General features: G+C 71.2%; 103 protein-coding genes and 9 pseudogenes (1 of these 112 running past the window's edge). 50 read left to right on the top strand and 62 right to left on the bottom strand.

Features of this window, described 5'->3' with window-relative positions; translation table 11 throughout:
- From OG753_RS00770 to OG753_RS00790, 5 genes are all read left to right on the top strand, one after another.
- Window positions 1–970: the 3' portion of an FAD-binding protein gene (locus tag OG753_RS00770; RefSeq protein ID WP_327260155.1), read on the top strand. Its footprint begins 557 nt before the window's first position; the window shows 970 of its 1527 coding nt (coding positions 558–1527); its start codon lies beyond the left edge, outside the window; the stop codon is at window positions 968–970.
- A 103-nt stretch (window positions 971–1073) separates the two neighbouring features.
- Window positions 1074–1547: an SRPBCC family protein gene (locus tag OG753_RS00775; protein ID WP_327260156.1), complete on the top strand. Its 474-nt coding sequence runs from the start codon at window positions 1074–1076 to the stop codon at window positions 1545–1547.
- The gene (locus OG753_RS00780) at window positions 1544–2383 is read left to right on the top strand and encodes an alpha/beta fold hydrolase (protein WP_405786659.1); all 840 of its coding nucleotides are present in this window, start codon (window positions 1544–1546) and stop codon (window positions 2381–2383) included. The genes OG753_RS00775 and OG753_RS00780 overlap by 4 nt, the downstream gene beginning before the upstream one ends.
- A complete protein-coding gene (locus tag OG753_RS00785) occupies window positions 2380–3099 on the top strand; it encodes a 4'-phosphopantetheinyl transferase (RefSeq protein WP_405786660.1) in 720 nt (239 codons plus the stop codon). Before OG753_RS00780 ends, OG753_RS00785 begins: the two co-directional genes overlap by 4 nt.
- A 57-nt stretch (window positions 3100–3156) precedes the next feature.
- Window positions 3157–4239, top strand: a complete 1083-nt coding sequence (locus OG753_RS00790) for a protein kinase family protein (protein ID WP_405786662.1) — start codon at window positions 3157–3159, stop codon at window positions 4237–4239.
- A 69-nt stretch (window positions 4240–4308) separates the two neighbouring features.
- On the opposite strand, the gene OG753_RS00795 is transcribed toward OG753_RS00790, so the two are convergent.
- The 4 genes from OG753_RS00795 to OG753_RS00810 all read right to left on the bottom strand — a co-directional run bounded on the left by OG753_RS00795 (window position 4309) and on the right by OG753_RS00810 (window position 7502).
- Window positions 4309–5313, bottom strand: a complete 1005-nt coding sequence (locus tag OG753_RS00795; RefSeq protein WP_405786664.1) for an AraC family transcriptional regulator — start codon at window positions 5311–5313, stop codon at window positions 4309–4311.
- Window positions 5314–5432: 119 nt separating this feature from the next.
- A complete protein-coding gene (locus OG753_RS00800; RefSeq protein WP_327260161.1) occupies window positions 5433–5936 on the bottom strand; it encodes an anthrone oxygenase family protein in 504 nt (167 codons plus the stop codon).
- Window positions 5933–6568, bottom strand: coding sequence for a hemerythrin domain-containing protein (locus OG753_RS00805; protein ID WP_327260162.1), 636 nt, complete (start codon window positions 6566–6568; stop codon window positions 5933–5935). The genes OG753_RS00800 and OG753_RS00805 overlap by 4 nt, the downstream gene beginning before the upstream one ends.
- A gap of 106 nt (window positions 6569–6674) precedes the next feature.
- Entirely contained in the window at window positions 6675–7502 is an 828-nt protein-coding gene (locus OG753_RS00810) for an NAD(P)H-binding protein (protein WP_327260163.1), read from the bottom strand.
- A 311-nt stretch (window positions 7503–7813) separates the two neighbouring features.
- Between OG753_RS00810 and OG753_RS00815 the strand changes: the two genes are divergently transcribed.
- Entirely contained in the window at window positions 7814–8806 is a 993-nt protein-coding gene (locus OG753_RS00815; protein ID WP_327260164.1) for an AMP-binding protein, read from the top strand.
- Window positions 8807–8901: 95 nt separating this feature from the next.
- On the opposite strand, the gene OG753_RS00820 is transcribed toward OG753_RS00815, so the two are convergent.
- The 4 genes from OG753_RS00820 to OG753_RS00835 form a co-directional block, all read right to left on the bottom strand.
- Window positions 8902–9708 (bottom strand): SDR family NAD(P)-dependent oxidoreductase, encoded by an 807-nt coding sequence (locus tag OG753_RS00820; RefSeq protein WP_327260165.1) that lies wholly within the window; start codon window positions 9706–9708, stop codon window positions 8902–8904.
- A 105-nt stretch (window positions 9709–9813) separates the two neighbouring features.
- The gene (locus OG753_RS00825) at window positions 9814–10053 is read right to left on the bottom strand and encodes an acyl-CoA carboxylase epsilon subunit (protein WP_327260166.1); all 240 of its coding nucleotides are present in this window, start codon (window positions 10051–10053) and stop codon (window positions 9814–9816) included.
- Window positions 10050–11624, bottom strand: a complete 1575-nt coding sequence (locus OG753_RS00830) for an acyl-CoA carboxylase subunit beta (RefSeq protein WP_327260167.1) — start codon at window positions 11622–11624, stop codon at window positions 10050–10052. The genes OG753_RS00825 and OG753_RS00830 overlap by 4 nt, the downstream gene beginning before the upstream one ends.
- Before the next feature lie 31 nt (window positions 11625–11655).
- A complete protein-coding gene (locus tag OG753_RS00835) occupies window positions 11656–12921 on the bottom strand; it encodes an aminotransferase class V-fold PLP-dependent enzyme (protein WP_405786667.1) in 1266 nt (421 codons plus the stop codon).
- Window positions 12922–13263: 342 nt separating this feature from the next.
- Here OG753_RS00835 and OG753_RS00840 point away from each other — a divergent pair, with 342 nt between their 5' ends.
- Entirely contained in the window at window positions 13264–13434 is a 171-nt protein-coding gene (locus tag OG753_RS00840; protein WP_405786669.1) for a hypothetical protein, read from the top strand.
- Between the two features lie 139 nt (window positions 13435–13573).
- The gene (locus OG753_RS00845) at window positions 13574–14395 is read left to right on the top strand and encodes an AfsR/SARP family transcriptional regulator (RefSeq protein WP_327260170.1); all 822 of its coding nucleotides are present in this window, start codon (window positions 13574–13576) and stop codon (window positions 14393–14395) included.
- A gap of 31 nt (window positions 14396–14426) precedes the next feature.
- On the opposite strand, the gene OG753_RS00850 is transcribed toward OG753_RS00845, so the two are convergent.
- The 9 genes from OG753_RS00850 to OG753_RS00890 form a co-directional block, all read right to left on the bottom strand.
- Window positions 14427–15167 carry a 4'-phosphopantetheinyl transferase family protein gene (locus tag OG753_RS00850; protein ID WP_405786670.1) on the bottom strand — a complete coding sequence of 247 codons (741 nt, stop codon included), beginning with the start codon at window positions 15165–15167 and terminating at the stop codon, window positions 14427–14429.
- Between the two features lie 20 nt (window positions 15168–15187).
- Window positions 15188–16150: an SRPBCC family protein gene (locus OG753_RS00855; protein WP_405786671.1), complete on the bottom strand. Its 963-nt coding sequence runs from the start codon at window positions 16148–16150 to the stop codon at window positions 15188–15190.
- A gap of 67 nt (window positions 16151–16217) precedes the next feature.
- On the bottom strand, window positions 16218–17465 hold the full coding sequence (locus OG753_RS00860; RefSeq protein WP_327260173.1) for a helix-turn-helix transcriptional regulator: 1248 nt from the start codon (window positions 17463–17465) through the stop codon (window positions 16218–16220).
- Between the two features lie 551 nt (window positions 17466–18016).
- Window positions 18017–18838, bottom strand: coding sequence for an AfsR/SARP family transcriptional regulator (locus OG753_RS00865; RefSeq protein ID WP_327260174.1), 822 nt, complete (start codon window positions 18836–18838; stop codon window positions 18017–18019).
- Between the two features lie 157 nt (window positions 18839–18995).
- Window positions 18996–19670 (bottom strand): ScbR family autoregulator-binding transcription factor, encoded by a 675-nt coding sequence (locus OG753_RS00870; RefSeq protein WP_405786672.1) that lies wholly within the window; start codon window positions 19668–19670, stop codon window positions 18996–18998.
- A gap of 104 nt (window positions 19671–19774) precedes the next feature.
- Complete coding sequence (locus OG753_RS00875; protein ID WP_327260176.1) at window positions 19775–20656, bottom strand: AfsR/SARP family transcriptional regulator; 882 nt, start codon at window positions 20654–20656, stop codon at window positions 19775–19777.
- 240 nt (window positions 20657–20896) lie between these two features.
- A complete protein-coding gene (locus OG753_RS00880) occupies window positions 20897–21571 on the bottom strand; it encodes a ScbR family autoregulator-binding transcription factor (RefSeq protein ID WP_405786673.1) in 675 nt (224 codons plus the stop codon).
- A 221-nt stretch (window positions 21572–21792) separates the two neighbouring features.
- Complete coding sequence (locus tag OG753_RS00885; protein WP_327260178.1) at window positions 21793–22473, bottom strand: ScbR family autoregulator-binding transcription factor; 681 nt, start codon at window positions 22471–22473, stop codon at window positions 21793–21795.
- A gap of 121 nt (window positions 22474–22594) precedes the next feature.
- Window positions 22595–23926, bottom strand: coding sequence for a cytochrome P450 (locus tag OG753_RS00890; protein ID WP_405786674.1), 1332 nt, complete (start codon window positions 23924–23926; stop codon window positions 22595–22597).
- A 487-nt stretch (window positions 23927–24413) separates the two neighbouring features.
- Here OG753_RS00890 and OG753_RS00895 point away from each other — a divergent pair, with 487 nt between their 5' ends.
- Window positions 24414–25370, top strand: a complete 957-nt coding sequence (locus OG753_RS00895) for a ScbA/BarX family gamma-butyrolactone biosynthesis protein (protein WP_327260180.1) — start codon at window positions 24414–24416, stop codon at window positions 25368–25370.
- Between the two features lie 210 nt (window positions 25371–25580).
- On the opposite strand, the gene OG753_RS00900 is transcribed toward OG753_RS00895, so the two are convergent.
- On the bottom strand, window positions 25581–26531 hold the full coding sequence (locus OG753_RS00900) for an NAD-dependent epimerase/dehydratase family protein (protein ID WP_405792478.1): 951 nt from the start codon (window positions 26529–26531) through the stop codon (window positions 25581–25583).
- Window positions 26532–26565: 34 nt separating this feature from the next.
- Here OG753_RS00900 and OG753_RS00905 point away from each other — a divergent pair, with 34 nt between their 5' ends.
- Window positions 26566–27342 (top strand): glucose 1-dehydrogenase, encoded by a 777-nt coding sequence (locus OG753_RS00905; RefSeq protein WP_327260181.1) that lies wholly within the window; start codon window positions 26566–26568, stop codon window positions 27340–27342.
- A gap of 30 nt (window positions 27343–27372) precedes the next feature.
- Here OG753_RS00905 and OG753_RS00910 read toward each other — a convergent pair whose 3' ends face one another.
- A complete protein-coding gene (locus OG753_RS00910) occupies window positions 27373–28023 on the bottom strand; it encodes a hypothetical protein (protein ID WP_405786675.1) in 651 nt (216 codons plus the stop codon).
- A 172-nt stretch (window positions 28024–28195) separates the two neighbouring features.
- Between OG753_RS00910 and OG753_RS00915 the strand changes: the two genes are divergently transcribed.
- Window positions 28196–28678, top strand: coding sequence for a hypothetical protein (locus tag OG753_RS00915; protein WP_405786676.1), 483 nt, complete (start codon window positions 28196–28198; stop codon window positions 28676–28678).
- A gap of 1115 nt (window positions 28679–29793) precedes the next feature.
- Complete coding sequence (locus OG753_RS00920; protein ID WP_405786677.1) at window positions 29794–31275, top strand: alpha/beta hydrolase; 1482 nt, start codon at window positions 29794–29796, stop codon at window positions 31273–31275.
- Between the two features lie 15 nt (window positions 31276–31290).
- Here OG753_RS00920 and OG753_RS00925 read toward each other — a convergent pair whose 3' ends face one another.
- The gene (locus OG753_RS00925; protein WP_327260185.1) at window positions 31291–31833 is read right to left on the bottom strand and encodes an NUDIX domain-containing protein; all 543 of its coding nucleotides are present in this window, start codon (window positions 31831–31833) and stop codon (window positions 31291–31293) included.
- A 1861-nt stretch (window positions 31834–33694) separates the two neighbouring features.
- Between OG753_RS00925 and OG753_RS00930 the strand changes: the two genes are divergently transcribed.
- On the top strand, window positions 33695–34642 hold the full coding sequence (locus OG753_RS00930; RefSeq protein ID WP_405786678.1) for a hypothetical protein: 948 nt from the start codon (window positions 33695–33697) through the stop codon (window positions 34640–34642).
- A 235-nt stretch (window positions 34643–34877) separates the two neighbouring features.
- On the opposite strand, the gene OG753_RS00935 is transcribed toward OG753_RS00930, so the two are convergent.
- Window positions 34878–35546, bottom strand: a complete 669-nt coding sequence (locus OG753_RS00935) for a hypothetical protein (protein WP_405786679.1) — start codon at window positions 35544–35546, stop codon at window positions 34878–34880.
- Between the two features lie 225 nt (window positions 35547–35771).
- Here OG753_RS00935 and OG753_RS00940 point away from each other — a divergent pair, with 225 nt between their 5' ends.
- Both OG753_RS00940 and OG753_RS00945 read left to right on the top strand, forming a co-directional pair.
- Window positions 35772–36041, top strand: coding sequence for a hypothetical protein (locus tag OG753_RS00940; RefSeq protein ID WP_405786680.1), 270 nt, complete (start codon window positions 35772–35774; stop codon window positions 36039–36041).
- A 484-nt stretch (window positions 36042–36525) separates the two neighbouring features.
- Window positions 36526–36720: pseudogene (locus tag OG753_RS00945) on the top strand (helicase associated domain-containing protein); the annotation flags it as partial.
- A 95-nt stretch (window positions 36721–36815) separates the two neighbouring features.
- Here the strand turns inward: OG753_RS00945 and OG753_RS00950 are convergent.
- The 3 genes from OG753_RS00950 to OG753_RS00960 form a co-directional block, all read right to left on the bottom strand.
- Entirely contained in the window at window positions 36816–37901 is a 1086-nt protein-coding gene (locus OG753_RS00950) for a lytic polysaccharide monooxygenase auxiliary activity family 9 protein (RefSeq protein WP_327266616.1), read from the bottom strand.
- 219 nt (window positions 37902–38120) lie between these two features.
- Entirely contained in the window at window positions 38121–38627 is a 507-nt protein-coding gene (locus OG753_RS00955) for a hypothetical protein (RefSeq protein WP_405786681.1), read from the bottom strand.
- A gap of 378 nt (window positions 38628–39005) precedes the next feature.
- Entirely contained in the window at window positions 39006–39638 is a 633-nt protein-coding gene (locus OG753_RS00960) for a TetR/AcrR family transcriptional regulator (RefSeq protein WP_405786682.1), read from the bottom strand.
- A gap of 136 nt (window positions 39639–39774) precedes the next feature.
- Here OG753_RS00960 and OG753_RS00965 point away from each other — a divergent pair, with 136 nt between their 5' ends.
- The 4 genes from OG753_RS00965 (at window position 39775) to OG753_RS00980 (ending at window position 44992) form a co-directional block, all read left to right on the top strand.
- Window positions 39775–41454, top strand: coding sequence for an ABC-F family ATP-binding cassette domain-containing protein (locus tag OG753_RS00965; protein ID WP_405786683.1), 1680 nt, complete (start codon window positions 39775–39777; stop codon window positions 41452–41454).
- 53 nt (window positions 41455–41507) lie between these two features.
- A complete protein-coding gene (locus OG753_RS00970; protein ID WP_405786684.1) occupies window positions 41508–42425 on the top strand; it encodes a virginiamycin B lyase in 918 nt (305 codons plus the stop codon).
- A gap of 588 nt (window positions 42426–43013) precedes the next feature.
- A complete protein-coding gene (locus OG753_RS00975) occupies window positions 43014–43718 on the top strand; it encodes a hypothetical protein (RefSeq protein WP_405786686.1) in 705 nt (234 codons plus the stop codon).
- 548 nt (window positions 43719–44266) lie between these two features.
- Window positions 44267–44992, top strand: coding sequence for a DUF4241 domain-containing protein (locus tag OG753_RS00980; RefSeq protein WP_161288018.1), 726 nt, complete (start codon window positions 44267–44269; stop codon window positions 44990–44992).
- A gap of 42 nt (window positions 44993–45034) precedes the next feature.
- Here the strand turns inward: OG753_RS00980 and OG753_RS00985 are convergent, their stop codons facing one another.
- The 5 genes and pseudogenes from OG753_RS00985 to OG753_RS01005 form a co-directional block, all read right to left on the bottom strand.
- Window positions 45035–45889: a transposase gene (locus tag OG753_RS00985; RefSeq protein ID WP_405786687.1), complete on the bottom strand. Its 855-nt coding sequence runs from the start codon at window positions 45887–45889 to the stop codon at window positions 45035–45037.
- A gap of 76 nt (window positions 45890–45965) precedes the next feature.
- A pseudogene (locus tag OG753_RS00990) lies at window positions 45966–46208 on the bottom strand (transposase); the annotation flags it as partial.
- Window positions 46205–46639: a transposase family protein gene (locus OG753_RS00995; RefSeq protein WP_405792480.1), complete on the bottom strand. Its 435-nt coding sequence runs from the start codon at window positions 46637–46639 to the stop codon at window positions 46205–46207. The pseudogene OG753_RS00990 and the gene OG753_RS00995, both read right to left, overlap by 4 nt.
- A 178-nt stretch (window positions 46640–46817) precedes the next feature.
- On the bottom strand, window positions 46818–47069 hold the full coding sequence (locus tag OG753_RS01000) for a hypothetical protein (RefSeq protein WP_405786688.1): 252 nt from the start codon (window positions 47067–47069) through the stop codon (window positions 46818–46820).
- A 295-nt stretch (window positions 47070–47364) separates the two neighbouring features.
- Entirely contained in the window at window positions 47365–47994 is a 630-nt protein-coding gene (locus tag OG753_RS01005; protein WP_405786689.1) for a helix-turn-helix domain-containing protein, read from the bottom strand.
- A 145-nt stretch (window positions 47995–48139) separates the two neighbouring features.
- Here OG753_RS01005 and OG753_RS01010 point away from each other — a divergent pair, with 145 nt between their 5' ends.
- Entirely contained in the window at window positions 48140–49126 is a 987-nt protein-coding gene (locus tag OG753_RS01010) for an alpha/beta fold hydrolase (RefSeq protein WP_405786690.1), read from the top strand.
- Between the two features lie 465 nt (window positions 49127–49591).
- A complete protein-coding gene (locus OG753_RS01015; protein WP_405786691.1) occupies window positions 49592–50095 on the top strand; it encodes an RICIN domain-containing protein in 504 nt (167 codons plus the stop codon).
- Window positions 50096–50833: 738 nt separating this feature from the next.
- On the opposite strand, the gene OG753_RS01020 is transcribed toward OG753_RS01015, so the two are convergent.
- Together OG753_RS01020 and OG753_RS01025 are read right to left on the bottom strand one after the other, a co-directional pair.
- On the bottom strand, window positions 50834–51469 hold the full coding sequence (locus OG753_RS01020) for a TetR family transcriptional regulator (RefSeq protein ID WP_405786693.1): 636 nt from the start codon (window positions 51467–51469) through the stop codon (window positions 50834–50836).
- A gap of 142 nt (window positions 51470–51611) precedes the next feature.
- On the bottom strand, window positions 51612–53228 hold the full coding sequence (locus OG753_RS01025) for a right-handed parallel beta-helix repeat-containing protein (RefSeq protein ID WP_405786695.1): 1617 nt from the start codon (window positions 53226–53228) through the stop codon (window positions 51612–51614).
- Window positions 53229–53452: 224 nt separating this feature from the next.
- Here OG753_RS01025 and OG753_RS01030 point away from each other — a divergent pair.
- Together OG753_RS01030 and OG753_RS01035 are read left to right on the top strand one after the other, a co-directional pair.
- A pseudogene (locus OG753_RS01030) lies at window positions 53453–53683 on the top strand (DUF3618 domain-containing protein); the annotation flags it as partial.
- Window positions 53684–53698: 15 nt separating this feature from the next.
- Window positions 53699–54103: a hypothetical protein gene (locus OG753_RS01035; RefSeq protein ID WP_405792977.1), complete on the top strand. Its 405-nt coding sequence runs from the start codon at window positions 53699–53701 to the stop codon at window positions 54101–54103.
- Between the two features lie 474 nt (window positions 54104–54577).
- Here OG753_RS01035 and OG753_RS01040 read toward each other — a convergent pair whose 3' ends face one another.
- Window positions 54578–54973 (bottom strand): hypothetical protein, encoded by a 396-nt coding sequence (locus OG753_RS01040; RefSeq protein ID WP_405786696.1) that lies wholly within the window; start codon window positions 54971–54973, stop codon window positions 54578–54580.
- 71 nt (window positions 54974–55044) lie between these two features.
- On the opposite strand from OG753_RS01040, the gene OG753_RS01045 reads away from it, so the two are divergent.
- The 4 genes from OG753_RS01045 (at window position 55045) to OG753_RS01060 (ending at window position 57777) form a co-directional block, all read left to right on the top strand.
- Window positions 55045–55209, top strand: a complete 165-nt coding sequence (locus OG753_RS01045) for a hypothetical protein (protein ID WP_405786697.1) — start codon at window positions 55045–55047, stop codon at window positions 55207–55209.
- 98 nt (window positions 55210–55307) lie between these two features.
- Entirely contained in the window at window positions 55308–55952 is a 645-nt protein-coding gene (locus OG753_RS01050; protein WP_405786699.1) for an L-threonylcarbamoyladenylate synthase, read from the top strand.
- Window positions 55953–56374: 422 nt separating this feature from the next.
- Window positions 56375–56890, top strand: coding sequence for a hypothetical protein (locus OG753_RS01055; RefSeq protein ID WP_405786700.1), 516 nt, complete (start codon window positions 56375–56377; stop codon window positions 56888–56890).
- Window positions 56891–57639: 749 nt separating this feature from the next.
- Entirely contained in the window at window positions 57640–57777 is a 138-nt protein-coding gene (locus OG753_RS01060; protein ID WP_405786702.1) for a hypothetical protein, read from the top strand.
- Between the two features lie 128 nt (window positions 57778–57905).
- Here OG753_RS01060 and OG753_RS01065 read toward each other — a convergent pair whose 3' ends face one another.
- On the bottom strand, window positions 57906–59144 hold the full coding sequence (locus OG753_RS01065) for a GNAT family N-acetyltransferase (protein WP_405792482.1): 1239 nt from the start codon (window positions 59142–59144) through the stop codon (window positions 57906–57908).
- A gap of 726 nt (window positions 59145–59870) precedes the next feature.
- On the opposite strand from OG753_RS01065, the pseudogene istA reads away from it, so the two are divergent.
- Together istA and OG753_RS01075 are read left to right on the top strand one after the other, a co-directional pair.
- Window positions 59871–61295, top strand: a pseudogene (istA, locus tag OG753_RS01070) (IS21 family transposase).
- Window positions 61292–61507: pseudogene (locus tag OG753_RS01075) on the top strand (ATP-binding protein); the annotation flags it as partial. The pseudogenes istA and OG753_RS01075, both read left to right, overlap by 4 nt.
- A gap of 93 nt (window positions 61508–61600) precedes the next feature.
- Here the strand turns inward: OG753_RS01075 and OG753_RS01080 are convergent.
- Both OG753_RS01080 and OG753_RS01085 read right to left on the bottom strand, forming a co-directional pair.
- Window positions 61601–62032: a hypothetical protein gene (locus tag OG753_RS01080; RefSeq protein WP_252310273.1), complete on the bottom strand. Its 432-nt coding sequence runs from the start codon at window positions 62030–62032 to the stop codon at window positions 61601–61603.
- Between the two features lie 66 nt (window positions 62033–62098).
- Window positions 62099–62942: pseudogene (locus tag OG753_RS01085) on the bottom strand (IS5 family transposase).
- A 102-nt stretch (window positions 62943–63044) separates the two neighbouring features.
- Between OG753_RS01085 and istB the strand changes: the two are divergent.
- Window positions 63045–63584: pseudogene (istB, locus tag OG753_RS01090) on the top strand (IS21-like element helper ATPase IstB); the annotation flags it as partial.
- Window positions 63585–63618: 34 nt separating this feature from the next.
- Here istB and OG753_RS01095 read toward each other — a convergent pair.
- Together OG753_RS01095 and OG753_RS01100 are read right to left on the bottom strand one after the other, a co-directional pair.
- Entirely contained in the window at window positions 63619–63993 is a 375-nt protein-coding gene (locus OG753_RS01095) for a hypothetical protein (protein WP_327266605.1), read from the bottom strand.
- A 156-nt stretch (window positions 63994–64149) separates the two neighbouring features.
- Window positions 64150–64695 (bottom strand): hypothetical protein, encoded by a 546-nt coding sequence (locus tag OG753_RS01100; RefSeq protein ID WP_405786704.1) that lies wholly within the window; start codon window positions 64693–64695, stop codon window positions 64150–64152.
- Window positions 64696–64997: 302 nt separating this feature from the next.
- On the opposite strand from OG753_RS01100, the gene OG753_RS01105 reads away from it, so the two are divergent.
- The 3 genes from OG753_RS01105 (at window position 64998) to OG753_RS01115 (ending at window position 68258) form a co-directional block, all read left to right on the top strand.
- Entirely contained in the window at window positions 64998–65774 is a 777-nt protein-coding gene (locus tag OG753_RS01105; RefSeq protein WP_405786705.1) for a transposase family protein, read from the top strand.
- 292 nt (window positions 65775–66066) lie between these two features.
- Window positions 66067–66243 carry a hypothetical protein gene (locus tag OG753_RS01110; RefSeq protein ID WP_405786706.1) on the top strand — a complete coding sequence of 59 codons (177 nt, stop codon included), beginning with the start codon at window positions 66067–66069 and terminating at the stop codon, window positions 66241–66243.
- Entirely contained in the window at window positions 66240–68258 is a 2019-nt protein-coding gene (locus OG753_RS01115) for an SGNH/GDSL hydrolase family protein (RefSeq protein ID WP_405786707.1), read from the top strand. The genes OG753_RS01110 and OG753_RS01115 overlap by 4 nt, the downstream gene beginning before the upstream one ends.
- Before the next feature lie 743 nt (window positions 68259–69001).
- Here OG753_RS01115 and OG753_RS01120 read toward each other — a convergent pair.
- The 3 genes from OG753_RS01120 to OG753_RS01130 all read right to left on the bottom strand — a co-directional run bounded on the left by OG753_RS01120 (window position 69002) and on the right by OG753_RS01130 (window position 71311).
- On the bottom strand, window positions 69002–69340 hold the full coding sequence (locus OG753_RS01120) for an STAS domain-containing protein (RefSeq protein ID WP_405786709.1): 339 nt from the start codon (window positions 69338–69340) through the stop codon (window positions 69002–69004).
- Between the two features lie 480 nt (window positions 69341–69820).
- On the bottom strand, window positions 69821–70270 hold the full coding sequence (locus tag OG753_RS01125) for a PRC-barrel domain-containing protein (protein ID WP_383198549.1): 450 nt from the start codon (window positions 70268–70270) through the stop codon (window positions 69821–69823).
- Between the two features lie 768 nt (window positions 70271–71038).
- The gene (locus tag OG753_RS01130; RefSeq protein WP_405786711.1) at window positions 71039–71311 is read right to left on the bottom strand and encodes a DUF3253 domain-containing protein; all 273 of its coding nucleotides are present in this window, start codon (window positions 71309–71311) and stop codon (window positions 71039–71041) included.
- Window positions 71312–71369: 58 nt separating this feature from the next.
- Between OG753_RS01130 and OG753_RS01135 the strand changes: the two are divergent.
- Window positions 71370–71699: pseudogene (locus OG753_RS01135) on the top strand (transposase); the annotation flags it as partial.
- A 431-nt stretch (window positions 71700–72130) separates the two neighbouring features.
- Here OG753_RS01135 and OG753_RS01140 read toward each other — a convergent pair.
- Window positions 72131–73384, bottom strand: a complete 1254-nt coding sequence (locus OG753_RS01140) for a protein-glutamine gamma-glutamyltransferase (RefSeq protein WP_405792484.1) — start codon at window positions 73382–73384, stop codon at window positions 72131–72133.
- Window positions 73385–75586: 2202 nt separating this feature from the next.
- Here OG753_RS01140 and OG753_RS01145 point away from each other — a divergent pair.
- On the top strand, window positions 75587–76036 hold the full coding sequence (locus tag OG753_RS01145; protein ID WP_405786712.1) for a spore-associated protein: 450 nt from the start codon (window positions 75587–75589) through the stop codon (window positions 76034–76036).
- Window positions 76037–76827: 791 nt separating this feature from the next.
- Window positions 76828–77262: a hypothetical protein gene (locus OG753_RS01150; RefSeq protein ID WP_405786713.1), complete on the top strand. Its 435-nt coding sequence runs from the start codon at window positions 76828–76830 to the stop codon at window positions 77260–77262.
- Between the two features lie 243 nt (window positions 77263–77505).
- On the opposite strand, the gene OG753_RS01155 is transcribed toward OG753_RS01150, so the two are convergent.
- A complete protein-coding gene (locus OG753_RS01155; RefSeq protein WP_405786715.1) occupies window positions 77506–77985 on the bottom strand; it encodes a hypothetical protein in 480 nt (159 codons plus the stop codon).
- Window positions 77986–78195: 210 nt separating this feature from the next.
- On the opposite strand from OG753_RS01155, the gene OG753_RS01160 reads away from it, so the two are divergent.
- From OG753_RS01160 to OG753_RS01170, 3 genes are all read left to right on the top strand, one after another.
- A complete protein-coding gene (locus OG753_RS01160; RefSeq protein WP_405792486.1) occupies window positions 78196–78456 on the top strand; it encodes a DUF6431 domain-containing protein in 261 nt (86 codons plus the stop codon).
- Between the two features lie 597 nt (window positions 78457–79053).
- Window positions 79054–80271: a 4'-phosphopantetheinyl transferase family protein gene (locus OG753_RS01165; protein ID WP_405786716.1), complete on the top strand. Its 1218-nt coding sequence runs from the start codon at window positions 79054–79056 to the stop codon at window positions 80269–80271.
- 412 nt (window positions 80272–80683) lie between these two features.
- A complete protein-coding gene (locus tag OG753_RS01170) occupies window positions 80684–81223 on the top strand; it encodes an SMI1/KNR4 family protein (protein WP_405792488.1) in 540 nt (179 codons plus the stop codon).
- A 31-nt stretch (window positions 81224–81254) separates the two neighbouring features.
- Here OG753_RS01170 and OG753_RS01175 read toward each other — a convergent pair.
- From OG753_RS01175 to OG753_RS01200, 6 genes and pseudogenes are all read right to left on the bottom strand, one after another.
- Window positions 81255–81869 (bottom strand): annotated as a pseudogene (locus OG753_RS01175) (transposase family protein); the annotation flags it as partial.
- Between the two features lie 158 nt (window positions 81870–82027).
- Window positions 82028–82804 (bottom strand): class I SAM-dependent methyltransferase, encoded by a 777-nt coding sequence (locus OG753_RS01180; RefSeq protein WP_405786718.1) that lies wholly within the window; start codon window positions 82802–82804, stop codon window positions 82028–82030.
- A gap of 37 nt (window positions 82805–82841) precedes the next feature.
- Window positions 82842–83087, bottom strand: a complete 246-nt coding sequence (locus tag OG753_RS01185) for an antitoxin MazE7 (protein ID WP_405786719.1) — start codon at window positions 83085–83087, stop codon at window positions 82842–82844.
- Between the two features lie 136 nt (window positions 83088–83223).
- Entirely contained in the window at window positions 83224–84756 is a 1533-nt protein-coding gene (locus OG753_RS01190) for a hypothetical protein (RefSeq protein ID WP_405786720.1), read from the bottom strand.
- A gap of 97 nt (window positions 84757–84853) precedes the next feature.
- The gene (locus tag OG753_RS01195; RefSeq protein ID WP_405786721.1) at window positions 84854–85720 is read right to left on the bottom strand and encodes a helix-turn-helix domain-containing protein; all 867 of its coding nucleotides are present in this window, start codon (window positions 85718–85720) and stop codon (window positions 84854–84856) included.
- A gap of 222 nt (window positions 85721–85942) precedes the next feature.
- Complete coding sequence (locus OG753_RS01200; protein ID WP_405786722.1) at window positions 85943–89386, bottom strand: AfsR/SARP family transcriptional regulator; 3444 nt, start codon at window positions 89384–89386, stop codon at window positions 85943–85945.
- Between the two features lie 235 nt (window positions 89387–89621).
- On the opposite strand from OG753_RS01200, the gene OG753_RS01205 reads away from it, so the two are divergent.
- The 3 genes from OG753_RS01205 to OG753_RS01215 all read left to right on the top strand — a co-directional run bounded on the left by OG753_RS01205 (window position 89622) and on the right by OG753_RS01215 (window position 91360).
- A complete protein-coding gene (locus OG753_RS01205; RefSeq protein WP_405786723.1) occupies window positions 89622–90518 on the top strand; it encodes an NAD(P)-dependent oxidoreductase in 897 nt (298 codons plus the stop codon).
- Window positions 90519–90572: 54 nt separating this feature from the next.
- Complete coding sequence (locus tag OG753_RS01210) at window positions 90573–91022, top strand: DUF2231 domain-containing protein (RefSeq protein ID WP_405786724.1); 450 nt, start codon at window positions 90573–90575, stop codon at window positions 91020–91022.
- A gap of 113 nt (window positions 91023–91135) precedes the next feature.
- Complete coding sequence (locus OG753_RS01215) at window positions 91136–91360, top strand: hypothetical protein (protein WP_327260202.1); 225 nt, start codon at window positions 91136–91138, stop codon at window positions 91358–91360.
- Window positions 91361–91425: 65 nt separating this feature from the next.
- Here OG753_RS01215 and OG753_RS01220 read toward each other — a convergent pair whose 3' ends face one another.
- The 7 genes from OG753_RS01220 to OG753_RS01250 form a co-directional block, all read right to left on the bottom strand.
- Entirely contained in the window at window positions 91426–92097 is a 672-nt protein-coding gene (locus OG753_RS01220; RefSeq protein ID WP_405786725.1) for an alpha/beta hydrolase, read from the bottom strand.
- 281 nt (window positions 92098–92378) lie between these two features.
- Window positions 92379–93893: a glutamate synthase subunit beta gene (locus tag OG753_RS01225; RefSeq protein WP_327260204.1), complete on the bottom strand. Its 1515-nt coding sequence runs from the start codon at window positions 93891–93893 to the stop codon at window positions 92379–92381.
- A gap of 518 nt (window positions 93894–94411) precedes the next feature.
- On the bottom strand, window positions 94412–95599 hold the full coding sequence (locus OG753_RS01230) for a glycoside hydrolase family 64 protein (protein ID WP_405786726.1): 1188 nt from the start codon (window positions 95597–95599) through the stop codon (window positions 94412–94414).
- Between the two features lie 302 nt (window positions 95600–95901).
- The gene (locus tag OG753_RS01235) at window positions 95902–96168 is read right to left on the bottom strand and encodes a DUF4235 domain-containing protein (protein ID WP_327260206.1); all 267 of its coding nucleotides are present in this window, start codon (window positions 96166–96168) and stop codon (window positions 95902–95904) included.
- Window positions 96165–96590 carry a DUF3618 domain-containing protein gene (locus tag OG753_RS01240; protein ID WP_405786728.1) on the bottom strand — a complete coding sequence of 142 codons (426 nt, stop codon included), beginning with the start codon at window positions 96588–96590 and terminating at the stop codon, window positions 96165–96167. Before OG753_RS01240 ends, OG753_RS01235 begins: the two co-directional genes overlap by 4 nt.
- Window positions 96587–97000: a phage holin family protein gene (locus OG753_RS01245; protein WP_405786729.1), complete on the bottom strand. Its 414-nt coding sequence runs from the start codon at window positions 96998–97000 to the stop codon at window positions 96587–96589. The genes OG753_RS01240 and OG753_RS01245 overlap by 4 nt, the downstream gene beginning before the upstream one ends.
- On the bottom strand, window positions 96963–98150 hold the full coding sequence (locus OG753_RS01250) for a YihY/virulence factor BrkB family protein (protein ID WP_405786730.1): 1188 nt from the start codon (window positions 98148–98150) through the stop codon (window positions 96963–96965). Before OG753_RS01250 ends, OG753_RS01245 begins: the two co-directional genes overlap by 38 nt.
- A gap of 256 nt (window positions 98151–98406) precedes the next feature.
- Between OG753_RS01250 and OG753_RS01255 the strand changes: the two genes are divergently transcribed.
- The 3 genes from OG753_RS01255 (at window position 98407) to OG753_RS01265 (ending at window position 99636) form a co-directional block, all read left to right on the top strand.
- Entirely contained in the window at window positions 98407–98646 is a 240-nt protein-coding gene (locus OG753_RS01255; protein ID WP_327260209.1) for a DUF6479 family protein, read from the top strand.
- A 161-nt stretch (window positions 98647–98807) separates the two neighbouring features.
- Window positions 98808–99242: an SsgA family sporulation/cell division regulator gene (locus tag OG753_RS01260; protein WP_327260210.1), complete on the top strand. Its 435-nt coding sequence runs from the start codon at window positions 98808–98810 to the stop codon at window positions 99240–99242.
- A gap of 133 nt (window positions 99243–99375) precedes the next feature.
- Window positions 99376–99636: a hypothetical protein gene (locus OG753_RS01265; RefSeq protein ID WP_405786731.1), complete on the top strand. Its 261-nt coding sequence runs from the start codon at window positions 99376–99378 to the stop codon at window positions 99634–99636.
- Between the two features lie 185 nt (window positions 99637–99821).
- Here the strand turns inward: OG753_RS01265 and OG753_RS01270 are convergent, their stop codons facing one another.
- Window positions 99822–101207 (bottom strand): HAMP domain-containing sensor histidine kinase, encoded by a 1386-nt coding sequence (locus OG753_RS01270; RefSeq protein WP_327260212.1) that lies wholly within the window; start codon window positions 101205–101207, stop codon window positions 99822–99824.
- A complete protein-coding gene (locus tag OG753_RS01275; RefSeq protein WP_327266623.1) occupies window positions 101204–101935 on the bottom strand; it encodes a response regulator transcription factor in 732 nt (243 codons plus the stop codon). The genes OG753_RS01270 and OG753_RS01275 overlap by 4 nt, the downstream gene beginning before the upstream one ends.
- A gap of 136 nt (window positions 101936–102071) precedes the next feature.
- Here OG753_RS01275 and OG753_RS01280 point away from each other — a divergent pair, with 136 nt between their 5' ends.
- The gene (locus OG753_RS01280; protein WP_405786732.1) at window positions 102072–103262 is read left to right on the top strand and encodes a UDP-N-acetylglucosamine--N-acetylmuramyl-(pentapeptide) pyrophosphoryl-undecaprenol N-acetylglucosamine transferase; all 1191 of its coding nucleotides are present in this window, start codon (window positions 102072–102074) and stop codon (window positions 103260–103262) included.
- Window positions 103259–104254 carry an SDR family NAD(P)-dependent oxidoreductase gene (locus OG753_RS01285; protein ID WP_405786734.1) on the top strand — a complete coding sequence of 332 codons (996 nt, stop codon included), beginning with the start codon at window positions 103259–103261 and terminating at the stop codon, window positions 104252–104254. The genes OG753_RS01280 and OG753_RS01285 overlap by 4 nt, the downstream gene beginning before the upstream one ends.
- A gap of 224 nt (window positions 104255–104478) precedes the next feature.
- On the opposite strand, the gene OG753_RS01290 is transcribed toward OG753_RS01285, so the two are convergent.
- Window positions 104479–104850: a hypothetical protein gene (locus tag OG753_RS01290; RefSeq protein ID WP_327260215.1), complete on the bottom strand. Its 372-nt coding sequence runs from the start codon at window positions 104848–104850 to the stop codon at window positions 104479–104481.
- A 165-nt stretch (window positions 104851–105015) separates the two neighbouring features.
- The gene (puuE, locus tag OG753_RS01295) at window positions 105016–105924 is read right to left on the bottom strand and encodes an allantoinase PuuE (protein ID WP_405786735.1); all 909 of its coding nucleotides are present in this window, start codon (window positions 105922–105924) and stop codon (window positions 105016–105018) included.
- 197 nt (window positions 105925–106121) lie between these two features.
- Here puuE and OG753_RS01300 point away from each other — a divergent pair, with 197 nt between their 5' ends.
- The gene (locus OG753_RS01300; RefSeq protein ID WP_327260217.1) at window positions 106122–106319 is read left to right on the top strand and encodes an antitoxin; all 198 of its coding nucleotides are present in this window, start codon (window positions 106122–106124) and stop codon (window positions 106317–106319) included.
- A 242-nt stretch (window positions 106320–106561) separates the two neighbouring features.
- Window positions 106562–107953, top strand: a complete 1392-nt coding sequence (locus OG753_RS01305) for an NUDIX domain-containing protein (protein ID WP_405786737.1) — start codon at window positions 106562–106564, stop codon at window positions 107951–107953.
- Window positions 107954–108061: 108 nt separating this feature from the next.
- Here OG753_RS01305 and OG753_RS01310 read toward each other — a convergent pair whose 3' ends face one another.
- Genes OG753_RS01310 through OG753_RS01320 form a run of 3 tightly spaced genes read right to left on the bottom strand, consistent with a single transcriptional unit; the run spans window position 108062 to window position 111716 of the window.
- Window positions 108062–110401, bottom strand: coding sequence for an FtsX-like permease family protein (locus tag OG753_RS01310; RefSeq protein WP_405786738.1), 2340 nt, complete (start codon window positions 110399–110401; stop codon window positions 108062–108064).
- Between the two features lie 2 nt (window positions 110402–110403).
- The gene (locus tag OG753_RS01315; RefSeq protein ID WP_405786739.1) at window positions 110404–111213 is read right to left on the bottom strand and encodes an ABC transporter ATP-binding protein; all 810 of its coding nucleotides are present in this window, start codon (window positions 111211–111213) and stop codon (window positions 110404–110406) included.
- On the bottom strand, window positions 111210–111716 hold the full coding sequence (locus tag OG753_RS01320) for a PadR family transcriptional regulator (protein ID WP_327260221.1): 507 nt from the start codon (window positions 111714–111716) through the stop codon (window positions 111210–111212). Before OG753_RS01320 ends, OG753_RS01315 begins: the two co-directional genes overlap by 4 nt.
- Window positions 111717–111884: 168 nt before the next feature.
- On the opposite strand from OG753_RS01320, the gene OG753_RS01325 reads away from it, so the two are divergent.
- Window positions 111885–113165 carry an ABC transporter substrate-binding protein gene (locus OG753_RS01325; protein WP_405786740.1) on the top strand — a complete coding sequence of 427 codons (1281 nt, stop codon included), beginning with the start codon at window positions 111885–111887 and terminating at the stop codon, window positions 113163–113165.
- Window positions 113166–113206: the final 41 nt, after the last annotated feature.

A 113206-nucleotide genomic window follows, 5' to 3' on the forward strand; every position in this document is an offset into this window, starting at 1 on the left:
CTACCTGTACATCTCGGTCGGCGGGACGATCAGCATCGGCGGTATCGGCGGCACGGTGCAGCGGTACGGCCTGCTGTGCGACACCGTGCAGTCCATCGACATCGTCACGGGTGACGGCAAGCTGGTCACCGCGACGGCGACGCAGCGCACGGAGCTGTTCAACGCGGCGCTGTCGGGCGGCGGCCAGGTCGGCATCATCGTGCGGGTCAAGGTCAAGCTGATCCCGGCGCCGAAGCGGGCCGTCATCTTCAGCCTGTACTACAACACGGTGGAGCAGTACCTGACCGACTCCGAGCGGGTGCTGGCCGACGGCCGGTTCGAGGTCCACGCGGGCGAGATGCAGCGGACCCCGGACAACTCGGGCTGGCGTTACAAGCTGGAGGTCGGGGCGACGTACAACACGACGCCGCCGAACCGGGCCCGGCTGCTGTGCGACCTGCAGGACGTGCGGGCGGAGGCGGTCATCGAGGACGTGACGTTCCGGGACTACATGTTCCGGCTCGACGCGTACGAGGCGTACCTGAAGGAGGGCGGCCACTGGTACACGCCCAAGCCGTGGCTGAGCATGTTCCTGCCGGCGTCGAAGACGAAGCAGTTCATGAAGCTCGTGGAGCAGGAGCTGGATGCGAACTCGCTGGGCGGCGGGTTCCTGCTCTTCTACCCGTTCTTCTCCTCGAAGATCAAGCGTCCGCTGGCGATGATGCCGAACGAGTCGGTGGTCTACCTCTTCGACCTGCTGCGGTTCCCCAACCCGGGTGAGCCCAACATCCAGGGAATGATCGACCAGAACCGCCGTCTGTACGACATCGCGGTGGGCCTGGGCGCGAAGCGCTATCTGGTGGGGTCGATCCCGATGTCGGGTGCCGACTGGAAGAAGCACTTCGGCAACCGGTGGACCGGTTTCGTGAACGCGAAGAACAAGTTCGACCCGAACAACATCTTCACTCCCGGGCAGGGCTTCTTCGCCTGACAGCGGGGGCCTGACCGGTCGTGGAGTCCCGGCGGCGGGGGCGGGGAGAGGGACCCCGCCCCCCCCGCCTCTTTTCTTTCCCGTATCCACTGGAGGGTTCGGTATGACGACGTACGACCTGATCGACGAGGCGGTGATCGACGCCCCGGCGGATGCCGTGTGGGAGGCGCTCGTCGCGGAGTTCCGCGGGGCCCGCAAGTGGTGGGTGCCGGCCAATACGTTCACGGCGGTGTCCGGTGCCCCCGACGAGGTCGGCGGCATGGTGGGCGTGACGGTGCACACCAAGGGCGCCGACAAGGGCGGGCTGAAGCTGCGCTTCACCTCGCGGACGGTGGCGGTGGAGCCGGGCCGGCGCCTGGACATCGAGTACGTGGACGGGGTGTTCCGGGGTCCCAGCACGTTCCGTGTGGAGCCGCTGGCGGACGGCCGTACCCGTATCTCCATGCATTTCACCGGCAGCCCGCACGGCTGGCTGAAGGTGCTGGCCAAGGTCGCGGACCTGGGTGCGGAGCATTCCAGGGGCACGCTGGCGGCGTTCGAGTCCCTGGACCGGCAGCTGTCGGCGGTGCCGCGGTGAGCACGGCGGCAGCGGGGCTCACCCGTGAGCTGACGGTCCGCACCGACGACGGGGCCGCGCTGGAGGTGACGGTGCTGGCGCCGCTGGCGGGCACGCCGGCGGCCGCGGACGTGGTCCTGGTGCACGGCTGGGCGCACACCCGGCGGGTGTGGGGCACGGTCGCGGACCGGCTGATCCGGGCCGGGCACCGGGTGGTGCTGTACGACCAGCGCGGTCACGGCGCCTCGACGCTGGGCCGTACCCCGGTCTCGGTGGAGCGGCTGAGTGCGGACCTGGCGGCGGTCCTCGGTGAGACGGACGCGCGGGAGGCGGTGGTCGTCGGTCATTCGGGCGGCGGGTTCGCCGCCCTCGGCTACGCGGCGACCTCGCCGTCGGCGGGCCGGCTGCGCGGGCTGGTGCTGCTGGGCACGGCGGCGCACGGCCAGGACACCCCGGACAGCGAGGTGAAGATGATGGGCAGTGCCGTGTTCTCCAGGGCGCTCGGCCGTCCGTGGCTGGGCCGCAAGCTGCTGGGTTCCACCATGGGCAAGGAGGTGGACCCGGTGGTGCGGGACGTGAACCGGCAGCTGTTCGCGGCAGCCGCGCCCCGGGTGCGGGCGGAGTTCTTCCGGTGCACGCGCGGCTGGGACGTCCGCGAGGCGCTGCGGTCGGTCACGGTGCCGGCGGTGGTCCTGCACGGCGAGGGCGACAAGGTGATCGACATCGCGCTGGCCGAGGTCCTCGCGGAGGTGATCCCCGGTGCCCGCTTCGAACGGGTCCCGGACGCGGGCCACATGCTGCCGCTGGAGCGGCCGTTGCTGGCGGTGGCCGCGGCGATGGAGCTCGCCTCGCGATGATCGAGGAACTCCTGCCTCCGGGCGTCACGTCATCGGAAGCCTTCGACGACGCGGCGCCCGCTGTGCTGTTCCCTGCCGAGGCGGCTTTGATGGCGGGGCGCCGGGAGCGGCGGCGCCGGCAGTTCGCGACGGCGCGGGCCTGTGCGCGGCACTGCCTGAGCGAGCTGGGGCGGCGGCCGGTGGCCCTGCTCCCGGGCCCGGGCGGGGCCCCGCAGTGGCCGTCCGGTGTGGTCGGCAGCATCACCCACTGCGAGGGGTACCGTGCGGCGGTGGCCGCCCCGGCCTCGTCGGTGGCGGCCCTGGGTATCGACGCGGAGCCGGCGGGGCCGCTGCCGCCGGGGGTCCTCGGGCTGATCGCCTGCGGTGCGGAGCGCGCCCATCTGGCGGGCCTTGCCGCAGCGGATGCCTCGCTGCCGTGGGAGCGGATCTTCTTCTCGGCGAAGGAGGCCGTGTACAAGGCCTGGTATCCGGCGACGGGGATCTGGCTGGGTTTCCGTGACGCCTCGGTGGCCCTCTCCCCCGCGGGCACGTTCACGGCCACCCTGCGCCCGCCGGTGCCGTCGCCGGTGGACCCGGTGTACGAGGGCCGCTGGCTGGCCGGGCGGGGCCTGGTCCTGACGGCGGTGACCCGTGTGGAACACGCGGGCGCCGTGCGGCCGGCCCCGGCCGGTCCTTGCGGTCCTGCTCGCGGGCCCGCGCCGGCCGGTACGGCGTAGGGTCGGCGGCGTACGCGGGATTGCCGAAGCCCTGGTCCGGGCACCGAGGAGACGTCGATGCGGGACCATGACCGGCGCCGCGCCGCGCGCCTGGCGGGTTACGGGGCCGTCAGCACCGGGCTCTCCCTGCTGAGCGACCACCGGCTCGGTGAGGCTGTGGCAGGTGCCACTGCGCTCGGGTCGGGCATCGGCGGCAGGTCGGCCGAGCTGGACGTCGACGGAACGCGTGTCTTCGTCAAGCGGATCCCTTTGACGGACATCGAACTGCGGCCGGAGAACGTGCGGTCGACGGCGAACGTCTTCCGGCTGCCGTTGTTCTACCAGTACGGGGTGGGCTCGGCGGGGTTCGGTGCCTGGCGGGAGCTCGCCGTGCACACGATGACCACGAACTGGGTACTCGGCGACGCGTACGCGGGATTTCCTCTGATGTACCACTGGCGGGTTCTGCCCGACTCCCCTCCCGAAGGATTCACCGACGCCTTCGGGGGCCTGGAGGGGGCTGTCGCGCACTGGGAGGGGTCGCCGGCCGTTCGTGGCCGGCTGGAGGCCATCGGCCGGTCCTCGTGCAGCCTGGTGGTCTTCCTGGAGCACGTGCCGTACACGCTCGCCGGATGGCTGGCCGAGCGGGAGAGCGCCGTGCGGGAGGGCGGGGAGGGCTCGCCCCTGCGCTGGGTGGAGGAAGCTCTGACGGGCGGGGCCGCCTTCATGAGTTCTCGCGGACTTGTCCACTTCGATGCTCACTTCGCCAACATCCTGACCGATGGCCGCCGGCTCTACTTCGCCGACTTCGGGCTTGCCCTGAGCGACTGTTTCGACCTTTCCGCGGAGGAGTCCGGGTTCCTCTCGGACCACCTGGCGTTCGACCGCTGCTACACCGCGAGCCACCTGCTGCGACACCACGTGCTCGACGGCGTGCGCGGTGAGACGGGTCGCGAGGTGTTCCTGCGCGACTGGACAGCGGGCCGGCGGCCCGGCGGCATCCCGCTTGAGGTCACGGATGTCATCGACCGGCACGCACGCTCCACCCTTGTCGTGGACTCCTTCTTCCGCCGTCTGCTCACCGAGAGCAGGCGGACGCCGTTCCCGGCCGCGGAGATCGAGCGGCAGGCGGGCGGCGTGCGGGACGCGGCAGGCGGCTGAGGTGGTCTCTCCCCCCACTGTGTGACCGTTCGGGCCCTCCCCCGCGGCGGACTTGGCCGCCGCGCGGGGTCAGCCCCGGTCGGTGGGCAGGACGACGGTGCGGGCGGGTTGGGCGGTGCGGGGTGCGGTGGACGGGGTCGCGCCGTTGCGGAATTCCTGGGGGCTGATGCCCCGTACCCGTTTGAAGGCTGCCGACAGGGCGAAGGCCGAGCTGTAGCCGACGCGGCGGGCGACGGTGGTGACGGTGGCGTCCGGTTCGCGCAGCAGGTCGGCGGCGAGTGCCAGGCGCCAGCCGGTCAGGTAGGCGACCGGGGGTTCGCCGACGACGTCGGTGAAGCGGCGGGCCAGGGCGGCCCGGGAGACGCCGACCTTCAGGGCGAGTTCCCCGACGGTCCAGCCGTGGACCGGGTTTTCGTGGAGCAGGCGCAGGGCGGGGCCGACGACGGGGTCGCTCTGGGCGCGGTACCAGGCGGGGGCGCCGCTGCCGGGTGCTGCCAGCCAGGTGCGCAGGACTCCGATGAGCAGCAGGTCCAGGAGCCGGTCCAGGACGATCTCCTGGCCGGGTTCGTCCTTGGAGATCTCCGAGGTGAGCAGGGTGACCAGGGTGTTGTCGGCGGCTTCGGCGGGGCGGACCAGGAGGGTGGGCAGGGCGCTGAGCAGCCGGCGGCCGATTTCGCTGGGTGCCTGGTAGGTGCCGCTGAGCATGACCGAGGAGCCGGCGTCCTGGAAGGTGTCGCCCCAGGTGCGCACGCCCAGGGCCATGGTGTCGGTGACGTCCTCGCCCTCCTGGGTGCTGCAGCGCTGTTCGGGGCCGACGGTGATCTGGACGGGGGTGCCGGGGGTGTCGGCGACGGTGTAGGGGTCGGGGCCCCGTACGACGGCCACGTCTCCGGGGCGGATCAGGACGGGGTCGGCGTGGTCGGGGACGAGCCAGGCTGTGCCGTGCACCATGGTGACGACGGAGAGGGGGGCCCGGTCCTCGACGCGCAGTGACCAGGGCGGGTTGAAGACGGACTTGAGGAGGAAGGCCCCGCGGGCTTTGGGGCCTTCGAGGAGGCCGGTCAGCGTGTCCATGTCTTCATCCTCTCTCGGAGGGTGCAGCGAAGCGCCCGCTCTCCCGCGGGGGACGGAAAGAGAGCGGGCGCCGTTCGCGGGGTGGGGGGTGGCCCTTGGCCGGGCCGGGGAGGGCGGTTTTACGGGGTCGGTGCGGCCGAGGCGCGGCCGTGCAGGGTCAGTGCGCGGCCCAGGGCGGCCAGGGCGGCGGTGCAGGCGACGGTGCGGACGATGTTCCCGGAGGTCCAGCGGCCGCCGAAGCGGGAGCGGGCGGCGGCGGCGTCGGTGCCGGCCCGGGCGAGCTGGTTGTTGAGGGGGATGTTCACGATCGCGGTGACGGCGAGGGAGAGGCCGTACAGGGCGAAGGCGGCCCAGCCCCAGCGGGCGGCGTCGGGGCGGCCGCCGCGCTGCTGCTGGGTGGCGGCGACGCCGGTCGCCAGGAACGCGCCGAGGAAGAGGAGGCCGAAGAGGCCGTTGTCGATGGCGTCGTTGATGTTGCGCATGGCGGTGACGTAGGTCTGGTCGTCGCCGCGGCCGAGGCCGGGCATCACCGAGATGTCGAAGGCGAAGTAGAGGCCGGCCATCAGGCCGGTGCCCACCGTGGCGGCCACCAGGGTCACGGATTGTGTGGTCGTGCCGGTCACTTCAGGATTCCCTTCAGGGTGCGGGTGTAGCGGCGCTGCAGGAGCGTGGCACCGATCAGGCGGACCGGTGGCGGGATGGTGGCGGAGACGTGGGCGACCGACCGGCGGGGGGCTCCGTCGAACATCCACGGCTGGAGGCGGGTCATCACGCGCAGGGGGGCGCTGGCGACGACTTTGCGTTCCTCGGCGAGGTAGGCGCGTTCGCCGAGCCGTTCGAAGACGGGGAAGACGATGCGTTCCTCGTCGCGGAGGTGGTCGCGCAGGATGCCTTCGAAGGTCTGTGCCGCGCGGGGGAGGTTGTCGCCGCGGTGGGCGATGGCGGTGGACACGGCGGCCATGGCGGCGTCCAGTTCCTCGTGGTCGTCGTGGAGTTCACGGGCCTGGGCGTCGAAGTCGCTGTCGCGGCGGCGCAGTCCGGGCCACAGGACGTCGTCCTCGCTGGTGTGGTGCCATTCGATGGTTTCGCGCAGGTGCTGCCACCAGTCGGCTCCGGCGCCGTTCCATCGGGGGGCGGCGGTGCGCAGGCGGGCTGCGTCGCGTCGCATCGCGATGTGCATCAGGGCGAATCCGTGGAAGTACGGGGGGAGCGCTTCGAGTCCGTTTTCGCTGGAGTACGTCCGGGGCGTGGGCATGGGAACCTCCTGTGCCCCGAGTACCGGGCGGCGGCCGTACCAGAGTCGCCGCCCGGTCAAGGAGCGAAAGGGATGGTGCGGTTGGTGGAAGCGGGCCGGGCGCGGGTCAGACGTTCCAGACTCCGGTGGCCGCGGCCTCGCGGGCGAAGTCGGCGAAGTCCTTGGGCTTGCGGCCCAGGGCTTCTTCGACGCCGTGCACCAGGTGGGCGTTGCGGCCGTCGAGGATCATGGTGAAGAGGTCGGCGAACTCCTCGGGGAGGTTGTTCTCGCGCAGGACGGCGCGGTACTCCTCGTTGGTGACGGAGATGTACTTGATGTCGCGGCCGGTGGCCTTGGTCAGTTCGGCGGCGACGTCGCTGTAGCTGAGGAGGCGGGGGCCGGACAGTTCGTAGGTCTTGCCGATGTGCTTGTCGTCGGTCAGTGCGGCGACGACGACGTCGGCGATGTCGTCGGCGTCGACGAAGGCCTCGACGGCGTCGCCGGTGGGCAGGGCGATCTCGCCGGCCAGGACGGGCTCCAGGAAGAAGCTCTCGTTGAAGTTCTGGTTGAACCAGCTGGAGCGGACGATCGTCCAGTCGGCGCCGGAGGCCTTGAGGTTGTTCTCGCTGACCTCGGCCGCCTCCTCGCCGCGGCCGGACAGGAGCACCAGGCGGCGTGCGCCGGCGGCGACGGCGGCCTTGGAGAATTCGGCGACCTGTTCGGCGGCGCCGGGGAAGGCGAGGTCGGGGTAGTAGGTCACGTATACCCGGTCGACGCCTTCCAGGGCGGGTGCCCAGGTGGCGGGCTCGTGCCAGTCGAAGGCGGGCTGCCCGGAGCGGGAGCCGATGCGGACCTGGCGGCCCTGGGCGGAAAGCTTCTCGGCGACACGTCGGCCGGTCTTGCCGTGACCGCCGATGACGAGGGTGATCTGCGTGTTCTGCGCGTTCTGAGTCATGAGTACAGTCAAGTCCAGTCTCGCGAGACGGGCCATAGCCACAAAGCTCAGTTCCATATGCGTGCGTCTACGAGTGGTGGCTCGGAGCGCGGCGGTGAGCTGGTGGCTTCGGCATGAGCTGGAGAATCGTAGGCATGCTCCCGGGGGGTGGGCCAGGGTGTCCCGAGTGGTCCTCGACCCTTCATGGACCCTTCTTCGAGGGGGTCTTGAGCGGCCCCCGAGGGGTGGTCCGCGGCGGGGGCTTGAGCGGTTCTCATGTGCGCCCCGGCAGCATCGTCGGTGGAGTTACGACCCCGCCGCTGGGAGGCCGCATGAATGCCATTCCGGATCATCCGGAGCTCGACCGGTTGTCCGCCGAACTGGCGGGTCTGTTCGGACGGATCGGGCTCGACCCGTCCGGCGGGCGGCCCTGGCGCCGGGACCGTATCGACGTCCGTTTCGCTTCCCTGGCCGCCCGTCATCCCGGCCGGGTCGCGGCCCGGGACGCGGAGGCGGAGGTGACCTATCTGGAACTGGAGTGGCTGGCCGACGACATCGCGCGGCGCCTGTCGGGGCGGGCGGGCCCGGGCTCGGCCGTGGCCGTCCGTGCGGAGCGTTCGTGCAGGACGGCGGGCGCGGTGGTCGGCGTGCTGCGGACGGGGGCGTCGGTGCTGCCGCTGGAGCCCGGGCACGGTGCGGGTCTGCAGGAGTTCCTGATGCGTGACGCGGGGGCCGAGGTGGTCGTCTCGGACGCGGGTCTGCTGCACGGGGAGATCCCGGTGGTCAAGGTGGGCCGGTTCGTCGTCGCGGTCCGGCCGCAGGTGGCGGGACGCCGTGAGGTGCCGGCGGGGACGGCGTTCTGGGCGCTGCCCGCGGGCGGTGACCCGGGGCGGGCGGTGGCGGTGCGTCCGGTGTCCCACAGGGAGGTGCTGTCGTGGGTGGACGGCTGTGTCCCGGTGCTGGGTGCGGGTCTGGACGACGTGTGGACGTTCTTCCACTCCCTGAGCCTGGATGTGGGCATGCGGGAGCTGTGGGGTCCGCTGCTGTCGGGGGGCCGTGCGGTGGTCGTGGACCGGGACACGGCGTGCGATGCGCGTGCTTTCGCCCGGCTGCTGGCGAAGGAGCGGGTGACGGTGGTGACGCAGCTGCCGTCGGCGTTCGCGCGGCTGGGCGCGGTGGTGCGCGGGGGCGGTCTGCCGTCGCTGCGGCACGTGCTGCTGTCGGACGAGCCGGTGGACGGTGCGGTGGTGGCGCGCTGGCGTTCCGCGGGGATCGCCCCGCAGGCGCTGACGTGGGACGTTTCGGGGTCGCCGTCGATGCTGTGAGCAGGCGGTACGGGCAGGCGTGAGGGCCCCGGACGGGTGATGTCCGGGGCCCTCGCGCTGTGTGTGTCCCCGCCCCGGGGGGCGGCGGGGCGGGGTCAGTAGTTGCCCAGTCCGCCGCACACGTTGAGAGCCTGGGCGGTGATGGAGGCGGCGAGGTCGGTGGTGAGGTAGCCGACGAGGCCGGCCACTTCCTGGGGGGTGGAGTAGCGGCCGAGGGGGATCTTGGATTCGAGCTGCTCCTGGACGTAGTCCTCGGTGGTGTCCCACACCTGTGCGTAGCCGCTGCGCACGCGGGCGGCCATGGGTGTCTCCACGTAGCCGGGGCAGACCGCGTTGACGGTGGTGCCGGTGGGGGCGAGTTCCTTGCCGAGGGCCTTGGTAAAGCCGACGACGGCGTGTTTGGAGGCCGAGTAGGGGGCGCCGAGGAGTACTCCCTGCTTGCCCGCGGTGGAGGCGATGTTGATGATGCGGCCCCAGGGTTCGGCGCCGAGTCCGCCGCGGTTGAGGACCTCGCGGGTGAGCAGGAAGACGCTGTTGAGGTTGGTGGCGATGACGTCGTGCCACAGTTCGTCGGTGATGCCGGCGGTGGCGCCGCCGCCGCTGCGGCCCGCGTTGTTGACCAGGATGCTGACGGGCGCGCCGTACGCGGCCACGGCCGCGGCGACGAGGTTCTCGACGGCGGTGCGGTCGGTCACGTCGGCGGCCGCGCCCTGGACGGTGAGTCCTTCGGCCTGGAGGTCGGTGACGGTCTCCTTGACCTTGGTCTCGGTGCGGGCGCAGAGGAACACCCGGTGTCCGCGGGCGCCCAGGTCGCGGGCGACGGCCAGTCCGATGCCGCCGGTGGCCCCGGTGACCAGGGCCACGGGCCGCTCGGGGGCCTTGTCCATCGCCTTCACCGTCATGCTCGTCCCTCCGTCGCCCGTCTCTGCTGGGTGCAGGATGGCGCAGGGAACTCGTGGCGCGGCGGAAGGGGGATGGAGGCCGGCTCAGGGGTGGCGGGCGGGCCGTCAGTGCCGCCAGCTGCCGGTGCGGTGGTGGCGGCCGGGGGGCGGGCGGTCCCAGCCGGCGGCGGTGGTGCGCGGCGGTGGCGGGGCGGGTGCGGCGCGGTGCAGGAGGAGGGCGGTCAGGACGGTGAGGACGGCGGCGGTCTCGTCCTGGTCGGGGTTCCCGCGGCGGATGCGCCAGGTGTGCGGCGCGTCCGGGGTGCCCGCCGCGGCGGGTGCGGCGGGGGTTTCCGGGGCGGTCATACGGGCGGGTTGCCGTGCTTGCGCGACGGCAGGTCGGCGTACTTGGGGCGGAGCATGGCGAGGGCGCCGGTGAGTACGGTGCGGGTCTCGCCGGGGTCGATGACGTCGTCGACGAGTCCGCGTTCGGCGGCGTAGTAGGGGTGCATGAGTTCGGTGGTGTATTCCTTGATCTTCTGTGCGCGCATCGCGTCGGGGTCGGCCGCGGCGGCGATCTCGCGGCGGAAGATGACGTTGGCCGCGCCTTCGGCGCCCATGACGGCGATCTCGTTGGTGGGCCAGGCCAGTGCGAGGTCGGCTCCGATGGAGCGGGAGTCCATGACGATGTACGCGCCGCCGTAGGCCTTGCGCAGGACGAGGGAGATCCGCGGGACGGTGGCGTTGCAGTAGGCGTAGAGGAGTTTGGCGCCGTGGCGGATGATGCCGCCGTGTTCCTGGTCCACGCCGGGCAGGAAGCCGGGGACGTCGACGAGGGTGACCAGGGGGATGTTGAAGGCGTCGCAGAACTGGACGAAGCGGGCCGCTTTTTCGCTGGCGTGGATGTCGAGGACGCCGGCGAGGCTGGCGGGCTGGTTGGCGACGAAGCCGGTGACGTGGCCGTCCATGCGGGCGAGGGCGCACACGACGTTGGTGGCCCAGGCGGGCTGGATCTCGAAGTGTTCGCCGTCGTCGACGACTTCCTCGATGACCTTGCGGATGTCGTAGGCCTGCTGGGGGTTGGCGGGGACGATGGCCGACAGGGCGTCGGTGCGGCGGCCGGCCGGGTCGCCGGTGTCCTCGCGGGGCGGGGTCTCGCGGTTGTTGGCGGGCAGCAGGGACAGGAGGTGGCGTACGTCCTCCAGGCAGGTGGGTTCGTCCTCGTAGGCGAAGGCGGCGACTCCGGAGACGGCGGCGTGGACGTCGGCGCCGCCGAGGCCGTTCTGGGTGATCTCCTCGCCGGTGACGGCGCGGACCACGTCGGGGCCGGTGATGAACATCTGTGAGGTGTTGCGGACCATGAACACGAAGTCGGTCAGGGCGGGTGAGTAGGCGGCGCCGCCGGCGCAGGGGCCGAGCATCACGCTGATCTGCGGGATGACGCCCGAGGCGCGGGTGTTGCGCTGGAAGATGCCGCCGTAGCCGGCCAGGGCCGAGACGCCTTCCTGGATGCGGGCGCCGGCGCCGTCGTTGAGGGAGACCAGGGGTGCGCCGGCGGCGAGGGCCAGGTCCATCACCTTGTGGATCTTTTCGGCGTGGGCCTCGCCGAGGGCGCCGCCGAAGATGCGGAAGTCGTGGGCGAAGACGAAGACGGTGCGGCCGTCCACGGTTCCCCAGCCGGTGACCACGCCGTCGGTGTAGGGCTTCTTGGTCTCCAGGCCGAAGCCGGTGGCGCGGTGCCGTCTGAGGGCCTCGATCTCGTGGAAGGAGCCCTCGTCGAGCAGCAGGCCGATCCGTTCGCGGGCGGTCAGTTTGCCTTTGGCGTGCTGGCGTTCGGTGGCCCGTTCGTCGGGGCCGGCCGCGGCGCCGGCCTTGATGGCGGCCAGTTCCGCGGCGCGGTCGGGGGCCTGCAGGGGTGGCGCTTGGCTGATGCTCATGTGGCTCCTCCAGGTCTGAAGATGGCGGGTCTCAGGTCGCCCGGTGCAGCGTGAGGTGGCCGCGGCGGCGGACCGGTCGTGCGCGGTACGGGGACGGCGCGCCGGAGCCTCCCGGCCCGGCCCGGCCGGCCGGGCCGAGGGGGGTGGTGGCGGCTCCCGCGGCGGCGAGTGCGCCGCGGGCGGGGCGGGCGGGGTGGGCGGCGGCGCCCCGCTCCTCCAGCAGGACCTCTGCGAGGGCCTGCCGGAAGCGGTCGATGTCCTGTGCGGTGTTGTCGTGGTGGAGGGATGCGCGCAGTGCGGGGGCCGTGACGCGGCCGGCCGGGTGCAGGGGGGTTTCGTGTGCGACGGTCTTGGCCAGGACGACTCCACGGCGGGCCAGGCCCCGGCGGATGGCCGCGGCGGGGATCTGGGCGTGCCGGAAGGCGAGGATGGCGGCCTGCTCCTGTCCGCCGGCGAGGAGTTCCATGCCGGGGGTGTGCCGGACGGCGGCGCGCAGGAGGGGCAGGAGGTCCTCGTGCGGGGGGCGGGCGGTGGCGGTGTGGTGGGCGAGGGCGGCGTCCAGGGCGGCGACGGCGGCCGGCTCGGGGGCGGCCGCCCGGTACGGGGCAGCGTCCGGGGCCAGGTGCGGGGTGGGGGCGATGTAGGCGAATCCGGTGGTGTGGGGGCCGCGCAGGAACCGCCAGCCGTCGGCGGTGAGCAGGTGGCAGCCGATGCGGGCGGCGTCGACGGGGAGCCGGCCGGCGGAGTGGGAGGCGTCGACGGTGTAGCGGGCGCGGTGGGGGGCGAGGAGGCGGCCGATGTCGTGGACGGGGTTGACGGTTCCGCAGGCCGGGGAGAGGTGGACGGCGGAGACGAGGGCGACGTCCTCGTCGAGGTGGGTGCGCATCCAGTCCAGGTCGAGGTCCCCGTCGGGGCGCAGCGGGACGACCTCCAGGCGGCAGCGGGTGCGGTCGCGCAGGGCGTGCAGGGCGGTCAGGTTGGCCACGCCCTCGTGGGGGGTGGTCCAGATCCGGTCGCCCGGGCCGGGGGTGATGCCGTGGAGGTAGGCCTCGAAGGCCTGCGCCGCGCCGGTCGCCAGGATGGTGTCGGCGGCGGGTACGGACAGCAGGGCGCCGAGGCGTTCGTGGATGCGGGTGTGCAGGACGTCGCCGAGGCTCTCCTGCAGTGCGGCGGTCCCGAGGCGGTCGTCGAGGGCCGTGCAGCGGGCGAGGACGGTGCGTACGGCGTCCGGCATCCGGCCGGTGCCCGCGGTGTCCAGGTGGGCCGTTCGTTCCCCGTGGTGCGTCGGCGCGTTCATTTCAGGGGCCTCCCCCCGCTGTCGGGGCCGCGGGATGTGCACGGCCCTCATGTACCAGGCATTGCCAATGGACTTGGCAATACATTGCCCAGCGGCCGGCAGTTTTGGCAACGCCGGATTGCGGCGGCTCCGGCGAAACTCGAGTTCCAGATCCCTTGGCAACGCGTGGCAATGTCTTGCCAGGCTCTTTCCGCGTCAATTCCTTTGCAGGTCATGGGGGTTCTGATGGGGTTCTCCAGTTCGTCTCGAGTGATTGACGAGCGAATCCCGAGCGGGTGCGGCCAAGCTTCTTGGCAGAAGAGTTGCCAGGAAAGAACAAACAGTTGCCACGGAGGAGTCACCATGAAGAACCTCGCCCGCCTCGTCGCCACCGCCGCTCTCGCCACCGCCGCCGTGCTCACCGCGGGCGGCGCGGCCCAGGCCGACGGCGGGCCCATCGACTGGCCCGTCGCGCCGTCCTCGGCCACCGCCCCGGGATCCGCCCCGGCCCCGGCCCGCATCGACTGGCCGTAACCGAAGACGGCTCGAAGTTGGGTGGAGGAAAGAGATGGAGAACATCCACCGCGGCTAGCGTGCGCGGCACGGGGGCAGTTCCTCCGCCACCGGTGGCAGAAATGTGCCGGGGGAGCTTGAGGAGTACGGAGGGGAGACCGTGAGGATTCAGGTTCTGGGTCCGTTGAGTGCCGAGGTCAACGGGGGATCCATTGTTCCGACCGCGGGAAAGCCGAGACAGGTGCTTTCCCTTCTCGCGCTGTATCCCGGACGCGTGATACCCGTTCCCACGCTCATGGAAGAGATCTGGGGGACCCAGCCGCCGCAGAGCGCGCTGACCACCCTGCAGACGTACATACTCCAGCTGCGCCGCCGGCTGGGCACGGCGATGGGCCCCGGAGCCCCGGGCGGCGCCAAGGACGTACTGGCCACCCGGCACGGCGGGTACCTGCTCCAGGTGCCCGAGGAGAGCGTCGACGTGCACGACTACGAACGCCTCGCCCGCGAGGGCCAGAGCGCCTTCGAGTCGGGTGACGACCGGGTGTCCGCCGACCGCCTGCGGGCCGCGCTGGACCTGTGGCGGGGGCCGGCGCTGGTCGACGTACGGGTCGGGCCGATCCTCGACATCGAGGTGCTGCGCCTGGAGGAGAGCCGCCTGGTCACCGTGGAGCGGCGCATCGACGCCGACCTGCGGCTGGGCCGGCACGCCGAACTGATCGCCGAATTAACGGACCTGACGGCACGTCATCCCCAGCACGAGGGGCTGCACTCGCAGGTCATGGTCGCCCTGTACCGGTCGGGCCGCCAGGCCACGGCCCTGGACGTGTACCGCCGGCTGCGCGGCCGCCTGATCGAGGACCTGGGCGTGGAGCCGTCACCGCAGCTGCAGCGCCTGCACCAGGCCATGCTGGCCGTCGACCCGCAGCTCGATGTGCTCGCCGGACCGCGGCACACCTCGACGTTCGACCTGTTCGCCGCCTGAGGGCGGCTTCGCCGTCACCGGCCGGGGGCGGTCAGGGGCGCAGCAGGTGCGCCTCGCCGACCAGGTAGCGGTCCTGGACGAGGTGGGTGGCCGCACTCCACTCCCCCGCCGCCGGTGCCCCCTGCGCCGCCCCGGGGCCGAGCGCCCGGGCGCGGGCCTCCTGCAGGGTCCACAGCCGCAGCAGCCGCTCCCGGCGTCCGTCCTCGGGGAGCGCGTCGAGGACGGACCGTTCCTGCGGGGTCCACGGCCGGGCGGGCGGCGCCAGGGTGCGGACGTCGCGGTCGGCGGGCTCCGCGTGCACGCCGAGCGGCCCGGTGCGGCTGACGCCGACCACGATCAGCTCGCCGCAGTGCGCCAGCGCGATCTCCACCCCGGCACGGGGCGCCCGCACTGCGGGGCGGCCGTCCGCACCGTGGTCCAGTTCCACCGTGTGGACGGGCACCTCCAGGGCGGTGGCCGCGGCGTACGTCATGACGAAGCGCGAGACGGCGAGCCGCAGCCGCCCGGCCGCGGCCGGTGTCTGCCGGAACCGCGGCCAGTCGTCGCCGAGCAGCGGGCGCAGGGCCGGGTCGAGGAGCACGGCGGCCAGCCACTGGCCCCAGGTGGTGCAGACGAGCGCGTGGCCCGTGTCCTCGATCCGGTCCCCCGCCTCGTCCCAGGGGCCCTCCGGGCCCTGGAGGTACAGCGGCGCTCCGAAAGCCCCGTCCGGCCTGTCCGGCCCGTCCGCCGGGTGGGCCGGGTGGGCCGGGTGGGTGTGCCGGGTGGGTGCCATCGGCGGTCGCCTTCCGTTGGTCATCGCAGCCGGCGCACGGCGGTCCGTGCCTGCCAGCCGGCCAGGCGCAGGGTCTCGGCGGCGGCCTGCCCCAGCCAGGTCCGGACGTGCCGGCGGGCCTCGGCGAGGCCGGCGTCGTCGCCCGGGCCCGCTCCGGTGGCGTCCTCGCGGAGCATCACCTGCTGGGCGCAGACGACCCGTACGCCGTTCCCTTCGGGGACCAGGGACCATTCGCCGGTGTGTGCGGCGAGGGGCTCGGGCGTCCGCAGTTCCTTGAAGACGATCCGTGCGGCCGAGGGGAAGCACAGGCGCACCACGCGGGTGGAGCGGGTGCGGCCGTCGGGGGTGGCGCAGGTGTCCAGGGCGGCCAGCTGCACGCCGGGGACGTCCTCGCTCACCTCGGCCGACTCCACGTGCGGGAGGCGCTCGGGCCAGTCCTGGATGCGGTGGAGGAAGTCGTAGACCAGCTCGGCGGGGCCGTCGATGTGCGCGCTGTCCTCGAAGGACAGCAGCAGCCGGTCCAGGTGTTCCCAGCGTTCGGCGACCGCCGTGAGGTGGGCGAGCTGCAGGTCCGGTTCGCTCTCCCACTCCCGGCGGCTGTGTGCGGTGGCGGCGGCGGGCGCGGCGTCCAGGGTGCGGTGGCGGCGCAGTGTCACCAGGGAGTGTGCGGTGCCCCTCTCCTGGACCGTCCAGGTGCCGGTGGTGGGGGCGCCGGGGCGGGCGGTGTCCTCCTGCTCGAACTCGACGGTCCGTGCGTGCGGGTGCAGCACGCGGTGCAGGTGGTGGGAGCGGATCCGGTCGCCGTCCACGTCCCACAGGCGCAGCCGTTCGCGGACGCCGTCGAAGTCGATGCGCTCGACGTGGACGGGTGCGGGCAGCAGGAGGGGCCAGCGCGCGGCGTCGGCGAGCAGTCCGTGGACCACGCCGGCGGGGGCGGCGATCCGCGCCGTCCGCTCGATGGTGTGCACGCGCTGCGCGGGCATGGCGGGCACCTCCCCTGATCGTGTGCGGCGGGTGCGCCCAGCCTGCCGCAGGGGACTCGAGGCTTCCTCAACCCCGGGCGGGCGGGGCCGCCGTGGCGGGCGGGCCGGTGCGGCCGGTCTGGGTCAGTGCGTCGGCCAGCACCCGCCAGATCTCGGCGGCGAGGTCGATGTTGGCGTCCTCCTGGGCCTGCTGGGCCAGGGCGCGCAGGCCCGGGACGCCGGCCGGGTCGCCGTCGAGGATCATCAGCTGGTGGCGCAGGATCTCCTGCCGGACCTGGCCGCGGTAGGTCATCCTGGGCCGGTCGGCGGCCAGTTCGCCGAGCAGGGCGCGCGCGTCGTCGTAACGGCCGGTGGCGAAGGCGAGGTCGGCCTTGAGGGCGGTCAGGTCTTGCCGCAGGGCGGGGGTGCCGACCAGGGCGAGGGCGGCTTCGGCCTCCTGGGCGCGGTGCTGTGCCCGGGCGGGGTCGGCGGGCATCTTCTGCAGGTGCAGGCGGCCGGCGGCCAGGCGCAGCCGGATCCACAGGATCAGGTCCTCCTGGCTGCTGAACCGGTCGAGGGCGTCGTCCAGGCAGGCCTGCGCGCCGAAGTAGTCGCCTTGGTGCATGCGGATGGCGGCGGCGGTCCACATGGCCTCGGCCCACAGGGCGTCGGAGCGGCCCTCGACGAGGGCGGTCAGTTCGTCGGCGTGGAGGCGGGCCTCCCCGGTGCGGCCCGCCTCGGCCTGTACGGAGACGAGCGCCAGCAGGGCGGCGGCCCGGTCCTCGACGCCGAGTTCCTCGTGCAGGGCGATGCGGTGGGCCTCGACGGCCGCGTCCACGGCCGGGGTGATCTCGCCGACGGAGCGCAGGCAGCGGGCGAGGCGGGTCAGGCCGCGTACGCGCAGTTCGCTGACGCCCACGTCGTCGCCGAGTGCGACGAGCTGGGTCAGGCGCTCGCGTTCGGTGGTGTGGTCGCCCTGGACGCGGGCGGCGCCGGCGAGGAGCCACAGCGCCTGCCAGCGCAGGACCGGGCTCTCGTGGCCCTCGGCGGCCAGGGCCTGGCGCAGGGCCACGACGGCGTCGGGGGCGCCGGTGGACGCGGCGAGGGTGAGGGCGTGGGCCAGGGAGCCGGTCGCCGGCTCCTCGAAGTCGGCTGCCTGCAGGCCGAGGCGGCCGGCCAGGTAGCCCACGGCGCGGTCGGTGGGCTGGCGGGCCCCGGACTCCAGGCGGGAGAGGTAGCCGGTGGACATGCCCTCGCCCGCCAGCGCCGTCTGCGACAGGCCCTGGGCCAGCCGGAGCTTCCTGAGGCGGTGTCCGAACGCGGGCTGTCGCAGCATGGGCATCCTTGGGGTCGCGGGCAAGGAATCTGTCGGGAACCGGCACCGAGCGTAGGGTCGGCGGCAACGGCCGGGCAAACCTTTGCCACCGTTTCCGGGCCCGTCTCATGCGGTCCTCGAGCGGTCCTCGACCCCGCCGAGGCAGACTCTCCAGAATCCGGCCGTCGCACCGGCCGGCGCCCTGTTCCTCCCGTATGCAGCGCCTTGGAGTCGACGATGAGGCCATCGGTCGCCGGTACGGCCCAGGACGACCAGCCGGACGACGACATCGGCTGGCCGAACCACTGACCCGCCCACCGGGCCACCCCGAATCAAGCCCCCGCCGGCACGTGAGGCGCAGGGCGCAGGACGCCGGCCCGCACCGGTTTCAGCCCCGCCGGCGCTTGATGTGCGGGGTCCGGGGCGGCGCCCCGGCAGCGGCGGCGCACGTGGACGCGGCGGTGCACGTGGACGCGGCGGTGCTCACCGCCGCCGTGTGCGGACTGCGGGGTGCGGGGCGGCACGCTCAGCGGCCGTGCGGCCGGGGGGTGCGGCCCGGGGGCGGTGCGCGGTCAGACGGCGTACCGGTCGAACGTCGACCCCCGCTTCGGCCCGGCCTGCACGTCCAGCGCCGGATCCACCGTCAGCATGGCCTGGTGCAGGCGCTGCAGCTGCGGTGACGGCTCCACGCCCAGGTCCTCGATCAGGCGGCCGCGCAGCCGGCGGTACACGTCCAGGGCGGTGGCCTGGCGGCCCGACCGGTACAGGGCGAGCATCGCCTGCGCGTGCAGTCCCTCGTGCTGGGGGTGGCGGGCGATCAGTTCCGTGAGTTCGGCCAGCAGTTCCGTGTGCCGGCCCAGCCGCAGGTCGGCGTCGATGCGCCGCTCCACGGTGCCGAGCCGGCTCTCCTCCAGGCGCAGGATCTCGATCTCCAGGATCGGTCCGGCCCGTACGTCGACCAGTGCGGGTCCCTGCCACAGCGCGAGCGCCGCCCGCAACAGGGCTGCCGCGCTTTCGTCGTCGCCCTGCTCGAAGACGCTGTGGCCCCGGGCGACGAGGCTCTCGTACGCGTGGACGTCCACGGACTCGGGGGGTATCTGCAGCAGGTAGCCGCCGTGCCGGGTGACGAGCACGTCCTTGGCGCCGTCGGGTCCGCCCGGTCCCATGGCGGTGCCGAGCCGCCGGCGCAGCTGGAGGATGTAGGTCTGCAGGGTGGTCAGCGCGCTCTGCGGCAGGGCGGTTCCCCAGATCTCCTCCATGAGGGTGGGCACGGGCATCACCCGCCCCGGGTACAGGGCGAGGAGCGCGAGGATCTGCCGGGGCTTGCGGGCGGTCGGAACGATGGATCCCCCGTTGACCTCGGCGCTCAGCGGGCCCAGAACCTGAATCTCCACGTTCTCTTCCCCAAGTCGTCGGGTGCGGGGGCACGGTGGTCCCGCTGCTGCGGGGCCCTGCGCGCGCCGCGGCCCGGCCCCGCCGGCCCCGCCGGTTGTGCCGGTTGTGCCGGTTGTGCCGGTGGCAGCGGCGGGCGGGGGCGGGCGGGGCGGCGGGTCACCAGCCGATCCGTACCGACTGCGCCCCGGAGAGCCCCGCGTCGGTCTGGTAGTCGTGCTCCCGTCCGGCGGCGACCAGGCTGGGCAGCAGCAGTGCCCACAACGCCCCTACTTTCCCCTGCAGTTCCGCGTAGGACATGCCGGTGGCCGACATGGTTTCGATACCGCACGCCGCGGCCGCGACCAGGGCCTGTGCACTCTCCCAGCGGCGGCCGGCGGCGGGCAGTTCTCCCGCGTCGCGTGCCAGCCGCAGCAGGGTGGCGACCGCCGAGAGCCAGGCCCCGTGGAAGTCGACGACCACCGGGCGTGCCCCGGCGGGCCCGCGGGGGCCCGCGCCGCCGCATTCCTTGGTGATGCGGAAACTCGCCGGGATGGCCGGTTCCTCGTGCAGGGTCCACGCCAGCCAGTGCGTGATGTCGATCAGTGCCTGCAGCGGGGAGACCCCGTCCTCGCGCAGCGCGCGCACCGCGTCGTGCAGCAGTGCGCATCCGCGCTGCTGCACGGCTTCGGCGAGTTCGTCCTTGGAGGCGAAGTGGAAGTACAGCGCTCCCTTCGTCACTCCGGCCGCGGCCGCGATCTCGCCCAGCGTCGCGTTGGCGTATCCATTGCGGTGGAACAACTCGGCCCCGGCGTAGACCAGCCGCCTCCGGGTCCGCTCCGACCTCTCCTGCACCGAGCCGTCTCCTCTCGCCCTGACAGAGCTCCGAACTCCCGGCTGCCGGACCGCTCCGGGGCCGCGGACCGCTCGCCGCGGGCCCGTGCGGCCGGGGCCGGGCCTCAGACCCGTACGAGCCGTTCGCCGCCCGGCTCCGCGTGGGCCTCGGCCAGGCTCTCCGGCCCGGCCATCAGGATCGACCGCTGCAGGCGCCGCAGTGCCACGGACGGCTCGAGTCCCAGCTCGCGCACGAGCGTCGCGCGCAGCCGCTGGTACACATCCAGTGCCTCGCCCCGGCGTCCCGACCGGTGCAGGGCGAGCATGAACTGCCCGTGCAGGTTCTCGTGGGTGCGGTACCGGGTGACCAGTACCGTCAGTTCGGCCAGCAGCTCCCGGTGGCGTCCCAGCCGCAGGTCGGCCTCGATGCGCTGGTCGAGGGCGCACAGCCGGGTCTCCTCCAGGCGCCGGGTCTCCATGTCCAGCTGGACGCCGCCCTGTACGTCGGCGAAGGCGGGCCCGGACCACAGGGACAGGGCCTCCCGCAGCAGGCGTGCGGCGCCGGGGAAGTCCCCGGCGTCCATCGCGCGGTAGCCGGTTCCCGCGAGCCGGTCGAACTCGCGCACGTCCAGGGTCCCGCCGCCGCTGCTGAGCAGGTATCCGCCGGGCAGTGTGACCAGGATGTCCTTGGCGGTCCGGCCGGCCGGCTCCCCGCCCCCTTCTGCGCTCCCACTACCGCCCTCGCCCGAAACCGAAGCAGCAGCAGCGCCCTGCTCCAGGGCGGCCGCGATCAGTGCCCGTAACTGCAGGACGTAGGTCTGCAGTGTCGTACGGGCACTGCGCGGCGGTTCGCCCGCCCACAGCTCCTCTATGAGTGCCGATACGGGCACCACCTGATCGGCATGGAGGGCCAGGAGGGCCAGGACCTGCCGGGGCTTGGGGGCGGTCGGCGTGATGGAGATCCCGTTCTCCCGCACCGCCAACGCGCCCAGTACATCGATGTCCACGCCGTACTCCCCTGTCCTTGGATGAGTCGCACAGCCAGTAGAAAACAGGACCGGCGGTTTGTCAATATCAAACCGGTCGTGCTGTTTTGACGATCCGGCACATCTGACTGACCCTCAAAAACCTACGGTGAACTGGCCTTTCGCCTTCCCGGCCTGGGTCCGGAGCCGCTGCAGCCAGGCCTCGATCGGCCCTCGACGCGGGCCACAGGAACACGGTCTGCCCCACCGGAAAGAGACCAGTCAGTCTGATTCGGTGGTCCCGGACGGCGGCACCGGGGTGCCCGCCGGCGAGCCCTGGGGCAGCAGGGCGCCCAGGGTCGCCTCCGCCGCGAGGCGCGGCAGCATCAGTGCCCAGAACCGGGTGAGGGTGTGCGGCGCGACCCACTCGCGGTCGCAGGCGCCCAGGACCTCCAGCCCCACCGTGGCGGCCACCACCCCGCGCGCCGCGTCCTCATGGGCCAGGCCGCGGGCGAGGGAGCCCTCGCGCGCCGCGGCGGCCACGGCCTCCTCGACCCACAGCCGCCACTGGCGGCGCAGGTCCACCCCGCCGCTCCAGGAGGGGTCCGCGCACAGCCCGAAGCCGGCCCGCACCACCACGTCGTGCGCGAGGAGGGCCATCAGGGCGTGCGTGGAATCGACCAGCACCTGCAGGAAGCCGCCCCCGGCGGCGGGCTGCGCCGGCCGGCCGGCGGTGACCGGGATGATCCCGCACAGCGCCCGCGCCGCCCGGTCCTCCACGGCCTGCGCGAGCGCGGTCTTGCTGGCGAAGTGGAAGTGCAGCGCCCCGGCGCTCACCCCGGCCCGGCGGCTGATCACCGAGATCGACGCGGTGACGAACCCCTCCTCGGCGAACACCTCCGCGGCCGCACGCACCAGCGCTTCCCGCGTGCGAGCGGCACGTTCCTGCTTGACCATGGAGTCTCCACAAACCGCCAACGCGGTTTGCCCAAGAGGGTATTCAGATCGTTGCGGGTCACAGTCGGTGCCGGAACCGGAGCCGTGCTCGAGTCCCGCTCGAGCCCAGTGGCCCCACCGGCCCCACCGGCCCCGCCGGCCCCTCCGCCCCCGCCCGAGCGCCCCGGTTCCCCGCCGGCCCGGATTCGGCGCCGGCCCGGATTCGGCGCCGGCCGCCGGCCTCAGTTCAGGGCCGGCTCGGACTCCTGCGCCGCGCCGGGGCCCGTGCCGCGCCTCATCTCCGCGCTCACCCGCTCCCCCCGGTCGGGGGCCATGTCGAGCCGGGCGAGGACCGCGGGCGTCGAGATGCTGGGGCAGATGTGCTGGTAGACGGCGGCCACCCGCTGCTCGATGTCCGCACGGTCGCTCAGGGTCTGCGAGTAGATCTGCGCACCCGTCCAGCAGGCGGAGAGGATCCAGGCCGTCTCGGCGGGGTCCACGTGCGGCAGCAGTTCGCCCTGCTCCTTCGCCCGCACCAGCAGGGTCCGCGTGAACTCGATCCAGCCCGGCACCGAGCCGCCGCCGAAGATGTCGCGCATGCCCGGCCCCAGGGAGAGCCGGGCACCCGCGCTGAGCATGGGCTCGCGCTTCATCCGGTACGCCAGCACCATGGCGACGTCGACGAGTTCCTGCAGCTTGCTCTCCCGGTGGGGCACCCCGCCCTCGGCGAACTGCTCGTCGAGCACGCCCTGGGCCAGCTCCTGCTTGGAGGAGAAGTGGAAGTACAGGGCGCCCTTGGTGACGCCCGCCCGGGAGAGGATGTCCGCGATGGTGGCCGCGTCGTAGCCGCGCTCGTCGAAGACCGCTGCCGCCGCCTCCAAGATCGCGCGCCGCGTACGTACCGCACGCTCCTGCCGTGCCACGGGTGCCTCCGTTGTCCATGGGTCCGTTGCCGGTGGATCCGCGTCGCGGATCCACCGCCCCATTAAAACCAACCAGAAGGTCCGATTCTTTTCAAGCAGGCCCGGTCCGGCCCCGGCGCGATCAGTCGCTCACGTGTGCCGCCGGCCCCAGCACGACCGGCAACTCCCGCAGCCCGTTGGAGATGAACGACTCCACCCGTGGCAACTCCCCCTCGCCCGCGGGGGCCAGGGCCGCCGCCGGGAACCGCTCGAAGAACCGCCGTACCGCCACGGCGCACTCCAGCCGGGCCAGGGCCGCGCCCAGGCAGTGATGGGTGCCGAACCCGAAGGACAGGTGCTGCCCGCGCGTCGGGCGGGTGACGTCGAACTCCTGTGCCCGCTCCCCGTGCACGGCCGCGTCCCGCCCCGCCGAGGCGAACGACACCATGATCGGGTCGCCCTTGGGGATGACCACCTCCTCCCCCATGTCGATGTCCTCCACCGCGAACCGCAGCAGCCCGTACGAGGCCGGCGGCTCGATCCGCGCCGCTTCCTCGACCACGTCCTCCCAGGAGGCGAGCCCCTGCCGGACGAGCGCCAGCTGGCCCGGACTGCGCAGCAGTTCGTGCAGGGCCGTGCAGATGAGGTTGACGGAGGTCTCGTACCCGGCCGTGAAGAGCAGGATCAGGGTGTCGGCCAGCTCCTTCTCGCTCAGCCGCGCCCCCTGGCCCCCGCCCCCGCCGTCGTCACCGTTGCCGTTGCCGTTGCCGTTGATGCTGCTGGCGCTGCCGCTGTCGTCGCCGGCGCCGTTGTCGCGGGCCGCGATCAGCGCGCTGGTCATGTCGTCGCCGGGGTGCTCGCGCCGGTGGGCGAGCAGGTCGGCCATCGTGACGTGCAGGTCCTGCGCGTTGCGCTGCGCCTCCTCGGCCGTGATCGCCGTGTCGAAGAAGGCGTTGATGATTTTGTGCAGGGGGGCCCAGGAGTGCTCCGGGATCCCGAACAGCTCGAAGACGATCCGCGTCGGCAGCTCGTGCGCGAACTCGGTGCGCAGGTCCACCGCCTGATGGGGTGCCAGTGCGGCGAGGCGGTCGAGGAGTTTGCCCACGACCTCCTCGATCCTGGGCCGCATGCCGCCCGCGCGGCGTGCGGTGAACGCGGCGGCGGCCGGTCTGCGCAGTCTGGTGTGCTCGGCCCCGTAGGCGGTGATCATGTTCTGCACGGAGACCCAGATCGCCAGCGGCCACTCGGCTCCGACCTCCCCGTCGATCCACGCCGGCCAGTGGCGGTAGGCGTCCTTGGACACCCGCGGGTCCACCAGCAGCCTGCGTATGTCGGCGTGCCGGGCCACGGCCCAGGCGGTCACTCCGCCGGGCAGCATCACCGGCGTCGCGGGCGCCTGTTCGCGGATGAGTGCGGCCTCGGTGTGCATCTGCGCACCGGAGACGTCGATCGCAATCGGGCACTGACGGTTCATCTGGGGCTCTCCATGATGGGCGGCGGTTGTCGGCGACGGGGTGCAGCGGAGTGTCCACACCCTGTATTTCAAAACCGCCCATCCGGTTTTCAATTCACCGGCGGCGGCCCCGAGTCTGGCACGGCCCGCCCCTCATGCCAATGGTTTTCGGGGCACGGCGGGTGCCGTGTCGGCTGCCCGGGGCGGGCGCGGAGCGGGCTGGTTGAACAGTTGGCGCCTGCACCCTGTCCGACCGGCACATATGACCGGAAGGCCAGCTCTCACTTGGGGTGGGGGGCCTGCGGCCCGAGGGGGCATCGCCGTGTCGGATATCCGCTGGTCGGGGTCGTGGGGGCGTTTCCAATGGCTGTCCGGCGGCCGGTGGCGGGGATGCGCGGGCCGCATCCTGCCCCTCTGAGTACCTTGCAAACAAAACCGGAGAGTACGTATCTTGCGTCTCGCGAGCGGAACCCGTCCCATCCGTCGAACGGCTCTGCGGGAGAACTCCATGACCATGCTCACGATCGGAAAGACCGCGCCCGTCCTGCCTCTTCCGGGAGAGGGGCATCCGTGGATGCGCTGCAACGACGCCCGCTCCCTGACCACCACGGTGCCCAGGGAGTACGTCCACCGCAGCTCCCTCGCCGAGGTCTTCCTCACCGGCTGCGACCGCACCGGTGAGGACACCTTCTCCCTCACCGGGCAGTGGCCCCGCGCCCACACGTTCTTCACCAGCGCCGACGGCGCCAGCCACGACCCGGTGCAGGCCGGGGAGACCGTGCGCCAGGTGGGGCTCTACCTCTGCCACGCCGTCTACGGGGTCCCGCTCGGCCACAACGTCCTTCTGTGGAGCCTGGACTTCACGACGGCGCCGGGCGGGCTGCGCATCGGCCGCGGGCCGAGCGACCTCGAGATGACGGCGGTGTGCACGGACTTCGGCTGGAAGGGGAACCGGTTCTCCGGGTTCCTGGAGGTGGACATCCGCCGGGGCGGCGAGCTCGCCGGCACCGGCACCGCCCGCTTCAGCTGCGTCGCCCCCGCCACCTACCGGCGGCTGCGCGGCGACCGCGGTCTCATGGCGTTAACCCGGCCGCTGCCCCGCCGCACCCCCATGGCCGCCGCCTCCGCCGGCCGGCTGCTGCCCTTCGACGTGGTCCTGGCCCCCGCCGGCCGGCCGGGCCGCTGGCAGCTGAGCCCCGACCTGGACCACCCGATCCTCTTCGAGCACGCCAACGACCACCACCCCGGCATGGTCCTCGTCGAGGCCGCCCGCCAGGCCGCCTGCGGGCTCCACGCCCCCGGCGGATTCACCCCCTCGGGCGTCGCCACCGAGTTCCGCCACTACGCCGAACTCGACGCCCCCTGCTGGATCGACGCCACCGTCCTGTCCCCGGGCCGGGTGGAGGTCACCGGCCACCAGGAGGGCCGTACCGTCTTCCGCTCCACGGTGACCGGCGCCGCCTGAAGGGACCCCGCCCACCCCGCGGCGTACTGCCGCCGCACCCGCCGCCCCGCACCCGCCCGCTTGGACCCGCCGCCCTGCACCCGCTGCGCTCCCCCGCGGCCGGGAGCCGGCGGCGCGGGCGGCGGGGCGGGGACCGTACGGCGTGGCGGGGGTGCGCCATGGCGGGGGCCGGGGGCTGCGGGCCGGCTCCTGTGCGGGCGGCCGGTGCTGTCACACGGCGGCCGGGGCCCCGCCGCCGCCCCGGTACCAGGGGGCGCAGCGGGCGAACGCCTCGGGGAAGGGCGGCCCCGGTGATGCCTTCAGCCCCGCCCACAGCCGCCCGCTGTCGTACCAGTGGTCCACCGCGAGGAGCCTCAGCCGCCGGCGCAGCGCCGGATCCGTCCCGCCCGTGCCGCCCAGCAGTTCCAGTGCCCGGGGGATGTCCACGTCCCCCGCCGGCAGCGGCAGGGCCAGCTCCCGCGTGACGGTCTCCACGAGTTCGCGTGCGGTGACCGGCTCGGGATGACCGGCGTGCAGTACACCTGCCGGGGCGTCCTCCTCGCGTACGGCCAGCTCGGCCAGCGCGCCGGCGAGGGCGTCCACCGACGTCAGGGACATCCGGGCCCGGCCGCCGTCCACCCAGTGCGGCAGCCCGGCCAGCAACTGCAGCAGCGAGGGCACCACCCAGCGGTCGCCCCGCCCGTACACCAGGTGCGGCCGCAGGACCGTACCGCCGGCCGCGAGCACCAGCCGTTCGCCGGCGAGCCGGGTCACGCTGGTCACCGAGGCGGGCTGTTCGGGGAGTTCGCCCTCGGCGGCGCCGCGGTGGGCGCCGTCCCCGTACACGGCCGCCGTGCCCAGCTGCACGATGCGCCGTACCCCGGCCCGCCGTGCCTCCGCGAGCAGTGCCCGGGTGCCGTCCACGTTCACGGCCCGGCACTCCCGCAGGGTTCCCCCGATGCGTGAGGCCAGGTGCAGCACCGTGGTGACGTCCTCGCAGAGCCCGCGCAGCGATGCGGCCCGCGCCAGGTCGCCCCGTACGGTGTCGGCCCCCGGCGGTGCGCCGGCCTCGTGGACCAGCGCCCGTACGGGCACGCCCGCCGCCAACAGGCGTTCCACGACGGGGGATCCGGCGAACCCGGCGGCGCCGGTCACCAGTACGATCCGGTTCTCTCTCTTCATCACGCGGCCCATTCCACCGTGTTACGGTCGCGCGGTGACGCTGGGAACGGATAAATCTCTGCTGGCGGGCAAATCGGCGCTGATCACGGGCGCGAGCTCCGGCATCGGGGCGGCCGCTGCCCGCGTGTTCTGCCGGGAGGGCGCCTCGGTGACCCTGGTGGCGCGCCGGGAGGCCCAACTCGCGGCGCTCACCGCGGAACTGCGCGCCGCCGGCCACCGGGCCCAGTACGTGGTCGCGGACGTGACCCGCACCGAGGACGTGGCGCGGGCGGTCAAGGAGGCCGTCAGCGTCTACGGCCGCCTGGACGCGGCGTTCAACAATGCGGGCATCGGTGCGCAGCCGGCGCCGATGCACCTGCTGGACGAGGAGACGTACGACAGTGTCATGGACACCAACGTGCGGGGTGTCTGGAACTGCATGCGTCACGAGATACGCGCGATGCTGGCGACCGGCGGCGGCGCGATCGTGAACAACAGCAGCACGGCCGGCCTGGTGGCCACGCCGGTGACGGCGGCCTACATCGCGTCCAAGCATGCGGTGCTGGGCCTGACCAAGGCTGCCGCCTGCGAGTACGCCGCCCAGGGCATCCGGGTGAACGCGATCGCCCCGGGCTCCACCCGCAGCGAGATGATCGACGCCTGGCTCCGGGAGAACCCGGCGATGGAGGAGGTCCTGCTGGCCTCGGCGCCGCTCCCGCGGATCGCCGCACCCGCGGAGATCGCCGAGTCGGCGGCCTGGCTGTGCAGCGACCGTGCCTCCTTCGTCCTGGGCACCACGCTCTCGGTCGACGGCGGCTGGACCACCCGCTGACCACCCCGGTTCGCGGCAGGTGGTGTCCGGTCAGGCGTGGTGCCGCATCAGGTGGGCGAAGGCGGTGCGGGCGAGGACGTCCAGGGCCTCGGGTGTCGCTTCGGGGGCGAGGGCACGGAAGGACGCGACGAAGGCGTCCGACTGCGTGCACAGGGTCCGCACCTCCAGGGCCTGGGTCAGGCGCGGTATCACCTCGTGGAAGCAGTAGGGGTGCTCGGATTCGATGAAGGCCTCGAGGCTCTCCTCGTAGGAGGCGTGCTCGCCGTCGTAGGCCCAGCCGTCCAGCGACAGCAGCAGCGGCCACTGGGCCCGCACCTCCCAGGCGGTGAGCGGTACGTCCTCGTAGGAGGGGTCCCCTTCGCGGTCCGCGAGGCGCAGCAGCAGGGCCAGACCGGTCATGAACTGCGGCAGGCTGTCCGCTCCGGCGGCCGCCGTCCAGGTGCGGCGGGTATCGGGCGGGCAGGTCGCGAAGAACTCCTGGGTGAACCCCGTTGCCAGGTAGTCCAGTTGTGAGGCGAGCGAGCGCAGGGAGCCGCGCCAGGCGGTGTCCCAGTGGTTGGCCCGCATCGTCCGCCTGAACCGCAGGACCTCCCACTCCAGCGGGTCGGTCCCGCCCGCGGCGAGGCCGACCAGGTGCGCGATCGGTCCGCTGGTGAACATGCCTTCCGGGTGCAGTGCCATGCTCCCTCTCCCCCTTCGCCGTTGCGGGTCCATCCAACCCCCTTGCGGACAGCGGGGGCGGCCCGGGGGCGGCGGCAGTGGGGGTGGCGGGGGCAGTAGGGGTGGGGGTGGTGGTGTTGGTGGTGGGGGTGGTGGCGGGGACAACCGGCCGGCCCGGTTCCGCGTCCTTGCCGTGGAGAGCCGTCTCCGGGCCACCGGTGCGGGAGAAAGACCAGACCTGGAGGGCGTCATCGGCACGTTCACCCCTGACCGGCCCGATGCGGGCGCACGGCCCCGCAGGACGGCCGGAACCGGCAGGGTGCTGCTGGGCTGCCTGGCGGGGATCGTACTGACCGCCGTGGCCCTGACCGTGGCGTGGTGGCCGCGGACGGAGGTGACGTACCGCAGCACCGCGCCCGCGGAGCCGGTGTACGACGACCGGTCACCGCACTACCTGGGGCTGGTGCACGAGCAGACCCTGTCCGGGCGGCAGTCCTACCGGATGGTTGTCGGCAGGTACCCCGGGGTGGCCTACGGGCACTGGGTGGACGTCGAGACCGCGTGGGGGGCGCAGGGCATCGAGTCCACCACGTGGACGGAGGCCGGTGTGCGCGTCCGCTTCCGCACCGGTCACGAGGTCTTCGTGCCGGCCCGTTTCTTCCTGCACGGCAGATGAGACCGCGCGGCCGTCACACGGCCGTCGCCCCGCGGGCGGGCCGGTCGGGCCTCGCGCAGCGGGCCGGTGGCGTGACGGCTGCGCGGGCGACGGGGGGCCGGGCGGGCGGGTGCCGTCGGCCCGTTCGCGGCGGCGGGCGGCCCGCGGCACGGCTGGTGCGCAGAGCGGGCCCACGGGCGACGTCGATGGCCAGGGCCGCGGAAGGGGTACTCCTTCGCCGCCGCCACCTGCAACGGCGCCAGGACCCGCACCGGTGGCCAGGGGCGGCGGTGAGGAACGCCGGCGTGCCCGCCCCTACCAGGTCCCCGTTGCGGCCCGCCGCCGTATCCGGCAGGGGTGCCTGAACGGCGGCCACGAGCAGGACCAGAAGCAGGACCAGAGGCAGGGCCATGGGCAGGGCACACGGCCAGGCCGGTGCCGGGAACGCGAGGGCCGGGGACAGCAGCTCAGCGCGAGGTTGCCGGTGTCGCCCCGGCCGGCCGCACCCTCGACGCCGCAGGACGGCAGGGCGGCAGGGCGGCAGGGCGGCAGGGCGGCAGGGCGGCAGGGCGGCAGGGCGGCAGGGCAAGGTTCCCGGCGGTGCGGGAGCCGGTGAACACCACCACCCCCCTCGGCCCGCAGGAGCCGGTGGGACACACCGGCACTGTGGTGGCCGGTGGCCGCCGCCGTCCGGTGACGGGCCGCAGGGCGGGACGGCACCGGATGACGGCGGGGAACACCGGCGACGGGCCGCGGGCCGGGAACGGGGGCGTGGGGCGGGGGCGTGGGGCGGGGGCGTGGGGCGGGGGCGGGGGCGGTCGAGGGGGTGCGGGTTCTGCGGGCGCGTACCACTGTGGTTGCAGCCGGACGCTCCCCTCGGCGGTAGGGGACATCAGCTCCCGGCGGGCCGACAGGGGCGGCGGCCGGCGGCTGCGTTGCCGGCGTTGCCGCCCGTTCCGCAAGACCGTGACGCAGGAGCGCCGCATGCTGACCCGTTTGGCCGATGACAACCGCAGGCGAGTGGTGCGGGGCATATCCCTGCTGCTGATCGCGGTCACCGCGCTCCTGGGAAGCGCACCCGGCAGCGCCGGAGCAGCCCGGGCCGCAGGGGGCGGCGGGGTTTCGGGGGCGGCGCGGTGCCCGTTCCGGTGCTGTCCTGGGGGCCCTGCGACGGGGCGGGCGACGGCTTCGAGTGTGCGACCGCCCGGGTGCCCCTGGACTACCGCCGCCCCGCCGGCCCCGCCCTCTCCCTCGCGGTCACCCGCCGGCCCGCTGCCGACCCGGCGCACCGCACCGGTGTGCTGGTGCTGCACCCCGGCGGGCCCGGCAACTCCGGGGTGAACTTCGCCCGCAGCAGCTACGAGGCACTGCCCGCCTCCCTGCGTGACGCCTTCGACGTCGTCGGGTACGACATGCGCGGGGTGGCGCGCAGCGGGCAGGTGGAGTGCTGGAACGACCAGGAGTACACGGCGGCCGTCGACGGTGCGCGCGGTGTGCCCGGCCCGGGGGCCGTGCAGGAGGCGGTGCGCCAGGGCCTCGACTTCGCCCGGGCCTGCCGGGAACGCTCCGGGGACCTGGTGCCGTTCATCGGTACCGGGTCGAACGCCAGGGACATCGACCTGCTGCGCCGGGCCCTGGGCGAGGAGACACTGTCCTTCTACGGGCGTTCCTTCGGCAGTTACGTCGGTACCGTGTACGCGGCGCAGTTCCCGCGGCGGGTGCGGGCCATGGTGCTGGACGGGGGCTACGATCCGCGCCGCTATGCGGATGTGCCGTACGCCTACGACGGCGGGCAGTTCGCCGCGCTGGACGCGGCGGTCGGCCGGTTCCTGAACTGGTGCGGGCACGACGCGGCCGTCTGCGGGTTCGGGGAGGGCCGGCCGCGGCAGGCCTTCGAGCAGCTGAAGCGGGATCTGGACGCCGATCCGGTGATCACGGCGAGCGGGCGCCCGGCCACCGGGTACACACTGGCCTACCGGCTGATGTTCAGCATCAACTCGGGCAGGGAGATCTGGCCCGATCTGGGGCAGGCGCTGAAGGCGGCCCAGGAACGGCGGGGTTCGTTCCTGCTGTCGCCGCCCTCGACCGCGTCGTTCGACTTCCTCAGCGTCAACACGGCCGTGGAGTGCGCCGACCGCCTCTATCCGGGCAGCCGGCTGCTGCTGGGCGCGACGGTCGGCGCCGAGGCCGCCGCGGCCCCGCTGCTGGGACCGCCCATCGGGCTGGGGCCGCCGGCCTACGACCACAACCACGCGCCCGCCTGCGCCCAGTGGCCGGCCCAACGGCCGAGCCGGTTCACAGGCTCCTACCGGGCGGCCGGGTCCGCCCCGATCCTGGTGCTGGGCACGACCGGGGACCCGGACACCCCCTACCGGGACGCGGTGGCCCTGGCCGGGACGCTGGAGGGCGGGCGGCTGCTGACGTTCGCCGGTGAGGGGCACACCGCCTACAACCGGAGCGCGTGTGTCAGCGCGCTGGTCACCGACTACCTCGCCACGCTGGCGCTGCCCGCGCGGGGCACCGTGTGTGCGGACGAGGCCGGCCCGGAGCCGGCGGGCCGTCGCACCACCGGCATCGAGGCCGACGAGACACAGGATGTGATCCCCGCCCTGCGCTGAGCCGGCGGCGCGTTGTCACACCCAGGTGTAGTTCTCGTCGGTGACGGCCTCCAGGGCAGTGTGGGCGGGGGCTGCGCGGGGGTCGGGCAGGGCCGCGAGGGCGGGCCCGATCGGCGGGAAGAGGGGCAGAGCGGCCGTCCTGCGGTAGTCGACCCACTCGATGACACCGGTCTCGATGCTGCCGTCGGGGAGTTCGTCCTGCTCGAACTCCGCGAGGGTGGCACGGATTTGGGGGGTGATGTGGAGGCGGTGGATCAGGTGGAGCTTGCGCGGCGGCGGGGTGGGGCCGGGGCGGGTGACCCGCTGGTCGACGACCCACAGCAGGTCGCCGCCCTCGGCCTGCTCCGCGTCGAGGCCGAGTTCCTCGGCGAGTTCCCGGTGCAGGGCCTGCCGCAGGTCCTCCCCGTCCTCGACGTTGCCGCCGGGCGGCGTGTAGTGGGTGGACCGGGCACGGTCACGGCGGATCAGGGCGACGTCGTTGCCGCAGAACACCAGCGCCCCGGCCCGGATCCTGATCCGCGAGAACGGGACACCCGCATGGTCACCAGTACCAGTCATGACCACCAGTATCACCGACCACCGCCCACCGCCGCAGCAGCCGGGGGCGGCGGCGGGGGCGGCAGCAGCCGCCCGCGTACGGCCGGCTCCCATACCCGCAGAGCCCGGCAAGGCTCAAGCACGCGGACGTGCCGGGCAGCACACCCCGGACGTCCCGGACCCGACCGGAGCGCCGGTGCCCGGCACAAGAGCCTGCGCGCCCGGAGGCATCCCCGGGAAGCCGCCCACCGGCGAGGACCCCACCTGCAGGCCCAGATGCACGGCTCCAGGCACCGGGCCGGTTCCACCACGTGTGTCCCGGCCGGGGACCGGGCCCGGGACCGCGCACAGCGGCACGTACGCGGGAACCGGCGAGGACGACGACCGCGGCCTTCTCCCCGTGCTGCACGCGGGGGGGGGCTGGGCCAGAACGAGTTGGGCGACTGCCCCTACGCGAAGACCGCGTGAGCGGCCGGACCGGCCCCGCGGGCCGGCAGGCGCGCCGGCCGGTGTGCATGCGGCGGAAATCCGTAACTGATCCGCCGTGCGGGGCCGTCGAACAGAAGCAGGAAGAGGCGGAGGACGCCGGCGCCGACGGCCATCACGTCGCGGGCCGCCAGGAGCGACCCGCTTCTCCGGTCCCAACACCGGGCCGATTCCACCAGGTGCGTCCCGGCCGGGGACCGGGCCCGGGGCCGCGCACAGCGGCGCATACGCGGGAACCGGCGAGGACGACGACCGCGGCCTTCTCCCCGTGCTGCACGCGGGGGGAGGTGGGCCAGAACGAGTTGGGCGACTGCCCGGACGCGAAGACCGCGTGAGCGGCCGGACCGGCCCGGCGGGCAGGCGGGCGCGGCCGGTGTGCATGCGGCGGAGATCCGTAACTGATCCGCCGTGCGGGGCCGTCAAGCAGAAGCAGGAAGAGGCGGAGGAGATGGAGGAGGCCTGCGCCGGCGACGATCAAGTCGCGGGCCGCCAGGAGCGACCAGCTTCTCCGGGGACCCGATGACCCGACGACCCGGTGACCCGGTGACCCGACGACCCGGTGACCCGATGGTTTGGTGGCCCGGTGGCCCGGTGACTCCCGGAGGGTCATGCGTCACCGGGGTGGCACAGGCACGGCAGGCCGGCCCGGGCGGGGAGACGGTGACACACCCGACCGAACACGGTGGCCACGGCCAGGGCTCAGCAACGGTGGCGGGCATACGGGACGGCGGCAGTCCGCAACGGCACGGCCGCCGCCCTCATGTCGTCGGCGCACAGTCCCCGAACGTGCCCAGGGCCCAGCGACGGTGGCGGGCATACGGGTCGGCGGCAGTCCGCAACGGCACGGCCGCCGCCCTCATGTCGTCGGCGCACAGTCCCCGAGCATGCCCAGGGCGCAGCTGCCCGGGCAGGAACCCGTTCCCGGCCCCAGGGGAGCACTGACCGCCACCGCCTGCCATGCCGGGTCGCTCTCCCCTCGATGTACCCGTGCAACCCCTCTCGACACGAACTCCGTTACGGTGCCGGGGCCGGGGGGAGTGACCATGCCGGTCGCCCCTGACACACACCGCCGCACAACACGGCTCAACACACCACTGGCCCCACTCCACTGCACTCCACTGCACTGCTTCGCAGCGCATGCCGCGGCCTCGTCCGGGTGAGGTACAGCCACTCCCCCAGGCGGGCGGGGCGGGCCGGCGGGGGTCTGGCAGGAGGGGTCTCTGGCAGGGGTGTTGTGCGGGCGGGCTGTCGGTGTCCGGGCCGTGCGGGTTGTTCCGCAACGGCCCTTGCGGGGTTCCGCGGTGCGCGGGCGGTACATGATCCGCTGTCACGGGTACACGTAGTGCGTACCATTCGCGTCCCGGTATCCCCTTCAGTCACAGACATCGAGGAACCCATGAACACCACGGGCAGCAACGTCACGCGGGTCAAGGACGATTACGCCGAGCAGATCGCCGGTGATCTCGCGGCGAACCAGGCAGCGCAGGAACAGAGGCGCACCGAACTGCAGCGGCTGCAACAGGAGATCGGGGAACTCGAGGAAAGCGAGAAAGTCCTCCTGAGGATGCAGGACGCGTTGGGCATCGCCGCCAAGCCCGCGCCCACGCCCACGCCTGCGCCTGCGCCTGCGGGGCAGCCGGCCGCCAAGCGCAGCGTGAAGCGGGCCGCAGTGCCTTCAGCGCGCAGTGCCGCCGGGGGTACGAAGAAAACCCCGGCACCCACCACCACCACCACCGCCACCGCCACAACGGCTGCGAAGGCGGCGGCGAAGGCCCCGCGCGCCCGCAAAGCAGCAGACGCTGCCGCACCCGTGAAAGAGAAGACAACCGGTACCACCGCACCCGTGAAAGAGAAGACAGCAGGTGCTGCCGCGGTCGTGAAGGAGAAGACAGCCGGTACCGCCGCGGTCGTGAAGGAGAAGACGGCAGGTGCTGCCGCAGTCGTGAAGGAGAAGACGGCTGGTGCTGCCGCACCGGTGAAGGAGAAGACAGCCGGTACCGCCGCAGTCGTGAAAGAGAAGACGGCAGGTGCTGCCGCGGCGGTGAAGGAGAAGGCGGCTGGTGCTGCTGCGGTGAAGGGGGAGACGGCAGGCCCGTCCTGGCTCGAACTCGTCACGGCCGCCCTGGCCGGCGGGAAGGAGCCGAGGTCGGCCGCCGAGGTGACCGAAGCGGTCAGTGCCGCCCACCCCGGACGCAAGGTGAAGGCCGCGGTCGTCCGCAACACCCTCGAACAAGGTGTCGCCCGCGGGCTGCTGGAACGTTCCAAGCAGGGCCGCTCCGTCTACTACAGCCCCACCAGCCCTACCCCAGTCACAGCCGCGGACGCCAGCCAGACCCAGCCGTAACAGCCGCACCCGCCCAGTCCCACCATGTCCGGCCAGCCCATCAACGCAGCCACACATGATGCCCTACCCCGGGCGGCATCCACCCCGCCCCGGGCAGGCATTCTGCCCGATAGGACACGGCCCGGCCCGGCCCTCGTCCCGTACAGTCGCACGGTCCGGGGGCCCGGCGGCAGGAGCTGGCATGCCGGCGCGGTGGGGTCCGGTCGGGTGCGGGCTGCGGCGGCGGGTGTGATGGTCAGTTACGGGGTGCGGTGATAGCGGCCGCGAGGTACCGGAACTCTCCTCCTGGTCCCGGCTGGCGGGAGTAGGGCCGCCAGTCCAGGCGGTAGGAGCCGCGCAGGGTCCGCGTGTTGCCCTGGTAATCACCCTGGCCCCACAGGAGGGTCCCGGCGAGTACGCATCCCTGGTGGATCCGGAAAGCGTGGTCCCGGCTCGGCCTGGTCCGGGGCTTGGGCAGTGCCCACAGGGAGGGGTTGTTGGTCAGCAGCAGCGAGAGGCCGTTCTGGTCGGGCCGGTTGCAGAACCGCTCCAGGCGGGCCATGTCGAACACGTAGTCGCGGCGGGCGAGGTCCGGGGCCGCGTGGTTCCTCAGGGCGAACTCCTCCGCGGGCGAACCGGCTTCTCCCGCCCAGGACCGGGTGGGGTACTTGAACTCGACGGCGGTACGGCCCCCTGGGCCGGTGCACAGCAGGTCCAGCCGCTCCACCCGGCCCTGCGCGTGCTGCGCCACCTCCAGCCGGGACCCGATCCCGGGATCCAGCTCCCACAGGGCGCGGGCGAAGCCGTGCTGGAAGTCCGCCTCGGAATGGAACACCGGCCGGTCAAGGACCAGGCGTTCCATGACATCCGTGAGCGGTATCCGGCCGGCGATGAGCAGCGCGGTGCCGGTCGATGATGCGGTCACCCCCCCATTACAGCGCGGGCGCGCCCACCACACCGCCCAATCAACCAAACCGCCGAACCGCCAATCCGCCCCCGGCAAGCCCCCGGGCCTCCGGGCCTCCAGGCTTCGGGCTTCGGGCTTCCGGGCTTCCGGGCTTTCTGGCTTTCTGGCTTTCTGGCTTTCTGCTTTCTGGCTGCGGCAGGGGGCGGGCGGGGCCGGGTGCGGCGGGGTCCCTACGATGCGCGGGTGAGAGACAACCACCATGTCCGGGCGCTTGCGCTGTGCACTCTGATCGTCATCCCCGCGCTCCTGTGCTGGTACGGGACCCGCACCGTGCGCCCTGCCGACTGCCAGGTCAGTGTCGTCGCCTTCGCCGACAACAAGGGGCAGCCGCTCCCCGACCTGAACGGGAAGCGGTCGACCTGGGAGGAACTGGACGAGCAGGCCTACCGTCAAGAGGTGGAAGCGGGGCGCTGCGCGGCTCCGCAGGCCCGTTGGCGGCAGTGGCTGGACTGACCCGCCCCGGCCGCACACCTCACCGCCCGAGAACGGGACAGGACACGACGGGAGGGCGGTCATGGATGGCGTACGACGGCAAGGGGAAAACCCGGGGCGCAAGACCGTACCCGAATGCGCAGGCCGGGACATGCGTGTGCGGGGGGTACCGGGCGAGCGGGCAGCGGGCAGCGGGGGCGTAGTGCGCCCGTGGGAGGGGTGGGTGGTGGGGTGGGCAGGAATGGGATGCTGACGGGCCGGGAGGTGTCGGAGGCGGTCGGCGCTTGGGGGTGGCGGCTGCTGCTCAATGCGCTGTGGACCTCGGCCGTGGTCCCCTCGCCGGCTGCGGCGGTCGAGGTGGCCGCCCGCGCCGTTAAGGTGTGCGGCAGCCGGGGCGACGAGCATCTGGTGGCCGATGTGCGGCCCCGGCATACCGTCCTGGGACTGCAGACACCGCACTGCGCGACGGTGACCGGCAGGGACATCGTTCGGCAAGGCGTTCCAGAAAGGCTTCCAAGCCCTCACGCAGTACATCGCACGGGAAGGCCACCTGCCCGGCCGCGGAGTCGTCGAGCGACTCCCCGACGGCACCGAACACCGCACCGGGGTATGGCTCGCCAACCAGAAACAACGCCGCGACCGACTCCACCAAGCCCAGCTCGCCGCACTCGCCCACCTCGGCATCCACTGGGCCGGGTAGGGGGTCGGGCGGCTGTTCCAGAATTCTGGAACAGCCGCTCCCGCCCGGGATCGACCGCCTGGAGGAGGCGGTCGATCAGGCGGTGCGGCACTCGGCTACCGCAGGAGCACGTCGGACACGGACAGGAAGAACTCGCCGGTCATGCCGCCGTTCTCACCGTTCGGGGTGTCCGGTCCTCCGTGGCCGCCCCAGATGTCCACGATCGCCGCCCGCCCGGCCCGGCGCGGGAATGAGGCGAACTCCCAGCTGGTGGATTCCTCTTCCCGGGGCGCACCGTGCACCTCGACCAGGAAGGGGATCGGCTCCAGGTCCTGCCAGCTCAGGCCTTCCGAGGGAACCCAGCTGGGGCGGGTGATGAACCACCGGTGGGACCAGCTCTCACCCTGGTGATACGCCATGTAGTCGTAGGTGAAGGTCTGGGTGGGGGCCGAGGTGTCCAGCTCCGTCACGGGCCAGTCCCCGAGCGTGTCTTCCGGGGCCAGGTCCAGACCGCGGAACGCCGGGTTCCCCGCGGACGCAAGGGTGTTCCCCTCGAAGAACTTGCGGTACTCGAGGTACTTCTGCGCGTCGTTCCACGGATAGTCGGCGAGCATCCTGTCAGCCCCCGGCACCACTTCGTGCCAGTCGGTGCTGGTGTTGACGCGGCGCGCCTCGACGCAGATCCGTGAGGGGTCCAGGTCGCGGATCGCGGCGCCGGCCCGGCTGCGCGGATGGTTGGCCGTGCCGTGCCGCGGATCCACCCGGCCGGGCGCCGGGGCCTTCTCGCGGGGCAGGCGCACCGCCCACTTCTCCAGGTCGGCCCGCTCCGAGCCGATGGCGACCACGTTGGTGAACGGCGTGAACTCACCGCCTACCTTGGCGCGGATCTTGACGTGGAGCTGTCCTGTCGGCTCCTGGTCCCCCAGGTCGACCCAGTGGGAGTTGGACTGCATCCAGTTCCATGAGGACCAGTGGAGGAAGACCGTCTGCCGCAGCTCGTCGTTGAGCCATACCTCGTACAGGTGGGGGTATGGCGCGTTGCCCTCGTTCCAGTCCGCCGGTGGGGGCCAGGCCTCGTGATCGGGGGCGTTGTCCCCGATCTGCCAGCGCAGGCTGATCCCGTACATCGTGTACTTGCCGTCATCGCGGTACCTGATGTCCGCGCGAAGGTCGGACGGAGCAGTGGTCTGGGTCTTGCTCACGGTGTTCCCCTTCTCCTCGATCGAATCCATCCCTGAGGCCATCACCACGGAGCAGCACACGCAACCGACAGTTACAGGCCGTGACAGAAAGTCACTGTAGATCATCCGGGCGGATCTGGACAGCGCTGATCACAGCCACCCAAAACTAGACATGCAGCCCCATCGGGAGCTGTTCCGGACCCTCTGGACAGCCGCTCCCGTCCGGGGCCAGACGCCCTGTCAGCGCCCGCGCCCCGCTCTTTTGGCGGGCGCGGCCTGCTGCCGGTGGGCGGGGACCGCGGCCTCGGCCGGGGCAGGCTGTCCGGGGGCCGCGGTGGCCGGGGTGGTGGTGGAGCGGGAGCGGGCCGGCATCGGGGAGACCCACAGCCGGGACGCGGACGCGGGCGACGCGGAGGGCGGCGTGGTCAGGGAGTGGAGGGTCGCGTCCACGAGGCGGCCCACCAGGGCCCTGCCCGTGGCCCTGTTCCAGGAGGTGTCGGCCGTCAGGCGGTTCAGGTGCTGGGCCACCACGTGTGTGCCCTCGCTCTCGCCGATCTTGTGCATGCGGGCGGCGAGCAGCGGCCACTGGCGTGAGCCGACCAGGAGGCCCGCTTCCTGTTCCGGGAGGATGTCCATGACCAGCGACACCATCTGCGAGTGCGCGGCTGGGTGCACCTTCAGCTGCTCCAGGGCGCGGGCCCGGTTGCCGAGGTCGAGGCCGCGGGGGACGTCCAGGCCTTCGGTCAAAGGTCCCCAGGAGCGCTTCGCGTCCGTACTCGCGGGCGCAGCCCATGGATCAGCGGCCTCCCCCGAACCGGCGGCGCAGCAGCGCGAGCGGCCGGAGCGGGCGCAGCGGCCCGGAGCGGGGGCGGGGGCCGGAGCGGGGGCGGGGACTCGGCGGGCAGGCGCGGCCCACGGGTCACCGGCCGTACCCATGCGCTCGGTCAGCACTTCCCTCCCCGGTGCCGCGGCACCGGCCGCCGGAGCGGGCGCGGGAGCGGGAGCGGGAGCGGCGATCGCCGCCGGGGCGGTCGAGGCCCCGGCGGGAGCGGGTGCGGGTGCGGCAGTCGAGGCCGGGGCGGGAGCGGGTGCCGGGCCGGCAGGCTGCGGGCGCCATGTCCGAGGTCATTGCGGCGTGCCGAAGGTGCCGGCCCGGGCCGCCGCGGCGGCGGCCCGGGCGGCGCGGTGCGGGAGCGTCGGGTCGGGGACGGCCCGGATCAGCAGCAATTCGTGGTAGAGCGGGGCGGTCGCCGCGACGAGCAGCGCCCGGCTGTCGGCGGGGCCGGGCAGTTCGCCCCGGTCGGCTGCTCGGGTGACGACCACCGCGCACCGTGCATAGCGGTCGTCCCAGAAGCGTGACAGTGCCGCTGCCGCCTCCGGCGAGCGGAATCCGGCGGCGATCAGAGCCATCGTCAGGTTCGGGCTGCCGCCCGCCAGTGCCTCGTACACCTCCTGGTTGAGGGCGGTCAGGTCGTCCTCCAGCGACCCGGTGTCCGGTGGGGTCCACGTGTCGTCGGATGCGGTGTCGAGTACGTCGGCCAGCAGGTGTCCGACGTCGCGCCAGCGCCGGTAGACGGTCGTGCGGTGGACGCCGGCGCGTTCGGCGACCGCATCGACTGTCAGCCCGTCGTACCCGGCCTCCAGGAGCAGCGCGCCCACCGCTTCCAGCACTTGGGTGCGGACGCGGGCGCTGCGGCCGCCGGTCCGGCGCCGCCTCGTGGCCGGTTCCTGTCGGCTGGAATCTTCGCTTGCCTGCATGGGGGAATCCATGCCAGCATTTTAACGCAACATTCGTCGCCTTAAAGGAGAAGTCCCGTGGTCATCCACCGCGTTCCCGCCCACCACACCGCCGCCGTGACAACGATCCCCGCCCCCGAACTCCTGGAGCCGCCCTGTGACCGCGCAGCTCACCGCGTCTGACCTCACCAAGTCCTACGAAGGCCGCCTGGTCCTCGACTCCGTCGACTGCTCCGTCCCCACAGGCGAATGTCTCGGTATCGTCGGAGAGAACGGCTCGGGCAAGTCCACCCTGCTCAGGCTGCTGGCCGGGGCCGAGCGCCCCGACCGCGGCGAGGTCGTCCTTCAGGCCGAAGGCGGCGTCGGCCATCTCGCGCAAGAGGAAAGCCTCCCCCCGCACCTGACCGTCCAGCAGGTGGTCGACCGCGCCCTCGCCGAGCTGCGCGCCCTGGAGCGGGACCTGCGCCGGCTGGAGGCCCGCATGGCCGGCGGCGACGCCACCGCCGAGACCCTCACCGCGTACGCCGACACCCTCACCGCCTTCGAACTGCGCGGCGGGTACGACGCGGACGCCCGCGTGGAGCGTTCCCTGCACGGCCTCGGCCTGCCGGGCCTACCCCGCGAGCGCGCCGTCGGCGGCCTGTCCGGCGGCGAGGCCGTGCGCCTGCGCCTGGCCGTACTGATCGCCGCCGCCCCGGAGGTGCTGCTCCTCGACGAGCCCACCAACCACCTCGACGGCGCCGCTCTGACCTGGCTGGAGGACCACCTGCGGGCCCGGCGCGGCATCACGGTCGCGGTCTCCCACGACCGGGCGTTCCTGGAACGCGTCGCCACCTCCCTTTTGGAGGTCGACGGTGACCTGCACAGGACCGTGCGCTACGGCAACGGCTACGCCGGCTACCTCGCGGAGCGCGCCGCCGAGCGGAGGCGCCGCGCGGAGGCCCACACCGCCTGGCGGGCCGAGGCGGCCCGGCTGCGCGAGGCCGCCGCCGTCACCGCCCGCCGGGTGGCGCCCGGCCGGGCCATGAAGGACGGCAACAAGATGGCGTACGACCGCGCTGCCGGCCGGGTCCAGCAGTCCCTCGCGAGCCGGGTCCGCAACGCCGAGGAACGGCTCGCCCGGCTGCTGGCCCGGCCGGTGCACCCACCCGCGGAGCCACTGCGGTTCACCGTCGTGCCGCGCATGGCCACCACCGCAGCCGGGCCTGGGGCGCCCACCGGGCCGGCCGGGTCCGACGACGCACAACGGGTACTGCTGGCAGCGGCGGGCGTCGCGGTCGAGGGGCGGCTCGCGCCGGTGGACGTGACCGTGCCGGCCGGCGGCCGGCTGCTGGTCACGGGCCCGAACGGGGCGGGCAAGAGCACCCTGCTGCACGTTCTGGCCGGCGCCCTGGACCCCGACCTCGGGCAGGTCGTCCGGCACGGCCAAACCGGGCTGCTGGCCCAGCACGCCGACGCCGGCACAGGCCGCGGGACGCTGCTCGAGGCCTACGCCGAGGGCCGCCCCGGGACTCCCGAGGAGCACGCCGAACGGCTCCTGTCGCTGGGCCTGTTCGCCCGCGACCGGCTGTCCGCTCCGGTCGGCTCCCTCTCCGTCGGGCAGCGGCAGCGGCTGGCCCTGGCCCGCCTGGTCACCGAACCGGCCGACGTCCTGCTGCTGGACGAGCCCACGAACCACCTCTCCCCCGCGCTGGCGGAGGAACTGCAGGAGGCGCTGGCCCGGTTCGCCGGGGCAGTGGTCGTCGTCAGCCACGACCGGCGGCTGTGCGCCCGCTGGCCGGGCGACCGGCTCACCCTGCGCGCCCCGGCGCCCGCCGCAGCCGCCGCCCACCCGTGACGGTCGGCAGGCCGCTCCCCCCTCCCCTCCTCCCCCTCGAAGGGACGCCCCTCTTGACCACCTCCGTAAGCCCGCTCGACACCCTCACCCCGCCCACCGCCGGCTCCGGCCCGTACGCGCTCGCCGTCGGGCCTGACGGCCATATGTGGTGCACCCTCGTCCACGCCGGGCGCATCGCACGCCTCACTCCGTCGACCGGCCGCGTACAGGAGTTCGCACTGGACTCCCCCGACTGCGGCCCCACCCTGGTCACCGCCGGCCCGGACGGCGCACTGTGGTTCACCCGCTACCGCGACCACCAGATCGGCCGGATCTCAGTGGACGGCGAGACCCGCTCGTACGCGCTTCCCGGCAGCGCGGGCGGGCCCTACGGGATCGCCGCCGGGTCCGACGGCGCCCTGTGGTTCACCCTGACGAACACCAACCGCATCGGCCGGATCAGCACGGACGGCGAGGTCCGCGAGTTCCTTCTGCCGTGCGAGGGGGGATTCCCGTCCTTCCTCACGGCGGGACCCGACGGAGCCCTGTGGTTCACTCTCAACCAGGCGAACGCGATCGGCCGGATCACCGTCTCCGGCGAGATCCGGCTCCACCCCCTGCCCACACCCGGCGCCGCCCCGGTCGGGATCGCGGCCGGCTGGGACGGGAGCCTGTGGTTCGCCGAGATCGGCGCCGGGCGGATCGGACGGCTCACGACCGGCAGGGCAGGCGTGGAGATCACCGGGTTCGCACTGCCCGAAGCCGACTGCCGCCCCCACGCTGTCGCGGTCGCACCGGACGGGACCTGCTGGTTCACCGAGTGGGCCACCGGCCGGATCGGCTCCGTCACCCCGGATGGAACGATCACCGAGCACCCGCTCACACACCGCAACCGCGAACCCCACGGACTCGCCTTCGGCCCGGACGGCACGCTGTACGTCGCAGAGGAGCACGGCGGCATCTCCAGGTGGGAGGTACACCACACCGCCTGACACCCCAACAGACGGCAAAGCGGACAGAATCACCACGACAGCGACAGCCTGGTGTCCCCGGTGGCGGGGCGCCAGGCCGGGCGGGCAGCATCCTTTGGGACGTCCGCCCCGCGCCGGACGGGGAGCGGGCGCATCTGCGACTCCGCAGCCGGAACACTCATGCCGCCCTCCGGGGTGGCCGCACCGAGGACGCCCCCGGGGACAGGGCGCCAGAACAGGTCCCGCCCCCGTGGAGACACGAGTGGGGCCGCATGCCCCGGGGGCGCAGCGCGCGTCCGGCACGTGGCATGCGGCGGCTGGTTCCGTGTAGCGCGAAGGTAGACGCGCCCTCTTGTCAGGAGGGGATGATGCCGGTTCGAATCCGACCTGATCCCCCGCCGTGCAGTACCCACGAAACGGCTGTCGCGGGACGGATCCCGAACACCCGGCGGCTCGGGTTGAGGCCGCCGCCGGGCGGGGGGGTGGCGTGCCCGGGACGGTCGTGTGGCGGCCGGTGCGGGCGCATCGGCAGTCCGACCCGACCGCGGGGCGCCCGTCCTGACGCCCGTACCCTCCTTCCGACCCGCTCCCCCACTGACAAGAGTCTCCGTGCACACCGCTCACCGCCTGCTCGCCGCCGCCGCCCTCACCGGTACCTCGGCCCTCGGGCTCACCGGATGCCTGTCGTCCGAACCGTTCCCCGGCCAGCCGGCCTCCCGCGTACTGAACGACTCCGTGACCGCGCTGCGCGGCGCATCCACCTTCACCGTCGCCGGGACAACGTCCAGCCAGGGCATACGCACGCAGGTGAACCTGTCGATCAGCGGCACCGGCGACTGCAGGGGCACGATGTCGGCCCAGAGCGGCGGCAACATCGAAGTGGTCCGCACCCGGGACCACACCTTCCTCCGCGGCGACGAGACCTACATGCTCGCCCAGACGAAGGACATGCCCGAGGACCAGGCGGGCCGGGCCCGCAAGGAGATGTCGGGCCGCTGGATGCGCACGGAAGCCTCGGACCCTGCACTGAAGGGACTGACCAGCCTGTGCGACCGCGACGGCCTGCTCAAGGACATGTACAGCATCCAGGGCGCGGAAAAGGGCGCACTGACCAAGATCGACCGTCAGGAGGCGGTCACGATCAACACGCCCGAAGGGGTCTTCCTCGTGGCCACCAAGGGTGAACCGTTTCTGCTCAAGGTGACCACCAGCGGCGCCAACACAATCGATCTCGCCTTCACCGGCATCAACCAGCCGGTACAGGTGGACGTTCCGGCAGGCAAGGACGTCTACAACCCGGACGACAACGGCTGACCTCTGCCCCGGCGTGCCCGCGTTGGGGGCCGACGGCCGGGCGCAGCGAACGCCCGGGTCCGGATCATCCGGCCGGTGTGGGCGCACCCGGCCGTACTGCGTCCCTCAGGCCGGGGGTCGGCCCCTGAGGGAGGCGCCGTTCCGGCGCCGGTGCGGAGTCGAGCCCGTTCAGGTGAGCTGGCAGCTGGGGCTCGTCGGCCCGGGTTTCCTATGGGCAACCGGAAGTACGGCAGGCGCACACTGCAGTTGCCTGGGGGCAACCGGCGCAGAGCATCCCTGCCGTCGGCTGCCACCGTCTACTCGACACCCCCCGTCTTGGTGGCCGACTCGGAGACGGAACAGTCGAGGCACTCGGGGACATGGCGGTCATGTGCTGGAGACCATCGCAGTTCTCGCACCGGGGGTGTGCGGCTTCGTTCACGAGAACGGGGTTCTGGCACAGATCTTGGGGAGCGATCACGGATCGTGACGGTGCACGAAGTGCGATGTCAGCGGGCCCACGTAGCTTTCGGTTGACCGCCCGACCGGGCGGTGAGGAGGAGTGAGGCATGGAATGGGTCGGGGACGCCCGGTTGGCAGCCGGGCCTGAGGCCACCTGGTACTTGGAGGCGGCTTTCACGCCTGGCGCGCATCTGGGGACGGTGTACGACGATCCGACAACGCCGGTAGTCGTGACAGGGGTTGAGGAGCTGACCACCATCCGCGTTCCCAGCGGCCGGCTCGTCGTCGATGCGCCGTGGGACGACGACGAAGTCTGGAGATACAAGAAAGGGCTACCGACGAGGCCCCCGCGTGAGCTGGCGGTGAGCATTCCCCCGGGCGTGTACCGAGTGGAGATCGCGTGGACGGCAGGCCCGTACGAGTTCTTCGGCGAGCACGTCGATGGCGTTGAGTGTGCCGCGACGCGTCTGTGCATCGGCGACGACCCTGTGGTCGGGTGGGAAATGGGCCTGGGTGTCGACGAGGACATTGATCAGCTTCAGGCGGGCGATGAGCCCCGCTTCTTCTCCGACGCTAATGTTGGCTGCTTCGCCGACGCAGGCGCGTGGACCACCTTGTCCGCGCCGTTTCGCACGTTCGTAGACGGCATTCCTGCGCCGCGTGACACCGAACAACTGGCCGACGGTTGCGAGCAGGTACGCGACGAGTCACAACAAGCCGATCTGGTCACGTTCGGGGCCGAATCGGGTGGCGTCGTCTGGTTGGGCCGCACCAAGGCTGGCGACGTGGCCACGATCGTCGTCACCAGTGGCATGGCTGGCGCCAAAGCATGACGTCGCTGCCGCCTCTCCCTTCCCTATATCCACGGCGAGGCGCTACTGCAGCAGGATCATCTTCCGGAGCAGCTCGAAGCCGGCTCGGCCGTAGAGCTGTCTCTTGATCTTCTTGATGCGGTTCACGGCGCCCTCGATGCTGCCCGAGCTCCAGTCCAGGGTGAGGCCGGCGGTCACGGCGTCGAGGTCCCGGAGCAGGTGACGTGCGAAGCCGGCAAGGCCGGGTAGCTGGCTGGCTTCGACGGTGCTGATCCAGACAGGGAGCGTTGCGCCGAGGTGGCCGCTGAGCATCTCGCCGAATTCACGGACTTGTCCGGCGGCCATGTCCAGTTCGGGGCAACGGGCCAGGACGTCTTTCAGGCCGACACGGCCTTCCTCGGTCAGAGCGGTGGGGTGGCGGGTGAGCCAGCCGGTCACCTGCCGCACCGTCGGCGACCGCGGCGGTGCGGTGGACGGAGCTCCGCGCAAGGTGGCGATGTGGGCACGGACCACGCCGTAGGTGACGGGAGCCTGCTCGGCGACCAGCTCGCTGTGGAGCCGGGTGACGCTGGTGCATCCCTCGGTAAATCGTCGTTCCAGGTAGGGCTTATAGGGGTCCAGCCTGCTGGGCCGGGGCCGGTTCTCGCGGATAGTGTCCTGCCAGCGTGCGGCGTTCGCGTATCGGAGCGCGGTGTTGAGGCCCCAGCCCAGGTGGCGGGCAATCACCCGGCGTGAGTGGCCCTGGGCGAGCATCTCGTGAACCAGGGCGTGTGCGGCCTTCTTACGTTTGGCCCGCCGGCTGACGGGCGCCACGTCGTTCAGCGGCCGCTCGGAAGCCGGTGGGGTGCCCTGCGAGAGCATGGCACCGGGCGTCGGGTTGCGCAGGCAGTCGCGGTGGGCGGCGACGCAAGTCTCCACGGCGCGGCCGAGACCCCTGCCACAGGTGAAACCGGTCAGCGACCTGCAGAGCATTGGGGGCGCCGCGCCGGGCGCCCTCGGCGTAGGCGCCCGCCCGGTCCCGGCAGATGATCTCCACGCCAGGGTGGCGGTCCAGCCAGGCGGCCAGCGGCCCGGCTTCACGCGTCGGGAGCACGTCGACCACGCGATGGTCTTCGACACTGGTCAGCACGGTGGGATAGGTCTGGCCGCGACGGATCGCAAAGTCGTCCACTCCCAGCACCCGCGGAGTACTGAACCGCGGATCAGGCAGTGCCATGACCCTGCGTAACAAGGTCATCCGTCCCGCACCAAAGCCCAGCTGGGCCGCCAGCCGAGCGCCGGCCCGCCCCGCCAGGGCGAGCCCCACCCGTTCCAGGGCGCGGTTGAGTCGCGTGGTGAACCGCGAGTGCGGGACAGCCAGCCGGGAGAACGGCTCGGTGAACGTCGGGTGTGGGCAGTCCGCCGACCGCAGATGAAGCGCCGGACCGTCAGCCGGATCACAAAGCCCTGACCAGCGAACGGAAGGTCCTTCAGCCTGCGCTCGTACCGGTCGTGGACCCGGTCCGAAGAGCGGCCGCAGTCCGGACAGGGAGCCCCGGCAGCGCGGCCTCTCGCCGCCACCTCGACCGTGCCGAACGCGGCCGTAACCGCCTCGACGTCCACATCGTCGATCCCCGCGAACACCAGCGAGTCCCAGAACGGTGCATCGGCCTGCATAACCAGCACCATCACCGTCCACAACCGACCACGGCATCGGACCGACAAGTACCTGAGGGAGCGTCACTTTCGTTTGTCAGGCGACAAGGCGTACGCCGTCTCACACGGCTCAGCTTCTGTGGTGCAGCCACGCTGAGTGACCGGATCGGCTCGGGAATGACCAATCCCGGTGGCGAGAACAAACCGCTGGTCAGTCCCCCGCCCCAACGGCCGACCCCTTGCTAAGGAACTGCTTCGCTGCCTCAACTGCTTCCCCGTTGAGTTCCTCGACGGAGACGCCCCAGCTCTCCTCCCAGCCGTCCAAGTTGTGCGCGCAGTGGACGAGGGGTTCCAGTTCCACGGGGTAGCCGAGGTCATAGGCGATGTCTGCCCAGATGAGGTGGGTGCCGACTGCGGGATCCAGGGATCCGTCGGCGATCTGACCGGCGACCCAATGGGCCATGACCCATTTCGCGGCCCGTGGGTCAGCGGGCGGGTGGAAGAGCAGTCCACGGGGCCGCCAGGGTGTGCTCGGAGAGCAGGTTCTCCAGCAGCGCGCCGGTCGACATGTGGGCGTGTCAGGAGCTCCTGGCCGTCATGCTGCAAGAGCTCGAAGGCAACGAAGGAGGCCGGCCGACGGGCTGTGAGGAGGGCCGCGGCACACAGGCCCGGGTAGCGGCCCGGGACTGCAACGCCTCGCGCGACACACGGCCCGCCTCGGCGTACCCAAAGCCGCTGGTGTCGTATCCGGGCGCTGCTCATTCAGCGGCCTTCCTGTCACCGGTCCCGCGGCCGGCGGCTGGAGGGGTCCGCAGCCGTGGACGTTCTCCTTGAGGCCCGAACATGATCAGATACTCGACCGGTCCGGCGGATCCGGCATTCGCGACTCCGTGAGGGGTGCGGGTGTCGAACTCGACGATTTCCCCGGCAGTCAGGACGAGATCCTGGTTTCCGAGCGCGATCCACAACCGCCCGTACAGGACGCACAGCCACTCGTAGCCCTCGTGGGACACCTGTCGGGGCCGTCCGGGCGGCTCCGCGACGGCAGGCAGGACGTGCTTGTGAGCGTGCAGGCCGCCGACGTACGGGGTCAGCGGCAACACCGCCTTGTCGTCGCCGAAGCTGTGCGGCGCCGTACTGCGGGGCTCGGCCGCAGGGGCGGGTGCGGTGCCGGCCAGTTCGTCCAGGGCGACTGCGTATTCCTTCGCCAACTTCAGCACCACCTCCAGGGTGGGCTTGCGCCGGCCGGTCTCGATCCGCGACAGCGTGCTGGGCGAGATGCCGGTCGCGCGGCTGACATCGGCGAGTGTGACGCCACGGCGCTCGCGCACGACCCGCAGCCGCGGCCCCATCTCCGCCAACGTCTGGGTCACATCGACACCTGCCACCGTCCCCGATCCTTCCCGCCGTGCCGCTTCACCACCCTGTCCTGCAACCTTGCCAGAATGGCAACGCTGATCGCGCCGAGCGGGCGCAGCACCGCATGATCGACGGGTTCCCGCCGACCGCCCGCGAACCGAGGAGAAGTCCCCCATGCGAATCGAGCCGACCGCCGCACTCCGCCACCGCACCATCGAGGCCCCAGCCGGGCGCCTGCACCTGGCAGAGCAAGGCACCGGCCCGTTGGTCCTGCTCGTGCACGGCTTCCCCGAGTCCTGGTACTCCTGGCGCCGACAACTCCCGGCCCTCGCCGCCGCCGGGTACCGGGCAGTGGCGATCGACGTGCGGGGCTACGGCCGCTCCTCCAAGCCCGCCGCGACCGACGCGTACCGCATGCTCGATCTGGTGGAGGACAACGTCGCCGTTGTGCACGCCCTCGGCGAGGCGAACGCAGTGATCGTCGGCCACGACTGGGGCTCCAGCATCGCCGCCACCTCCGCCCTGCTCCACCCCGGAATCTTCCGGGCCGTCGGCCTGCTGAGTGTCCCGTACGCGCCGCCCGGCGGCCCCCGCCCCAGTGATATCTTCGGCCAGATCGGCAGCCCCGAGCAGGAGTTCTACGTCTCCTACTTCCAGGAGCCCGGCCGCGCCGAGGCGGAGATCGAGCCCGACGTCCGGAGCTGGCTCGCGGGCTTCTACGCGGCCCTGTCCGCCGACACCATGCCCGCCGAGGACGAACCCGACCCGCACTTCGTCGCCCGCGGCGGCCGGCTGCGCGACCGATTCCCCGGCGGCCCGCTCCCGGCATGGTTGGGCGAGGACGACCTCGACATCTTCGCCGGGGAGTTCGAGCGCACCGGCCTGACCGGCGCCCTCAACCGCTACCGCAACATGGACCGCGACTGGGAAGACCTCGCCCCCCACCGCGGAGCCCCGATCAAGCAGCCGTCCCTGTTCATCGGCGGCGCCCTGGACGCCTCCACCACCTGGATGTCCGACGCCATCGACGCCTACCCCATCACCCTCCCCTGCCTCTCGGTCTCCCACCTCCTGGAAGGCTGCGGCCACTGGATCCAGCAAGAACGCCCCGACGAGGTCAACCGCCTGCTGACCGACTGGCTCGCCACGATCCAGAGCTGAAACAGGCGGGCTACCAGTCCAGCCTGGCAGTGCGTTTCGGGCGGGCCACGCCAAGGTGACACATATCGATCTGCTCGGCGATGCCGAACAGTCGCACCGCAGATCCCCCTACGCCGGTGCCGACAAGCGCGCCCGTGTGACCAATACCGTGTGTCGGCTCACATCTTCCTGTGACTGAGCGCTTCAGGTGGCGCCTCGCTCCCGTCCCGAGTGGCACGGGGCTGCGGGCGTTGGCCATGGTTGCACCAACTTGGAACAGCCCGTGACACCGACGAGCACAGCCATGCAGACCGTCGCCGCCGGCTCGCCATCTCCGTCACTTGAGCCCCACAGGTAAAGCCAAGGAAATTGAACGCTGGACGGCGGGGCCCGTGGGCTTCATCGTGATCACTGCCACGTACCGCCGGGAGGGTGCGGTGCGCCGCGAAGTCCTCTCCAATGCACCGCACCAAGGAGTGTTTCCCCATGCGCAGAACCTTTGCTCTGCTGGCCGCCGTCATCGGCATGATCGGGGCGCTCGCCACCGCGCCCGGCGCCGCGGCGGCGTCCAGCGGCGCGACCGGCGAGTGGCAGCAGTGGATGATCAACGTCGCGCACGAGGACTCCTGCATGGACGACAGCCCCGCCCACGGCCTCCGGGCGCACGCGTGCAACACCGCGAGCTACCAGAACGGCTACCAGCAGTGGACGGTGACCGCCTACCCCGGCGGTGTCAGGCTCAGGAACGTCGCGACGGGCCGGTGCCTTGACGGCAGCTCCGCTCAGGGTCTCCGCACCCACACGTGCAGCTCCGAGGCCGACAACAACGGCTACCAGAGGTGGCACGCGGGCACCGGTGCGGACGGGTACCAGTGGTGGAACGATGCCGTCTCCGACAAGTGCATCGACATGAGCGCCAACTACGGCCTGCGTCTCCACACGTGCAGCTGGCCGTCTTACCAGGCGGGTTATCAGGGCTGGCGCCAGTGATCCGATAGCGGACGGCCGAGAGGGCCCGACCAGGAGCTCCGACGCCACCAGCATCAGGAGATCCGGCCGGGCGCCCTCGGTGTGTCCCTGCACAGGATCACCAGATCCTGGTGCCCAGCCACGTCCGTCCGCGCCACTGGTCTACCGGGATCGGCGTCCCGTGTAGATCGGCCAGAACGTAGATGAAGTTCCAGACCATCAGCAGCACAAGGCAGCCCGCCGCCCCGGCGCCGAACGCACGGCGCGTCTCTCCGACGCGCCCGCCCGGCCAATGATCGCCACCGCCAGACACAGGAACGGCTCATCGATCCGTCGGGCAGGCTGGCCCATGACCTGGACAAGGGGCGCTTCTCAAAGCGGTTGAAGCCGCTGCTCGACGCCTGCGCCACCCAGCTCGCACGAGCCGACCGGACAGATGCAGCAACAGTCGCCCCAACGCCCCTGGACCGCATATGCAGAGACTGCCCAGCTCAGCCATGCGACATCACAAGATCCCCGACAGAGCCGAATCACGTCATCGTCCAAACGTGCGGCCTGCGATCGAGGCACCGGCGGGTGATGCTCGCGTTGGTGAGATCGTTGGCACCCTCGATTCGAAGCTCTTGGAGATGTCGGCATGGTGTGGGGAGCGTCAGTGATCACCAATTTTCGCGAGTGCATCCGGCGATCGGTCTGGCGGACTGCCTTGTGCCGAACTGTCTTGGGGGCAACACCCCGCCGCTCAGGTTGCAGGTCGACTTACTGCAGTAGTTTCAGGGCTGCAGTCGCCAGTCTTGGGGCGGTGAGGTGTTGTTCGTCGGCCGGCAGGATGAGATGGCTGATGGTCATGCGGACGATGACGTCTGCGGCCATCTGCAGTGACTCCGTGTGCTGTTGTGGGTATCGCGTGGCCAGCCAGCCCTGGACGAGGGTTTGACCGGCGTCGAAGATCGGGTCCGCTCGGGCGGTGAGGTAGGGCAGGAGGCTGTCGGAGCCCTTTCGGGCGGCTGTGATGACGGCTCTTATGAGGGGCTGATTGTCGGCCTCCTGAAGTACGTACAGGATGGCCGCCTGGAGGCAGGCATGGGAATCGGGCACGCCGGGATAGAGGGCATCGGCCACACCCGCCAGAAATTGCTGGGTTTCACGGACTACCAGCGCCCGGCCCAGGCCGGCTCGGTTGCCGAACTCCTTGTACACCGAGGGGCGCGACACTTCGGCGCGGGCGGCGACGGCCGAGAGGCTGACCTGGTCCCAGCCGGCTTCGCATGTGAGGTCGCGAGCGGCGTCCAATACGCGCTGCCTCATCTGTTTGCGCCAGGCGACGCGCGGGGGGTCGGGTACCGAGCCACCTGTGAGTGTCGCCGCTTCGATCCGGTGCCTTGCCGCCGCCATGGTGGCCAGTCTGCCAGGGGCCGAAGCTCGTTCGGCGAGCCGGGCTCGTGAGTGGGGGTGCGGTGGGCGGGCGGTGGTGCCGACCCTTGGAGAGGGGTCGGGGCCGGCACCACGTCTTGGCGTCCCCAGTGATCCGGAGGGATCAGGAGCGCTTGCGCCGCGCCGCGTAGAGGAGGCCGCCGCCGAGGGCGAGGACCACCGCCGCGATGCTGAGCGGGAGCGCCGGGTTGGAGCCGCCTGTCTCTGCGAGCGGACCGCTTCCGCTGTGCGGCTTCAGCCCGGAGCCGCTATCGGTGCCGTCGCCGGCTTGCACGCCCGGTGAGGCGGCGGGGTCACTTCCGGCGGACTGGCCGCTCCCGGCGGGGGCGGCACTTTGCCGGCCGGGGGAGGCGGTCTCGGAGGCACTTCCGAGGATGCCGCTGTTCTTGGCGCCGAAGCCGTAGGCGCCCCGGTCGGGCGCGCCGCCGGCCCGGCGGGCTCCGGTGAAGTCGGTGGTGACGGCGGCGAACGGCATACCTGAGTGGGCGGCGGGGGAGCCCTTGGTCAGCCGGAAGTCGGCGTCCGCCCCGGTGCCTGCCTTGGTGAGTTTCGGATCGGCGATGACATCGTTCGGGCCCTGGACCTCGGGGGCCTTGCCGCCGAAGTAGATGTTGTAGTCGTAGGTGACGTCCACATTGCGGGACTTGCTGTTCGTCGCTTGCCCCGGCCGGCCGTACGCGATGTTGTTGAGCAGCCGCACGTCGGTACTGTCGTGCGCGAAGATGTTGGCGTAGCTCTCCATGCGGGTGCTGCGCCCGTTGAGGTAGGCCGTGTTGTGGACGATGTCGACGTGCTGGCTCTTGTAGGAGTGGACGCCGGAGCCGCCGTTGTCGTAGGAGAGGTTGTTGGCGACCAGTACGCGTCCGCTGTAGGCGGGGTGATCGGCGTCGCCTTTGAGGGTGTCGATGATGATGCCGTTGCCGTCGGAGTAGCAGCCGCACTTCTCCCATTTGATCTTGGTCTCGTTGTCGTGGACGCGATTGCCGGTGATGCGGATCTTGTACGTCCCGGCGTCGCCGCCCCCGACGTCGCGCGGGGTCAGGACGGAGATGCCGCTGGTTGCGTACACCGCGTACCAGGAGGTCCCATGCACGTGGTTGCCTGAGATGGTTACGTGGTCGGAGTCGATGGCCGATATGCCGCCGCCGGCGCAACCGTGCACCTCGTTGCCGGTCACCTCGATGTGGTGCGACAGCGCACCCGTGGACCGGTCCTGTTCCACGGAGATGCAGTTGGTGTTGTAGGTGGGGTCGCCCTTCTTCGACTCTCGTTCAGCTCCGGCCAGAGTGAGGGCTGCGTTGTTGCCCTTGACCTCTAGGTTTTTGATGGAGATGTAGGAGGCGCCGTGAACGCTGATGCCGTTCCACGCCTTCACCGGGTGGATCACCGGATGGTGACCGGGATGAGCGGTGAAGGTTATGGGGGCTCCGGGGAGGCCGGAGCGCTTGATGGTCAGCACGTTCGACCCCGCAGAACGCTCGGAGTACGTGCCGTTCATGATCGAGACGGTGTCGCCCGGCTCGACGCTGTCCGCGGCCTTCTGGAGGGTCCGGAAGGGAGCTTGGGTGGACGTGCCCGAGTTGCTGTCGTTGCCGCTGGGGCTGACGAAGTACGTGCGGGCTGCGGCGTGCGCGGTACCGGCTCCCATGGTGGCGAGGCCGAGCGGGGCGGCTGAAGCGAGCAGTGCTGCGGTCAGGGCGAGGGTGCTCGTGCGTTTCACTGTTGCCTGGTCTCCCAGTTGGTCCTGGCGAATCGGCTGGTGCCCTCCGTGGGCCGTAGCCGCGAGCAGAGAGCACACAAGGAGGCATTCCGTCCGTATCGCCGGGCCGGGGCAAGGCGCCGGGCAGTGAAGCCCGGGGACGTGGCGCTCCGAAGTCCGCTGTGAGGGGGGTGAGTTACTCGAGTGACAGTTCCAGACTCAAAAATCGAACGCAACCCCGGACTATGTGTAAACGTTCTGACAGTGCGTCATGTCATTGCTCTGTCTGGCTGACACTGCGGAGGACCTCGGGGTGCCCGGCCTGCCTACGGGTCACAGCACGGCGGCTCTCAAGTGGAAGGCACACCCTGACCGATCAGTCTCAGGGCGATGAATCCGCGCCCACCCCCGAAGAGCTGCGCGAACAGGTCGAACAGACCCGCGAGGAGCTCGGCCAGACCGTTGAGGCGCTGGCGGCCAAGGCCGACGTGATGGTCCAAGCCAAGGAGAAGGTGGCCGAGATCAAGGAGCAGGCCGCCGAGAAGGCGACCCATGTAACCGGCCGGCTCCGCGAGAAGGTAGGGCAGGCCGCTCAGTTGGTGAAGGACAAGACCCCCGATCCGGCCTTAGACAAGGCAGCCCACGCCGCGGTCCAGGTACGCAAAGCCGCGACCCAGGCTGGACGCCTCGCCGCCGAGAAGACCCCGGACCGGGCCGCGAGAAGGCCGCGACCATGGCGCGGGGCCAACCGCACCCCTGCTGATCGCCGCGGCTGCCGCGCTCGTCGTATACCTGCTTCTGCGCCGCAGTTGGAGGCACCGGTGAAGGCGGCCGAGATCGCCTACAAGCCGGTTGCCCGGCTGAACCCTCCAACGGCGGCGCCGGTTCAGAGGTAGCGGTACACCTGTCCAGCCCGGACGACCTTGATATCCACTGTCATGGAGACCACGGCACAAGACTCCGACCTGCAAGAAAAGGCCAATCAGCGGGGCAGCCCGCCGGGCGGGAGCAGCGGCCGAACTTTCTCCACGGTGCCCGTCAGCCGGGAAGCCAGCCTCCGGGCCGGACGCGAGTGTCATCGCTCGCCGACGGCCCTCACACCACGACCCGGACAACACCATCCAGCCCGGTGATCACCACCCAGCAGCATCCAGCACCACGGAACGAACACCACCAACCAGCACCACCTACAGCAGCCCCCGACAACCGGCGAACTTCTGGTCAGCTGACTCAGGGCCGTCCCGTAATCGGTCGGTAGATCTGCCGCGCCTCGGCGACCGGGGTTCCGGACGTCGATCAGGCGCGTTGACTGTTGGAGCCTGCGCCGGAACCATCGCGGAGCTTCCAACGCAGGACACTAGGCCGTCGGGTCAGCCGCTCCTGGAACCGCCGGCGGCGACGATCCTGCGCAGGGATTCACGGGCGCCGGGGTGGTCGGAGCTGGGCATATTCCACAACATGTCGATATGGAAGAGCAGGCGCCCCCGCAGCTCCAGGAGCGCGGTGTCCTTCGCCACGGCCACGCACTGTCGGCCCTCTTCGTCGTCGGTGGCACCGTCGACGGCGTCGCGAAGGGCTTTCGCCCATCTGCCGACAAACATCGCCTCCCCCATCCAATCGTGGGAGCCACCGTGCCGAGCCACATTGACCAACTGTGAATCCTGCTGCTCCGTCAGCCCTCCCTCGAGAACCCAGGAAACAGCGACCGCCGCCGCCTCATGGGCCAGTTCCTCGTCACCAGGGCCAACGCCGATCACCTCATCCATGGTCATGATCCTAATCAGCCGAAGACAACCCAGCGGCCTGCGCATATCGCGGAGTTTCGCTCACACGTACGATGCCGGGCCGGATCGTCGCTTCCATCGACCCCACCTCGCAGGCTTTCGCCGTCGGCGAGGTCATCGGAGTCATGTCCGCCGCCGCCACAGCCATCGGCGCGCTGTGGTGGCTGACCCGCTCCTGGCGCACACAGCCCACCCCGCATTCACCCTCCTGGCGTTGACAGGGCCCGTGAGCCCCACGGTGGGGCGGCCGTGCCGGTAGCCTGCCGGGGTGAGCCAGCAGGTTCGGGCCGAGCGCCCGGTGGGACGGAGTGCGGACATGGCCGTTCGTTTTGACTGCTCCACGGCGTCGGGCCGGGGCGACGGGCTGCGCGAGGCCGCGTCGGCGGTGCGTCGGGGTGATCTGGTGGTGCTGCCGACGGACACCGTCTACGGCATCGGGGCGGACGCCTTCGACCGCGACGCGGTGGAGAGGCTGCTCAATGCCAAGGGCAGGGACCGGGCCATGCCCTCACCGGTGCTGGTCGCATCCCCGGAGGCCCTGCACGATCTGGTCACCGGTTTCCCAGATCAGGGTTGGGCCCTGGTGGAGGCGTTCTGGCCGGGCGGGCTGACTCTGGTCGCCCGCCACCTCCCGTCGCTGACGTGGGATCTTGGGGAGACCCACGGCACGGTCGCGGTTCGGATGCCGTCCCATCCGGTGGCGCTTGAGCTGCTCGCCGAGACGGGGCCGATGGCGGTCTCCTCCGCCAACCTGACCGGGCATCCGTCTCCGCAGGACTGTGACGCCGCCCAAGGCATGCTCGGCGACTCGGTCGCCGTCTACCTCGACGGTGGGCGCACCGAGGCTGCCGTAGCCTCCTCGATCGTGGATCTCACGGGCCCGGTGCCGGTCCTCAAGCGCGCGGGCGCGATCAGCGCCGAGATCCTGCGCAAGGTCGTACCCGACCTCAGGGAGGCGTGATCCCTGTCCCGGCCGGCCCCTCCGGCTTCCTTTTGCGGACCCTACGCTGTGGCGGGCCGGGCCGGATCGTAGCCTGCGTCCATGAGTGGGACAGGAGCCGGTCGGGCTCCCTCGCTGGATCGTCGGCAGCCAGCCGGGCCAGATCCCCCAGCGGGGTGGAACTGTCGGCGAACTGCGCCAGCCGACTTCATCCGGAGCCAATCGCGGGCGGTAACCGTGGAAGCTGAGCTTCCCCTCTCACGAGGTGGCGCCGTGGGGCGGCCGAGGGCCGTCGATAGTCATCACTTTTGGACAATCCGGCCAGTTGTGGCTGGAGTCTATTGGTCAACCTCACATCCCCCTCAACAGGTTCGGCGTGTAAGGATCTGCGCTTCCGCCGGAAGGGCGCCTTGATTCGTGTCTCGACTTCCGCGACCAGCAGGATGCTCGCGAACACCCACCAGGGCCAGTGGTACGACAACTACTGTGGACCTGCCACGCTGGTGATGGCCCTGGGTATGCGCGGTATCTGGAACCACGACCAGGGGACCTTCGCCCGCTGGGTCGGGATCACGCCGAACAACGGGGGCACCGGAGTGGACGCGATGAACAAACAGCTGAACGACGAGTCGGGCGGGTTCACCCATATCAGGGAAAACCTGCCGTACACCCCGACCAGCGCAGACGTCACCCTCTTCAAGAACCGCCTCAAATCTGACACCGACCTCGGCGCCTCCCTGGTCGGCAACTCGATGGAGGTCTACAACGGCCCGCATCTGGTCGGCCACCCCAACAAGACCAACACGATCTACCACTGGGTCCCGTTCCAGGGCTACGACGGGGACTGGGCGGCCTACCTGGACTCGGCGACCACCGTGTGGTCCAGCGTGCCCGCACGGAGCGGAATGCCGAACAGCACTCTCGTGACGATCATGGGCGGACGTGGCTACAACTGGTAGGGGACTGCTGGTCGCAGCGGTAGGCGTGGCGCTGGCGTGCACCTTCGGGTGCTCGCCGGCTCCACGCACGTCCGAGGCGACGGCAGTGTCTCCCACCCCGAGCAGCGCAGCACCCTCCCAGCCGTCCGTGTCCCTGCGACTGGGTCCATGTCGCCGGAGATGTGATCACCTGGACCGATTCCACCGCGACCTGGGCAGCCGACCAGCGCGGACGCGCCTACACGCAGATGACACCGCAGCACGGCGGAACCAACAGCCACGGGACCGCCGTCGTCGTCTCCTATCCGGGACCAGACAAGCGATCAGTCAGCTACGTGTTCACCAGCGCAGGCCTCGCCCCCCCTTTCCTGCCCGCAGTGAGGGCATCTGCCTCATAGGTACGTTCCAGCGTCGGGCCTCCGAGGGAAGGCGCCCTGAGCCAGGACTGTGGCATTGATCCCGCAGTCCTGGCTCGGCTCCCCCGCGGTCGCCGAGGCCTCCTCCCGGGGCACCGGGCCCGCCGGCTCCCAGGTCTTGACCGGTTCCTGACCGGGTTCGGGTCGGTAGCCGTGCTGGGCACGGGCAAAGGGCCCTGCGCCGGGGGCAGTGACCTTGCGGCAGCGCGGTCCGTTGGGGAGGGCATGGCGGGGGTGTCATGCGCCTCGGCGGGTGCCGGGCCGGGGAAGTCTGCCGGGCCGGCCGGCCGTGGTTGGGCCACGGCCGGTCCGGCAAGCATCGATCCCCGGGCCCGGGAGACGGTCGAGCACATCGTGCGGGCGGTCCGTGACGGCGCCGAAGCCCGCATCCGCACCCTGCTGGCCGACTTCGCGGCCGTGGCGGACATGGCGGACATGGCGGCCCTGCTGTACCTGCTCGAGCGCTTGTGCCCGCCACTGCCGGGGCATTGACGACGGTCCCGCCACCGGACGGAGTGGCGGGACCGTCACACGGATACCAGCCCAGGGTGGTGGGCCGGCTGGCACGTGTCGGGCTTTCAACGCCCGCGACCGGCCCCGCGTCACGCGGGTTGAGCCGACTAGTACGGCAGGTAGTAGCTGAGCACGTCGGCAGTGAGGGGAGGGAAGAGCACCTGGAACAGCTCTTCGTCCGCGGAGTAGACGTCGGGGCGGATCCGGGTCAGCCCCTCCATTCCGTGCGGGCCGAACAGCAGGGCGGCCAGATGGTCGGGCGCCACCCCGGCGCCTTCCACAGCTCCCGGCGACTGTATCGGGCCGCCGGTGACGACCTCGCCGAGCCCGCCCGCGAGGACGGGAATCCGGTAGTGGGCGCCGAAGGTGGAGATGACGATGTCCCGGCCGGTGCGGTCGACCCCGGCCGTGGCGAGGCGCTGCCGGAACACCGGACGCAGCCGGTCGAGCAGTGCCGCGACATCCGGGATGCGGAGGTAGTACTGCTCTGCATTTCCGCGCGGTTCGTGGTCGACGAACTCCTGCCACGCGTTGCCCGTCACGGTGCCCGCCCGATGGACGATCCGTAGTGGATCGTCGCCGGATGCCAGAGCGGCGACGCCGCTCAAGAGGTCGCGGGCCGCCGCCTCGTCGCGCGCCGCTGCCTCGGCCAGGAGCGTCTCCTCACCGGGAGGCGTGGTGCGCGCGGTGGCGATGACCGTGCCGGCCTGCTCCAGAACCCAGAGGCTGCTCGCCCCGTGGTCCAGGAGCCAGCGCCAGCACGCCGCCGAGTGCGGCATGGTCACATCGAACCCGCTCTGGGCCGAGGCCTGCAGGGCGGCCATGGCGGGGATGTCGGAGGGCCGGGCGGCACGGAGCGTCGCCGTCCCATCGCCGGGCGGCAGGGCGTTCACGTTCAGCGCCGGCGCCTGCGGGATGTCGATGGCGTACTCATAGCCGAACAACCGGTAGAAGTACGGGATTCCGATCATGGCCTGGACGACGTGGCCGCGCTCGGCAGAGCGCTCGTGAGCCCAGTGCATCAGCGCCCTGACGAGCCCGCGTCCCTCGTACTCGGTCGCGGTGGCGACCAGTTCCACCTGCCCGGCGGGCAGACGGATGCCACCGATGCACACCTCCTCGTCGAGGAGCGTCGCGGTGGACACGACCCGGTCGCCGTCGACGACCACGGCACAGGCGGACAGGCCTGCGTCGGGGTCGCTGACCACCAGCCGGTGGTCGACGGCGTCGTCAGGCTCACCGCGCTCGGACAGGAGCGCGCCGATCTGGTCAAGATCTGCGGGCCTCGCCTGCCGCAGGACGAGGCCGTCGGGCAACGAAACAGCTCCGGAATAGCTTTTGATCATGGTCACAGCGAGACTGTGTCATCGCCCCACCATCCGGTCCAACAAGTTTTTCGCAGCTCGTCGTCAGCGCCGACGGGCGCGGGGTGGCCAACCACGCCGGCTCACGTTCAGGCCGCAGCGAGCCCGAGTCCGAGAAGCGGGCCGGCTTCGGTGGGGTCGAAGGGACGGATCACGGTGGGTGCGTTCACGTGGACCTGTGCCGAAGGAGGCTCCGGATTGCCGGGCTGGGGCCCGGGCCCGGAGGAGGTCGGTCAGTCCGGTGCAGTCGCAGAAGGTTACGTGCGTGAAGTCGACTTCTCCTCGGATCCCGCACCGTCCTCGGCGCCGTCGTCATCCCATCTCCTCGGCGGACAGCGCGCGGCGTCGCTCCTGGACAGCGTCAGGCTATTCATGATCACCAACAGTCTGTGATCACCACGGTCGTGCTCCTCCTTCTGGGCGCCGGCATCCTGGGTGACGGACTCACTGGACTTGGCCGCTGAGTCCTTCCTTCTCGTCAACACGGGTGAGGCATCAAGCCGGGCGATCGGCCGGACCGGATGAGATAACACCTACAACCATGGTCCTGATGATGTGCAGTTGGTTCAGGAGGCGGCCGCGGTGTCGGCGTACACGTGAACGTCCCCACCCGCGTACGGATGAAAAGGGACAGTTGTTGATGCGTTGAGACCTGCTGCTCGGCACTCTGCTGCTTGGTCGGTGAGAGGCGGCGGAAGGCGATCAACGATGGTCCTGGATCCGCATCGATGGTTGGAACTGCGGCGCTTCCGGAGTCTGTTGGAGTCCGGGGCGATCAGCCTCTCGGAGGTGGCCCGGGAGACCGGGCTGGACCGGAAGACGGTCCGCAAGTATTTGTCGGCACCAGATCCGGCGACCCCGCCGCGCCGGTCGCCGAACGGGCGGTCGAATGCGAGGGTGATCGACGAGTTCGCGCCGCTGGTCGACTCGATGCTCCGGGCGGAGATCCTGATGAAGGCCGCGGTGATCCACGGGCGGCTGACCGCGGCGTACGGTTTCACGGCAACTACCAGAGGGTCAAGCTCTACGTTCAGGAAGCCCGGCCTCGTATCGCCGAGGAACTCGGCATCACGCCGACGGAACTCGCCGGCATGCACCGCCGCTTCGAGGTCATCCCCGGCGCCCAGGCCCAGGTCGACTGGGGCGCGACGAGGGAAAGATCTTCGCCCACATGGGCATCGGGAAGGTCTACTCCTTCCACATGACGCTGTCGTACTCGCGCGACCCGTTCTGCTGCTTCACCACCAGCCAGGACCTCCAGACGTTCTTCGACTGCCACCGCCGGGCCTTCGCCCACTTCGGTGGCGTCCCGATGACGATCGTCTACGACCGCACGAAGACCGTCGTCCGCCGCCACGTCGCTCCGGGCGAGGCGGTCCCGCTGCACCCGGAAGCGGTCGGGTTCGCCGGCCACTATGACTTCGACATCGACGTCCTGGCCGCCTACCGGTCCACCGGCAAGGGCCACGTCGAACGGCAGGTCCTCATCGTCCGTGACCACGTCCTGTCCGGCCGGTCCTTCTCCTCCGTCGAGGAGATGGACGCCGCCTTCGCCGCATGGGTGCCGCAGCGACGGGCTCAGGCCCACAGGACTCACCAGCAGATCATCGGAGAGCGGGGGGCCCGCGACCACATGACCCTCAAACCGCTGCCGGAGACTCCGTATCTGGTGGCCGAGCGGCACCTGCGGCCGGTCGGCAAGGACTGCCTGGTCGCCTTCGGCGGCAACCTCTAGGCGGTGCCCGCCGCGCCCGCAGGGTCCGACCACGTCAGCTGGTGGAGATCAGGGCCACGAAGTCGCAGGTCATGCTGCACTCCACCATCGCGGACAGCAGCGGCGAGACGCTGCTGGCCAACCATCCGCGGGCGATCGGCCGCGGGGTCCGCGTCGTCGAAGAGGCCCACTGGGACGGTCTACCCACCGGCAAGGGACGCCGCACCACCACCGGCGAGGTCCTGCCACGACCTCGCCATGAACGTCCACTGGGCGAGGAGGCCGGACCTCTGCAGGCACTGCTGAACCGGGCCACGACCACCCACGTCGAGGTCGGCCGCCGTGCGCTGTCGGTCTATGACGAGCTGACCGGCACCCGTCCCTTCACCACCCGTCCGAGCACGAGGGAAACGTCTTGAGCGAGCTGGTCTCCACCCGTATCCGCAACACGGCCGGCAAGCTCGGCTTGCCCCACCTGGCCGAAACGATCAACGAGTACACTCGGCGGGCCGACGAGGGAAAGATGGGCTACCTCGACTTCCTCGACTTGGTCCTCTCCGAGGAACTCGCCGTCCGCGACGACCGCCGCTTCCGCCAGGGCCTGCGGCTCTCCCGGCTGCCGCACCACAAGAACTCGACGAGTAAGAACTCGCGTGGATAGGCGGGTGGGCTGGTAGGTGCTGATGGATCACGGGCGCTGTGACAGGTTGTGACGAGGGTGCCGTCAGGTCAGTGGCAGCAAGGTGAGGGCCTGGATCCGCGACGCTGCGAAATCGCTGCCGCAGCGGGGGCAGCCGTTGATCAGTTGGTGTGCTCCGATATGCCGTCCGAAGATCGGGAGTCCGGTGTCGGGGTAGACGGCTCGGAAGCGTGCCGTACAGGCGTGGCAGGTCAGGGAGTGGATTTCCGCGAGGACGACCTCTTCCAGGGCATGCGGGTCCGGTGTGGCGTTCTCGGTGAGGTCGGGTGCTGGTCGGCTCGCGGGCCAGACCGCCACGTAGGGAGCTTCTGGTCGCAGGTGCGGCCGAAGGAGTGCCGGACGGAAGCGGTCCTCGAGATGCACGAGGGCCTCGGTGGTGGGTTGCAGGGCCGCGGGGACGGGCTCATTGGCGGCGAACACCTCAAGTTCGCCCCAGGGCAGTGCGAATCGCCGCATGTGTTGTCCTGTCGTCCGGTGGTGTCATTGTCGCTGACGCCGTGGGCGGGGCCGCCAGCGGGGAGGTCACGGACGTCGGCGCGGGCGCTCATCCCAGCGGTGGGTCGTCCAGGCCCGGCGGATGAGGCTGCGGACAGTGATGATCGTGTCTGCCAGGTCGAAGAAAGCGTCGATCACGATGGTGCGGCGCTCGAAGCAGCGGGCAAGGCGATGGAAGGCGTTCTGCCAGGCGTGGGTGCGCTCCACGCGCCAGCGTCGGCTTGCCTGGATCGGGGCCTTCTCGCCCTTGTGGGCGAGACTGGCCGCGCAGGCCTCGTTCGGCGAGGAGGACACAGGTCTTGGTCGAGTCGTAGCCGGCGTCCAGATGCACGGTGGTCTCATCGGGCAGCGGGCCGAGATCACCCAGACGGTCCAGAGTGGGTGCCAGCATCGGGGAGTCGTGGCGGTTCGCGCCGGCCAGGACCCGGCCCAGCGGGATTCCGTAGCCGTCGACCATTCCTGAACGCTTCAGTCCCTGTTTGCCGCGGTCGACCGGGGACCGTCCGGCGGCCTGGCCCCCGCCGGGGGCTTTGGTGATGGAGCCGTCGACGGCGATCTGATCGAGTAGGAGGCCGACGATCCGGTCGTAGGCGCCGAGTGCGATCTGCTTGAACCGGCTGAACACCCCGAGCCGGATCCACTCGTCGCGACGGTTGCGGATCGTCGTGGCCGAGCACGTGGCGTCGGCTATCGCCTCGTAGGAACAGCCGAAGCGCAGCAGCTGCAGGAGCTTGTCGAAGACGATCCGGTCGCCGATGCGCGGACGGTGACACCGCAGCGGATGGTTCGGGTGGTACACCGGCCGCTCGGGCAGCAGCACCGAGAACTGATCCCACAGCGGTTCGGTCAGCCATGATGGCAGGACAGGCACAGGTCTCTCCGATGGTCACAGAGCGTCGCAACTCCATGATCGCCAAGACCTGTGCCTGTCGTGCCGCCGGGGTCCCACAACGCCTATCCGCGCAAGTTCTAAGACTTTTCCTTCCAGCCCGACCTCGACCCGCGCAAGGTCAAGGACCTGGCCACCCCCTCGTTCGTCGACGGCAAGGCGAACGCCGCCCTGCTCGGGCCGCCCGGGGTCGGCAAGACGCACATCGCCGTCGCTCTCGCGGTCGCGGCCTGCCGGGCCGGCTACTCGATCCACTTCACCAGCCTCGACGACATGGTCCGCAACCTCAAAACCGCCGAAGCCGCCGGCCGTCTGACGAACAAGCTCGGCACCTACTTGCGGCCCAGCGTCCTCGTCGTCGACGAAGTCGGGTACCAGCCCCTCGAACGAGCCGAGGCGAACCTGGTCTTCCAGATCATCTCCAAGCGCTACGAGAAAGGCTCGATCATCCTGACCTCGAACAAGACCTTCAGCGAATGGGGCCAGGTCTTCGGCGACGAGGTCCTCGCCACCGCCATCCTCGATCGGCTCCTCCACCACTGCGAAGTGATCTCCATCAACGGCCCCAGCTACCGGCTCAAGAACCGCCTCAAGGCGATCGAGCGAGAGAACGACGTGGCCTGACAACCCACGTCGCTTCCGGCGGCCGAACACTTGATCAGTTGTTGATCACCGGCTGAAAGATCTCGGAGAACTCGCCGTTCTCGATCAGTCCGGCGATCACGTCGGTCATGCTGTCGATGCCCGGATCCCTGACGATCAGGCCGTCCGAGAACCAGAAGTACCGGCCCCCGAGGGCCTCGTCGGTCCCTGCCCAGAGTTTCATCAGGCGCTCGACTTCCGCGACGGTGAACACGGTCGCGGTCCAACGAGACCCATCCTCCAGAGTCACGAAGACATCGACGTTGCAGACCTCGTCCAAGTCCTCGCCGTTGCTGGGCAGGAACGATGCCTCGAAACCCTCCATACGGACCCGATACCAGGGCTCGTCCCACCCTCGCTCGATCGGTTCAGACGATTTGCTGCGGCTCATCGCGCGAGTGTCCCTGTTCGGGACATCGATCTCAACCGAGATCCCTGCCGCACTGCCGCAACCCGCGATCAGAGCTGGGGGCGTTCGTCCGTACGCAACTGGGGAGACAAGTCCGTACGCCGGCAATGGCAGAGGACGCCGCCTCTGGGCGGGCGCTCACACGGCGATCCCCACCGGGCGGCGCGGGGTGCGATGGCGGCGGTGGTAGGAGATGGTGACGGCGGCGAGGAGCGGGCCCCAGAGGAACAGCGGTAGGTAGAGGATGCCGACCACGAGGCTTCCGGTGGGTGTCATGTCGTCGTGAGGGAAGGTCCACCACCAGGGGGTGAAGGCCCAGAGTGCGGTCAGGGCTACCGCGCCGAGGGCGGCAGGGACCACCGCGGCCACGGGGCGGACTCTTCGCCCTCCGATCAGCGGTATCCAGTGGGGCACGACCTCACCCCACGGCCGTACCAGACCGATCGTGAGGAAGGCTGCGAGCTCGCAGACCACGCTGAGTGTCAGCATCCATACCTTCGCGCCGATCGTCTGGAAGCTCTCGAAGTCAACGTCGCTGTATCCGGCCGGGTATCCGAGCACCAGGGCAATGCGCCACAGTCCGCTCGGCAGGACCACCCATGTCGTCAGATGCGCAGCGCAGACAGCCCAGCGGGGCGGCGCCGCTGCGGAGATGACCGTCGAGTCGCTCGATTGAATGCTCATGCCACACATCGTCACGCGCTACCAAACAGGCTTCATCAGCCTGCGCGGCCGACTCGGACGGCCCTGTGGAACGAGAGCAGGACGGTGGCCTCCCCCACGTGGGGGAGGCCACCGTCATCCCCCATCGCCTCCGCGAAGCCTGCCGCACTGCCCCGGCACGCGGCCAGCCAGCAGCGGTTGGGTTCCACGACAAACATGCTGGATTCACTAACAAGAGACAGACCCATTGGAATCAAGCATCTAACGAGCTCGTGCACGGTTGGCGGTGAGACGTCGGGTCCGCGATCGCTGATCATGGATTCGTGGTGGGGACAGAGGCTCGTGCAGCGATCATCGGCGACCGGAGGATCACAGGTTTGTCAGCCGACGTGATCGCCGAACTCGTTGCCGAGTTGGGTCCGTCATGGCATGACCGGCACCAGGCGAGATTGGTGGCCAGGCCGCGGAAGCGGGCCGTCGGCGCTGGCTCAAAGCACCAGCTGGTCTTCATCGACCGGCTCCTGGCCACGCTGGTGCACCTCCGCCATGGGGCCACCCACGACGTGCTGGCCTGCTGGTTCGGTGTTGACCGGTCCACCGTCACCCGGGCCATCGGCGAAGTCCGGCCTCTACTGGCCGAGCGAGACTGCACCATCTCCCAGGGACTTAGCCTGCGGACGCTCGCCGAGGTCATCGACCACCTCGGTTCCAGCGGGCAGACCGGAATCATCGACGGCACAGAGATCCGCGTCCGCAGGCCGGCCGCGGGAATGCGGGAGGTACCAGCAGCCGAGGTTGCGAGACCAACGAAAGCGGCGGCACTTGAGGATCTCCGCGGAGCCGTTGCCCCGGGCGGTGCCCTCGGCGAGGGTGCCGTTCTGAATGGCTACCAATCCGTAGAAACGGGCCGCGGTCGAGTCGTGCCTGGTCAGACCGAAGGGATGGCCGACGTGTTCTCGCGGCAGGTGTCGGGCACGTTGACGCGACTCTTTGCGAGTTGGCAAGTTTCGCGCTCAGCCGGTCGTTGCGGACCACAGCGCGCTTCATTGGTACCCGAGTCACGCGCTCCGGCCCCGGACGACACGCGATCGCTGTCCTGACCGCGACACGCGAAGCCCTCCGGCAGAACCGATTCGCCCCTTCTTCCCGCTTCTAGGGTGATGTCGGACGCGAACCCCCTGAGCTCTGCCACCGCGCACTCGCCCACTGAGAGGAAGGCGCCCCCGATGCAGACCCCGAGTCCCCGCCCTCCAGCTGGAGACGACCGTTCCGGGGCTCGGGGGTGTTGATCTGTGCTGCGGCGGCGCGGGTGGTGACGGCGCGTGCAGATCTGGGTGGCGGTAGATGAGGCTGCGGTGGACTCCGGCGGCCCGCGAGACTGCGGAGACGCTGATGTCGGCGCCGTTGGCGGCGAGTGTTGTCGAGTGCGGCAAGGACCTTGGTTCGGCAGCGTTCGATGTCCTGGCGCCGGATATCGGTGAGGCATCGCGTGGTGTTCACGGGTGGTGCGTGTTCCTGACCGAGCGTCGCCCGACGTTCTTCGACCGGCAGAAGGGTGCAGGAACATGAACGGTGACGAGTCGGCGGAGCAGGCTGGCCGAAGGGACCGGCGTGGCATCCTGCTGTGGTGGGGGCCGCGGGTCCTGTTCGTCGTGGGTGCCGTGGTGCTCGTCGTGGAGTCGAGCCGCGGAGTGCCGCTCTCGGAGCTGTACGGTGCGCTGATTTTCTTCGGCGTGTGCAGTGTCGTCTTCGTCGTGCGACAGCTGTGGGTGGGGCATCAGCGACGGCCGGGCGGGGACCCGCCGCAGTGGCTGGTGTGGGCGGCCGCGTTCCTGACCGCCGCAGGAGTGCTGGTGCTCGTTGTCCACGGGGCGGGTGTCGAGGGGGACGCCCTGCCGCTCGTCGGCTCGGTCCTGCTGCTGCTCGGTCTGGGTTGGTTCGTCGAGGCGTGGCGGGGGGCCAAACCTGGTCAGCCGAGGAAGGCCTTCCGGCGGTGGGGTGTGGCCCTGTGTGCCCTGACCGTGTTGACTGCGGGCGCGGTTGCCGTCCTGCTGCCCAAGGCCAAGGGCGGCCTCTTCCTGGTCCTGCTCATCGCCCTCGGCGTGGCCCTCTTCGTGGCCTTGCCGCTCGGGCTCAATGTCTTGTCCGAGTGGGGCGTACGCCGACTGCGTGAGCGGAAGTCTGCTGCGGGACCCGAAGCTGGTTTCGGCGTCGTCGGGTGGCTGGGTATCGCCTGGTTCGTCGTGGTCTTCCTGGCCGTCGCATGTCTTTGGTATTTCGACTGGGTGCTGGCTGCGGTCCTCGTCGCCATGGCGCTGGTGCTGCTGCTGGCCATCGTGTCCAACACGCATGCAGACGTCGCCCTCGTGCTCGCGGCGCTTTGCGTGCTCGCGGCGGCTCCCCCCGAGCACCCCAAACCGCAGGCCCTCCATCCGGCCGGAGGGGAGCGCGTCCTCGTGGCGATCGGCGACTCCTACATGTCGGGCGAGGGCGCGGGCAGTTACTTCGAGGGAACCGACGACGGTGGCCGCAACGAATGCCGGCGCTCGCCTTCCGCATACGCGGTGGGACTCGCCACGGGGAACCGGCGGTTCGACCGTCTGTTGTTCCTTGCATGTTCTGGGGCGCGGACCTTCAACGTCATCGCGAAACCCGGTGCAGGCTTCTTCAAAGTGCAGAGGGGCGAGCCAGGCACCCAGATCGATCAGCTCGCGAGTCAGGCATCACCGTTCCGCCCCGCACTCGTCATCGTGACCCTGGGAGGCAACGACGCCGGCTTCGCCATCCTCGGAGAGGCGTGCATCGCACCCGGGGGCTGCGAGGAGCAGGAGTCGGTGTTCACGAGCAACCTGCCAAAGGTCCGAGGGGCCCTCACCGCGACGTTCCGGTCGCTCAGGAAGGCCCTGCCCGCCGGTGTGCCCATCGTGGCCGTGCCCTACCCGCAGCCGTTCGACACACCCGACAGCTGCAAGGGAGTGGCTCTGACGAAGACCGAGCGGGACTTCATCCACCGGTTCGTGGACGAGGTCGACAAGACGATGTTTGACGCCGCAACCGACGCCAACGTGGGCATCGAGTACCTGGCCGAGATGAAGGACAGCCTCAAGGCGCACCGGCTCCAGCTGTGCCAGGGGAGAAAGAGCGACGCTGGCATCAACTTCGTGGACATCGCATCGGTCAACGGCTTCGCCTCGCAGCGGTTCAGCCCGGCCAAATGGATCCACAACAGCCTCCACCCGAACGAGCGCGGCCACGAAGCCATGCTCGACACCTTCACCACCTGGCTGGACGACCACCCCGAACTGCTGGAACGACGCGCCCCCACCGGCCAGGGGCAGGCCACGAGCCAGGCCTTGTCGGCCCCCGAGCCCGAATGCAGCATGACCAAGAACCCCGGGAACCCGCACTGTCAGGACCGGATCCGCGCCTGGGAGCTGGAACAGACCAGGGGGCGCTGGCCCTGGCTGCTGCTTGTGCTGTTCGGACTGGCCGTCCTGTGGGCCGCGAGCATTGCCGTCTTCAGCCTGCTCCCCGGAACGGGACCGTCCTACCGGGGACCCGCTTCCAGGCCGCGGGCGAGGTAGGAGCCGTGCGGCTCGCCCCCGCCCGAGCCACGCGGCGGCAGACCCGAGGCGACGATCCGGCTCCTTGTCGGTGCCCCGGTCGACCACGTCGTCCGGCTCGTGGAGACGTGGGTGAGTTGCTGCGCGAAGGTCCCCCGCCGGGCGCGCAGAAACACCGCCGGCTGTCCGTACCAGCCGTCTCCCGACACCCGGAACCAGGCAACCGGCCACAGTCGCCTGACGCGTGGCAGAGCGGCCCGGCACTGCACCCTGCAGGCGCCGGACCGCTCTGCACTGCGTAGAGCCGCAGGTGAGGACATGGAGCGGTGCAGGCAGATGGTTCCTCGATACCCTGAGCCCTCGTCGAGGGGGGCCAGCGCTATGAGGGAAGAAGGCACAGCGAGCTACGCCACGTCTCCTGTGCATCAAGCGTTCTGCAGGGCAACGGCCCAGGTCGAGGCAGAAATGAGCGAGCTCATCGCCTACGAGGGAGGGTGGGAGGAGGAGTACATCACCAGGCGGCTGTGCCGAGCCGTCCGCCCTGAGGTCCGGTACGCGCTGTTCAACAGGCAGCAGGAGGGCCGTGTCGCGGCGGACTACCTGTGGTGGTGGGTGGATCGCTCCGGGGAGTGCTTCGGCTGTCTCATCCAGGCGAAGAACATCAAGCGGAGGGGGCGCAGGTGGCAGATTGACTTTCGCCGCACGGACCCTCTTGTTCCGGGGCTGCGGGTCTGGCAGATCCGCAGCCCACCCACGCAGTGTGTTCACCTCGGAGTGGGTGCCATGGCGGGGTGGAGGCTGAACAGGTGGCGGGTGGCAGTGAGCTCCAGGACGCGCAGCCCCTGGTCGGGGGTGCCGGCGAGCTCGAGGGTCCATTCCTCCTCGATGGCGCGAGCGCGTAGAGCGAGCAGGACGTGGAGGGCGCTGGTGCCCAGGAAAGTGATGCGGGTGAGGTCAAGGACCAGCGTCCGGCCGGGCAGAACGAGCGCGTCCACGACGCGGCTCAGCAAGGAGCAGGTCTCGAAGTCGATGTCGCCGCTCACCGACACGACGGCCCGCTCCGGCTGCTCGGCAACGCCGACGGTGAAATCTCTGAGGCTCATGGCGCATCCACCGTTCACAGCAACCCGTCACGGAACGCAACCCATCGGGACGGGCATGGCCGTCCCAGCGAGCGACCGGTGCCGCGCACAGCCGGGCGAGGGGGCCCGCCTCGCCACTGGCCACCGGCTGTGACCACCAGGTGGCGCGCGGGCTTCGCCAGACCGGGTTGATCGATGCGTTGCGTCTACCCATGCCCCGTTGCGGCAATCACGGCGCATCCCCCACCCCGGCCATATGCCGAAGACCTGTCTGCCGGCGCCGGCAGCCCCACACTCCGAGGACGGATTCCTGCTCACGGGGCGGTTGGGAAGTGTTCCATGCACCTGAGTCCGGAAGGTGTGCGGACATGTCTGCCTCCTCGCCGCGGAGGCCAGGCTCGCCCTTCCGGCAGGTCGGCCGGGCTGTTCGGCAGCTTCCCAGCGGCCGGGCCCGTGGGGCCGGCCCCGCCCCCAACGGCCCGGTCCCCCGGTGCACCCGACTCACCGCCCCGGCTGCACCGGTCGCAGGCGGGAGACAGCGTGCTCTTGGCCTGCCGTGCCCTCGCGAATGGCCTGCGCCCGGTCCATCGCCCCCCACCCCGCGCCGCCCTCCGCATTCACTTCATCGCGTGCATCCCGCACGCCGTAGTGCCCGTACAGCTGCTGCTCCTCCGCCACTGAGAGCACGTTCCCGCAGTCCAGCGCCGCGCACGGAGCCTGCTCGATCAGCGCCACCGGATACGGGGCCACCAGGCGCCCGTCCCGCAGCTCCGCCTGGCGCAATGGAACGAACACACCGCCCAACCCCGAAGACCGGTCGGTGATCCGTACCCATTCGGGCCTGCCGGTGGTGTCGTCCACCAGGACGTACTCCACCTGGCCCAAGCGCTGCCCCTGGTCCGTGTACGCCGCACATCCGGCAATGGCCTCGAGTTGGTCTTGAGTGATCACTGGTGCTCCTTGCCTCACTGCCGCGCTCGCTGTCGTGTGTCGGCTACCCGCGCAAGCCGAGGGGAATCGCCGCGCCGCCGTCAGTCGAGGCCGGCACCCGACGCCCGCCGCCCACCGGGAAGGCCCGTTGACGTACTCGATCCGGTCGGATCCTCCGCCTCCTCGGAGCCGTCGGCAGCCGTTCGCCTGATGAACAGACGCTCGTCGACGCCCCATGGCAGAGACTGCGGTCCGTCTGTGCCTCCGCTCGGCCTCGACCGCAGCCGGCCCTTGCCCCAGCTGCCGTCCCCCAGCAGGACGTCGCTGTCGACGATCAACACCTGCCGGCCTCCGCGCCCACCCCGCACCGTCCACGATCTCAGCCCCCGCGCCGCGCGCGCACCCTCGACCTCGCCGGCGGCACCGGCGGATTCGGCTGGCACATGGTCAACGACTCGCCCGCCCCACCGTCGTCCCAGGCCCGAAGGCGGCAAAACCGTACGCGCCCACCTCGCCGCTGGACCCGTAGGTCGTCGCGGCCTGCGGGCGGGTAGTCCCAGGCGGCGAGCTCGGCCAAGCCGTAGAAGACGATCTCCTCGAAAGCCGGTTCATCCTTGAGTGCGGCTGCCCCGGCGTCCGTGTCGAACGCGGCGGCGGGGCTACAGCCACATCGCCCACCTGGGATATTGGACTGGCAGGAAGGGGCACGGGGCATGTGCCAGGATCGGGGCGCTGCCGACCCCGGGCCTGTATCCGGCCCAGATCGGGCCGTGCTCGCCCCCATGGTTTTCAGCGGGTACGGCGGATACGAATCGGACCGCGGGCCGTAGCAGGCTCGACGGGGTGACCGGCCTGAGTGATCTCCACTTCGCCAGCCATGACCAGCCTCCGGGCCGCTCTACGGGCCGGTTCCATGTACGCGCGCCAGCCGTCGTCGTCCCCTCGGTACACAGCCCGGGCGGCGTCGGAAGGACAGATCGTCGCGGTCGGGCCCCTACGCTCCAGCAGCTCCAGGATGGCTCGCTCCAGGCGCTGATCCATCTGCCGATCGGTGTCGGTCACTCCACCAGTATCGCCCCGGCGATCACGGGAATCATGACGGCGGCCGAGGCGCCGCTCACGCACAGGTCCGAGCCCCGTGGGCCGAGACAGCCGGGCTCCAAGATGCACGCCATGTCGGACGCGAACGGCCTGCCCCTCCTCGTCGGCCTCACCGCCGCCAAGCCCCCGACGGCCTCGCCCTGAAGCCCACGGTCATGGGTCACTCAACGAGACACGACCCTCACCGCGGGCCGCCACTGCAACCCCAACGCGTCCGCGCAGACAAGGCCTACGCCATCCCCACCTGCGAAAACGGCCACGCGGCAAACGGATCGGTGTCCGCATCGCCCGCAAAGGCGTCGCGTCATCGCAACGGCCAGGTCGGCACCGTTGGGTGATCGAGCGGACCACCGACCGGGGTGACGTGCGGCGGCGTGCAGAGGGCTGTTGCCCATCCCCATCGCGGGCGTTCTCGTCGTCGATGCCGGCGATGACTGCTGACCGCCGTATGGCCGTCTCCCCTGGTTCCCGGAGGTTCCCGCCGCCTCCCCTGTCGTCAGTGGCTGGCAACAGGGGAGGCGGGATACGCCGGTCCGGCTCCTCGACGGGCTCCACCTGCTCCTGGTCGACGACGCGGAGGACTGCCTGTCCTAGTGTTCAGCGCTCATAGCGGAGCCCTGGGATGATCGGCAGCACCCCACCGGTACGGGGGTGGTCATCGGGCCGCGAACCGGGGGTGTGGGTGATCGAAGGGTTTCCCCGCTCCGCATGTGGCATGTGGCGTGTGATGGGGCGGGGATCAGTCACGCGGAGGGCGTGTTCGTGGTGAGGGGCGGGGTGTTACGGCCAGCCCTGCTTCACCTTGGCGGGGGCGGTGTTCCAGTCCTTGGGTATGAAGGTGACGATGTAGGTTCCGCGGTCGAAGTCGGTGTAGCCGCTGGACCAGTTGCGGAACTTGCTCTCGTACACCTGCATGGGCCCCATGGCGCCGCCGGGCGAGTGGTAGTGGTTGGCGTGGGTCCATATGGTGTTGTCGGGGTTTGCTTCTTTCTGGTCCCCGAACCAGCCGTAGTCGAAGTTGACGTAGCTCTCGCCGGGCTTGGCGGGGCTGCGCGAGGTGTTCCTGTCCTTCGACATGTCGACCAGGCCGGTGCTCTGGTCGGGGCGGAAGGCGTCCGGGTCGCCGTACTTCCTCTTGTCGGAGGGGTTCCTGGGGTCCTGTCCGCTCCAGAAGTGCTTCGAGTAGATGACCGCCTTCATTTTGGACGGGTCGTAGTTGCCCCCGTTTCGGTCCTTGAAGGCCGGTGTGTTCCTCAGGGCTGAGTAGAAGTTCGAACGGCTGTCTTCTTTGGACAGAGCGTCGTTGCTTTTCGTGAGCTCTGCCTTGAGGTTGCTGAGATAGGCCCCCTCGTTGTGGGCGTTCTCCAGGGCCTTGTTCATGACGGATGCCACATCACGAGCCCGGTTGAACCCTTTTGCCTCATCGAAGCTCTGCTTGGCGATGCGCCCCTCGAACTCGGCCCGTGTCTCGCCCGGCCGTGGACCCGTGGTCTCCAGAGTGTCCTTGTACTTGTTCTCGTCAAAGGACGCGAAGGCCAGCTTGTTCGTCGGGTAGGGGCCTGAATTGACCCACGTGACGCCGACGCACCCGTAGGACAGCTGTTCTCGCTGCGCTTCGGTCATCTGCTGAGGTTTGCCGTCGCGGTGGCTGTACGCCTGCTGCCACTTGCGTATGTAGTTGCTGATGCCGGTAGCTGCCCTGTCTCCGTGGGCCCGGTACGCGTCGGGCATGCTGTCGAGCGGCTCGGCTGGAGGGGTCACCCTGTCGCCGGCCGATGCTGAGGCCCTGAGGGACTCGGTGGCACTCGGCAGTAACCCTCCCGCCGGCCTGCCGGGCTGACCCAGATTCAGAGCCTTCTCGTTCAGTGCGTTGATGTGCCCGATGTCATCCACTGTCAGGCCGTGCTTTTCGGCGTAGGACCCCTTCTCGCCGTCGGCACTGCCAGCTGCCTGGCTGACCGAAGGCGTGAGAGCAGCGGTGCACAGCACTACGCCCACCGTGGTGAGGGCGAGAAACCCCGAGCGTTTGTACATGAAGATCAAGAACTCCTTTGATAACGGAATCTCGTGATGCAGGGCGTGCGAGAGAGCGACACGGCGGAGGGAACGCGGCGAGCTGCTGATCAGGCCAAGGCCGCGCACTCCTGCGTCGTGGCGCCGAAGAGCGGCAGAACACCGGCACAAGAGAGGCAGCGGACGCGAGACAGCCAGGCCGTGCGGCCGTCGGCAGTTGACGGGCGGACAGCCATGCCTCGTACGGCCGACCCGGGACTGCCGCGGTCAGAGCCGACTCCGCCCCACATTCGGGTTGGTCGGCTGCATCAGGCCAGGTGATGACGCCGCGTGTCGGACCCCGTGGTCTGCGTCGGCGCGGTAGCGGAGCCCGGCGGGCGGGGCGGCACCATTGAAGCCGTGCCGCCAGGCGGATCCGCTCGGCGTGAACGGCCGTGCCTGCGCAAATGTTGTAGCGCGGGAGAAGTTGAGAACCGCCTGCGCGGGGGCCGAGACGAAAATCCCCCGGAATCCCCCGGAATTCCTCCGCGCGACTTTACAGGTGAGTCTCAGAAACGTCCGTTGCTCAGGAACCAGAACCCTGCACTGTTGCGCCGGGGTTACAGGTACCGGCAGGCAGCCCACAGGCCTTCCAGCTCCATCCCGTGAAATGGGGTTTGCTATCACATCTCGCCTCCCGGGTGGGTAGTCAGGTTGTACGAGAAGTGATCATGACCCGGTGCCAACCCCCCCTACAACACCGCGGCTACAAAATCGGCCAAGCTGTCTTTTAGGGTGGTATTCGGTCATCAAGGAAGGCGAGTGCGGCATCGGGGCACGTAGTGGCAGCGTCCTCCCTGCCCCTGGCGTACGGCCCGCGGTGAGACCGGTACCGGCGACCTCGGGAGTCCTGAGGAGTGGCGCACGACGGCGCTGTCGGCCGGGCCGAAGCGTTTCGCGCAGCGGCGGCGGCGATCCTCGTGCGGAGACTCCGATCCACACGCTCCGGGTCTCAACCGGACGAACGCCTACCTGAAGGACCGCAATATCCTCGCCATTTTCCGCTGTGGGCCTTCGGTCGTTGCACTGCACCGCCCAGGGCTGTCATTCGCCCTCGCCTTCTGTAAAACGGCTGGTTGCGATCTCTTGCTTCTGCGGCAGTGGGGTGAGACACAGCGGGCCTTGGAGCGGTGTTGCTGTTAACAGGCTGTTCTGAGCAGGTGGGGTCACTGGCTCGGGGGTGAGAGGTTTGCATGGGATCGCTATTCTCGGGCTTTATCGCATGCGGGGTGACGCTGTCTCAGTTGCGTGAGTCCTGACCACCCGACGGGGGTTGTCGCGAACTGGACCTCGATGCCGGACCCGAAGGCTCGGGTCCTTGGCGGATCTCCTCGCGGCGGCCGTCGGTGTGATCCTCGCCGCCCTCGACAGAGACTCCGCTACGGATGCGATTCGCAACGCCGGCCTCGCGTTGCGTCGGGACCACCACGCTGGGCCTGCTCCCGAACGCCGCGCTCAAGGACGACTCCGGGCAGGGGGCACATGCCCTTCGGCCCTGCCCGGCAGACGGAAGAGGGCTGTGAGTGCGTGGCCCCGGGCTGGAGCCCGCAGGCAGTACGCAAGGTCGGCGACCTGCCCAGCCCGCGGTTGGCCTTGCTCAAGGAGCTCCGGCGCCGGACAGGGCCGAAGTGGTGGGACATCTACCTGCCGCGGATCGAGAAGACCGCACGCATCGTCAGGGAGGCGCCGTCTTATGAGGCCACACGCAAAGTGATCACTGAAAGGGATTGCAAGGCGACGTGTGTGAGCCGCACGCAGGCCTACAAGACCTGGACACTGCCCGGGAACTCTGCTTCCTCCCCGATTCCCGGCCGCTCCAGTAGACACGCCGCCTGACACAGGCCCGGCCGGCGGCCTTCGTCAGCGGCCCGGTCAGGGGTACCTGCGGTCGCCCGCGACCATCTCCGCGAGCACCGGGTCGCGGGAGATGTCATCCCCGTCGGCGGGCCACCCGTACCGCCCGTACGTCAGGTGCCGGGCAAAGCGTCTACGAGGTGTTCGCGTACGCGTGGACCCGACCACCCCCACTCCTCGACGCCCGCCCGGGGCCGTCCGTCGGCCGGCGGGCGGGGTGGTACGGCAGCGGCGCGGTCACATCCTTTGCGGACGATGCGCAACCGTTCCGCCGTCCTTCATGTCCTTCAATGCAGGAGCGACCAACTCCGATGACGACCAGGGGGAAACATGAAATTCACCCGTTCCGTCCTTACCACCACCGCATTCGCCGCCCTGGCCCTGGGGGCCACGACCGCGCTGGCGGCGCCCGCCACCGCCGCGCCCAACACCACGCCGCAGAAGGTCTGCGGAAGCGCCTACAAGACCGTGAACTCGGCCGCCATCGGCTCGCTGGGCACCGTCTACCTGACGTACAACGCCTCGAACGGCAAGAACTGCGTCGCGACCATCCGCAACAACCCGGGTGCGGCCATGGACATGGCCCTCTGGATCGAAGTTCCCGACACCTGGGAGCGGGGCGAGGACTTCGGCCGGTACACGTCGTACGCGGGCCCGGCGTACGTGTACGGCAAGGGCCACTGCGTCGACTGGGGCGGGGGCATCAGCAACGTGCACGTGCAGGTCTACAACTCCAACTGTGGCGCGCGCAAGGAGCACCGGGTCACCGAGGTCCGCTGACCCGATCTCCTCCTGACCGCGACGTCCTGTGCCGTCGTGCGGTCGTCGGGGGCAGGACCTGCGACCCGACGACCGCACGGGAACCGCCGTGGTCCGGCTCGCCCCGGCAGACTCGCCGAGTTCTGCCGGGGCGAGGCGCGTCCGCCCCCTTCCTCGGGTGCGCGGCCGTCATGGAAGGAGGGACAGCACCCCTCGCCCACGACCGTCATGCGGATGCTGCGTGAGCACGACGAGCAGATGGCCACGACGGAACCCGCGCGCTGACCTGCGGATCATTCCCAAACGTGGACGCATGCTCGGCGGCCTGGGCCGGTGTCGGCGGAGCTGGCGGCGTTTGTCATCAGTGCTGGTCAGGCTGCTGCGCTGCCCCATGGGGCTGCCGCCGGTCACCCGAGGAAGTGCCGCAGGGCCAGCGGCCGGGGGCCCTCGACACACCGGAACGCGGCGAGCGTCGGCGCGGTGACTGCCGATGTGATGAGCCTGGTGACTCTCGGCCAATCAGTGTCCGCCGGTGTGCCCCGTGCCGGATAGCGGAAGTGGCCCGGTACCTCCGTCCCCTTTGGTTGGTGTGGAGTGTTCACTGCGTCCGCGAAGCAAGCGAAACGAGACGCGGTCCCTGTCGAGGGGGAACGCGGTCGGCGTCTGAACGGATACGGTCGGGCCCGCCAACGCCGACAGCATCCACCACGGAGGCTGTCCAGCAGCATGCGCCGAAGCGAGGGGCTGTCACCCCCAGTCACGCAAGCCGACCCTGCTGCGTCTTCTACAAACCAGGGACCGACGAACAAAGGATGAGCGCGCAGATGAAGACGACGATGCAGTCAGCATTGGGCACCGCACTGTTGCTCCTGGCCGCCATGACGGCCACCAGTGGCTCTGCCGCCGCCCAGGTGGCGGGGGCGGACGCCCCGGCCGCGCACCAGGCCCGGCTGATAGGGCAGTGGACCGAGTCCGTCGACAGGGACCGCCCGGGAATCACCCTCTACATCCAGAAGCTGACCTTCACCGCGGACGGCCGTTTCGAACAGATCAACAACGTGATCTGCAACCTGGACGATTGCCCCGTGTTCAAGATCGGCGTCAACACGGGCACTTACCGCATGGAGGGAAGGGCCATTTACCTCGACGGCAACCTCTCGGACCTCGTTGGCGCCGCCCGAAGCAGCAACACCATCGTCCTGGACAAGCACGTTCTTCACCGCACGGCTGCCGACGTCCGGGAATAGCTCGCTGGGCTTCGCTCTCGAGCCCGATGCAGGGCGGCCTCAGACACCGTAGCTTGGCGGCGCTGTGCCGCCCGGGCTGTTGGACGACACTCGGCGTGGCGATCAAGCGGGGGACTGCGACACTCCTGTTGGGCACAGGCCGTGTCCTTGTCTGAGTTCTGATGGCTGCTTCGTGTGCGACGACACTGTGTGCACGAAGAGCTCGTGCACAACCGGTGGCTACGTGGCTCCCTCCTCGGAGAATCAGTTCGTGGAGTCCCATTCGTCTGAGGTCATTGGCCTGGCGTCGGGGTAACGGCGTTGGATCTCACTCAGCACCCACGCGTCGGCTGTGCGGACATCCCAACTGGAACTGTCGAACTCCCTTAGGGTCAGTACGAGTTCGTTGCCCGCATAGCCCTCGAAGTCGCCGTCGACCGCCTGCAGGTAGGGCGCGTCCATGGCCAGCAACTCAAGGGTGGGGATTCCGGTGCCTGCTGAAGCCTTCGTCATCCGTGCGAACGCCGGGTGTGGCTGCTCGTCGCACATCTGAGCCTTCCATGTCAGCCCGAGTCCGTAACTCCCCAGTCGGACCAGAAGCTCGGCCAGAGTGACGTAGCGGCGATCGGCCGGGCGGCCCGAGTGAAGGGCATCGTCCCGCCAGGCCGCAAAGGTGACCATCTGCATGGTGGACGGCGTTTCTTTCATTGGCTCAGCAACCTGCTTGATCTCGGAAAGTTGCAACTTCCAGCTCTTCCATTGTCCGAGCTCTCACCATCCAGACGAAGGGGATGAGGTCTCGACCTGGTCCGTGGGAGCACACCAGACCAAACAGGGCAGACAGGCGATCGGGCAAGTCGAGCACGATCGGTGGTCCGTTTGGAGAGGTTCCGGCTGATCGTTGGAGGTCAGGTGGAGGTGTCGGTGCTGGTTGTCGACTCGGACGGGCTGTTGGTGGAGCGTCAGCTTCGGCAGGGCCGACTGACTTGTCCGGCGTGTGAGGTGGTTCTGGCGCCGTGGGGTCATGGCCGACCGCGGTCGATCCGGGGTGATCTGGGAGCCCGGCTGTTTCTACGGCCACGCCGTACACGTTGCTCGGGCTGCAAGGTCACGCACGTGCTGCTGGCGGAGGTTCTCTGGCCGCGGCGGGCGGATGCGGCCGTGGTGATCGGGGCCCGGCCCCTGGGCGGGATCGGCGGGTGCCGGAAGTCTTGACCGTGTCTGCCATCGAAGCGGCGGACTCCGTTCGAGACACAGGGTGGGTTGCCTATGTCACCGAGTGAGGACGAGGACCGTCCCCGGGCGGAACGGGCCCGGCAGGTGAGCCTGTTCCGCTACGGCCTGATCCAGGACCTGATCGACACGAAGCTCACGACACGGCAGCGCGGGAAGCTCGCCCGCGAACTGGCCGCGAAAGAGCACACCGACCCCTTCGGCCGACACAGGAGCGGGTCGCCCGCGGGCACACGCGACTGCTGGGCCCGCCACTACCGCGCCGGCGGGTCTCCCGCGCCGGTGCCGGCCCAGCGGCAGGTCACCCCCACGCACCCCGGTCGAGGTTCTGGACCTGGCGGCCGCGCTTAAGAAGGGAGAACCCCGCCCGAACGCCAGGGCAGATCCGGCGGATCCGGCGGATCCTGCGGACCACACAAAGTTGGTCACCGACCGACCGAACACTGCAGCGGCACTTCGCTGACGCCGGCAGCCTGACCGGCGCCAGCGGCGAGAAGAGGGTGTTCGGCCGGTTCGAGGCCACCCACGGCAACGAGCCGTGGACATATCCCGCCCATCGACAACCAGCACGTCGCCCTCATGCTCATCTTCAGCGTCGCTCAACAACGGGGGGGCGGGCGCGGGGGCCGCAGGGATACAGCGCTGAAGGGATACGGACTACCGGGCAGCCGGGCGCGCCAGGGCTGCCACGGTCCCGGGGCCCGGGACTTCGAGGCCCGGGCCCCGGGCTTCAGGGCTTCAGGGCTTCAGGGCTTCAGGGCTTCAGGGCTTCAGGGCAAGGCAAACCTGGTCAGAGGCCGGGGAGCAGAGGGGCGCAAGAAGCCCCCGAGAACCGTCCACGCAGAAATCCAGAAGCCACAGGACCTGGGAACTCAAGAACGTGCAGAACCAGTCGAACTCGGGCCCGCACGACGTGAAAACATCACGACACAGCAACCCGGAAAACCAGGTAACCGGCCACCGCCCAGCGGCCATCAGCGAACCCCGAACGGCTCACGCCACGGCGGGCAGCCACCGGACACCGGCACGGACACACCCACCCCTCCACCCGACCGCCTGGTCTACCCTCGGTCGGATGATCACCCACATCAACCAACTCGGACCCGAAACACCCCACACCGGACCCGCACCCACCGGCACACAAGCCATCGTCTGGTCCCTCGACACCACCGCCCACACCATCGGCGGCCACCACATCCACGACGCACACACCATCCTGGACACCGAAGAACGCACCAAAGCCGCCCGCTTCCTACAACCCGACGACCGCCACCGCTACACCACCTCCCACCTCGCCCTCCGCATCCTCCTCGGCAAATACCTCAACCAACCCCCCAACACATCACCCTCACCCGCGAACCCTGCCCCACCTGCGGCGGCCCCCACGGCCGACCCGCCCTCACCCACCCCAACCTCCACTTCTCCCTCTCCCACAGCGGCAACCTCGCCTACATCGCCCTCGCCGCCACCCCCGTCGGCATCGACATCGAACAAACCCCCACCCCCCAAACCGTCAACGACATCATCAACACCCTCCACCCCACCGAAACCACCGAACTCAACAACCTCACACCCGACCAACAACCCCCCGCACTCGCCCGCCTCTGGGCCCGCAAAGAAGCCTGCCTCAAAGCCACCGGCACCGGACTCTCCCAAGGCCTCACCCACCCCTACGTCAGCACCCACCCCACCCCACCACCCACCCCCGGCTGGACCCTCACCGACCTCCCCACCCCCCACGGCTACACCGCCGCCCTCGCCCAAACCCAACCACCCATCCACGCCCCCGCCCTGTAAGCACACGCATTCCCGCACACGGTCTCTCCCCCGACGGCTCGCCGGCGTGTATCCGGCACCGTGCAGACACCTTCGAGAGCCGGTTGATGAACCAGTGAGCGTTTTGAGCTTCGCCACTCCAGGGTGACGCTGGCCCGCGCTTGAGTCCTGGAAGCTCGTCGGCTGGGCTCGCCGGGCACAGTGGGTTGTCTGTGAAAAGTTGCGGGCGGTCACCCGCTGAGGGGCCGACCCTGCGCTTCGGGGCGGAAGATGATCGCGGGGAGGGATGGAACACACGCTCGAAGTACCATCCTGCAAGGTTGTCCGGCCGATACTTCCCCACCTCCGCAGTGGCGTAGTCGGACGGAGACATCCCTGTAGAGAGGACAGAGGACAGAGGGCGATGAGTGTGGCTGAGAGTTGGTCGCGTGTGATGAGTCTTCTTCGGGAGCACGCGTCGGCCGATCACGCAGATCTGCCAGGGCCCGCTACGGAGCAGATGCTCGCGGCAGCCGAGGAACGGATGGGGATCTCCCTGCATGGGGACCTGCGGACGTGGCTGTTGCAGAACAATCTGGATCTGCCGAAGGAAGACGTCGACGACGAAGTGGCATGCTGCGGCTTTGACGGGTTCCCCGACGAGGGAAGCTTCTTTCTGGGCATCCGGGCGATGGAGAAGCTCTACGCGAACCGCTCCACGTCCTGTGGATTCGACCCTCCGGACCAGCCGGACCACCCGTTCTGGCGTAACGAGTGGATCCCGTTCCTGTCGGACCGGGACGGCTGGATGGGAAAGTTCATCGATGCGCGGGACGGGCGCGTCGGCAGCTGGTTCGTGGGTGGCCCCACGGTTACGGGCGAGTACGAATCGATGGCCCAGTATTTCGACTCCGTGGCGGAGACGCTGACGAGGATCGCCGAGGGAAGCTCCCCGGTCTGTCGGTGCACCGAAGGTCGACTTGTCTGGTCGTGAGACAGTTCCCAACTGGATGACGGCCATTGCCAATCCGGTCGGGGCTGCAGCGGGCCCGGCGGAGGATCTGCCAGGACTTGAGTCGCGCGATGCTTCGTTCGACCGGTGCTCGTGCCGCTGACAGGGCTCGGTTGATTGTCTGTTGGGTTGTGGTGAGGTCCTGGCCGGGAAGCCGTCTGTAGGCGCGGTCGGCGAGCACGGGTGCGCCCTGGTGTTCGCAGATCCGGATGATGCGGTGGGTGCGGGCCGCGGTCAGGTCGTGGGTGCCGCTGGGCAGCGCGGGTGAGATCCACAGCAGCTTGCCGGTGGGATCGGCCACGACCTGCACGTTCACGCCGTGACGGCGGTGCTTCTGGGAGAAGCCGGCCCGGCTGTCGCCGACCCGGTCGCACCCGGCGAGCGTCCCGTCGAGCAGGACGTGATGGGGATCCGTCTCGCGCAGGACCCGCAGCAGGCCGGGTGCCCGGTGGGACAGGTGATCGACGACGGCCGTGACGTAGGCGTGGGCGGTTCCGACGGATATGCCGAAGCCGGCGGCGATCTGCGCGAGCGTGTCGTGCCGGCGAAGGTAGACCGGGCCCACGAGAGCGCGCTGGTGGGGCGGGAGCTTACAGCGTCGGTCACCCTCACGGGTGACGATGAGCATGGATACCCACTCGACCAGGGCATACGGCAGGACGGGGAACCAACGAGGCTCCTGAGCTGATGAGTTGAGACGTCGAGCACCTCTTTCAACGGAGCGGGAGCCCCGTGAGTTGCGGGACCGCCTCTTCGGCAGCACCGCGGTCGGGGAAGGGGCTCGGATCAGGGCACGGCGCGGACGAGGACGAGGGAGCCGATCAGGCTGGGCTGTCGGCGCAGGGATCCGTGGCGTTCGTCCCAGACTCCGGCCTGCAGGTCCTGGCGGAGTCGGTCGACGTACTGCTCCTGCACGGCCGGTCCGACGAAGCTCCAGGCCGAGCACGCCTGGCGGGCTCCCGGATCCAGGAGACGCTCCGGGCGGGCGTAGTAGGCCTCGTTGAAGCCGTCCGTGCAGTCGGCGGGGATCGGGACCCGCTCGACGGTGGTGCGGCCGCCGAGCGCTTCCCTGATGTCGGCCAGAGCAGGGTAGCGCCGGGCCTCGGTGTCGAGGACGAGCGGCGCATACGCGTAGAGCCAGAAGTCACGCACCAGATCCGGGTCGCAGGTCACTACGACCACCGGGCCGCGGGCCACGCGCCGCATCTCCCGCAGCCCCGCGCCCAGATCGCTCCACTGGTGCACGCTGAAAACGGTCATGGCCGCATCGAAGGCATCGTCGGCGAAAGGCAGGTGCTCAGCAGTCGCATCGACGGCCGGTGCGAGGTGCGCCGGCCGCTGTGCCCGCATGGACCGGGAGGGTTCGACCGGGGTGATCTCCCATGCCGCCGACTCGTACGAGCCCGCCCCGGCACCGATGTTGACCACGGTCCGGGCGTCGCCGATCGCCCGGTGGATGATCGCCGCGATGCGCGGATCGGGCTGCCGGTAGGCGCTGTAGCCGACGCCGATCGTTCCGTAGTCTGCGTCCCCCGCACTGCCGTCCATCCGCTGCATCCCCATGCCACAAAGGTAAACAGGCGCCACGGGGAGCGGAAGGTCAGGCCGCGCCGTTCGCTCCCGGGGACGCGCGCAGCCCGCCGAACTCACCGTCGAACGCGGCCGAGATGCCCGGCCGGCCCACTGTTTCGCGGAACACGGCGGTCGCCCGACCCAGGGCGAGCTGGTTCTCCTCCTCGATGGCCAGCTCCGCCAGATAGGCGCGCACGCTCTTGCCACGAGCAGCGGCAACAGCAGCGAAACGGTCCCGCGTCTCGGAGTCGACCTTCACGGTTGTATCTGCCATACCCCGAGTATGCATCCGCGCATACCTTTGCGAATACCTTCCCGGTTCGTTTCCCGTGCCTCCGTCCGGTCCGGGGTAGTCCTCGTCTCCGGATGTCGCGGCCAGCGCCCGCGGCACAGGGCACCCGGCTCACGGCTCATCCGGTCTTCAGGCGGCGGCCGATCTCCTCGGTCATCCGGCGCTGGAGTTCCGCCAGTTGCTCGTTCGTGTACCCCGTCAGATCGCCGGTACCGCCCGGGCTCTTCGCTCCCTCCTCCTGTTGCTGCTTCTGCTGCTCCCGGCGTTTGAGCTCCTGTTCCTCGGGCGAGCCCGGAGCCGCGTACGCGCACCGGATGAGCGCTCCGTCGGCCGCCTTCAGGCAGGTCGCCTCACGGCCGCCCACCTGGCCCTTCCCCTCCACCCGGTAGCGGACGTTCTGCTCGCTGCCGACGGTCGCCGTCCACGTGCCGCCCCCGGTGGGTACGACCTCGAAGACCTGGTCGTCGTTGTAGCAGCAGACGTCCCGGTACTCGGCCTTGATCAGGGCGACCAACGCCTTCGGGGACGACCACGCCGGATCGAGGCGGTGGACGGTCATCGGCGCGAGCCCGCCGCCCTCGTGGCGGGTGGGCACCGTCGATACGGCCACCACCGAGCTGGCCTCCCCCTGCGGCGTGAGCGGAGTGACGTACGCACTGCGCCCGGCCGCCTCGCGGTACCGGAGGGTGAACTCGGACTCGTTGCCCTCGTTGGCGCCGTCCTCGGAGGCGTCCCAGCCGCTGCGTTCGAACCACCAGTCGCTGAAGCTGCCCACCGCAGCCGTTCCCTCCCGCTGACGGGCCGCGAGGCTGATGGGGTACGAGGGACCGGGGACGGCGGAGGTGTCGGTGGTGACGGTGAGCTTTCCGGTCCGGCCGTTGTAGAGCGCGACCCCGGCGGGGCGCTCGGTCACGACGAGGAGCCCGGTCTGCCGCTTGAGCGGGACGACCACGACCGGTGTGCCGCCCGAGCAGGTCGCGTAGGCGTCGTCGGCCTCGAAGCGGACCCAGCGCTTCTCCGCCGAGATCTTCCTGCCGAGGTTGTGCGAGAACCAGCCGCTGATTCGCGCGTCCGCCACGGACACGTCGAACGGGCAGCGCTCCTGGCTGCGGCTCTCGCCGCCGAGGGGGACGTCCTGCACGAGGCCGACCTCGTACCCGGCCAGCCAGCCGCGCCGCTCCACCAGGGTGGCGAACCGGTCCGAGTCGGGCAGGTAGGTGATGTCGGAGATCTCACCGGTGACATCGCCCAGGTGCGGGGCGGCCTGCGCCTTGCCGGCCACGTACGGCACCCGTGCCGTCAGGCCGGGTACGGGCTCGGTCACGACCTTCGCGGTGGCCATGTACGCCCGGTCCTGGAGGTACGAGCCGTACACCAGCCAGCCGACGGTCAGGCCCAGTCCGACGACGGCGCCCAGGCACCCGATGACGACGGCCCCGTCCCCGGCGCCCGCGCCGCGCCCGGCACGCCGCCGCAGCCATGCGACCAGCAGCCACACCGTCGCGGTGCCGCCGGCGGCCAGCAGGGGCAGGGCGAACCAGGCGAAGAGCTTGCGCAGCTCCCAGACCGCGATCGTCGTGTAGTACGAGCCGTACCAGAGCACGAATCCGGCCAGCAGCACGCCTATCCCCACACGCAATGCCCGACCCATCAGCGCCCCCGCCCCTCGGCCCACCTCGGCTTGTCCGGTTTCTGTACCCCGGACCGTACCTCTCACGCCTTCCGACGCCTGTCGGCTCGGGCCTTGTTCAGCCCTGTTCCCGCTCCACCGGGAGCCACAGCTCGGCGTCCGCCTCGGTGTGGTCCGCGGACATGCGGGTCCGCAGGATCTCCGGGCCGGGTCGGCTGCGGTAGGGGTTGGACGGGAACCACTGCGTGAACACGTCCCGCCACAGCTCCTGGATGGCCTGCGGGGCCGGTCCGGAGGTGGTGAAGACGGCCCAGGTGCCGGCCCGGACCGGCAGGATCGCTGCCCCTTCGGGGGCGGCCGCCGACGTGATCACCGCCTGGTAGTAGTCGAGTTCGGTGCCCTCCGCCCGGCTCGGGTCCAGGTCGTCACAGACCGCGACGATGCCGTGGGGCTCCTGGTCCGACAGTTTCTCCAGGCGCTCCAGGACCTGCGGGTCGGTCCCGCGGACGAAGTCGATGATCGCCTGGTTCGGCCCCGCGTGCACCAGTGGCACCCGGGCCTTGAGGCCGACGACGCTGAAGTCCGGCCTGTCCACTACGCGATAACGCATGCTGCTGGTCCCTTCGACGGTGAGACGGAAGGTCAACCGGGGCTGGGAGACGAGCGCGGCGCCGGTGCGCCGGGCCTCGCCCGGACCGACCCCGTGCATCGCGCGGAACGCCCGGGCGAACGCCTCGCCCGAGCCGTAGCCGTAGCGCACCGCGATCTCCAGCAGAGATTCATGCCCTGCGAGCACCTCGGCACCCGCAAGGGTGAGCCGGCGGCGACGTACGTACTCCGACAGGGGCATGCCCGCGAGCGCGGAGAACATCCGGCGCAGGTGGTACTCCGAGGTGGCCGCGATGCGTGCCAGCTCCGCCCCGTCGACCTGCCGGTCGAGGTGACTCTCGATGTACTCCAGGGTCTGGTTGAGACGCTCCAGCACTCCCGGTCTCCTTCCTCTTTCGTGATCACCATGCTAGGGAGCGGGCACCCTGCCGGACCCGACATCCTGTGCCCGATCGGGTCGGGTGCGCGCACACCGGAAAGCCGGAAGGGACGTCCCCCGACGCCGGATCGCGATCATTGGTCGAGTGGGCCGGCCCCTGCCTCCCCCTTGCCGACGTGCCCCCGAGCCTCCGCCATGGGGCGAGTGGCCAGGGGGCTCTCAGCAGTGGACCGGGGCTTCGGCCACGGGTGGGTGTGCGGCGCCGGAGGCGAAGGCCGCTTCGGCCGCCGTCCGGCCCAGTGCGGACAGGCAGGCCGACCAGGCCCGGTCCACGTCGTGCCGTTCGGCGGGCGGCAGCGGCGTGCCAGCCGACGTGCGGGCCGCATCGGCGGCGCCGAGCAGCCGCGCTGCCCGCTCGGGCTCGCCGCCGGCTGCTGCCGTGCCCGCCAGGCCCTCCAGGGCGAGCGCCACCGCACGTACGTCTCCCAGTGCCCGCGCCGCCGCGAGTCCTTCGGCGTGCAGGGTACGGGCCCGCTCCACATCCCCCCGCAGTTCGGCCGTGAAGCCGAGTTCGGCGAGGGCGAGCGTCGTGCCGGGCCCGTAGCCGGCGTCCCGGAACCATGCCAGGACCGCCCGCATGTGCTCCTCTGCGCCGGTGAGGTCGCCGGTGCGCCGGGCGACCAGACCGAGTCCGATCCGGGCATCGGCCTCCCCGGCGCGGTGGCTCTGTTCCCTGGCCAGGCGCAGGGCGTCCGCGTGCCGTTCACGGCTCTCCTCGTACTCCCCCGCAAGGAACGCCAGCCGGCCCAGGGCACACAGCCGCTTGCCCGCCTCGGTCCTCAGCCCGAGCTCCTGGGCGAGGGCCAGGCCCTCTTCGTGCAGCCGGGCCGCCTGCGGGTACTCGCCCGCGATCTCGTGCGGCGCGGCTCGGGGGAACACCGTCTGGAGCAGGCCCCAGCGGTCGCCCAGTCCGCCGAACAGCCGGGCACTGCGCTCTGCGTCGCGGCGTACGCCGGCCAGGTCGCCGTGCGCGAGGGCGTGCCGGGCGCGCACGCTCAGCGCGGCCGCGGTCCCCCAGGAATCGCCGAGCCTCTCGGCCGCGGCCAGTGCCCGGTCGGCGAGTTCCTCACCCATGGGTACGTCCCCCGCACCCATCTGCGCCGCGGCCAGGAACCACAGGGCATGGGCGTGACCGAGCGGGTCGCGGTCCGCCGCCTCCCGCGCGTCGAGGGCGGCCGCCGCGGCACGCAGCAGGCCCTCGGCGGACAGCGACGTGCCCTCCCACACCGTCAGGCCGGCCCGCCAGGCCGTCGCCAGGGCCACGGCGGCGATCCGCTCCCCCGCGTGCCCGCCCTGGTCCGGCCCGCCGTGGGAAGCGAGGTGGTCGCGCTCCGCCGCGAGGCAGGCGTCCAGCAGACGGCCTCCCTGCGCGGGTCTGCCGCGCAGCAGCCAGTACCGGGCCAGAGCGCGAGCCGTGCTCAGGGCGGGTACCACCCGGCCGTGCTCGAGCGCCTCCTCGACCGCCGGGTACAGCTCGGCCTCGGCCGCGTCGAGCCGTGCGAGCCAGAGCCGCTGGTGCGGGCCGCGCAGCAGGGGTTCGGCCCGCAGCGCCAGCTCCCGGTAGTACGTACCGTGCCGGGCGCGGGCGCCTCGCTCCTCACCGGCCTCCCGCAGTCGCTCCCGGGCGTATGCCTTCACGGATTCCGGCAGCCGGTAGCGGCGGCCCTCCGGACGGTCGACGAGGACCACGAGCGAGCGTTCCACCAGGCGGTCCAGCACCAGCGGAACCTGGTGTTCCCGTACCTCGGGAACCGGGGCGGATTGTGGGTCCGGCGGTACGGGAACGTCCGCGGGCGCGTCCCCGAGCGCGTCCGCGGGAGCATCCGCGCACACCACACCCGCGGCCTCCGCCGAGGCGTCGCCGCCGTGTACGGACAGCCGCCGGAGGACCGATTCTTCAGCGCTGCCGAGCAGTGCCCAACTCCAGTCGATCACCGCTCGCAGCGTGCGCTGCCGCGGGGGTACCCCGCGCAGCCCCCGCGACAGGAGGGCGAACCGGTCGTCGAGTCCGGCGAGCAGGCCGTGCACGCCGAGGGCGGGGGCGCGGGCGGCGGCCAGTTCCAGGGCGAGCGGAAGCCCGTCGAGCCGGACGCACAGGCCCTCGACGGCCGCCATGTCCTCGGGCGAGGCGGTACGGTCCGGCGGGAGTCCGGCGCGGGCCGTGAACAGGGCGACGGCATCGGCGGGTTCGAGGGGCGCCACCAGGTGCACCGCCTCCCCCGCCAGGTTGATCGGCTCCCTGCTGGTGGCGAGCACCGAGACCCCGGGCGCCTGCGGGAGTACCGCCGCCAGCACCTCTGCCACGGCGTCGCAGACGTGCTCGCAGTTGTCGAGCAGCAGGAGGAGGCTCCGTTCCCGGAGGGCGCCCGCGAGCAGGTGCACGGCCTCGGGGTGTTCGCCCTCGGGGCTGCGTACGCCCAAAGTCCGCAGTGCCGCGCCGGCCACGGCGTCGGCCGGTGCGCCTGCGGGGAGGGGCGCGAGCTCGACCAGCTGCGCGCCGTCCGTGTTGCGGGCGGACGCCTCGCCTGCGCATTCGACGGCCAGGCGGGTCTTGCCGACACCGCCGGGTCCGGTGAGGGTGACCAGCCGGGAGTGCGCCAACAGGGCCCGTACGGCGGCGAGATCGGTTCCGCGTCCGACGAGTCGGGTGAGCGGTTCGGGCAGCCGCGGCCGTCCGGCGATTCCGGTTCTGCCCGTACGCGGCGCGGCCTGCGCGGCCTGTGGCGACTGCGGGGCCTGTGCGGCCCCTGGGACTGCTGCCGCCGCATCGCCGCCGGGGACCGCGCGCCGGGCTCCTCCGTCTGCCGGCGCTGCCTGGTTGCGCGGAGGGAGCTGCAGGTCAAGGTCGGCGTCCTGGCGGAGGATCGCCTGCAGCAGTGCCGTCAATTCCCGGCCCGGCTCCAGTCCGAGGTCCCTGTCGAGCCTGTATCGGAGTGCTTCGTAGCTCTCCAGTGCCTGCGTCTGCCGACCCGCCCGGTACAGCGCCCGCAGCTGGACGGCGCGCAGTCGCTCGCGCAGCGGATGGGCCGCAACGAGCTGGTCGAGCTCGCCGAGAACGACGCGCTCCTCGCCCAGTGACACCCGCAGGTCCAGTAACTCCTCCCGCACGAGGAGACGTTCCTCCTCCAGCCGGGCGGCCGCGGCACGCACGGACGGGTCGTCGGTGTGGCCCGCGTAGGCCTCGCCGCGCCACAAGGAGAGGGCCTCGCCCAGCAACTCGGCACGGGGTCGGGGTACGAGGGCCTGTACGCGGGCCCTGGCGGCCAGCTCGGCGAACCGCTGAGCGTCCAGTTGCCCCGGCGCGAGCTCCAGCCGGTAGCCGCCCGCTTCGTGGAGCAGGCGGCCGCGGCCGTCCTGCGGCGCGGCGCGCTCAAGTGCGGCGCGCAGCCGCGAGACCTGGCCCTGGAGGCTCGCGTACGGGTGGAGGGGCAGTTCGGCGTCCGGGCCGCCCCACAGTGCGTCCACCAGCCGGTCGGCGGAGACGGGGCGGCCCGGTTCGACGAGCAGCCGGGCGAGCAGCCGGCGCACCCGCGCCCCGGTCACGGCCACCGGCTCGCCGTCACCCGTCCAGATCACCAGCGGCCCCAGAACCCCCACACGCATGTCGATCAGCCTAACCGGCGCGCTGTCCCCCAACTGGGCTCCGTGTCCCCGCCGCGGAGCGGGCCCGGCCGAGCGGTCCTGCGGCCGCCATGCAGTCGTCCGGCAGCAGACGGCTGACCGGCAGACCGGCAGCGGAGATGCAGCAGACCGGCAGCAGACCGGCAGCAGACCGGCAGCGTGGCCTCGCAGGGTGGGTCCTGTTCGGCAGCACCACCGACACGAGGAGAGAACGATCATGAGCGCAATCGCCGCCGCACCCCACAGGATCCCGGTAAGCGTCATCGGCCTGGGCAACCTCGGCCAAGCCCTGGCCGACGCCTTCCTGACGCAGGGACACCCCACCACCGTGTGGAACCGCTCGGCGGGAAAGGCCGACGCTCTGGTGGCCCGCGGAGCGTCCCTCGCGAGCACTCCCACCGATGCCGTGGCGGCAGGAGAACTCGTCGTCGTCGCGGTACTGGACTACGACACGGTCGGCGAGCTGCTGCTGCCGACGGCCGGGGCACTGGCCGGCCGTACGGTCGTCAACCTGACCACCGGCACCCCGCCGGCCGCGCGCGCCCTCGGCGCCTGGGCGGCCGACCAGCAGGCCGCCTACCTGGACGGCGCGGTGTACGCGGTGCCCCAGACGATCGGCACCTCCGCCGCCTTCGTCCTCTACAGCGGCGACGAGGCGGCGTACCGGACCTACCGCACGGTCCTCGACACGATCGGTGAGGGCAGCCTCGTCGGCCCGGCTCCCGAGCTGTCCTCCGTGTACGACACCGCTCTGCTCAGCGGGATGTACGGGATGTTCGCCGGGTTCTTCCAGGCCGTGGCACTCGCCGACACGGAGGGAATCGGGGCGGCCGAGCTGACGCGCCCGCTGGTGCGGTGGCTGACGGCGGCCGCCGACGCCCTCCCGGCCTTCGCGGAGGAGATCGATGCGAAGGACTACGCCACGACCACCTCCAATCTGGAGATCAATGCGGTGGGGCTGCGCAACATCCTCTCCACCACCGAGGCGCAGGGACTGCCGACGGACCTGCTGGCGCCGCTGCAGCGGCTCTTCGACGACCAGGTCCGCGCGGGTCACGCCGCGTCCAGCCTGTCCAGGGCCGTGGAGTCCTTGCATGCCGATGCCCTTCGGTGAGCGTGACCGTTGGGGATCGGCAACAGCCGAAGGACAGGGCTCAGGGCTGCTGGCGTGGACACCGGACCGCTCCGCGGGCTGCTGCGGGGTGAGCCGCTGGGGCACCCCGCGCATCCCATGCTGGTGGAGGTACCGATGGGGTGCTGGCTGTCCGCCGCCGTGCTGGACACCGTGCCCGGGGCACACCGGTACGCCACGGTCCTGACGGCGGTCGGCCTCGTCGGGGGCGCTCCGGCGGCCGCGGCCGGGTGGGCGGACTGGGCGGAGCTGCCGCCGCGGCAGGCCAGGGTCGGGGTCGCGCACGCGATCGCCAACGTGGCCGCCGTCGGCTGCTACGTGGTCTCGCTGTCGGACCGGCTGCGGGGCCGGGGCGCGCGCGGCCGCCTCTGGTCGCTGGCCGGGCTGAGTGCCGTGGCGGTCAGCGGGGCCCTGGGCGGGCACATCGCCTACGCGGGCCGGCCGGACCCCGGGGCTCCGGGCGGCGCAACGCACACGGGCCCATGACCTCGCTGTACAGCGCGCATCGTGCCGTGCCGTGCCGTGCGGGTCGTCCAGGTTTCGGGTGCCGCGGCCCGGGCAGCAGCCGCTCGGGGGCTCCGATGCGGGAAGGATCCGCCATGGAAGACCAGGGCGGCGCCGGCGGCGCCCCGCTCCACCACCACGACCACGATGACGACCACGACCAACAGCGACGTCGCAGGACGTCGCACACCGCACCCGGCCCCAAGGACGAACAGGCCGTGCGCGCGGCGGACACCGACGAGGCCAGCCGGCTGGACCGGCCGGGCGACAGCGGCGGTGAGCCCTTGCGCGAACGTCGCCGCCCCGGGCGCGAGCACTGACCTGTCGCTGCGCGAGCACTGACCTGACGCTGCTCGGAGCCGGACGGCAAGGGCAGCGGGCACCGTCATCTGCGCGAGGTGGTGATGGCGAGCAATTCCTGCATCAGCCGGACGACGAGCCGCGGCTGTCCCACGAACGGGGAGTGGCCCGTCTGCCATGCGCGCACGTCGGTGCAGCGCGTGGCCATCGTCCGTTGCAGGCCCGGATCGACGGCCCGGTCCTGCGCGCAGACGACGTAGGTGGAACGAGTGTGCTTCCAGCCGTGGCGCTCCGGTACGCCGCGCCCACAGCCGGGGGCCTGGGCACGCAGCAGGTCGACCGCCCGGGCTGCGAGCGGCTCGGGACAGTCGCCGTAGAGGACGGCGGCTGCCCGGTCGGGGTGCAGGCGGGTCGAGCCGTCCGGCTGAGGGCTGATCGCGTCCTGGAGCTGCGGGGACGCCCCGCCGAGACCGGCCGCGCTCTCACCGGCGTCCGGCACGAAGGCCGCCAGGTAGACCAGGTGCCGCGCTCCGCGCAGGCCGGTGATCACCGACCCTCCGTAGGAGTGACCGAGCACGACCGGAGGCTCCTGCAGCGCGTCGACGGCGGCCTGGACCGCGGCCGTGTCGGCGAGCAGTGAGCCCCGGTGCAGCTCGGGAACGACGACCTCGGTTCCCGCGTCCTGCAGCTGCTCTGCCACCGCGGCGAAGTGCTCGGGACGGTGGTACAGGCCGTGAACGAACACCACCGCTGCCAACTTCGCCCGCCCCCAGGTCGCGTAGGTCGCATCGCCATCGAGCCAGTGATCTTAGTCGCGGACGGTGGCCGGGCCGCACCGGCAGTCCGTCGAGAGTCCGGCAGGATCCGGCAGGATCCGGCAGGATCCGGCAGGATCCGGCAGGATCCGGCAGGATCCGGCAGGATCCGGCAGGATCCGGCAGGATCCGGCAGGATCCGGCAGGATCCGGCAGGATCCGGCAGGATCCGGCAGGATCCGGCAGGATCCGGCAGGATCCGGCAGGATCCGGAGGACGTGCCTCAGAAATCCCCGTAGCGCATGCGTCCCAAGGCCGTCATCGGGCGGTCGTGCGCGGCGACCGGGGCCGGGAGGCACGTCGAGCCGGTCAGGTAGCGGTCCACGGCCGCGGCTGCCGCCCGGCCCTCGGCGATGGCCCAGACCACCAGCGACTGCCCCCGGCCCGCGTCTCCCGCGACGAACACTCCCGGCGCCCGTCCGGCGCCCGCCGCGAAGCGGGCGTCACGCGCGAAGTTGCCGCGTTCGTCGAGTTCCAGTCCCAGCTGCTCGCGCAGGCCGCCCGAGCGCTCGGGGCCCGAGAAGCCGAGGGCCAGCAGGACCAGGCCGGCCGGTATCACGTACTCGGTGCCGGCCACGGGGCTGCGGGCCACCGGCTCCACGGCGGTCAGGCGCAGCGCCCGTACGCGGCCGGAGGCGTCCCCCTCGAAGCGCAGGGTCGCGCAGGCGAACAGCCGGGGGTCTCTGCCTTCGCGCCCGCGGGCCTCCTCGTGAGCGTGGGAGATGCGGTACGTCCTCGGGTACACCGGCCAGGGCTCGCCGTCGGTGCGGTCTGCGCCCGGCTCAGGATTGATGTCGAGCTGGAGCACGGATTCCGCGCCCTGCCGCAGGGCCGTCCCGAGGCAGTCGGAGCCGGTGTCCCCGCCGCCGACGACGACCACGTGTCTGCCTTCGGCGGTCACGGGCGATACGGCGTAGTCGCCCTCCCGCACCCGGTTGGCGCAGGTCAGGTAGTCCATGGCCTGGTGGATGCCGTGCAGCGAACGGCCGGGCACCGGCAGTTCGCGGCGTTCACCGGCGCCGATCGCGACGACGACGGCGTCGCAGGCGCTCCGCAGCGCGTCCGCTCCGGCACCGGTCGCGCCGCCGACGTCCGTGCCCGTCACGAACAGCGTCCCCTCGGCCCGCATCTGCTCGATACGGCGGTCCAGGTGCGCCTTCTCCATCTTGAACTCGGGGATGCCGTAGCGCAGGAGTCCGCCGATCCGGTCGGCCCTCTCGTGGACCGTGACGCGGTGCCCGGCCCGGGTGAGCTGCTGCGCCGCGGCCAGTCCGGCCGGACCGGATCCGATGACGGCCACCGTCCTGCCGCTGCTCTTCTCCGGCGGCCGGGGGGTCATGAAGCCGAGCCGCAGGCCCTCGTCCGCGATCGTCTGCTCGACGTTCTTGATGGTCACCGGGTCCGCGTTGATCGTGAGGACGCATGCGTCCTCACAGGGGGCGGGGCAGAGCCTGCCCGTGACCTCCGGGAAGTTGTTGGTCGCGTGGAGCCGCTCGTACGCCGTGCGCCAGTCTCCGTGGGCGGCGTACGCGTTCCACTCGGGTATGAGGTTTCCCAGGGGGCAGCCGGTGTGGCAGAACGGGATGCCGCAGTCCATGCAGCGGTCGGCCTGGCGGGAGACGAGCGGCAGCAACGCCTGGCCCGCGTGGACCTCGCGCCAGTCGCGGAGCCGTTCCTCGACGGGGCGGGCCGGCACGGCCTCGCGGGGGATCCTGAGGAAGCCGAACGGATCGGTCACATGCCGCCTCCCTGGATCGGTCGCGGCGGGGTACGGCGGGGTACACGGAGCGCGCACCGTTTGCCTGGCACGCGCGCGTTCTATGGCGGTTCGGCCAGATTACGCCGCCTCCGCGACGGCGCCCAGACCTGGCGGATCCGGTGACCGGACGAGTGCGGAAGGTGACGGCGAAAGCGGGGGTTTGCTCCCTCCGTCGCCGTGATCGGCCGGTGGATGTCGGCGGCGGTCCGGCAGCGCAGCAGCTACGTACAGTCATGGCTTGCGCTGCTGCTCGGTCCCGCTCCCACTCCCACTCCCACTCTCGCTCTCGCTCTCGAACGTCACGCCAGGGTGGCGCGCGAGCGCCGCGAAGAGCCTCCACCGTCCTGCGCACCGCGTCACGCCGTCCGTCCCTGCGTCCTCGTCCTTCACCGGGAGACCGAACGTGGGCTCCGGCGACGACAGGAAGACGCGGGCGCCCGGAAGGGGTCGGGCGCCCGCGTCTTCGTCCTTGTGCTCGTACTCCGCTTCGTCCTCGCCTAGTTGAACGGCTCCAGTGTCATGAAGGCCTCTTGGGGATTGCCGTCGTGCACCAGCGACTCGTGGGCGCCCACGTCGTCGAAGGCGAAGCCGTACGCCTTACCGTCGGCCATCTGTCCGTGGATGACGCGGGAGTAGTGGTTGGTGACGGCGTCACGGTAGAAGTTGGCGCCGTTCGCGTCGGGCTGGCTGGGGTTGCTCAGCAGTGTCGACCGGTTGAAGCCCGCGCACAGGGTGCGGGATATCGGGCCGCGGACCTGGTCGTTGGGTGCGTCCAGGAGCTTGTAGCAGCCGAAGACGCTGTCGGAATCCGGCTTCTGGAAGCTGGTGACCACCGCTCCCGAGCCGTTGGTGAAGTTCATGACGTTGCCCGAGACACGGCCGTAGTACTTGAGGTTCGGCTGGTTCGCGAACGGCGTCACCGTGAGTGTGGAAGAGCTGTACTTGCTCCAGACGCGGTTGATGTAGTCGTTCATGACGCCGGCGGGGATTCCGCCCGCCTCGATGCCGTGGCCGGGCGAGAGCGCGCGCAGCGGGGTGCCGTCGGGACGGTTCTGGATCAATCCGCCCCAGCCTGCCGAACGCAGTTGGCTGAACACGGCGTTGTAGCCGCCCGGCTTGAGCCGCCCGGTGCTGGTGACCGTACCGCCTGCCGCCTTCACGCCGACTGCGTACGGGGCCGAGAACATGTCGACCTGGGTGCTGTTGATCCACAGACCGGCATCGTTGAGCGTGTACTCGGACCAGTTGAACAGGACGTTGCGGTTGGGGTCGGAGGGGTTCTGCACGGCGGGCTGCACCAGGCCGCCGGTGCTGACCTTGAAGACGATCTTCTGGCCGATGGAGAAGTAGACGCGTCCGGAGAACTTGGGCATCCGGATGGTCTTGGTCTGTCCGTTGGCCGGTCCCGCGATCGACGCGTCGGGCGCGGGGGTGGGGGGATTGCCTCCGACGGGCCACGGGTGGAACCCGCCGTTGGCGTCGGCCCAGCCCTGCTGGCCGGTCGTCAGCAGAGTACCCAGGTTGTAGATGTAGACCGGTTCGCTGCGTCCCGAGTTGTTCTTGATCGTGAGCGGGATGGTCGCCGGTACGGCCTCTGCGGACGGCGACGGGCCGAAAACCATCAGACCGGCGCCGACAACCAGTGCTGCTATCCCGGATGCAAGCACTTTCGGTAAACGGAACACGCTCTTCCTCCTTGTGGGGGGCACCTGACGGTGGGGAGGTTCGGCGCTCCCATGTTCATCCATTGATACCTGAGAGCGCTCTCAGCGTCGGACTGTGCTCAAGTTCTGTCAAGAAACTGGACAGAGTCCGGAGCGCCTGATCATCGTCGGGGTCCGCGCCTGAAGGCTCTTGGACCAGCATGTTCCGACGGGATCGGCGCATCAGCCGTGCGACCACCCGGTCGAAACATGGAAGCGGCGACGGCCGTTGGCCGTCGCCGCCACTTGGGTGAGCGTCTCCACTCTCTGAAAGCTGCGGCCGATCAGCCGGGCCAGGTGCCCGTGAGGCGCCGGGTGGCGACCGCTCCGGAACGGTCGACGGCGGCCTTGACGGCCGCGAAGATCGCGCCCTGCAGGGCCGCGGCAACCAGGATCGCCCGCCAGGAGCGGTCCTCGTCGGTCGCGTCGGGAGCGTCGTCCGCCCCTTCGATCAGCTTCCAGACCTGCTTGAACACGAGTCCGGCGAGTGCGCCGCTGAGGGCGCCCAACGCCAGTCCGACCGGCTTGTATGCGATCGCCGACGCTTTCACTGGTGCCTCCTCCGGTTGCCCCGCACCAGCAGGAACACGATCAGGGCAGCGCCGACCGTGAGCAGTGCGGCCCGCCGCGCCTTGTCGACAACGGGGTCGGGAGTCTTCTCGGCCGCCAGGTGCACGGCATGGTCGACCCCGCCCCGGATCCGTCCCGTCACCAGTGCGGCCTTCTCCGTGGCCTGCTCCTTCATGGCGGCCGTCTTCTCCCGGGCCTGCGCCTTGACATCGGCCTTGGCGGCCAGCGCCTCGACGGTGCGGCCGAGTTCATCGCGGGTGTGCTCGATCCGTTCCCGCAGTTCCTCGGCAGAGGGTTCGCCGGAGGTCGGCTGCCGAGGTTGATCGGGCTGTTGGGTCTGTTGGGTCTGTTGGGGAGCAGCGGGCCGGCGGGGAGCGGGTTCGTTGCGGGACTGGCTGGTCATCGGTGTGCCTTCTCCCTGATCTCGGCCACGTCGGCCTGGAGGCTGTGCATCGTCTGCTCCGGCGCCGGTGTGCCTGCCTTCGCGATCTGCTTCTTGCCTGCCATCGCCACCACCACGGCGCTCGACGCCAGAACGGCGGTGACGATGAGGGCCGAGGCCCAGACGGGAAGTACCAGAGCCAGTGCGGCGATCCCCGCCACCACCAGGGCCTGGGCGGCCAGGACGCCGAGGAGTCCGGCTCCGCCGAACAGGCCGCCACCCGTGCCGAACCGCTTCCCCTTCTGCGTCATCTCAGCCCGCGCGAGCTGCATTTCCTGGCGCACCAGCTCCGAGATCTGCTGAGACGCCCGCGAGATCAGCATGCCCACCGAATCATCGGCGGGGCGAGTGCTCGGTTCGATCGTGCGCATGATTCTTCACCTCGTCCTCGAGTCGATCGGATACGTCTCGTTGCTCCCTGCCTCCGGGCTGGACGGCGGATCCCTCCATGCGGCGACGGTCCTCGTCGCTCCATGCCCTGGTGTCGCGGGGCTGCACGTACGGCTCCTCGTGCTCGGGCAGCCCTCCCGCGATCGCCCGCTGGCGGGCCAGTTCCGCGTCGAACTCCAGCCCGAGGAGAACGGCAAGGTTGGTGATCCACAGCCACACCAGGAAGACGATCACGCCCGCGACCGTGCCGTACGTCTTGTTGTAGGAGGCGAAGTTCGCGACGTAGAAGGCGAAGCCGGCCGAGGCGGTCATCCAGATCGCCAGGGCCAGGAAACTTCCGGGGGTGACCCATGCGAAGCCGCGCCCCTTGGCGTTCGGAGCGGCCCAGTAGAGCAGCGCGATCATGATCGTGACGAGAAGGACCAGCACCGGCCACTTCGCGATCGACCAGACCGCGAGCCCGCTGTCACCCACGCCGAGTGCCTCGCCGGCCCGCCGGGCCAGCCCTCCGCTGAACACCACGATCAGTGCGCTCGCACAGGCCAGGAGCATGAGCGTCACGGTCAGGGCGAGGCGAAGCGGAAGGATCTTCCACACCGACCGGCCCTCGGGAACGTCGTAGACGGCGTTCGAGGCACGGATGAACGCCGCGACATAGCCGGAGGCGGACCAGAGGGCGACGACCAGGCCGACGACCGCGACCAGTGAGCCGATGCCGCTCCTGCCTTGCAGTTGCATCACGGCATCGCTGATCACATCCCGGACCGAGCCGGGCGCCAGTCTCCGCAGGTTGTCCAGCACGCGCTGCGTCGTCGACTCGCCTGCGATGCCCAGCAGGGACACGAGGACGAGGAGGGCGGGGAAGATTGCCAGTACCCCGTAGTAGGTCAGGGCCGCTGCGCGGTCGGCCAGCTCGTCGTTCCTGAACTCCCTCACAGTGCCGCGCAGCACGGCTCGCCACGATCGCTTCGGCAGGTCGGTGGGCCGGTCGGGGGCGCGTTCCCGCACCCGATCGCCGGGGCCCACCCTTGTGCCGGCCCCCGCCTCCGTGCCCTCGCCCGCTCCCGCGTTCGTGCCGGTGTCCGGACGCTCGTCTTCCGCGCCGGGGTCCGGCGTCGAGCTGCGTTTCATACGCTGCGGCTTTCCGTCTCGGCGGGACTCATGCCCGTAGGTCTCAGGCTTCTTCTGGAAGATCTCGTACGCGTCCGGCGGCTCCTGCGGCACCCGCTGCGTCGCGAAGCCGTCGTCGGGCGGTCCGTCCGGTACCCGGCCGGGCGCGCTGCCGCGCGGGCCCTACGTCGCGCGTGCCCCCTGCGGCGCGGGCGATTCGTGAGGATCCGCACTTTCCCGCACGTGCAGATCACCGGACGGCGGGTAGGCGCGCCCCATGATCGCTTCCCTGCCGCTCGCGGCTTCCGGTTCCTCGTCCCTCTTCCTGATCATGGCCGGCGTGGTGGTGGCCGCACTCCTGGTCAGCGCCTTCTGGTACGGCAGCCGCCGCGCCGCGACCCGCAAGGATCCCGGTGCGCAGCCGTCGGAGCAGAGTCGGGCGGCACGGGCCCGGCAGGACTCGTGGCAGACGCCGGACGGGCCCGGGACCGGCCCCGCAGCCCCGCGACGCCCTTGACCCGAGTCCCCTGTGCGACCCGGTCCGTACCGGGCCTCCCTCGACGGCGCCGCGCGCTTAGAGGCCTGAAGTGCCCTTCTCGAGCCCCGCAGGATTCACACGGGTGGCGCAGATTGCCAGGCGCGTTCGGCGGGTACGCGCGGCCGGTCACCTTTTGCCTCGTGGAGGTCTCCTTGCTGTCCTCTCTCTCCGACACGATCTCGACGCACCTCGACCTGGCCGGCTGCCTCCTGCCGGTACCGACGCGTGCCGTGTACGACACATCCGACCCGTACGCGGTCCGGTTCGACTTCATGCTTGACGCCGGGCGTCCCACCCGGTGGCACTTCGAGCGGGACATGCTGGCCGAGGGCGTGTGCCGCCCCGTGGGAGAAGGCGCCATCGCCCTCCGACCCCGCTCGACGGGCGGACATCACACCCTGGTCATGGAGCTGTGGGGGGACACCCTGACCGGATACGAGTCGGCCGTGCTGATCGTCGACTCTGCTCAGGTGAGCTGCTTCCTTGAGCAGTCCTACGGGTTGGTGGCCCGCGGGTCCGAGTCCGACTCCTGGGACATCGACGGCTTCCTGTACAGGATCCAGTGTCCGGACTGAGCGCGCCTCCGGAAATGAGGGTGCGGTCAGGCAGGCGGACGGTTGGTCGGTTGGTTGATCGACCTGCGTGCGGCACGCCTCTGGGTCATCCTGATGCGACCCCGTATCTCCCGTTCCGGACTGGAGTTTCGCTGTGCTCGAACGCGATCGTCGTAAGGATCAGCCCGAGGTCAAGGTCGCGTTCGCGCTGCCGACCGACGTACCGCACCGGCCCGGCCAGGTGGCCGCGGGCCCGGGCGACCGGCAGCCCGGACCTCACGAGGTCACGTACCGGCCGGACGACCTCAGGGCCGTGACCGACCCGTCCTCCCGCTACCTCGCGGCCGGGGACTACTGGTTCGACCGCAGCAGCACCGCCGCTCACCCGAACGGCGCCAACCGCCTCACCACCTGAGGCAGAGCGCCCACGACGGTGACCGGCCGCACGAAGTAGCCGCGGTACGAAGAGTCAACCCCGGCCTCCGCCACGAAGGCCCTGGCCGCCCTGCTCGCCGGGCACCAGGTGTGGGACCGCTTCCCCGCCGCGCCCACCCCGTAGCGGGCGGCCCGGCGGGTTCCGGGCGGCCGCCCGGGGCGCGTTCAGAACGTCAGCCGGAACAGAGCGCCCCCGCCCGGGGCGGCCTCCGCCATCAGTTCGGCGGCGTGCGCCCGTGCGATCTGCCGTGCCATGGCCAGGCCCAGACCGGACCCCGGCAGGGCGCGGGCCGCCCCGGCGCGGTAGAACCGGTCGAAGACGTGCGGCAGATCCTGCGCCGAGATCCCCGGCCCGTGGTCGCGCACCGTCAGTTCCGGCCCCCGGCCCGGTAGGCCCGCCACGAGCTCCACCTCGACGGGCAGCCCTCCCCCGCTGAATTTGGCCGCGTTGTCCAGCAGGTTCCCCAGCAGTCGGCTGAGCCGCGCCGGCACCCCCGGCACCACGACCGGCTCCGGTGGCACCCGTACGTGGAAGGGCACGGACGGCCAGTGCGTCCGTGCGGCCTGTGCGCAGTGCTCCACCAGCGCGCCCAGCCGTACCTGTTCCACCAGCGGCTGCGGTTCCTCGTCGCGTGCCAGCTCGATCAGGTCGTTCACGAGCCCCGTCACCTCCCGCAGCTGGCGCCCCAGCGCGGCGGAGGCCCGTTCGCGCTGGTCCGGTGTGAGCCTGTCCGCCCGTGCCAGCAGTTCGGCGTTGGTCCGCAGCGCCGTCAGCGGGGTGCGCAGTTCGTGCGAGGCGTCCGCGACCAGCCGGCGCTGTGCGGTGACCGACTGTTCGAGCTCCCCCAGCATGGTGTTGAAGCTTGTGGCGAGCCGGGTGATCTCGTCCTCCCGCCCCGGTGGCGGCAGTTCGATCCGGTGCCGGGGGTCACGGGTGGCGGCGATCCGCTCGGCCGTCGCCGTGAGCCGGGTGACGGGGGCCAGGCCGGTCCGTGAGACCCAGTGCCCGAGGAGTGCGGCCAGCAGCACGCCGGCCGCCGCCGTCAGCACGAGCCATTGGGAGGCCTCCTCGATGCCGTCCTCGACCGTGTCCGCCCGCAGGGCGACCTGCAGCGCCCGCCCCTGGGCGTAGTCGGTGGTGAGCATGCGTGCGGGGAATCCGGCCACCGTGATGTTCGTGTAGTACGGGGCCTTCGTGCCCGCTGCGACCTTCCGCGCGGCCGGGTCCACGGGTAGCTGGCCCGGCGTCGCGGGGTCCTTGGCCGGGTCGGCGGGGACCACTTCCGCGCAGGCGGGAGCCGCCAGGAAGCGGCACTCTCCGGCCAGGATGCCGGGTGCGGCCCCCGGGTCGCGCTGGGCGGCGAGCCGCGCGGCCTGGGTCAGACTGAGGTCGAGCTGCTGGTAGAGCACGGACCGGACCACCACGTACGCCGCCACGCACACCCCGATGGCCACGAGGGCCACGGCGGCGGTGACGGAGAGCGCCAGCCGGGTCCGCAGAGGACGGCGCCTGCGCCAGACCCGGCCGAGCCGCCGACGGCCGCCGCTCACGCCGCGTCCAGCCGGTAGCCGACCCCGTGGACGGTGTGGACCAGCCGGGGCTCTCCCCCGGCCTCCAGCTTCCGCCGCAGGTAGCCGACGTAGACGGCCAGGGAGTTGGAGTCCGGGCCGAAGTCCCGTCCCCACACCAGCTCCAGGATCAGCTCGCGCGGGAGCACCTGGCCGGGGTGGCGCAGGAGCAGCTCGAGCAGGGCCGCTTCGGTACGGCTGAACTCCAGTGGCCGTCCGCCCCGGCGCCCGGTCCGGGTCGCGGGGTCGAGGACGAGGTCGGCGAAGCCGAGCGGGGCGGCGCCGGCGGGCCCGGGCGCGGCCCGCCGCAGCAGCGCCCGGACGCGGGCGACCAGCTCGTCCAGGGCGAACGGCTTGACGAGGTAGTCGTCGGCCCCCGCCTCCAGTCCGTCGACGCGCTCGCTGACGGAGTCGAGCGCGGTCAGGACGAGGACGGGCGTACGGTCGCCCATCGCGCGCAGCTGCCGGCAGACGGCGAGCCCGTCGAGCACGGGCATCATGACGTCGAGGACGACCGCGTCGGGCTCCCAGGCCGCCACCTGGGAGAGGGCCGCCAAGCCGTCCGCGGCGCCCCGGACCTCGTACCCCTCGACCGCCAGCCCGTCCTCTACGGCCGCCCGCACCTCGGGCTCGTCGTCGACGACGAGGATGCGACGGCTGTCCCTGTGGCCGGTGTGGCCCGCGTGGAGTGCGGCGCCTGCCTGGTTCATGCTGCCCGTGCCGCCGATGCTGCTTGTGCTGTCCGCGCTGCCTGTGCTGTCCGTGGAGCTCATGGGGCAAAGCCTGCCAAAGGCTTCTGAGAGAACCTCTTAGAACGTTCTTAGGGCGCACCGGGAGTGTGCGGCCATGACCACACCACACACACCCGCGGCACTGTCCGTCGTGATCGGTGCGGGCGGCACCGGCGGCCACATCTATCCCGGCCTCGCCCTCGCGGAGGCGCTCCGCGCCGCCGTGCCGGGCGCCGTGGTCTCGTTCATCGGGACCGAGCGGGGCCTGGAGACCGAGCTGATCCCCGGCGCCGGCTACCGCCTGCACACCGTCGACATGATCCCGTTCGATCCCGCGCTGGGCGCGAAGCGCTACCTGCTGCCCGCGGCGCTGCTGCGTTCGGCGCACCAGGCCCGCTCAGTGATCCGGGGGCAGGGCGCCCACGCGGTCGTGGGCATGGGCGGCTATCCCAGCGCCCCCGCCGTCCTCGGGGCGCGGCTGGCCGGGCTGCCGGCCGTGATCCACGAGTCCAACGCGGTGCCCGGCCGGGCCAACCAGTTCGCGGCCCGCCTCACCCCGCACGTCGCGGTGGCCTTCGACCGCAGCCGGGGCCACCTCGCGGGCGGTGACCGGGCGCTGACCACGGGGATGCCGATCTCCGCGGCCCTGTCCGGCCTCGCCGAGTTGTCCGGGCCGGCCCGGGTGGCGCTGCGCGCCGAGGCCCGGCGCGCGCTCGGCGTCCCCGCGGGGCGGCGGCTGGTCGTCTTCAACGGCGGCAGCCTGGGCGCCGTACGCCTCACCCGGGCGGCGGCCGCGCTGGCCGGGCTCTGGCAGTACCGGGACGACGTACAGCTGCTGGTCAAGACCGGCCCGGCCGCGCTCGTCGGTACGGTGGCCGACCTCGCGGCGTCCGGCGGGCAGCGGATCGCCCGGGCCGTGCCGTACCTGGACCGGATGGACCTCGTCTACGCGGCCGCCGACCTGGTGGTGTGCCGGGCGGGCTCGGCGACCGTCGCCGAGCTGGCGGCCACCGGTGTCCCGTCGGTCCTGGTGCCGTACCCGTACGCGCCCGGCGACCACCAGACGCACAACGCGCGGGTGCTGTCCGACGCGGGCGCGGGACTGCTGCTGCCCGACAACGAGACCACCGCGGAACGCCTCGCCGGCCTCATCGGGCCGCTGCTGGCCGATCCGGCCCGGCTGGCGGCGATGGCCGGCGCCGCCGAACCCGGCCCGCACGCGCGGGCCGCCGAACTGCTGGCCGCGGAGGTTCTCCGCGTCGCCGGTGTCGTCCCCTCCCCTGCCCCTCACCTGGAGCGCATATGAACAGCTGGACCGACCGCACCGTCCTCGTCACCGGCGCCGAGGGCTTCATCGGCTCGACGCTGGTGGACCTGCTGGTGTCGCGGGGCGCGCGGGTGCGTGCCTTCGTCCACTACAAGCCGTACGCCGAGAAGGGCCACCTGGCGCGCTACCTCGCCGACCCGGACGGCCCGGTGGAGATGTGGGCGGGCGACGTCCGCGACGCGGGCCGGGTCAGTGACGCGGTGGCCGGCTGCGACACCGTTTTCCACCTGGCGGCGCTGATCGGCATTCCGTACAGCTACGCCTCGCCGGGCGCGTACGTGCAGACGAACGTGACCGGGACGCAGAACGTGGCGGAGGCCTGCCGTCGGCACGGGGTCCGCCGGCTCGTGCACACCTCGACCAGCGAGGTGTACGGGACGGCGCTGACCGCGCCCATCTCCGAGAGCCACCCGCTGCAGCCGCAGTCCCCGTACTCGGCGTCGAAGATCGGCGCGGACATGATGGCGCTCTCCTTCCACCATGCCTTCGAACTCCCGGTGACGGTGGTACGCCCCTTCAACACGTACGGGCCGCGCCAGTCGGCACGCGCGGTCATCCCGACGATCCTGGCCCAGCTGCACGCGGGGTCCAGGGAGATCCGCCTCGGCTCGCTCACCCCGACCCGGGACTTCACGTACGTGACGGATACGGCGGAGGGCTTCCTGGCGGTGGCGGACTGCGACCGGGCGCTGGGTGAGACCGTCAACCTCGGCACCGGCGAGGAGATCTCCGTCGGCGCGCTCGCCGAGGCCCTGATCGCGGCCTCGGGGCGGGATGCGGCGGTGGTGGCGGACCCGACCCGGCTGCGTCCGTCGGGGAGCGAGGTCCAGCGCCTGTTGTCGGACAACTCCCGGGCCCGCGAGTGGGCCGGCTGGCGGCCCCGCGTCGGCCTGGAGGAGGGCCTGCGCCGCACGTCGGACTGGATCGCGGCGAACCCCTCCCTCTTCGCGCCGGACCGGTACGCGGTGTAGCCCCTCCGCCGGGACCGTCCGACCGCCGGGCGGCGGCGGCTCGGGCGGCGGGTCGCACCGATCACCGGCAGCCGATCGGTGCGACCGCGTTCACGTCCCGGAGTGGTCGGTGCACATGGCAGGTACGGGACGGCCCGCGCAGCGCCTGAAGTCCGGGCAGAGGCGATCGCACATCAGGGCCGGTCAGAGCGGTCGGAGCGGCCCGGCAGTGTGCCGGCGCGGGTTCAGAGGGTCTCGCCCGTGCACGAGCTGTGGGGGCCGCAGGAGTAGCAGGTGTATCCCATGCAGCCGGTGCACAGGCCGATGTTCTCCATGCGGTAGCGGTCCGCGCAGCCACCGCACTCCACCCGCTCCCGGAGCATGGCCTCCCAGCCGGCGCGGCCGCCGAGGGCGTCGTAGGACGCGGCGACGAACTCCGCCCACGCGATGTCGTGGTCCGTCCAGTATTTGAGGTGCCAGGAGTACACGGCGAAGAACGCCTCGCCGGTGAGGAGGTGGTCGGGACCGCGCCCGTCCCGGGTCCACAGCCGGACGAGCTCCCTGATCCTGTCCTCGATCGGCAGTCCGCAGTCGAAAACCACGTGGTTGCTGTTCATTGCGGCATTATGCGTCCGGCGCGGTGAGGGCGGTCCGGGAGAGGCGAGAACCGGTCGCCGGTGTGGCCCGAACCGGTTCCGGTTCGGGCCACACCGGCGTGTCGGGGTGCGGTGTTCTCCTTCGCGGTCCTCCGGCGCCCACGGCCGGCCCGGCCGTGGGCGCCGTCAGCGCGGCGCCGGGTGCGTGGTGAGCCAGTGGCGCGCGATCCGTTCGCGCGTGGTGACCCACGCCCCGCCGCGCTGCGCGACGTGCTTCAGGAATCCGTCGAGGGCGCGGATGCGGCCGGGCCGGCCGATGATCCGGCAGTGCAGGCCGACGCTCATCATGCGCGGGCGGTCGGCGCCCTCGGCGTGCAGCGCGTCGAACGTGTCGACGAGGTAGGTGAGCATGTCGTCGGCGGTCGTGAAGCCGTGGACGATCAGGAACTTGAAGTCGTTCGCGTCGAGGCTGTACGGCACCACGAGGTGCGGCCGGCCCGCCGCCTCGACGTAGAACGGCAGGTCGTCCGAGTAGTCGTCGGAGTCGTAGAGGAAACCGCCCTCCTCGGCGACGAGGCGGCGGGTACTGAGGCTCGTGCGACCGGTGTACCAGCCGACGGGCCGGCGGCCGACGAGCCGCTCGATCGTCGCGATCGAGCGCGCGATGTCGGCGCGCTCGACGTCCTCGGGGACATGGCGGTAGTCGATCCAGCGCCGGCTGTGGCTCGCGACCTCCCAGCCGGCAGCGCCCATCGCCCGTGCGGCGCCCGGGTTGCGTTCCAGCGCCTGCGCGACGGCGTAGACGGTGAGCGGCGCACCGTGAGCCGCGAGCGTGCGGTGGACGCGCCAGAAGCCGGCCCGCGAGCCGTAGGCGAACAGCGACTCGACGTTCAGGTCGCGCCCGCCGCTCACGGGCGGTGCGCCGACGAGCTCGTGGAGGAATCCCTCCGAGGCGGGATCGCCCTCCAGGACGTTCTGCTCACCGCCCTCCTCGTAGTTGAGGACGAGGCTGACGGCAACACGTGCGCCGCCGGGCCATGCGGCGTGCGGGGGCTCGGCGCCGTAGCCGATGAGATCACGCTGGTGCTCGGACACGGGCCGCACCCTACCGCCGGTCGGACGCGTGGCCGGTGGGGCGCAACGAGGCGGCCCGCTCCGGGGTACGCAACCTTGGGTGGGGGCTCGAAAGTACCCCGCCGCAGCCCTCCTCCCGACGGCCACCGGCAGCAGAAGATGCGGACCCCGGCGGATGCCGGGATGCTGGATGCGCCAGCATCCGCGAGGAGGCCAAGATGTCGATGCTCGACAAGCTCAAGGGCCTGATCAAGGGCCACGAGGACACAGCCCGGCAAGGCGTCGAGAAGGCCGGCGACGCCTTCGACGCGAAGACCGGTAACAAGTACCAGAGCCAGGTCGACACGGCGCAGCAGAGGATCAACGAGCAGCTGGGATCCACCAAGCCGCCCGAGGACCGCCCGCCGCAGCCCTAGGCATTTCTGGATCCCCGTGCTCAGCCCGGATCTCCGGCCCTGCGCCCCGCCTCGCCGCACCGGCGCAGCGGGGCGGAGGGCCGGAGATCCGGGCGAATGACGCGCAGTGGGCTTGGGTAGGGCGGTTGTTGCCGGACCGACACCACCCGGGCGAGGGGGAAAGCGATCGACGTGCTCGCGTGCAAGTGCCGCACCGGTACGCCCGCACAGGCCCTTCCGCAGCCGTCCGTGGGATCCTCCCGGTGAGCGGCTCCGCCCGGCACACCGTGCCGGTCGACGTGCACCTCATCCTGCGCCGCGACGGCCTGACCGGCCCGGAGGTGCTGCTGTCGCGGCGGGCCGGGCCCGTGTACGCCACCGGCCTGTGGCATCTGCCCTCCGGGCACCTCGACCCGGGTGAGGACATGGTCGCGGCGGTGATCCGGGAGGCCCGGGAGGAGACCGGTGTCCTCATCGCGGTCGAGGACGTGACCGCCGCGGTCACCGTCCACCACCGCCCTCCCCGGGGTACCGGATCGCGGATCGGGGTGTTCTTCGAGGTACGGCGCTGGTCGGGCCTGCCCCGGGTCAGGGAGCCGGACCGGTGCGACGGCATGGGCTGGTACCCGCTCGGCGCCCTGGCGGAGCCGATGGTGGCGTACTGCCGGGCCGGCCTGGACGCCTACCGCGCGGGCCTGCCCGCCGCCGTGCACTTCCAGCAGCCCGGCGATCTCATCGAGTTCGCCCCGGACGGGGTCGACCCCACCCTCCTGCTGGCCGGGCCGTCCGCGGACGCAATGGAACTGCCTTGCCTGCTGCGGGAGTTCGCCGAGCGGACCGTCGGCCCGATCACGGAGGCGGTCGACGTCTCGTGGGCGCGCCCCGGCAGCCGGGTCTGGCGCATCACCGGCTCCGGTGGTGGCACCTGGTACCTCAAGCGGCACCGCGCGGTGGGCTTCCACACCCGGGAGGTGGCCGCCTACCGGATGTGGGCGCCGGCGCTCGGGCACCACGCACCCCGCCTCGTCGCGGCCGACACGGCGACGCAGGCCGTCGTCATCACCGCGCTGGCGGGGCGGTCCCCGCACGGCATGGTGCTGGACCCGGCGGTCGAGGTCCTCGTCCAGCGGGAGCTGGGCCGCCTCGCCGCCGCCCTGCACCACTGCACGCCGGACGAGCCGGACCAGCCGGTCTCGCCCGACCCGGCCTCGGACAAGGTCCTGCGTCACCTGGAGGCGGCCCGGCCCCACCTGGCCGACGGGGACGAGGAGCTGGTCCTCGCCGCCGCCCGCACGTACGACGGGCTCCCGCGGCCCGAACTCGTACCCACGCACGGGGACCTGCAGTACCGAAACGTCCTCCTCGCCGACGACGGCGAAGTGCGACTGTTCGACTTCGAGCGGTCCGAGTACGCCACCCGCACCAGGGACATGGTCCGTCTGAGCGACACCTGGGCCGGCCGGCCCGAGCTCCGCGCCGCCTTCCTCGGCGGGTACGGACGGCCGCTCACGCCCACCGAGGTGGTCCGCCTGGACTGCGAGGCCGCCTTCGACTCGGTCGCCGGCATCGCGTACGGCCACAGCCACCACGACCCCGAGGTCGTCGAGCGCGGCCGTCGCACCCTGCGCCGTCTGCGCACCGCCCGGCGCCCGTGAGGCCGGCCGCATCGGGACCACCCCGGGACGCGCCGCGACCGGACGGGGACAGGCCGGGCGGCCAGGGACCGGCCGGAGACATCCAGGAACGGGCCTCCTCGCGGAGGTTCAGAGGGTCTCGCTCAGCGAGTCCGCCAGCCTGCGCCGCGCCGCCCGTGTCGCCGGCAGCGCGGCCGCCGCCAGCGCGCCCAGCACCGCTCCGACGATCACTGTCAACAGCACGGGCCATGGCGGCAGCTGAGCAATTCCGGCACCGATTCCGCTTGATGCGCCCTGGGTGTCGACCAGCCAGCTGCCGGACAGCACTCCCACCGTCGTGCCCACGACGGCGGCTGCCAGCGCGGTCAGTCCGGCGGCCGTCACGATCATCGAGCCGATCTGGCGCGGTGTCAGTCCGATCGCCTTCAGCGCGAGCAGGTCCCGACCCCGGTCCCGTACGCCCGTACTGATCAGCGTCAGCAGCTCGATCAGCCCGATCAGGGCCAGGACCGCGATGAGTGCGGCAATCACTCCGCGCGCCGGCTCCAGCCGGTCGACGGGGTTCGGTGTCTCCCGGACCTCCAGCGCTCCGCCGTCCACCCCGGCGAGCGCGGCGCCGACCGCCCGGGGATCCGCGCCCTCGCGCAGTACCAGAGCGTGGTAGTCGGGACGCAGCCCCGGATCGCGCTCGCGCAGTGCGTCGATGGTCGTGGTGATCACCCGGCCGCCCGATTCGGGTTCGATGGTGCGGCCGACGACGTGCAGGATCTGCGGCCGTCCCTCGACGGTCATCCGCACCCACGCGCCGACCCGCACTCCGAGGAGGTCGAGCAGTCCCTGCCCGGCCACCGCCTCGTCCGGACCGCTGACCGCGCGTCCTTCCACGACCTTGGAGGGGTACGGGTCCCGGGCCGTGCCCAGCCCCCGGAGGGTGATCGTTCCGGTCTGTCCGGGCACGAGCGCCGCCATCTCGGCGCCCGGGTGGACCGTGGCGATGTCCGGGATCGCCGCGAGGGCCTGCGCCAGGTCCGCCTCGGTGGACGCCGCGGGCTGCCCGGACCGTACGGTCAGTGCCGCGGCCAGTCCCATCTGCGCGGGCCGGCTGCGGAACTGGTCCAGCGTCGACCAGGCGACGAGCGCGACCGTGATGAGGACCAGCGGGAGTGCGAGCCGGGCCACGGGCAGGAGCGTCCGGCCGCGCCGCGGGAACGCCGCGCGCCAGCCCAGTACGAGGGCGGGAGCCACGCGTACCCCGAGGGCCCGCCGGCCGAGCGCGGTCATCGGCGCGGCGGTCGGCAGCGCCGCCCGGGCCACCGGCACCGGCGGGACCCGTCCGGCCCGCCAGGCCGAGAGTCCGGTGGCGGCCGCAATGAGCAGTACGGCGCCGCAGGGGACGCCGATCATGAGCGCGGTGTGGCCGGGCAGGTCCTGCCACACGGCCGCGGCCTCGCCGATCCGCCCGGGTATCCGGGCGCCCAGCAGCGCGATCGCCGCGGTGCCGAGGGCGACGCCGAGGAGGGCGAAGGCCAGGTGCTGCACGAGGAAGCCGCGGGTCACCTGGCCGGGGGTGAAGCCGACCGCCTTGAGGATCGCGATGTCCCTGAGCTGGCCGCGTACCCGGGCACCGATCGCTCCGGCGGCGGCGAGCGCTGCCGCGAGCAGTGCGCCGAGCCCGAAGACGGCGAACATCTGGCCGAGCAGCCGGTCGTCGCCGCCCGCCTCCGCCCGTGCCTGCTGCCACTTGGTGACCTGGGCGACGCGGTCGGCGCCGAGGACGGTCACGGCGCGCTGGACGGCGAAGTCGGTGTCGTCCGGATCCTGCAGGCGCAGGCCCACGCTCTGCCCGGTCTCGCCGTGGGCGATCCCGTCGAGGGTGTCGGCGAGGATCCAGCCGATGCCGGGCCCGCCGCCCGGGTGGTAGCGGGGCTCGGCCACCTCGGCGATCCCGCGCACCCGGAGTGCGTGCGGGGCGCCGTCCGGGCCGATGACCCGTACGGTGTCGCCCGGCTCCGCCCAGAGTGCCCGTGCGACCGAGGCCTCCAGTACGACGGCGGCTCCGCCTCCGGTGCCGGTGTCGGTGTCGTCGTCGGGTCCGGAGAGCCAGCTTCCTGCGGTGAGCAGTGGCCGCCCGGTCTCCGGGGGTGCTGCCTCGGCCGCGCGGAGCGACACTCCGACCCGGGCGCCACGGGACTCGACCGTCGTCGCCGCCGTGCGATAGGGGCCGGAGACGGCTGCGACCCCGTCCATGCGGGACAGGGCGGCCGTGTCGGCCCCGGCGCGGGTGTGCAGCCAGATGTGTGCGCCGTGGGACTGGTTGAAGACGCGCTGCCAGGGGTTGGCGGCGTAGCTGAACAGTGCGCCGGCGAGCAGGAGCGAGGCGATGATCCCGGCGCTGGCCAGGACGACGAAGAGGGCTTCGCCGCGGTGTGCGCGGAAGTCGGCGTGCGCCCAGCGCAGGGTGGCCCGCACGGTCACTCCTTCGGTTCCGGTTCCAGCTCCAGGACGCCGGAGACGCCGCGGGCCGGTGTGCGTCGTCCGCCGCCGAGCTGGGCGTCGTCGGCTATACGCCCGTCGAAGAAGCTGATGACGCGGTCGGCGGCGCTGGCCATCCGGGCGTCATGGGTGACCATCATGATCGTCTGGCCGCGCTGGTGGAAGCGGGAGAACAGGCGCAGCACCTCGCGGGTGCCCTTGCTGTCGAGGCTGCCGGCCGGTTCGTCGGCGAGCAGCAGCGCGGGGTGGTTGACCAGGGCTCGGGCGAGCGCGACCCGCTGCTGCTCGCCGCCGGACAGTTCGCCGGGCATCGACCGCTCGCGGCCTTCGAGGCCGAGTTCGGCGAGCAGTTCGGCACGCGAGGCGCGGGCGGCCTTCGGGGAGGCGCCGGCGAGCAGGGCGGGCAGTTCGACGTTGTCGGCGACGGTGAGGTTCGAGACCAGGTTGAAGAACTGGAAGACGACGCCGATGCTGCGGCGCCGCAGGACCGCCCAGCGGGCTTCCCGGTACTCGTCGACGCGTTCTCCGCCGAGCCACAGCTTTCCGCTGTCGGGGCGCTGGAGGCCGCCCATCAGGTGCAGCAGCGTGGACTTGCCGGCTCCCGAAGGCCCGGTGATCGCGACGAACTCGCCCGGCTGGACGGACAGGTCGACCCCGCGTACGGCGTGCACCGGCACGCCCTCGCCGTGGTGGGTCTTGGTCAGGCCCTCGGCGCGCACGATGGGCTCGGCGGGGGCGACCGGGTCGGCGGGCACGCCAGGAGCGGCGGTGGTGGCGTCGTCGCTCATTCCAGCTCCTCCTGGCAGCGTTCGAGCCAGTCGAGGTCGGCCTGCAGGTGCAGCATGGCGCCCTCGATCAGCAGTTGGGAGATCTTGTTGTCGCGGTCCTCCGCCGCGGCCAGCTTGGACAGGTCCCGCATCGTGTTGAGGTACTGCCGCCGCTGCTTGTTGATCAGTGCGACCGGATCTGCCAGACCCGACTGCGGTGCGAGCGCGATCTTCATGAAGAACTCGTCCCGTACCCGGGGCTCCTCGGCGGTCTCCTCGAACCAGGCCAGTACGGCCTCGCGTCCGGCGTCCGTCAGCCGGTACGTGCGCTTGTTGGGCCGGCCCGCCTGCTCGACGTCCTCGCCCTCGATCAGGCCGCTCTTCTCCAGCCGGCCGAGGGTGACGTAGATCTGGCCGACGTTGGGCTGAGGGTACGCGGCGCCCAGGAGCTTCTCAAGGTCCTGCTTCAGCTCGTAACCGTGCGCAGGGCTACGGGTGAGGAGCGCAAGGAGCGCCAGCCGCACTCGCTCCCCCTCCTTCCCGCTCCGTAGTCAACGGTTCACTCGGCAGCGGGCCGAGTTGCGCCGCTGTCCGTCTCGTCTGCCTGGGCGTCTAGTATCGCCCATGCCTAACGGGTATATATAGGCCACGATGGTCGGCGGCGCAGCCGGATCGTGCACTGGGAGGAATCTATGCGGTGGATGCGTGCCGCGGGTAGAGCTCTCCTGGTGGGAGCGGTCGTACTGGCGGGATACACCGGTTTCGGCGTCCGCGCCGACGCGGGGGCGGCCTCCGGTGCCGGTGACCGCGGTCCTCTGACGCTCGTCACGGCGGGCGATCTGACGGACTACCTCCCGCCGCTCCTCGACGACTGGAACGAGGCCCATCCCGACGAGCGCGTGACGCTCGTCGAGCTGCCCGACTCGGCGGACGAGACGCGGGCCCAGATGATCAGCGAACTGCGTTCGGGCCGTGACCGGTTCGACGTGCTGAACATCGACGTCGCCTGGACGTCGGAGTTCGCGGCGGCCGGGTGGATCTCCCCGCTGCGGCGTGACCGGTTCCCCCTGGACGCGTTCCTGCGGCCGGTCGTCGACACCGCGACTTTCGACGGGCGGCTGTACGCGGTCCCGTACGTCACCAATGCGGGACTGCTCTACTACCGCAAGGACATCCTGGAGCGGGAGGGCGAGGAGCCGCCGCGCACTTGGGACGAGCTGGCCCGCCAGGCCCGCACGATCGCTCCGGAGTACGGGCTGGACGGCTATGCCGGCCAGTTCCTGCCGTACGAGGGACTCACCGTCAATGTCACCGAGGCCGTGCACTCGGCGGGCGGGTCGATCCTGCGCGACGACGGCGCCCGCGTGAGCGTGGACTCCGACGCGGCGCGCGCCGGGCTGCGGTTCCTCGCGGACGGTGTGCGCGAGGGCTGGATCCCCCGCGAGGCGCTCGGGTACAAGGAGGAGGAGTCGCGGCGGGCCTTCCAGGACGGCCGGCTGCTCTTCCTGCGGAACTGGCCCTACGTGTACGCGGACGCGAGCGACGCGGGGTCGAAGATCGCGGGCAGGTTCGGCGCCGTGCCGCTGCCCGGAGCCGACGGGCCCGGCACCAGCGTGCTGGGCGGGTCCAACCTCGCCGTGAGCAGCCATGCGCGGCATCCCGCGTCGGCGGCCGATCTGATCTCCTACCTGACCAGTGAACGGGTCCAGCGGCAGGTGCTCACCAAGGGCTCGCTGCCGCCGGTGCGCGCCGCGCTGTACGAGGATCCCGAGCTGGTCCGGGCGTATCCGTACCTGCCCACGCTCCGCCAGAGCGTGCTGTCGGCGGTGCCGCGCCCCAAGAGTGCGCGCTACGACCAGGTGAGCCTCGCCGTGCAGGCGGTGGCGCAGGACGTGATGGCGCTGCGCCAGACGCCCGAGGAGGCGACGGCGCGGCTCGCGCGCGAACTCGGGGCCATCTCCCGCAAGGGCTGATCGCGCTCCTCGGGCGCTGAGCCCTGCCGTTTCTCCGCTCG

It is taken from the genome of Streptomyces sp. NBC_00029, assembly GCF_045160505.1.
In the GTDB taxonomy this organism is placed as follows: Bacteria; Actinomycetota; Actinomycetes; order Streptomycetales; family Streptomycetaceae; genus Streptomyces.

Bases quoted from the DNA above. Each gene is read 5' to 3' on its own strand.
- OG753_RS00775 (WP_327260156.1), top strand. From the start codon at position 1,074: ATGACGACGTACGACCTGATCGACGAGGCGGTGATCGACGCCCCGGCG.
- OG753_RS00785 (WP_405786660.1), top strand. From the start codon at position 2,380: ATGATCGAGGAACTCCTGCCTCCGGGCGTCACGTCATCGGAAGCCTTC.
- OG753_RS00790 (WP_405786662.1), top strand. From the start codon at position 3,157: ATGCGGGACCATGACCGGCGCCGCGCCGCGCGCCTGGCGGGTTACGGG.
- OG753_RS00795 (WP_405786664.1), bottom strand. From the start codon at position 5,313: ATGGACACGCTGACCGGCCTCCTCGAAGGCCCCAAAGCCCGCGGGGCC.
- OG753_RS00805 (WP_327260162.1), bottom strand. From the start codon at position 6,568: ATGCCCACGCCCCGGACGTACTCCAGCGAAAACGGACTCGAAGCGCTC.
- OG753_RS00810 (WP_327260163.1), bottom strand. From the start codon at position 7,502: ATGACTCAGAACGCGCAGAACACGCAGATCACCCTCGTCATCGGCGGT.
- OG753_RS00815 (WP_327260164.1), top strand. From the start codon at position 7,814: ATGAATGCCATTCCGGATCATCCGGAGCTCGACCGGTTGTCCGCCGAA.
- OG753_RS00820 (WP_327260165.1), bottom strand. From the start codon at position 9,708: ATGACGGTGAAGGCGATGGACAAGGCCCCCGAGCGGCCCGTGGCCCTG.
- OG753_RS00825 (WP_327260166.1), bottom strand. From the start codon at position 10,053: ATGACCGCCCCGGAAACCCCCGCCGCACCCGCCGCGGCGGGCACCCCG.
- OG753_RS00830 (WP_327260167.1), bottom strand. From the start codon at position 11,624: ATGAGCATCAGCCAAGCGCCACCCCTGCAGGCCCCCGACCGCGCCGCG.
- OG753_RS00835 (WP_405786667.1), bottom strand. From the start codon at position 12,921: ATGAACGCGCCGACGCACCACGGGGAACGAACGGCCCACCTGGACACC.
- OG753_RS00840 (WP_405786669.1), top strand. From the start codon at position 13,264: ATGAAGAACCTCGCCCGCCTCGTCGCCACCGCCGCTCTCGCCACCGCC.
- OG753_RS00850 (WP_405786670.1), bottom strand. From the start codon at position 15,167: ATGGCACCCACCCGGCACACCCACCCGGCCCACCCGGCCCACCCGGCG.
- OG753_RS00855 (WP_405786671.1), bottom strand. From the start codon at position 16,150: ATGCCCGCGCAGCGCGTGCACACCATCGAGCGGACGGCGCGGATCGCC.
- OG753_RS00860 (WP_327260173.1), bottom strand. From the start codon at position 17,465: ATGCTGCGACAGCCCGCGTTCGGACACCGCCTCAGGAAGCTCCGGCTG.
- OG753_RS00880 (WP_405786673.1), bottom strand. From the start codon at position 21,571: ATGGTCAAGCAGGAACGTGCCGCTCGCACGCGGGAAGCGCTGGTGCGT.
- OG753_RS00890 (WP_405786674.1), bottom strand. From the start codon at position 23,926: ATGAACCGTCAGTGCCCGATTGCGATCGACGTCTCCGGTGCGCAGATG.
- OG753_RS00895 (WP_327260180.1), top strand. From the start codon at position 24,414: ATGACCATGCTCACGATCGGAAAGACCGCGCCCGTCCTGCCTCTTCCG.
- OG753_RS00900 (WP_405792478.1), bottom strand. From the start codon at position 26,531: ATGAAGAGAGAGAACCGGATCGTACTGGTGACCGGCGCCGCCGGGTTC.
- OG753_RS00910 (WP_405786675.1), bottom strand. From the start codon at position 28,023: ATGGCACTGCACCCGGAAGGCATGTTCACCAGCGGACCGATCGCGCAC.
- OG753_RS00925 (WP_327260185.1), bottom strand. From the start codon at position 31,833: ATGACTGGTACTGGTGACCATGCGGGTGTCCCGTTCTCGCGGATCAGG.
- OG753_RS00930 (WP_405786678.1), top strand. From the start codon at position 33,695: ATGAACACCACGGGCAGCAACGTCACGCGGGTCAAGGACGATTACGCC.
- OG753_RS00960 (WP_405786682.1), bottom strand. From the start codon at position 39,638: ATGCAGGCAAGCGAAGATTCCAGCCGACAGGAACCGGCCACGAGGCGG.
- OG753_RS00980 (WP_161288018.1), top strand. From the start codon at position 44,267: ATGGAATGGGTCGGGGACGCCCGGTTGGCAGCCGGGCCTGAGGCCACC.
- OG753_RS00995 (WP_405792480.1), bottom strand. From the start codon at position 46,639: ATGGTGCTGGTTATGCAGGCCGATGCACCGTTCTGGGACTCGCTGGTG.
- OG753_RS01000 (WP_405786688.1), bottom strand. From the start codon at position 47,069: ATGGCCCATTGGGTCGCCGGTCAGATCGCCGACGGATCCCTGGATCCC.
- OG753_RS01010 (WP_405786690.1), top strand. From the start codon at position 48,140: ATGCGAATCGAGCCGACCGCCGCACTCCGCCACCGCACCATCGAGGCC.
- OG753_RS01015 (WP_405786691.1), top strand. From the start codon at position 49,592: ATGCGCAGAACCTTTGCTCTGCTGGCCGCCGTCATCGGCATGATCGGG.
- OG753_RS01020 (WP_405786693.1), bottom strand. From the start codon at position 51,469: ATGGCGGCGGCAAGGCACCGGATCGAAGCGGCGACACTCACAGGTGGC.
- OG753_RS01035 (WP_405792977.1), top strand. From the start codon at position 53,699: ATGGTCCAAGCCAAGGAGAAGGTGGCCGAGATCAAGGAGCAGGCCGCC.
- OG753_RS01040 (WP_405786696.1), bottom strand. From the start codon at position 54,973: ATGGATGAGGTGATCGGCGTTGGCCCTGGTGACGAGGAACTGGCCCAT.
- OG753_RS01045 (WP_405786697.1), top strand. From the start codon at position 55,045: ATGCCGGGCCGGATCGTCGCTTCCATCGACCCCACCTCGCAGGCTTTC.
- OG753_RS01050 (WP_405786699.1), top strand. From the start codon at position 55,308: ATGGCCGTTCGTTTTGACTGCTCCACGGCGTCGGGCCGGGGCGACGGG.
- OG753_RS01055 (WP_405786700.1), top strand. From the start codon at position 56,375: ATGCTCGCGAACACCCACCAGGGCCAGTGGTACGACAACTACTGTGGA.
- OG753_RS01065 (WP_405792482.1), bottom strand. From the start codon at position 59,144: ATGATCAAAAGCTATTCCGGAGCTGTTTCGTTGCCCGACGGCCTCGTC.
- OG753_RS01080 (WP_252310273.1), bottom strand. From the start codon at position 62,032: ATGCGGCGATTCGCACTGCCCTGGGGCGAACTTGAGGTGTTCGCCGCC.
- OG753_RS01095 (WP_327266605.1), bottom strand. From the start codon at position 63,993: ATGAGCCGCAGCAAATCGTCTGAACCGATCGAGCGAGGGTGGGACGAG.
- OG753_RS01100 (WP_405786704.1), bottom strand. From the start codon at position 64,695: ATGAGCATTCAATCGAGCGACTCGACGGTCATCTCCGCAGCGGCGCCG.
- OG753_RS01110 (WP_405786706.1), top strand. From the start codon at position 66,067: ATGTCGGCGCCGTTGGCGGCGAGTGTTGTCGAGTGCGGCAAGGACCTT.
- OG753_RS01115 (WP_405786707.1), top strand. From the start codon at position 66,240: ATGAACGGTGACGAGTCGGCGGAGCAGGCTGGCCGAAGGGACCGGCGT.
- OG753_RS01120 (WP_405786709.1), bottom strand. From the start codon at position 69,340: ATGAGCCTCAGAGATTTCACCGTCGGCGTTGCCGAGCAGCCGGAGCGG.
- OG753_RS01140 (WP_405792484.1), bottom strand. From the start codon at position 73,384: ATGTACAAACGCTCGGGGTTTCTCGCCCTCACCACGGTGGGCGTAGTG.
- OG753_RS01145 (WP_405786712.1), top strand. From the start codon at position 75,587: ATGAAATTCACCCGTTCCGTCCTTACCACCACCGCATTCGCCGCCCTG.
- OG753_RS01150 (WP_405786713.1), top strand. From the start codon at position 76,828: ATGAGCGCGCAGATGAAGACGACGATGCAGTCAGCATTGGGCACCGCA.
- OG753_RS01165 (WP_405786716.1), top strand. From the start codon at position 79,054: ATGCTCATCTTCAGCGTCGCTCAACAACGGGGGGGCGGGCGCGGGGGC.
- OG753_RS01170 (WP_405792488.1), top strand. From the start codon at position 80,684: ATGAGTCTTCTTCGGGAGCACGCGTCGGCCGATCACGCAGATCTGCCA.
- OG753_RS01180 (WP_405786718.1), bottom strand. From the start codon at position 82,804: ATGGGGATGCAGCGGATGGACGGCAGTGCGGGGGACGCAGACTACGGA.
- OG753_RS01185 (WP_405786719.1), bottom strand. From the start codon at position 83,087: ATGGCAGATACAACCGTGAAGGTCGACTCCGAGACGCGGGACCGTTTC.
- OG753_RS01190 (WP_405786720.1), bottom strand. From the start codon at position 84,756: ATGGGTCGGGCATTGCGTGTGGGGATAGGCGTGCTGCTGGCCGGATTC.
- OG753_RS01200 (WP_405786722.1), bottom strand. From the start codon at position 89,386: ATGCGTGTGGGGGTTCTGGGGCCGCTGGTGATCTGGACGGGTGACGGC.
- OG753_RS01205 (WP_405786723.1), top strand. From the start codon at position 89,622: ATGAGCGCAATCGCCGCCGCACCCCACAGGATCCCGGTAAGCGTCATC.
- OG753_RS01215 (WP_327260202.1), top strand. From the start codon at position 91,136: ATGGAAGACCAGGGCGGCGCCGGCGGCGCCCCGCTCCACCACCACGAC.
- OG753_RS01240 (WP_405786728.1), bottom strand. From the start codon at position 96,590: ATGACCAGCCAGTCCCGCAACGAACCCGCTCCCCGCCGGCCCGCTGCT.
- OG753_RS01245 (WP_405786729.1), bottom strand. From the start codon at position 97,000: ATGCGCACGATCGAACCGAGCACTCGCCCCGCCGATGATTCGGTGGGC.
- OG753_RS01250 (WP_405786730.1), bottom strand. From the start codon at position 98,150: ATGAAACGCAGCTCGACGCCGGACCCCGGCGCGGAAGACGAGCGTCCG.
- OG753_RS01255 (WP_327260209.1), top strand. From the start codon at position 98,407: ATGATCGCTTCCCTGCCGCTCGCGGCTTCCGGTTCCTCGTCCCTCTTC.
- OG753_RS01275 (WP_327266623.1), bottom strand. From the start codon at position 101,935: ATGAACCAGGCAGGCGCCGCACTCCACGCGGGCCACACCGGCCACAGG.
- OG753_RS01280 (WP_405786732.1), top strand. From the start codon at position 102,072: ATGACCACACCACACACACCCGCGGCACTGTCCGTCGTGATCGGTGCG.
- OG753_RS01285 (WP_405786734.1), top strand. From the start codon at position 103,259: ATGAACAGCTGGACCGACCGCACCGTCCTCGTCACCGGCGCCGAGGGC.
- OG753_RS01290 (WP_327260215.1), bottom strand. From the start codon at position 104,850: ATGAACAGCAACCACGTGGTTTTCGACTGCGGACTGCCGATCGAGGAC.
- OG753_RS01300 (WP_327260217.1), top strand. From the start codon at position 106,122: ATGTCGATGCTCGACAAGCTCAAGGGCCTGATCAAGGGCCACGAGGAC.
- OG753_RS01315 (WP_405786739.1), bottom strand. From the start codon at position 111,213: ATGAGCGACGACGCCACCACCGCCGCTCCTGGCGTGCCCGCCGACCCG.
- OG753_RS01325 (WP_405786740.1), top strand. From the start codon at position 111,885: ATGCGGTGGATGCGTGCCGCGGGTAGAGCTCTCCTGGTGGGAGCGGTC.